A 115,343-nucleotide genomic window follows, 5' to 3' on the forward strand; every position below is an offset into this window, starting at 1 on the left:
GTGGTGCCCAGGTTGCGATAGCGCACCTGCAGCAGCGCCAGGCCGGGCAGCGCGTCGAACAGGCTCACCGCTACCTGCTTCTCCACGCTGGCCTTGGCCGCGCGCCCGGTGAACACGGTCTGCCGGCCGCGGCCATGGCGCGGATCGTCCAGCGCATGCGTTTGCTGGCCGGTCAGCGCGAAATCGGTGAGTTCGCTGCCGTCGGCCAGCAGCAGCGCTTCGCTGGGCTGGTAGGCAGTCAGCGCCTTGCCGCGCGAGGACAGCCGCGTGTGCATGCGCCGATCGAAGGCGAGGGACAGCACTGCATCGGCGATTACCGGTTTGCCGTCGGCGGCGGTCGCATCGACGGCTTCGGCCGAGCGCGCCCAGGGCGCCACGCTCCATGCGGCAGCGCCGGCCACGCTGCCGACGACGTACTTCAAGACACTGCGGCGTCCAATCGGGGACATGGGCAACGGGTCCGGTGGCGTTGCCCGCATTCTGCGCGCGCCCCGACGATTGATGCAAGCGTTTTGTTTCGTTATGTTGCTACTTGTTTCGATGACGCGAGGTGGAGTGATGAAGACCGTCCTGATCCTGTTCGGCGTCCCGCTGGCCATCGCGCTGTTGGGCGGCGTGCCGGCAGCGCATGCGCAACCCGACGCGAAAGGCGCCAGCGCAGCCGACGTGCCGTATGCGATGGCCGATTTCGCCAAGGTCCGCAAGTACGACGCGCATGTCCACGCCAACCGCGCCGACCGCGCCTTCCTCGAACAGGCGCGCGCCGACAACTTCGAACTGCTCTCGATCAACGTCGACTATCCGGATTTCCCCAGCATCGAGCGGCAGCACCGCGCTGCGCTGATCCTGGCCAAGGCCGATCCGGCGCGCTTCCATTGGGCGGCGACGTTTTCGATGCGCGGCTATGCCACGCCCGGCTGGCACGAGCGCGTCGAGGCCGGCCTCGACCAGGCGGTGCGCGAAGGCGCGCGCGCGGTGAAGGTGTGGAAGAACATCGGCATGGTGGAGAAGGACGCGCAGGGCAAGCTGATCATGCTCGACGATCCCGGCCTGGCGCCGGTCGCCGAGCACATCCGCGCACTGGGCGTGCCGCTGATCGCGCACCAGGGCGAGCCCTACAACTGCTGGCTGCCGCTGCAGCAGATGACCACCAACAACGACCGCGAGTATTTCGCCAAGCATCCGCAATACCACATGTACCTGCACCCGGAGATGCCCTCGCATGCCGCGCTGATGGCCGCGCGCGACCGCTTCGTCGGCGCGCATCCGCAGTTGCGGGTGGTCGGCGCGCACATGGCCAGCCTCGAATACGATGTCGATCGGCTGGCGGACTTCCTTGACCGCTTCCCCAACGCCACGGTCGACCTGGCCGCGCGCATGAGCCAGGTGCAGTACCAGTCCAACCGCGACCGGGCCAAGGTGCGCGACTTCTTCGTCCGCTACCAGGACCGCTTGCTGTACGGCACCGACCTGACCTATGCGCCGGGCGCCGATCCGGCGCAGTTCCGCGCCGAAGCGCACGGCGTGTGGCAATCGGACTGGCGCTATCTGGCCACCGACGAAACCCAGCGCGTTGCCGTGCTGGAGGCCAACGTGCGCGGCCTGGCGCTGCCGCGCGCGGTGATCGACAAGATCTACTACAGCAATGCGGTGCGCGAATTCGCCGCGGCCAAGACCGCGGCGCAATAGGCCGCGATCAGGCGCGTACCAGGTCCACGCCCAGCGCCTGGCAGGCCTGGGCGACGTCTTCCGGCGCGCCGGTGTCGGTGATCAGCGCGTCCAGCTCCGACACCGGGATGATCCGGTGCAGGCAGATCTTGCCGAACTTGGAGCTGTCGGTGATGGCGATGACCGCGCGCGCGGCCTCCACCATCTTGCGGTTGAGCATCGCCTCGGGCTCGTAGTGGGTGGTGATGCCGCGCTCCAGGTCGAAGCCGTCCACGCCCAGGAACAGCAGGTCCACGTGCAGCGCGTCCAGCGCTTCGACCGTCAGCCCGCCATAGAAGGCCATGTTCTTGCGCCGCAGTTCGCCGCCCAGCATCACCAGGTTGATGTGGGTCTTGGGGCTGAGCGCGGTCAGCACGCCGAAGTCGTTGGTGACCACGGTCACGTCGATGTCCGGCAACGCTTCGGCCAGCTGGATCGCGGTGGTGCCCGAATCGATGGCGATGGTGTTGCCCGGCTGCACCATCGCCGCCGCGCGCCGGCCGATGCGGCGCTTTTCCTCCAGGTGCACGGTGCGCTTGGCGTCGTAATGCGGTTCGGCCGGCACGGCGTTGACCGCGCTGCTGTCGATGCCGCCGCCGTAGGCGCGCGCCATGACCCCGCGTTCGGCCAGGTAGCGCAGATCCTTGCGCACCGTCTGCAGGCTCACCCCGAACTGCTGCGCCAGGGCGGACACCTGCACGCTGCCGTGCTGGCGGACCAATTCGCTGATCTGGAGACGGCGCTGGCTGGTGTCACGGGTGACGGACATAGGGGGCTCCTTGCAAACGGTCCAGAGTATGCGACAGTTCGTTACATTTCGCTATTGATACAAAACGAAACATGATATAGGCTCGGTTTCGTTGCTTTTCATCTGGCCCCCGCACCGCCGTCCTACGCCCGCCAGCCCAGGAGACCGCCCGTGAACGCCGTTCGTCCGCATCGCCACAGCCTGTTCCATGCCATCGCCCTTGCCCTGCTGATGCCGGCCACGGCTTGGTCCCAGGACGCCGTACCGGTCTCGCCGCAGGTGCAGCCGGCGCCGGGCAGCGCCACCAGCAGCAACGCCGAGGCAAGCCAGAATCCGGTCGACCTGGAGACGATCCAGGTCACCGGCGTGCGCGCCGCCCTGGCGCGTTCCACCGAACTCAAGCGCGACGCGGCGACGGTGCAGGATTCGATCAGCGCGCTGGAGCTGGGCCGTTTCCCGGACGACAACGTGGCCGATTCGCTCAGCCACATCACCGGCGTGTCCATCACCCGCACCGCCGGCGGCGAAGGGCAGAAGGTCAGCGTGCGCGGACTCGGCCCGGAATACACGCTCACCACCTTCAACGGCCGCATCCTGGCCACCGACGGCGCCGGGCGCGATTTCGCCTACGACGTGCTGCCGGCCGACGTGATCAGTGGCGCCGACGTGGTCAAGGGCGCGCAATCGGTGCTGACCGAAGGCGCGATCGGCGGCCTGATCAACCTGCGCTCGGCCAGCCCGTTCGACCAGAAGGGCCAGCACGCGATCGTCCGCGCCGAAGGCGACCGCAACCAGATGTCCGAACTCAACGGCCGCAAGCTGTCGGCGGCCTACAGCAACACTTTTCTCGACGACACGTTCGGCGTGCTGCTGGGCGTGGTCTACGCCGAGCGCAAGGACCGCACCGACATCGCCGGCAACGACGGCGGCTGGACCCGCAATCCCGACCCGAGCGACCCGAGCTGGGGCGGCAACGCCTGGGGCGGCAATATCGATCCCAACGGCAATGGCCAGCTGGATCCAGACGAATACGGGCTGATCGCGCCGGGCCAGTTCCGCGTCGGCTCGATCCTGGAGGACAAGAAGCGCCGCGCCTTCTCCGGCAAGTTCGAGTGGCGGCCGAACGACGACGTGCGCATCGTCGTCGACGGGCTCAAGACCCGCCTCGATTCGCCGCAGGTGTCCTACCAGCAGTCGTACTACCCGTTGTTCGCGCCGGGACGCTGGTCCGACATCACCGTGCAGAACGGCATCGTCACCGGCCTCACCCTGGACAACCCGGATCCAGAGCTGCGCATGAATCCGGAGATCCTCAACCAGACCGAGCACCGGGTGGTCGACACCGACCTGTACGGCATCAACGGGCAATGGAAGGCCAGCGACAGCCTGACCCTGACCGGCGACCTGTACCGCTCCACCTCCAAGCGCTATTCCGGCGGCCAGGACACCTACGTGGTGCTGCGCATGAACCAGCCCAACACCACCCGCATCACCCTCGGCCGCAACGCCGTGCCCAACGTCACCGCCAGTTTCGACGACGGTCGCGACCTCGCCACCGGCCTGGCCAACGGCCAGTTCACCGACACCGACTTCAACACGCATTACATGGAACTGCGCGGCGACAACATCGCCGACGAGATCACCGGCGGCACTATCGGCGGCAAGTTGTACGTCGGCCAGTGGGGCGTGGACAACCTGCATTTCGGGGTGACCCGCACCGAGCGCAGCAAGCGCCGCGACCTGATCAACAACACCCTCAACGGCGGCGCCGACTACTATTCCGGCGACAACGCGATCAACGTCGGCGCGCTGGGCGGCAATGTGCTCGATCACACCTTCGCCCTGCCGCATTTCATGGACAAGGTGGGGTCCACGTTCCCGCGCACGTTCCTGGCCTTCGACGTGCCCAACTATCTTGCGCAGTTGCGGGCCTACGACGGCAACCCGCGCCCGGACGGCAGCACCTACGACTACGCGCTGGCCGCGCCGCAGTGGAACCCGCTGGAAAGCTACCGGGTCGAGGAGAAGACCAACGCCTTCTACGTGCAGGCCGACCTGTCCGGCGAGCGCTGGAACGCCGATGTCGGCGTGCGCCTGGTCAAAACCCGCACCCGCGCGCAGGCCTGGGACGCGAAGATCCTCAGCATCACCGAGAACGGCGCGTTCAACTACACCGCCGAATACGCCGAGCCGACCGCGATCGTGCAGGACGGCGACTACACCTTCGTGCTGCCGTCGGGCAACTTCACCTGGCGCTTCAGCGACGACCTGCTGCTGCGCGCGGGCGCGGCCAAGACCATGGCGCGCCCCTCGGTGGACAAGCTGGCGCCGACCAACACCACCGCCAGCGTGTCCTGGGGCGAGTTCACCCAGATCTACGGCGGCAACGTCAACCTCAAGCCCTACAGCGCCAAGCAGGGCGACCTGTCGTTGGAGTGGTATTTCGCCGAACAGTCCATCGCCAACGTGGCGGTGTTCTACAAGCGCATCGAAAACCAGATCACCACCAGCTGGGAGCCGAACCAGGACATCGGCGTGCCGGGCCACCTGTTCAACGTGATGCGGCCGATCAACGGCGACTACGCCAAGGTCCGCGGCATCGAGGCCGGCCTGCAGCATTTCTGGGACAACGGCCTGGGCTTCCGCGCGCAGTACACCCGCAACTGGTCGCGCAGCTGGGTCAACGGCGAGGAGCGCCCGCTGGAAGGCATCGCGCCGTCGGTGTACTCGCTCGGGGTGATGTACGAGAAGGGGCCGTGGTCGATCGGCGCCACCGCCGACCACACCGACGGTTTCGTCACCGCGGTCAACGTGCTGGGCGCCGGCTACAACGAACAGGCCGACAAGATCACCTGGCTGACCGCGCACGTGTCCTACGAAGTCAACGACATGCTGAGCCTCAGCCTGGAAGGCCAGAACCTGCTGGACGACGAGCAGACCTACAGCATCAACGGCAACCCGCTGCTCTCGCAGGGCTACTCCCGCTATGGCCGCGCCTTCACCCTGGGCCTGAGCCTGCGGTTCTGAGCATCAGTCTGCGGCTCTGAGCATCAGTCTGCGGCTCTGAGCATCCGCCCAGAGGACCATGCCTTAGCCCCTCTCCCACCGGGAGAGGGGTTGGGGTGAGGGTACGGCCCCAAGCGCATTGCTGGACACGCTCAAGCGTTCCCTCTTCAGCTCGCACCCGCAACGGCTAGGGCCGAGCAGCCGGCGAGGTTTCAATATGAGCCCTTCCGCTTGCATGAGCCCTTCCGCTTGGCGTCAGGTAGCCAGAGTTGCCAACTCAATATGGTGGTGTCAATTCAACGGGCGCATCCATCGATTCCAGAAAATCTCTTTCCGAAATAAAGCGGGCGCCTGAGCGGAGCCGGCCATGCCGTGTGACGAGCGTATCGTCAACGTGCAGCCCGTACTCTTGCCATCAAGCGGTCCCGTCGCCGATCCAGGCGCGACCTGTCGCTCAGGTACAGGCCAGGCGACCAGAGAATCGCAACGACCGTGGCCGCTTCGGGCTCGGACAGCGCACTCAACGGTTTCGCGTACAGCCGCTGCGACAGCTGGCTGAGGCCAAGGCCCGAGCCGTTGTAGGACAAGGTGGTGTATAGCGCCACGATCTCGTCCTGCGACAGGTGCAGCCAGACCAGTCGATCCCAGAGCACCGTGCGCGCATGCCAGGCGAGCATGCCTCCATCGCGCGGTACATCCAGGCGCGCCAGCAGCATGCGGGCGACGGCCGCGGTAGGCGGATAGTCGGCTTGGTGCGACGCAAGGATATAGCGGCGAATCAGTACCGGCGGATTACGATCCTGCGCTGGAGCGCGCTTGAGGAGCGCCTGGATCTCCGCTCGGCGCGGCTGGAACGCCACCATGTCGTAGCAGGCGAATGCGGCAATCGCAATCAGCAAGAGCGCCGTGACTGCGGTTAATGCCGAGGCTGCGATGCGTTTCATGGGATGTCACTCATCGGACCCGTACCGGGTTGAGGGCGCCTGGCTTGCATGGGCGGTTTTGACCGCAGAGCAGGGGGGTTACGCTGCCTGCTCAATCCGCGCAGAGCATGCGCACCCGTCCATCTTCGATGTATTTGTAGCAGCTGAAGTTTGCTACCCATTCCGAGCAACTGCCGATCGCTTTGGCACCCAACGGCAGGTTTTTCGCGACCAGGCAGCTTCCCTGGCAGTGCAGGCTGTCGGTGCATATCTTGAATGCATCGGTCGTCTTCACCGCGCAGGATTTCGGACTGCCGGGCAAGCCCTGCTCCGACCAGAATTGCCCGGCTGCCTTGCATGCGGACTCGGTCGACGGAATGGCGGGTTTCTCGGCCAATGGAATATCCGTCAGTTGTTTGTGCTGCAGGTTCCTGGCGCAGCCTAGCGAAAGCAGAAGCATGACGAGGCATGGCAATGACCACGTCATGAGCGCTGGTCGTCGATTGCTGTTGGGGATGCGCATGGGTGAAGGACTGAGTAGACCTTCAGGCCATCGCGACGCTCTGTCTGCATCGCTTCCGCGTCTGATCATGACGGTCCTATCCATGGATGTATGCGGGGCGATGCTATCGCTCGCCTCCATGAAGCACAAGCGACCACTGGTCGGTGGAGCTCGTCGTCTGCGTCATGGTCGGATGTCTCTAGGTCGCCCTGGTTACCAACAAAAAACGGGCGCCTTTCGGCGCCCGTTCTACTTATTAGCTCTTCGCGTCCGGCGGACAAACCCGCCGACCACTCAGTACCGGTAATGCTCCGGCTTGTACGGACCGTCGACCGAGACGCCGAGGTAGGCGGCCTGGTCGTCGCTGAGCGTGGTCAGCTTCACGCCGATCTTTTCCAGGTGCAGGCGCGCCACTTCTTCGTCCAGCTTCTTCGGCAGGCGGTAGACCTGCTTCTCGTAGCTGTCCTTGTTCTGCCACAGGTCGATCTGCGCCAGGGTCTGGTTGGCGAAGCTGTTGGACATCACGAAGCTGGGGTGGCCGGTGGCGCAGCCCAGGTTGACCAGACGGCCTTCGGCCAGCAGGAAGATCGCGTTGCCGTTCGGGAACACGAACTTGTCCACCTGCGGCTTGATGTTGATCTTCTGCACGCCGGGGTACTTGTACAGCGCCTCGACCTGGATCTCGTTGTCGAAGTGGCCGATGTTGCAGACGATGGCCTGGTCCTTCATCTGCGTCAGGTGCTCGATGCGGATGATGTCCTTGTTGCCGGTGGTGGTGACGTAGATGTCGGCCTGGCCCAGGCTGTCTTCGACGGTGTTGACCTCGAAGCCTTCCATCGCAGCCTGCAGCGCGCAGATCGGGTCGATCTCGGTGACGATGACGCGGGCGCCGTAGGCGCGCAGGCTGTGCGCCGAGCCCTTGCCGACGTCGCCGTAGCCGCAGACCACGGCGACCTTGCCGGCCAGCATCACGTCCATCGCGCGCTTGAGGCCGTCGGCCAGCGACTCGCGGCAGCCGTACAGGTTGTCGAACTTGCTCTTGGTCACCGAGTCGTTGACGTTGATCGACGGCACCAGCAGGGTGCCGGCCTCGGCCAGCTGGTACAGGCGGTGCACGCCGGTGGTGGTCTCTTCGGACACGCCCTTCCAGTCCTTGACCACGCGGGTCCAGTAGCCGGGGCGCTCGACCGCCACGCGCTTGAGCAGGTCCTTGATCACCTGCTCTTCGTGCGAGGAGGCGGGTTCGTCTACCCACTTGGAGCCGTTCTCCAGCTCGTAACCCTTGTGGATCAGCAGGGTGACGTCGCCGCCGTCGTCCACCACCAGCTCCGGGCCGGTCTGGGTGCCGTCGGCCAGGGTGAAGGTCAGCGCGTCGAGGGTGCAGTCCCAGTATTCCTCCAGGCTCTCGCCCTTCCAGGCGAACACGGGGGTGCCGGTGACGGCGATCGCCGCGGCGGCGTGGTCCTGGGTGGAGAAGATGTTGCACGAGGCCCAGCGCACGTCGGCGCCGATGTCCTTCAGCGTCTCGATCAGCACCGCGGTCTGGATGGTCATGTGCAGCGAGCCGGTCACGCGCACGCCGGCCAGCGGCTTGGCGGTGGCGTACTGGCGGCGGATCGACATCAGGCCCGGCATCTCGTGCTCGGCGATGTCCAGCTCCTTGCGGCCCCAATCGGCCAGGGAGATGTCGGCGACCTTGTAGTCGCCCTCGGTGGAAAAGCTCTTGCGTACAGCGTTCATCGGTAATGCTCCGGTCAATGGCGAGAAAACTCGCGAAGGTCCGGGCGCCGTTGTCGCTCAAGCCTGCCGCCGAGCCTGGCCGGGTCTGCAGGCGGAAAGCCTCGCATCGACACGGTCGCAGCGCCCCTCGGCGGAGGGATAACCAATTATAGCGGCTGCGATGTGAGGTGCTTGAATGGGGGCGCTGCGGCCTGGGACGCGGCGCACGCCGGTCATCCGGCGACGGCCCGCACCGGGGTCTCGCCCTTCGGCCGGGGAGCCAAGCGGCCTGCGTTGCCGAGGATGCCTGGCATCTGCAGGGCGGCTTCAGTCGCGAGGCTTCTGGCTTGGCGTCGTCGCGACCGAAGTCGCTCCCACCAGTCCTGGTGACCTTGCACGGCGGGGCGATGGTTCGCTATGAAACCGTTACCACGCCCGGCGAGGGACTAATACTTTTGGGTTAGTCTTGCGGCGCCCCCACAGCCGAGCCATGCGTTTCCGATGAACGAGTACCGCAGCAGCATCGTATTTGCCACGCCCGATATCCCCTTGCGCGACGACGTGCGCCGACTGGGGGCGCTGGTGGGCGACCTGCTCGCCGAGCAGGTGTCTGCGGAGTTCCTCGACGAGATCGAAACCGTTCGCACCACCGCGATCGCGCGCCGCGAGAGCGATGCACCGCCGTCGTCGCTGAGCGAGCAGCTGTACGGCCGCACGCCGCGCGATGCCGAGGCGCTGGTGCGTGCCTTCAGTACGTACTTCCAGGTGGTCAACATCGCCGAACGCGTGCACCGCATCCGCCGCCGCCGCGACTACCAGCGCAACAGCGCCGATACGCCGCAGCCGGACGGCCTGCACGATGCGCTGCGCCGGCTCAAGGCGCAGGGGGTGAGCGCGCAGGAACTGGGCCAATGGCTGCCGCGCATCGACGTGGAGCCGGTGTTCACCGCGCACCCGACCGAAGCGGTGCGCCGCGCGCTGCTGGAGAAAGAACAGCTGATGGTCGCCAGCCTGGTCGACAACCTCGACGGCATGCGCACCCCCGGCGAGCGCGCCACCGATGCGGCGCGTTTCCGCATGGCGCTGACCGCCTCGTGGCAGACCGCCGATTCCTCGCCGGTGCGGCCGACGGTGGAAGACGAGCGCGAGCACGTCGGCTTCTACCTGACCCAGGTGCTGTACCGGGTGATCCCGGTGATGTACGAGACCCTGGAGCACGCGATCGAGGAGACCTACGGCGAGCCGGTGCCGCTGCCGCGGTTGCTGCGTTTCGGCACCTGGGTCGGCGGCGACATGGACGGCAATCCGAACGTGGATGCCGGCACCATCACCGCCACGCTCGACGCGCAACGCCGCGCGGTGCTGGACCGTTATCTGAAGGAGCTGTGGCAGCTGGCCAGCCTGCTCAGCCAATCGACCACGCTGGTGGCGGTCAGCGATGCGCTGCTGGCGCAGCTGGAACGCTACCGGCAGCTGCTGCCTGAGGCCGCGGCGCACTCGCGGCCGCGCCATGCCGACATGCCGTACCGCCTGCTCAACGACCTGATGCGCGCGCGCCTGCAGGCGACGCTGGACGACGCGCCGGGCGCCTATGCCGCACCGGCCGAGCTGGAGCAGGACCTGCAGTTGATCCTCGACAGCCTGCAGGCCAACAAGGGCCTGCACGCCGGCTGGTTCGCGGTGCGCCGGCTGCTGTGGCGGGTGCGCAGTTTCGGCTTCCACCTGGCGCGGCTGGACGTGCGCCAGGAGTCCAGCGTGCATGCGCGCGCGGTCGCCGCGGCGCTGGGCGAGGACGATTGGGATGCGCGTTCGGCGCAGGACCGCGCCAGCGTGCTCGGCGCCTATGCCGGCGGCGAGCAGACCCTGCCCGCAGCGCCCGAGGATGCCGGCAACGCGCGCCTGGACGCGGTGTTCGCCGCGCTCGCCGATGCGCGCGCACGCCACGGCGCCGATGCGCTGGGCAGCTACATCATCAGCATGGCGCACAACCGCGCCGACGTGCTGACCGTACTCGCCCTGGCGCGGCGCGGCGGCCTGGTCGATGCGCAAGGCGCGGTGCCGCTGGACATCGTGCCGCTGTTCGAGACCGTGGACGACCTGCGCGGCGGCACCGACACGCTGCGCGACCTGCTCGCCGACCCGGTCTACCGCCGTCACCTGGCCGCGCGCAACGACGTGCAGATGGTGATGCTCGGCTATTCGGACAGCGGCAAGGACGGCGGCATCGCCGCCTCGCGCTGGGGCCTGCAACGCGCGCAGGTGGAACTGCTGGATGCGGCCGCCGACCTCGGCATCCGCCTTACCTTCTTCCATGGCCGCGGCGGTTCCATCGTGCGCGGCGGCGGCAAGACCACGCGCGCACTGGAAGCGGCGCCGCGCGGCAGCGTCGATGGCCGCCTGCGGGTGACCGAGCAGGGCGAAGTGATCCATCGCAAGTACGGCATCCGCGCGCTGGCGCTGCGTTCGCTGGAGCAGATGACCGGCGCGGTGCTGCTGTCGAGCATGCGTCCGCGCGCGGCGGACGCGCGCGAAGAGGCGTGGCGGCCGGTGATGGACATCGTCGCCGAGCACAGCACCCGCGCCTACCGCAGCTTCGTCGGCGATGCCGAATTCATGCGCTATTTCCGCCTGGCCACGCCGATCGACGTGATCGAACGGATGACCCTGGGCTCGCGGCCGTCGCGGCGGCTGGGCCAGGACGCGGCGCTGGACAACCTGCGCGCGATCCCGTGGGTGTTCGCGTGGAGCCAGGCGCGTGCGGTGATCCCGGGCTGGTACGGCGTCGGCAGCGGCCTGCGCGCGGCGGTGGAAGCGGGCCATGAGGACACGCTGCGCGAGATGGCCGCCGATTGGCCGTTCTTCCGCACCTTCCTCGACGACATCGCCATGGTGCTGTCCAAGGGCGACCTCAACATCGCCGAGATGTTCTCGCGCCTGGCCGGGCCGCTGCACGAGCGCTTCTTCCCGCGCATCCGCGACGAACTGGCGCTGACCAAGGGCTGGGTGAAGACGCTGACCGGGCAGGCGTCGCTGCTGCAGCACGACCCGCGGCTGGCGTTGTCGATCCGCCTGCGCAATCCCTACATCGATCCGATCAGCGTGTTGCAGGTGGACCTGCTGCAGCGCTGGCGGGCCACCGACGGCGAGGACGAGGACCTGCTGCGGGCGTTGGTGGCCTGCGTCAACGGCGTCTCGCAGGGCGTGCAGAACACCGGCTGACGGTCGCCGCGTGGGCCCCCCGCAACGGCGCTTGCCGCAGCGTTGCCGGGGGTGCCGGACGCGGTCCGGCCAACGCGGCGCTTGCAAGCGGACAAAATTGTCCGATAATCTGCGGCATGGAGATGCGACCCGATGCCGCCCAACGCCGCCGCCTGCTGCTCGACGCGGCCGACGAAGTGTTCTGCGAGCACGGCGTGCTGGCGCCGCTGGAGTTGGTGGTCGAGCGCTCCGGCTTGGGCCGGGCCACGCTGTACCGCAATTTCGCCGATCGCACCGACCTGATGATCGCGCTCCTGCAGCGCGCCCTGGATGGGCTGGAAGGCTGCGCGCGCGATATCGGCGAGCGCCCCGACGGCCTGTTCCTGCTGCTGCGCGATGTCGCCGAGCACATCGCGATGTCCGCGCCGCTGGCCGACTATTGGCGCTCGATGCCGCGCGACCATCCGCAGATCGAAGTGGCGCATGCGCGGCTGATGGCGATCTTGCTGCCGTTCCTGCAGCGCGCCACCGATGCCGGCCTGTGCCGCCCGGGCCTGGACGGCGACGACCTCAGCCTGTTGCTGGACATGCTCGGCGCCTGCCAGCGTGGCAGCGACGAAGCCGAACGCAAGGCCCTGGCGCTGCGCGGTTGCCGGCTGCTGTGCCATGCGCTGGCCACGCCCGCGGCGGCGGCGACGCTATGAGCCTGCGTCGCGGGCGAGGGCAGGGCCGCGCTGCCGCCGCGATCGCCGCGCGCAAGGCCCCGCAACGGCGCTGGCCGGCACGCCTGCTGCGCGCCATGGTGGCGCTGGCGATCGTGCTGGCCAGCGTCTGGGGCGGTCTGTTCCTGGCCTACCTGCCGCATACCGGCAATCTGGTGCGCTACGCCTCGGCGCTGCTGTGGCTGGCGATGGGCGGCGCCGCACTGTGGGGCCTGCGCCATCCGCGCGAGTACCGCGTGCTGCCGTGGATCTTCGCCGTTGCCTGCGCCGGCCTGGTGTTCGGCTGGTCGCAGTTGCTGCCCGAGCAGAACCGCGACTGGGCCGACGACGTGGCGCAGCCGCTGCAGCCGCAGGTCGATGGCCACCTCGTCACCCTGCACAACGTGCGCAATTTCGCCTGGCGCAGCGACAGCGACTACACGCCGCGCTGGGAAACCCGCCAGTACGACCTGGACCGGCTGGTCTCGGCGGACCTGGCGCTGTCCTACTGGATGGGCCCGGCGATCGCCCACACCCTGGTCTCGTTCGGCTTCGACGACGGCCGCCGGGTAGTGTTCTCGCTGGAGATCCGCAGGGAACGCGGCGAATCGTTCTCCGCGCTGGCCGGGTTCTTCCGCAATTTCGAACAGGCGATGATCGCCGCCGACGAGCGCGACATCCTCGCGGTGCGCAGCAACGTGCGCGGCGAAGACGTCTACCTGTACCGGCTGAACATTCCGCGCGCGCAGCTGCGCCAGCTGTTCATGGGCTACGTGGCGCGCGCGCAGCAGCTGCAGCGCACGCCGAAGTTCTATAACACCGCCACCAGCAACTGCACCACCATCGTGTTCGAGCTGGTGCGCAAGTTCGAACCGCAACTGCCGCTGGACTACCGCTTGTTGCTGTCCGGCTACCTGCCGTCGTACGTGTACGCGCAGCACGGCTTCGTGCCTGGCTACGCGCTGGCCACGCTGCAGGCGCGCGGGCGCATCGGCGAGCGCGCGCGCCAGGCCGGCACCGGCGCCGATTTTTCGCAGCGTATCCGCGAAGGCATCCCCGGCGAAGAACCGTCCGGAGTACCCCGCTGATGCGCGCGGCATACGCGATGCGGCAGCTGGCGGCGCGTGCGCTGCTGGCCGTGGGCCTGCTCGCCGGGTCCGGTTGCGCCATGGTCACCGTGCAGTCGCGCGCGGCCGGCGATTACATCGCCACCAAGCGTGGCGACGTGCTCAGCACCGGCGAACTCAGCGACGCCAGCCAGGAAACGCTGCGCGTGGTCGCGATCGAGCGCAAGCCCTGCGAGGCCGACATCCCCGTCTGCGCCGCGCAACTGCGCACGGTGCAGGGGCTGGACGAGGAACGCCGCCTGGCGACGTTGTCGGAGCTGTGGTTGCGTGCGGCGACGACGCGTACGCCGAAGGGGACCGTCGCGCTCGACGATGCGGCCTTGCAGGCATGGCTGGAAACCGCGCGCTACGCCTATGCCTACCTGTTCTATACCGAACGCCCGGCCAGCGCGCGCGCCTTCGAAGACCGGCAGACCCAGGTGCGCGACTACTACAACTACGCGGTGCAGCACGTGGCCGGCGCGCTGTTCGAACGTTGGCGCGCGCGCAGCGCCAGCGGCGAATTGCGCGACGACGACACGCTGCCCGCCGCCGGCTGGCAGGTGCGCGCGGAGCTGGACAGTTTCCGCCTGCCGGGCGGGGTGGCGCGGCCGAATGCGATGGTGCCTGCCGCCTCGCTGCGTTTCGACGGCCTGCGCAGCACCTATCGCCGCGATGGCTTCGGCGCCGAGCTGGTGGCGGAGGTGTCGCCGGCGCAGGTCGGCGATCCGACCGCGATCATGGCTGTCGCGAAGCCAGGGCAAGCGGTCGCCGACACCGCCGGCTACAGCGAACTTTCGTACGCGCCGACCACCGTGCTGCTGCGCTTCGAAGGCGACAGCCTGGCGCAGGTGCTGGACACGCGTAGCTTGGTGATCGCGCCCTACGATCCGTATCGCGACAACGAGGTCGTGGTGCACGGCCAGCGGCTGCCGCTGGCGGCCAATTTCACTGCCGCCTACGGCCTGTGGCTGGCGCGTTCGGGATTCGCCAAGCAGTCGTTGCGCTCGATGCTGGGGCGCGAACACGGCATCGAGCAGCCGCACCTGTACCTGATGCAGCCCTACGACCCGAACCGGCGCATCGTGCTGATGCTGCACGGCCTGGGCAGCAGTCCCGAAGCCTGGGTCAACGTCGCCAACGAGATCATGGGCGACGAGCAACTGCGCCGCCACTACCAGATCTGGCAGGTCTACTACCCGACCAACATGCCGATCGCCTGGAACCGCGCGCAGATCGAAACCTTGCTGCAGCAGACCCTGCACGATTTCGATCCGCAGGGGCAGGCGCCGGCCTCGCGGCACATGGTGCTGATCGGCCACAGCATGGGCGGAGTGATCGCGCGGCTGCTGGTCAGCAACTCCGGCGAGCGCATCTGGAACGACCTGCTCGCCGGCCGCGACCTGAGCGGCGAGCGCGGCGCGCGGATCCGCGAGCGCCTGCAGCCGCTGTTGCGCTTCGCGCCGCTGCCGCAGGTGGACCGCGTCATCTTCATCGCCGCGCCGCACCGCGGCACCTCGTTCGCCGAGGGCCGCATCGGCCGTCTGGTCGGCGGGCTGATCCGCCTGCCGGTGACCTTGCTGCAGCGTTTCACCGAAGTGATGCAGGACATGGCCGACCAGGACGGCGCGCCGCAGCGCCTGCCCAACGGCATCGACAACCTGCGCGATACCGACCCGTTCGTGCGTGCGGCCGCCGAGCTGCCGATTTCGCCAGCCGTGCGCTACAACTCGATCATCGCCCGGCGCGACCCGGCGGTGCCGCTGGCCGTCGCCGACGACGGGCTGGTGCCGTACCGCAGCGCGCATCTGGATGGCGCCGAATCGGAACTGGTGATCACCTCCGGGCACAGCGTGCAGGAGACGCCGCAGGCGATCCTGGAGATCCGCCGCATCCTGCATGCGCAGATCGCATCGGAGTGATGCCGTCGGAGCCGATGCGCCTCCTTGTGGGAGCGACTTCAGGGCACCTCGAACAACCATAGTTTCATCACTATGAGCCGCGAGTACGCAGCAGCAGCGTGTCTTGAGGACGACTTCAGTGCATTGCCGGCTTGCTGAATGGCATTGATGTGCCAGGTAAGGCGGCCGTCGGCCGCCTTACCTGATCACGCCGGCACGATGCCGCGATGCTGCAGCCGCGCCAGCCGCATCAGGTTGTGACTGGCGACCTTCAACCCGATCACCACCCTAGCCCGTGCCAACCCGATGGTGCGCAGGTATTTACCGCCCTGCTGCGCCAGCCGCGCGAACGGGTGTTCGCCGAACACCCGGTCCTTGGCAAGCCGCCGGTTGCGGCGCTGTTCGGCCGCGCTTAGCGGCTTGCGCGCCTGGCCCTGGTGCTGAATGGCGGCTCGATAGCCGCGTTGCGTCAGATCGGCCTCCCGCGATGCGTCGGCATAGCCACTGTCGGCCCACACCGTGCGTCCGTGATTGCTGGGGTCCAGCACGTCCTCGAAGTGTCGGCTGTCATGCACGTTGGCTGCGCTCACCGCATGTCGGCGGATGAAGCCCCAACGCCGATCGGTGCTGGCGTGCAGCTTGTAGCCGTAATGCGCCTTGCCGTGCTTGCGCGTCCAACGCGCTTGCACATCCTTCTGCGCGCGCTTGGCGTCGCTCCAGTCTTGGCCTACCTCGCCACCCTGCTTGATCTGTGCGTTCTCCTCGCGCGTGTTGCGTTGGATCGGGGCGCTGACGATGCTCGCATCGATGATCTGACCGCCACGCGCAATGAATCCCGCCCGCTGCAATTGCACGCCGACCGCTGCGCTGATGTCGCCCATCACATCCTGCGCCTTGAGCCGCTCGCGCCACACCCAGATCGTCTTGGCGTCAGGCACCTTGCCGCTGTGTTCCAGTCCAAGGAACTGCTGGAAACTGCGCCGATCCAGCACCTGGTACTCCAGCGCATCGTCAGAGAGGTTGTACAGCTGCTGCAACAACAACAGTTTGATCATGAGCTCTGTCGGCCAGGCCGGACGGCCCCCGCGCGTGCCGGTGCCCAAGGACAGCTTCGCATCGACGGCTTGGGCAATCGTTGCGAAATCGATATGGCGAGACAACACCGCCAGCGGGTCGCCTATCTGCTGGCGCTTGGCTTCGCGTTCGTGTCCGGCAAACAGGCTGATCATCGCGGGGCCTCGGCTCTCTCTTCTGACCATATGATGCCAAAGAAGGAGGTTTTTAGAGGTGCCCTTCAGTCGCGACGCGCACTACCGTTAGAACTCGCCGCGACTGTCCAGGTGCATTGTAGGAGCGGCTTCAGCCGCGACAGTCTCCATCGCCGTCAGGCCCGCCGCTTCGTTCGTCGCGGCTGAAGCCGCTCCTACAGTGGCGTTTATGGTGCGCCGGATGCCAGCGGCAAGGCGCCGCAGCCATGCGCTCCTGCAATACGCACGTATATGCATCACCGGCGTATCGCATTCCGTTCACCTATGAACTCCGTCACGCGTCTGTAAACATCGACGCACACACTGCGCCGCAGTTGTTAACGGGCCGTCAGTTCGCACGGCTCAGCTCCGACACGGAACTCCCCCCAGATGTTCGCCCAGTTGCCGGCTGCACGCCGGCGATACGGGCAGTGCTTTGCCTTCTCCGGCCGCGGCGTCGCCGCGTGCCGGGACACCACCCCACGTCCTGATGGAATGTCCATGAACCACGCATCGCACCGCGCCAGGCCGCACCGGCTTGCCGGATCCATCGCCCTGGCCCTGAGCCTGGCCCTCGCCGCCGCCGCCCATGCCGAAGACCCGGCGCAGCAGCAGGCGCAGAACAACGCCGGCGACGACACCGCGCCGGCCGCCGCCAAAGGCAACGCGCAGACCCTGTCGACCGTGACCGTCGCGGCGAACCGCTACACCGCCGCCGACATGCAGATGGCGGCCAGCAACACCGCCAACGTGCTGTCTGCCGACGACCTGAAGTACACCGCCGTGCACAACATCGCCGAGGCGCTGGGCCTGCTGCCGGGCGTCAACGTGGTCAACACCGGACAGTCGTATTTCGGCGGCGTCGACGGCGCCGCGCGCGGCGAGGGCATGTTCGCCTCGGTGCGCGGCCTCAACGCCGAATACAACGTCAACCTGATCAACGGCGTCAACGTCGCCCAGGGCATGCCGTACAGCCGCAGCGTGCAGCTGAGCCTGCTGCCGCCGTCCGGCCTGCAGACCATCGTGTTGAACAAGACCTCGACCGCGGCGATGGACGGCGATGCGATCGGCGGCACCATCGACTACCGCACTCCCAGCGGCTTCGACTACAGCGACGCGATCGGCGGCAGCATCACCGCCAGCGGACGCATGGAAAGCCGCGCCCGCGACTACGACGAGAGCGGCCTGGGCAAGGGCGCGGCCGGCGAGTTCCATGCCAAGTTCGGCAGCGAGCACCAGTTCGGCATCTATGCCAGCGCCTACTACGACGAGCGCCACTATGTGAACAGCGAAGTGGCCAGCGCTTCCGCTGCGCGCAACGACGGTTCGTGGGAATTCGCCCGCACCACCGCCAAGGGCGCACTGGCGTCCGGCTACGACGCGGAAGATTCGCTGCAGTCCACCGGCACCAACATCGGCTATTCCGGCGGCGACACCAAGCGCTACGGCGGCAACGTCTCCTTCGATTGGCATGTGGATCCGAGCCTGCAGCTGTATGCGCGGGCGACCTACGCCTACGCCAAGACCGAGCAGAACACCGGCTACACGCAGTTCGTGCCGGCCAGCGTCAGCTACACCCAGATCGGCAGCACCGGCGTGTACCAGCCGCAGATCGACCGCGTCGCGGTGCGCTACTGGTACGAAACCAACCCGGAAGTGGCCGACATCGCCACGTTCCAGTTCGGCGCCGACAAGCAGCTCGGCAACTGGACGCTGTCGCCGAACCTGTTCTACGGTTACGGCGACAACGATCGCCCGGACCACATCGAAGTCTCCGCGCGCGTGGATCAATACACTTCCACCCAGTTTCCGTACGGCGCCAACAGCTTCATCGGCTACGACAGCGAAGGCTTCCCGGTGCCGCAGCTGACCGCCGCGATGCAGAACCAGGCCGGCGACATCGGCAGCCTGTACGCGCGCCGCCACGGCCAGCTGACCAAGTCCTACAGCGGGCAGAAAAAGGGTGGCGCCAAGTTCGACGCGCGCTACGACTTCGACGAGGGCGCGCTGAGCAGCCTGCAGTTCGGCGTGAAGTACGTGGACAGCTCGCGCGAATACACCTCGCGCGACTGGACCACCGGCAAGTTCACCGACGGCACCCTGCTGGAGAACAGCGGCCTGGTCAGCGGCAGCTACGACTCGGTGTATCCGGGCAAGTACGACTACCCGACGGTCAAGCTGAGCAACTCGGCGCTGAAGGCTTCGATCGCCAAGTATCTGACCGCGGACAGCTTCGATACCTGCGGCAGCCTGGCGATCAACAACCAGAACTGCGCGACCATGCGCGGCACCGAGGCAGTGGCCGCGGCGTATGCGATGGCCACGTTCAAGACCGGCGACCTGGAAATCATCCCCGGCGTGCGCTTCGAACAGACCCGTATCCGCAATACCTACTGGACGATGCCCAAGGACAGCGGCGGCAACGAGCTGGCCGGCTACTTCCAGAACAACCACACCAGCTACGACGTGCCGCTGCCCAGCGTGTTCCTGAACTACCGCCCCGGCAATGCCAACGCGGTGTACCGCGCCTCGGTGTGGACCAGTTACACGCGCCCGGCGTTCGTGCAGCTCGGCGGCGGCTCCAACTACGACGTGTCCAGTGACGGCAAGACCACCATCACCGAAGGCAATCCCGATCTGAAGCCGATCAAGGCGGTCAACGTCGACGTCTCCGGCGAATGGGACAACGGCGTCGGCGGCCACGCGATGCTGGCGGGCTACTACAAGCGCCTGTCGGACTACATCTACGAGAACGGTTCGGACGCGGCCAATGCCGGCACCAACACCGACGCCAGCGGCGTGCGCTACGTGCGTCCGCAGAACGGCGGCGACGGCAAGGTGCTGGGCGTGGAAGCGGCGGTGCGGCAGACCCTGCAGGGCATGCCGGCACCGCTGGACGGCTTCGGCATCGGCGCCAACGTCACCCGCCAGTCCACCCGCGTCGACCTGGGCATGGCCGGCTTCCACGACGAGCGCATCCAGAACGCGCCGGACCTGATGGCCAATGCCGAGCTGTTCTACGAGAAGGGGCCGCTGTCGGTGAACCTGAGCTACCACTACTCGGGCGAATACGTGTCGGCCTACGACTACCTGGACCAGGGCGCCAGCTGGGACGATATGTGGGTGAAGCCGATCACCCGCGTCGACCTGCATGTGGGTTACGCGGTGAACGAGCACCTGCGCGCCGACCTGTCGGTGGCCAATCTGACCAATCGCCTGAGCTACTGGGCGCACGTCGGCCGCAACAGCACCGCGATCTCGGACATCGTCGATGCCGGGCGCACCAGCCTGCTGACTGTGAAGTACACGTTCTGAGCCGGCGGCCTGATACATGCCGGTTTCCCTCGCGCGTCGCGGCATGTCGCCGCGACGCGTGTCGGCGTGCATGCAGTTAACCGACGCGTTGTACGGGCGCATGATGGCCGGCGCGCGCAACCGGTAGTGGCGTTGGATGTGCAGCGGATCGGCAGCGATGACGCCACCGGTGCGTCTTCCCTGCAACGGCTTGGCGACCGATTCGCCAGCGCTGCGGTCTTGCGCTGCAATCGGATCGGCATGCCCGGCGATGCGTGTGGTGCAACGAGTGACTTCTTTTTCTCCTTTTTCCTGGATCGACGATGAGCAAGCGGATGCGTTGGATGCTGTTGGTAGCGCTGGCGGCGACCGCCGGCGCGCAGGCGCGGCCTGCACGCGAAGCGTCTGCGCCGCAATTGCAGGTCGAGCAGGTGGTGATGCTGTTCCGCCACGGCGTGCGTGCGCCGCTGGACGGCGAGGCCGCGGCGGCGGCATTGGCCGACCGTCCGTGGCCGGTGTGGAACACGCCGGAGAGCCTGCTCACCGCGCACGGCCGCGTGGCCGTGCAGCTGAGCGGCGACTACACCCGGCAATGGCTGGTCCGCGACGGCGTGCTGCCGGCCGCCGGCTGCCCTGCCGACGGCGCGGTCAGCGTCTACGCCAACACCGACCAGCGCACCATCGCCAGCGCGCAGATCCTGGCCGAGACGCTGGCCCCGGGCTGCGGGCTGCAGGCCGGGCACCAGCCGCAAGGTAGCGACGATCCGCTGTTCCGTCCGGTCGAGGCCGGTGCGGTGGACTTCGACGCGGACGCCGCGGTGGCGTCGATCCAGCGTCAGACCGGCGGCCCGGGCGCGGTGCTCGCGCCGTACGCGAAGGAACTGCGCACGATGCAGCAGATCCTCGGCTGCAGCGCCAAGGACTGCGATTCCGCGAAGATGCCGTCGTCGCTGAGTGCCGGCGCCAACGGCCGCGGCATCGCCATGCACGGTCCGCTGGACCTGACTTCCGGCACCGCCGAGGTGTTCATCCTGCAATACGCCGAAGGCCTGCCGCTGGACCAGGTGGGCTGGGGCCGCGCCACCCGCGAACGCATCGGCGTGGTGTCGCGGCTGCATGCGTTGCTGTTCGAGATCTACGCGCGGCCGCAGTACATGGCCGCGCGCGCCGGCGCGCCGCTGGCGCGGCGGGTACTGGACACGCTGGGCGTGGCGGATGCGCCGAAGCTGAGCGTGCTGGTCGCCAGCGATACCCATATCGCCTCGCTCAGCGGCTTGCTCGACCTGCACTTCCATCTGCCCGGCTTCGGCCAGGACGATTCGCCGCCGGGCGGCGCGCTGGTGCTCGAGCAACTGCGCGACGCGCGCAGCGGCCAGCGCTACGTGCGCCTGCGCTACCAGGCGCAATCGCTGGACCAGCTGCGCGCGCTGACCCCACTGAGCTTGCGCAAGCCGCCGCTGTTGCAGACCTTGCACGTGCCCGGCTGCAGCGCCCCCAAGACCCAGCTGTGCACGCTGCCGCAGTTCCAGAAGGTATTGCAGGAAGCGTTGCAGCGACGCGGCTGAGCTGGCGCCGCTGCGGCGGGTGCCTGCGCTGCGCTGACGCTGGCATGAGGCGTATCGGGTGACGGCATACCGCGCGGTCGCCACCGCCTGTGTAGGAGCGGCTTCAGCCGCGACCGGGGCATTCCCGGTGACGCCCGGTCGCGGCTGAAGCCGCTCCTACAACGGCGTGATTGCCGACCCCGATCGCGCTCAGAACTTGAAGTGCAGCGTGGCCATGTAACGGCGGCCGTTCTTGTAGCGCCCGGCCGGGTGGTCCTTGTCGCCCAGGTACTGGAAGTACTCTTCGTCCAGCAGGTTCTGCGCGTCCACCTGCAGCGACCACTGGTCGCTGATCGCATAGCCGATGCTCGCGCCCAGGTCGGTGTAGTCGTCGACGCTGGCCGGCGCGGCGCCGGCGACGTAGCCGCCGGCCAGATAGCTGTCGCGCCAGTTCAGGCCGATACGCGCGTTCCACGGCCCCTTCTCGTAGTACGGGCTGAAGGCCACGCTGTTGCGCGACTGGTAGGGCAGGCGGTCGCCGGTGTTGTTCTCGCCGTTGGCATAGGTGTAGTTGGCGGTGAGGCCGAAGCCGCTGCTGCCGAACGGCTGCTGGTAGGCGAGGGTGAAGCCCTTGACCTTGCCGTCGCCGGCGTTGCGCGGGCGCTGGATGCTGTAGTCGCAATAGCCGTCGGCGCTGCAGCCGTTGCTGCCCAGCATCTGCGCCCAGGTCTGCGGCGAGGTGTCGCGGATCGAATTGTATTGGCGCTCGATCGTGGCCGAGGTGTCGATGTAGTTGTCGATCTTCTTGTAGAACAGCGACCACGCCACCACCGCCTGCTGCGCGAAGTAGTACTCGGCCGACAGGTTGAAGTTCCACGATTCGTAAGGCGACAGCGCCGCGTTGCCGCCGCTGCCGGTGAGCGTGGTGTCGTTCAAGAAGGTGTTGTTGACCATCTGGTTGTACGGTGCCCACGCGATCACCTTGCCCGCGGCGAAGCGGAACACCCAGTCGGTGTCGGTGTCGTAGGCCAGGTTCAACGACGGCAGCAGGAAGTGTTCCTTGCGGGTGCGGGTCTGCCATTTGCTGTCCAAGTCGTCCAGCGTCGGCGTGCCGCTGTAGACGAAGCCGCTGCCTTCGGTCTTGGAATCCACGTAGCGCACGCCGAGGTTGCCGCGCAGGCCGCCGTTGGAGAAGTTCAGCTGCACGTAGGCGGCATTGTTGGTCTGCTGCAGTGCCCAGCTGTTGTTGAGGTAGCTGGCCGGGTCGGGATTGGCGTAGTCCACCGGGCTGTTGCGGATCCAGTCGATGACGTTGCCGCGTCCGGCCTGCACATGCCGGCCCTGATCGGGATAGAAGCCCTGGATGTCGGTCAGGCCGATCGTGCCCACGTCGGCCAGGGTGCCGGGGGTGACGCCGCCGTACACGTTCAAGGTGAAGTCTTCGTCGTGCTTGCCCTGGCGCACGCCGAACAGCAACTGGTTGAACACGCTGTCGAACTGCAGGTTGAAATCCAGTTGCCCGTAGCGGTCCTTGCTGTGCGTGGCGAAGATGCCGTTGTTGCCGAACCAGCCGCCGGCCGAACCCCAGTTGGCCGGGTCGCGCGCGCCGGCTGCATCGTCGAAGCGGATGCCGCGCTGCAGGTCCCAGCTGAAGCCGCCGTTGTAGAACGGTTCGATGAAGTATTGCGACAGGTCCTTGTTGTCCGACTTGCTCTGGCCGATCTGGCCGCTCATGCCCCAGCCTTCGCCGCGGAACGCGCCGCGCAGGTCGATGCCCTTGGTGACGACTTCCGATTGGCGCACGTTGTTGTCGTAGATCACCGTGCCGCCGCCGGCATTGGCGTTGGCGCTGGAATGGCCGCTGCCGACCACGCCGTTGCGCACGCTGCCGAGCGCGTCCACCGCGTCGATGGTGCCCTGGTTCCAGGTCAGGAAGCTGTACATCGACTGGTTGTAGTTGTCGAAGTTCTCCTTGATGTACAGGCCGCTGAGGTTGAACTCCAGCGCATCGCTGGGCTTGAGCTGCAGGTTGACCACGGCGCTGTCGCGCTTGCGGTCCTGCTGGAACCAGGCCGCGTTGACCGAGTTGGGCACGTCGGCATCGGCCGGCACGCCGCCGGCGTTGCCGAAGGTCGCGGCCTTGGCGTAGCCGAACACCTCCATGCCCTGGCGATCGACGCGCTCCTCGTAGTGCTGCGCGGACACCGCGATGCCGAAGGTCTGCTGCGGGTTCTTCCAGCTGTACAGCAGCGAGGCGTTGGGCTTGCCCTCGCTGGCCTGCTGGCTGTAGCTGTAGCCGACCGAGCCGGCGATCTCGTTGGCCTTCAGGTCCAGCGGCTGCCGGCTGTGCATCAGCACGGTGCCGCCGAGGCTGCCTTCGACCAACCGCGCCTCGGAGGATTTGACGATCTCCGCCCGGCCCAGGATCTGCGGCGACAGCAGGGTGTAGTCGAAGCCGCGGTTGGGCTGCTCGCCGTACAGCCAGATCGCCTGCGCCACCGGGTGGCCATCCAGGAACGACAGGTTGAGGCTGGGGTCGGTGCCATCGATGCTGACCCGTTCGCCCTGGCCGAAGCGGCGGTCGATGGTGACGCCGGGAATCTGCGCGAACGCTTCGGCGACGTTGGTGCTGGGGAACTTGCCGATGTCCTCGGCGGTGATCGCTTCGGACACGGTGACGTTGTTGCGCTTGGTGTCCAGCGATTTTTCCAGGCTGGCGCGGATGCCCACGACCTGGACCGCGTCCAGGTCGGTGGCGTCGCCACTGGCTTGCTGCGCCTGCGCGGAAAAGGCCAGGGTGGCGAGGATTGCTGCGGACAAGACGGAATGGCGGTATTGCATGATGTCTCTCCTCATCATTCAATGGGTCGACGCGGCGCGCGAGCGTTGCGCTGCGTGCCGGCTCTGCCTGTTGCCTTACTGCCTGCGGTGCTGATGCCTGCTGTGCTGCTGCGTGCGGTGATGCGGGGTGTGGCTGGCTGGAATCTTCCCGCCCGAGGGCGGCCGGTTCTTTCGCTTATGCGTGCAATGCCAGGCGCAGCGTTCTGCCGTGGTACGGGACGCGGTGCGTCGAGCTGTCGAGTTGGAAACAATGCGGATGGGGCGGGGTGGCGCTGGCCAGGGCGATGCCGGCCGCTGCGGCGTGCAGCGGTACCGGCGCGCCGACCTCAATGGCGAACAGGGCGCGCAACGGCGTCGGGTGTTGCAACGGCGTGCCGAGTGCGGCACACGATTCGTGCGTACGGACCATTGCGATCACATGCCTCCCATGCCCCGCTTTTGCGCCGCGTATGCGCGGCCCCACCCCCGTGTGTGCCGATTCTTACGAGGCTATGACAACGATGTCAAGTCTTGTCCGGAAAATTCGTCTGGTGCTGGTTTCGCGCTGCGTCACCCAGGCCTGCGCTTGGCCGCGGTCGCCTGGAAACGCTGAAAGACAGCTGCATCAACGGGTTATGCCGATCGCCGGGACGGCGGCGGCGGCGCGCAAATGAGAACGCGGCGCAATCATGTCGCGACGCACAAAATTGGTCTCATTCGTAGAATTGGTGCGTCATAGGTATCGTGACAACGATACGTGAAATTGAACCCATACAAAATATTTTAAATCTTCAAGTGTCTGATAATAAATGATATTTTTAGAAATCAGCGACAAGTCCAGACGCCATTTGCCGATTGTGCGTATTGCGGCGTTGACACAATCTTTCTAAGACCATAAGAATCGAGGCGCCTGGAATTGGTCTTTGCCAATTCGGGTCGATCAGCCAGCAGCATGCAATCGCCCGCTCCGGGGTAGGGACGGGGACGCGCCTTCCGCAACACGAGGCGCAGCAACAGACAGCACGTTCCATCGACTCCGTGCCCGCACGGACGGCATCGCCCTGCGCGTCGCGTCGGGCGCAATGGAGGGTGCTGCCTGCCGATCGCTGCCGCTGGATGTCAGACGTGCCGTGCCGACCAGCCATCAACCAGGATTAGCCCAATGCCACATGCCGCCCGCTCCCGTCCGCACTGTTGTTCCATGTCCGTCCTCGCCAGCGCCATCGCGTTCGGCCTGCTCAGTGCCGGAGCGCAGGCGCAGCAAGCGCCCGCATCCGATGCGATCTCCGAGCTCGACACGGTCACCGTCACCAGCTCCTACCAGAAGAGCCTGATCACCGCGCTGGACAACAAGCGCGAAGACGCGCGCATGACCGACGGCATCTCCTCCGAGGACATCGGCAAGTTCCCGGCCGAGAACATCGCCGAGGCGATCCAGCGCATTCCCGGCGTGCAGATCTCCACCATCAACGGCCGCGGTTCGACCATCAGCATCCGCGGCCTGGGCCCGCAGTATTCGGCCACCACGATCAACGGCCAGACCATCAAGAGCGCCGATTTCACCGACGGTTTCCGCTACGACATCATCCAGCCGGAAGTGGCCGCGGCGATCGAGGTGATCAAGTCGCCGTCGGCGGACATGGATGCCGGCGGGCTGTCGGGCACGGTCAACATCGAGACCACCAAGCCGCTGGACTACAAGGAGCGCAAGCTGCTGCTGTCGGCGAAGGAGCAGTACTCCGAATTCGCCGGTGGCGCGCCGACGCCGAAGGCGGTGCTCACCTACATCGACCAGTTCCAGCTCGCCGATGGCGGCCAACTGGGCGTGTTCGTCAACGCCGGCTACCAGAAGCTCAAGGACCGTGCCGACTACCTGTGGATCGACCGCTGGTTCACCCAGGACACCGACGACGGCACCTTGTACATCCCGCGCCGTCCGCGCTACCGCTCGATCGAGCGCGAGACCGACCGCAAGATGCTCACCGCCGGCCTGCAGTGGAAACCGAACGACCGGCTGGAGATGAACCTGACTGCGCTGTACTCGCAGGACAAGACCGACAACGACATGAACCAGTTGGTCTATTCCTTCGAACGCAATTCCCTGAACGTGCTGGAGACCGACGGCCTGACCGCGACCAAGGTATCGGCGTCCAACTACTGGCTGGAGAACAACCGCCAGCTCGAGCGCCACGATCTCACCTCGCAGCTGCTGACCTGGGACGCGAAGTGGAAGGGCGATGCGTGGACCTTCAGCGGCGTGGCCAACTACACCGAAGGCAAGACCGACGAGGACGAGCGCGCGGTGATCCTCGGCCGCAAGCCGTCGGCGACGTTGTTCGACATGTCCAACCCCGGCGCGATCTCGCTGACCACCGATGCCGACGCCAACGACGCCAGCGCCTGGAACCAGGCCAACCTGGTGCGCGACGAATACCCCAACGGCGCGATCACCAAGCTCAGCAACAAGGAATGGTCGCTGCAGTTCGATGCCGAGCGCTACGTCGGCGCCGGCTTCCTGGACTCGGTGAAGTTCGGCACCAAGTTCCGCCGCGAAACCTTCGACCGCAACGTCTGGCGCCGCGATTTCCTGTACCTGATCAACTCCGGTGCGGTGTCCGGCTACGCGATGTTCCCGGAACTGTCGGCGGCCAGTTCCAGCGTCAGCAACTTCCTCGACGGCAACCTGGCCTCGCAGGCCGACTGGGTGGCGCCGGACGTGTACGCCTACGCCGAGGCGCTGGCCGCCTCCGGCATCACCGTGCCGGTGCTGTTCGCGCCGCAGGCCAGCTACCACATCCGCAACGACATCTTCTCCGCCTACGCGTTGGCCAAGATCGACACCGAACTGGGCAGCATGCGCCTGCGCGGCAATGTCGGCGTGCGCTACGAGAACACCAAGCGCACCACCGACACCTACCTGACCACCGCCTCGCAGTACAGCGAGGATGCCAACGAAGTGGTCGGCACCGAGCGCGCGCCGTACGACTACCACAACTGGTTGCCGAGCCTGAACCTGGTGCTGGACATGCGCGAGGACCTGCTGCTGCGCTTCGCCGCCGGCAAGGTGCTGGTGCGGCCGATCCTGGACAGCAATACCGCCATCGCCAGCACCTTCTCCTCGGGCAGCAACACCGGCGGCACCACCACCTACGACGTGTCGCTGGGCCAGACCGACCTGAAGGCGCTGACCGCCAACCAGGCCGACCTCAGCCTGGAGTGGTACTACGGCCAAGGCGGCGGCCTGACCCTGGCCGGCTTCTGGAAGCAGGTCAAGAACGGCACCTTCAACAGCATCGTGTGTCCGACCACGTTCAACGGTACGGCGCTTTCCAGCAACAGCTCCGGCGATTGCGTGGACGGCAGCGGCAACATCTACGAGATCACCGCTACCCGGAACGATCCGAGCAAGGTCAAGATCAAGGGCTACGAGCTGGGCTGGACGCAGTCGTTCGATGCGTGGCTGCCGATCCAGGGCTTCGGCCTGACCGCCAACTTCACCCGGGTACTCCCGCAGCGCGACACCGACTTCCAGATCCGCAACCTGTCGGAGAAGACCTGGAACGCCACCGGCTACTGGGAGAACGCGATGTTCTCCGCGCGGCTGTCGCTGAACCACCGCAGCGAGTACGAGCAGGACAGCAGCGACAGCTTCTTCGCCCGCGAAGGCCACACCATGAAGGCGCGCACCCAGCTCGACGCGGTGCTCGGCTATCAGGCCACCGACAAGCTCAGCTTCCAGCTCGGCGGACTCAACCTGACCGACAAGAAGGAAGAGGCGTACAAGGACATCAGCGACCGCTGGCAGATGACCGGCGTCACCGGCCGCAGCTTCTACGTGTCGATGCAGTGGGACATCCTGTGACGGCGGTGCGGTCGCTTGCAGGCTAGTCCGCAGCCTGCCCGGCGCCGCGCTGGCGCCGGGCATGGCAACGTGGCCTCTCCCGATCGCATTCACAGGTTCTAGGGCAAGCGCATGCAACGACGAGAATTCCTGGCGGGCGGCGCGGGCGCCGGCCTGCTGCTGGCGGCGCCGCAGTTGAGCTGGGCGGGCAGCGCGGCGGATGCCGGCATGGCCGGCACCGTCACCGGCACCGGCACTGCCGCAGCGGCGGTACCGGCGCTGACGCTGGCGGTCGATCCCGGCCTGTTGTGCCTGGACGAAGGCTGGCGCTTCCACGAAGGCGACATCCCGTTTCCGCCGGTCGTCGGGCAGGACGCCAGCTACGACAACGCCAAGGCCGGCAAGGCCTGGGGCGCGGCTGCGGGCGATTTCGACGACAGCCAATGGCGGCAACTGCGGCTGCCGCACGATTTCGCCATCGAGCAACCGATCGAGGCCAGCGCCAACGTGGCGCAGGGCTATCGCCGCCGCGGCATCGCCTGGTACCGGCGCAGCCTGCGGCTGGACGAGGCGCAGCGCGGCAAGGCGTTGGAGCTGCGGTTCGACGGCATTTCCAGCCGTGCCACGGTGTGGGTCAACGGTTTGCTGATGGCGCGCAGCTGGAGCGGCTACGACGGCTTCGCCATCGATCTGAGCGCGATCGCGCGCTACGGCCAGGATCTCAACAGCATCGCGGTGCGTGTGGATGCCGAGGCGATGGACGGCTGGTGGTACGAAGGCGCGGGCATCTACCGGCACACCTGGCTGGCGGTGCGCGATGCGCTGCATATCGTCGGCGATGGCGTGCACGCGGTGCCGCGGATCGGCGACGACGAACGTTGGACGCTGCCGGTTGCGGTCACCGTCGCCAATACTGGCGAACAGGTCGACGCGGCGCTGCTGGAGGTGGCGCTGTACGACGCGCACGGCACGCTGATGGCGCAGGGCAGCAGTGCGCTGCAGGTCGGCGCGCTGGCGCAGGCGGTGGCGAAGGTCGAACTGCAGGTGCAGCAGCCGCAGCGCTGGGACGTGGCCGCGCCGCATCTGTACCGGGTCGTGGCGGTGCTGCGCAGCGGCGGCCGCGAGCGCGACCGCCGCGAATGCGCGATCGGTTTTCGCACGCTGCGCTTCGATGCGCAGCAGGGCTTCTTCCTCAACGAACGGCCGCTGAAGATCAAGGGCGCCTGCCTGCACCAGGACCATGCCGGGGTCGGCGTGGCGGTGCCCGACAGCCTGCTGGAGTTCCGCATCCGCCGGCTCAAGCAGCTGGGCTGCAATGCGATCCGCCTGCACCATGCGGTGGCCAGCGAACTGCTCGACGTGTGCGATCGCCTGGGCATGCTGGTGATGGCCGAGAACCGGGTGTTCAATCCGGCGCCGGATTACGCCGCGCAATTGCGCTGGCTGGTGCGTCGCGACCGCAACCGCGCCTGCGTGTTCCTGTGGTCGGTGTTCAACGAGGAACCGATGCAGGGCACCGTCGCCGGCTACCAGATGGTGCGCCGCGCGGTGGCGCTGGTGCGCGAGCTGGACGACAGCCGCCCGGTGACCGCGGCGATGAACGACGGCATGCTGACCCAGCGCAATGCCGCCGATGCGGTGGATGTGGTCGGCTTCAACTACCGCCAGTTCAACTACGACCGGGTGCGCGCGGCGATGCCGCACAAGCCGCTGCTGTCCAGCGAGGACACCAGCGCGTTCCAGACCCGCGGCGCCTGGTTCACCGACATGGAGGCGCACGTCATCGCCGAGGACGATTCGGTGGCCGCGCCGTGGGGCAACACCCATCGCACGTCCTGGAAGCTGATCGACCAGCGTCCGTATCTGGCCGGCGGTTTCGTCTGGACCGGTTTCGACTACCGCGGCGAGCCGACTCCGTTCGAATGGCCGTCGGTGTCCTCGTTCTTCGGCATCATGGATCTGTGCGGTTTTCCGAAAGGCGCCTACTGGCTGCGCCAGGCGCAGTGGATCGACGATGCGCCGGTGCTGCAGCTGCTGCCGCACTGGAACTGGCCGGGCCGCGAGGGCACGCCGATCAAGGTGATGGCGTTCTGCAATGCGCAGCAGGTGGAGCTGTGGCTCAACGGGCAGTCGCAGGGGCGGCAGGCGGTGGACCGGATCGAGATGAACGCCTGGCAGGTGACGTACGCGCCGGGCGTGCTGGAGGCGGTGGCCTATCGCGATGGTCGCGAAGTGGCGCGGCAGCGGGTGCAGACGGTCGGCGCGCCGGTCGCGCTGCGGCTGACCGCGGACCGCGCGCGGATGCGTGGCGACGGCCGCGATGCGCAACCGATCACCCTGGAAGCGGTGGACGCGCAGGGCCGCCACGTGCCGTTCGCCGATGCGCAGATCGCGCTGCAGGTCGAAGGCGGGCGCCTGCTCGGCGTCGGCAATGGCGACCCGAATCGACATGCGGCCGACAACGTGCCGCAGGTGCAGTTGTTCAACGGCTTGGCGCAGGCCATCGTCGAGGCCGGCAGCGGCCAGCGCCGGCTGCGCATCGAGGCGCGCGCGCCGGGCCTGCGGGCTGCGCAGGTCACGATCGGTCTGGATGCGGTGGCGGTGCGGCCGTCGCTGCCGCCGGCCGCCGCGGCGATGGTGGTGCCCGGCTGGCGGCGCACGCTGCCGTTCGCGGCGCCGCCGGATCCGGCGCTGCCGCGCGCGCCCAACGACAACAACAGCTGGAGCTTCTGTCAGCCGGGCAACCTGGAAACGCGCGCCGAGCGCGATGGTTATGTGCTGTACCGCACCGCATTCACGCCGTGGGCCGGGATCCAGCAGCGCGGCGGCGTGCTGCGGCTGGGTCGCGCGACCGGCGCGGCGCAGGTGTATCTGGACCGGAAACTGGTTGCCCGCGTGGCCGCGGGGCAGCATGCGCAACTGCGCTTGCCGCCTGCGGACGGCGAACGCGTGCTGGCGGTGGTGATGCAGGTGACGGCCGGAATGCCTTTCGGCTTCGACGATGTCGCGATAGTGGAGTATTGACCGAATGAAGCGAGTTTTCCGCCATGCCTTCCCGCACGCGCGCGCCTGGATGCGCGTCGTGCGTGCGTTTCCGATTTCCGGGCAAGCCGTGTTGCTGCTGGCCTGCATGCTGCTGGCGCCGGCCGCGGTTGCGGCGCCAGTTCAGGACACGCAGGCTGACGCCGCACGCGGCGTGCTGCTGCGCACGCTCGGCCCGCGCGCCGCCGCGCTGACCCTGCAACGGCAGCCGCGAGGCAACGGCAACGACTGGTACCAGATCGCCGCCGAGGCCGGCACGCTGCGCGTGTCCGGCTCCTCGGAAGTGGCGCTGGCGCATGGCGCGTACAGCTATCTGCAATCGATCGGCGCCGCCTCGGTGAGCTGGGAGGGTAGCCGGGTCGCGCTGCCTGCTGCCTATGCCGATTTCAACGGGCAGCGCGTGGTCACCCCGTTCGCCTACCGCGCCTATCTCAACGTGTGCACCTACGGCTACACCACGCCGTGGTGGGACTGGGCGCGCTGGGAGCGCGAGATCGACTGGATGGCGCTGCACGGCATCGACATGCCGCTGGCGATGGAAGGCCAGGACTACGTGTGGCAGGCGCTGTGGCGCGAGTTTGGGGTGAGCGACGCGGATCTGTCGCAGTATTTCTCCGGCCCGGCGTTTGCGCCGTGGCAGCGCATGGGCAACATCGAAGGCTACGACGCGCCGCTGCCGCAGCAGTGGATCGAGGACAAGCACGCGCTGCAGCTGCGCATCCTGCAGCGCATGCGCGCGCTGGGCATGAAGCCGGTGCTGCCGGCCTTCGCCGGCTACGTGCCGAAGGCGTTCGCGCAGGCGCATCCGCAGGCGCGCATCTACCGCATGCGCGCCTGGGAAGGCTTCCACGAAACCTATTGGCTGGATCCGGCCGATCCGTTGTTCGCCAAGATCGCGCAGCGTTTCATCCAGCTCTACGACCGCACCTACGGCAAGGGCACCTATTACCTGGCTGATGCATTCAACGAAATGCTGCCGCCGATCGCCGCCGACGGCAGCGACGCTCGCCTGGCCAGCTACGGCGACAGCACCGCCAACACCGCCAAGACTGCGCCGCCCGAGGTGTCGCCGGCGCAGCGCGACAAGCGCCTGGCCGATTACGGCCGCGCGCTGTACGAATCGATCCATCGCGCCAATCCCGACGCGGTGTGGGTGATGCAGGGCTGGCTGTTCGGCGCCGACCGCCATTTCTGGACGCCGCAGGCGATCGCCGCGTTCCTGCGCGAGGTGCCCAACGACAAGCTGCTGGTGCTGGACATCGGCAACGATCGCTACCCGGGCACCTGGAAGCTCTCCGACGCGTTCGACGGCAAGCAGTGGATCTACGGCTACGTGCACAACTACGGCGGCAGCAATCCGGTGTACGGCGACCTGGCGTTCTATCGCGACGACCTGCGCGGGCTGCTCGCCGACAAGGACAAGCAGCAACTGGTCGGCTTCGGCGCGTTCCCCGAAGGCCTGCACAACAACTCGGTGGTCTACGAGTACATGTACGCGCTGGCCTGGGGCGGACAGGAGCGTTCGCTGCAGGACTGGCTCGGCGACTACACCCGCGCCCGCTACGGGCACAGCTCGCCGGCATTGCGCGCGGCCTGGGACGATCTGCAGGCCTCGGTGCTGTCCACGCGCTACTGGACGCCGCGCTGGTGGCGCAGCCGGGCCGGCGCCTACCTGCTGTTCAAGCGGCCGACGCTGGACATCGGCGAATTCGAAGGCGCACCCGGCGATCCGCCGCGCCTGTGCCGCGCGCTGGATCAATTGCTGGCGCTGGCGCCGGAGTACGCCGACGCGCCGCTGTACCGCTACGACCTGGTCGACTTCGCCCGCCACTACGCCACCGGCCGCGTGGACGCGCAGTTGCAGCAGGCGGTGGCCGCCTACAAGCGCGGCGACGTCGCCGCCGGCGATGCCGCCTTCGCCCGCGTGCAGGCGGCGGTGCAGCAGCTCGACGGCCTGGTCGGTGGCCAGCAGGAAACCCTGTCGAGCTGGCTCGGCGATGCCGAAGGCTATGCGAAGACGCCGCAGGACGCGGCCTACTACCGGCGCGACGCCAAGGCGCAGGTCAGCGTATGGGGCGGCGAGGGCAATCTCGGCGACTACGCGTCCAAGGCCTGGCAGGGCATGTACGCCGACTACTACCTGCCCCGCTGGGCGCTGGCGATGCAGGCGTTGCGCGACGCCGCCGTCAGCGGCGGCAGCGTGGACGAGGCAGCGTTACAGCAGCGATTGCGCGCATGGGAGCAGGCCTGGGTGAAGCGGGACACTCCATACACGCGACAAGCGCCGGCCGACCCGGTCGCCGCGGTGCGCACCCTGCTGCAACAGGTGGATGCCCGATGAGCGCCGCTTCCGTGAGCATCCCCGCCATGGCGCCGTCGCGCGAACGCTTCCTGTCGCTGGACGTGTTCCGCGGCCTGACCATCTTCCTGATGATCCTGGTCAACACGCCCGGTGCCGGCGCCGATGCGTTCGTGCAGCTGCGGCATACGCCGTGGTTCGGTTTCACCGCCGCCGACCTGGTGTTCCCGTCGTTCCTGTTCGCGGTCGGCAACGCGATGAGCTTCGCGCTGGACCGCGGCCAACCGCTCGGCGCGTTCCTGCGCCGGGTCGGCAAGCGCAGCGCGCTGATCTTCCTGCTCGGCTTCCTGATGTACTGGTTTCCGTTCGTGCACCAGGGCGCCGACGGCAGCTGGAGCTTCACCGCGATCGACCAGACCCGGGTGCCGGGCGTGTTGCAGCGCATTGCGCTGTGCTACGCGCTGGGGGCACTGCTGTGCCGCTGGCTGCCGCCGCGCGGGCTGCTGGCCGCCTGTGTCGCGCTGCTGCTTGGCTACTGGGCGGTGCTGTACCTGTGGGGCCAGCCGGGCGCGGAACTGAGCAAGCTCGGCAACGCCGGCACGCGCCTGGACCTGTGGCTGCTGGATCCGGCGCAGCTGTACCGCAAGGACGGCGGCTTCGATCCGGAAGGCCTGCTCGGCACGCTGCCGGCCACGGTCAATGTCATCGCCGGCTACCTGACCGGCCTGTACGTGCGCCGTGTCGGCAAGCAGGCGCGCACGGTGCGCTGGCTGCTGCTGGCCGGCATCGCGCTGACCGTGCTGGCCCTGGCTTGGCAGCCGTGGTTCCCGCTGGCCAAGAAGCTGTGGACCAGTTCGTTCGTGCTGCTGACCGTGGGCCTGGACCTGTTGCTGCTGGGTGCGCTGCTGTGGGCGATCGAGGTACGCCAGTGGCGGGCCGGCAGCGGCTTCTTCACCGTGCTCGGGCGCAATCCGTTGGCGATCTACCTGTTCTCCGAACTGTTCGTCATCAGCCTGCGGCTGGTTCCGGCCGGCGCCAGTGGAATGGACCTGTACCAATGGGTGGGCATCGCGGTGTTCCAGCGGCTGCTGCCGGGACCCTGGGGCAGCCTGGCCTGTGCCCTGGCCTACACCCTGCTGTGCTGGGCAATGGGCTGGTGGATGGACCGGCGGCGGCTGTACCTGCGGCTCTGACCCGGCGTGCACAGGCCGCAGATTGGTACTATATTGGACATAATGAATCCATACGGTCCGGAGGGAGCACGATGACCAAGCCCAAGCCGGAAGCCGACCCCAGACTGGCAGGCCTGGCCGTGGACCCGAGCGCGCCGACCCCGCTGTACCTGCAGCTGGCCAGCAAGCTGGTCGAGGCGATCAAGGGCGGCCAATGGAAGCCCGGCGAGGCTCTGCCTGCCGAGCGTCAGCTGTGCGAGCAACTGCAGGTGTCGCGGGTGACCCTGCGCCAGGCGGTGGACGCGCTGGTCGAACAGGGCCTGGTCTCGCGCCGGCAGGGCGCCGGCACCTTCATCACCTCGCACATCCAGCACCAGCTCAGTGGTCTGGCCAGCTTCAGCGAGACCCTGCGCATGAAGGGCCTGGAACCGGGCACGCGCTGGCTGGAGCGGCGCGTGCGCCCGGCGCACGGCGAAGAGATCCTGCGCCTGGGCCTGTCGCCCGATACCGTGGTGGCGTCGCTGACCCGCCTGCGCAGCGCCGACGGCCGGGTCATGGCCTACGAGAAAGCGGTGCTGCCGCAGCGCACCGTGCCCGATCCGCTGGCCATCGGCGATTCGCTGTACGCCTACCTGGACGCGCAGGGCACCCCGGTGGTGCGCGCGCTGCAGTACTTCCGTGCGATCAACCTGCCGGCGCGGCTGGCCGGGCACCTGGGCATGAAGGAAGGCGAGGCGATCCTGCACGTGGTGCGGGTCGGCTACACACGCGACGGCAGCGCGATCGAGCTGACCGACACCTATTGCCACAACGACTATTACGACTTCGTCGCCGAACTGCGACGCTGATCGACCGACCCACGCGCTTCCGGAGCCCGCCCGCCCATGACCACCGCACGGCCTGCCAGTCCCTTCGCCTCGATCGCCATCGTCGGGCTGCTGTTCTTCATCATCGGCTTCTTCACCTGGATCAACGGCCCGCTGATCACCTTCGTGCGGCTGGCGTTCGACCTCAACGAGGTCAACGCGTTCCTGGTGCTGATGGTGTTCTACCTGTCGTACTTCTTCCTGGCGCTGCCGTCGTCGTGGATCCTCAAGCGCACCGGCATGAAGAAAGGCCTGGCGCTGAGCCTGGTGGTGATGGCGGTGGGCGCGGCGGCGTTCGGCCAGTTCGCCACGCAGCGTTTCTATGCAGGCGCGCTGACCGGTCTGTTCGTGATCGGCAGCGGCCTGGCCCTGCTGCAGACCGCGATCAACCCGTACATCAGTATCCTCGGCCCGATCGAGAGCGCGGCGCGGCGCATCGCGATGATGGGCATCTGCAACAAGATCGCCGGCATCCTGGCGCCGTTCCTGATCGGCACGCTGGTGCTGCACGGCGTCGGCGACCTGGCCACGCAGGTGCAGGCCGCCGATCCGGTGGCCAAGGAAGCGCTGCTCACCGCGTTCGCCGCCAAGATCCACCTGCCGTACCTGGTGATGGCCGGCGTGCTGGTGGTGGTGGCGATCGGCGTGCTGTTCTCGCCGCTGCCGGAACTGAAGGCGTCGGAAGTCAACGCCACGCCGGTCGGCGCCGGCAGCACCGCGCAGAAGACCAGCATCTTCCAGTTCCCGCACCTGTGGCTGGGCGTGCTGTGCCTGTTCGTGTACGTGGGCGTGGAAGTGATGGCCGGCGATGCGATCGGCACCTACGGCAACGGTTTCCACCTGCCGCTGGACGAGACCAAGCTGTTCACCTCCTATACCCTGGCGGCGATGCTGGCCGGCTACGTGGCCGGCCTGCTGCTGATCCCGACGCTGATCTTGCAGGCGCGCTACCTGAGCGTGTCGGCAGTGCTGGGCGTGCTGTTCTCGGCCGGTGCCTACTTCACCCATGGCTACGTGTCGGTGGGTTTCGTCGCCGCGCTCGGCTTCGCCAACGCGATGATGTGGCCGGCGATCTTCCCGCTTGCGATCAAGGGCCTGGGCCGCCACACCGAGATCGGTTCGGCCTTGCTGGTGATGGGCATCGCCGGCGGCGCGATCATCCCGCAGCTGTTCGCGGTGCTGAAGCAGCACTTCGACTTCCAGCTGGTGTTCCTGCTGCTGATGGTGCCGTGCTACCTGTACATCCTGTTCTATTCCCTGGTCGGCCACCGCGCCGGTCAAGCCTCCGCCCGCGCGTGATCGCGCATCATGGGCGTACTTCCCGACGTGCAGGACCGCAGTATGCGTAGACCCACCATCAAAGATGTCGCCGAGCGGGCGCGGGTATCGTTGAAGACCGTGTCGCGGGTCATCAACAACGAACCGTCGGTGATGCAGGCCACGCGCGCGCGCGTGCTGCACGCCATCGCCGAGCTGGACTACGAACCGGATCCGTCGGCGCGCAACCTGCGCAGCGGCACCCCGTTCGTGATCGGGCTGGTGTACGACAACCCCAACCCGTACCACATCATCGGCGTGCAGAACGGCGTGCTGGCGGCGTGCCGCGAGACCGGCTTCGGCCTGCAGATCCATCCTTGCGATTCGACCTCGCCGATGCTGGCCGAGGAACTGGCCGAATGGACCCAGCGCTCGCGCCTGGCCGGGCTGGTGCTGACCGCGCCGATGTCCGAGCGCGCCGAACTGGTCGCGGCGCTGACCGCGCGCGGGATCAAGACCGTGCGCATCATCGCCGCCACCGAAGATCCGAAAGACGGCCCCTGCGTCTACGTCGACGACCGCGATGCCGCCTACGAGGTCACCGAACACCTGATCCAGCTCGGCCACCAACGCATCGGCTTCCTGTGGGGCGGCACTTCGCACCGCTCCAGCGGCGAGCGCTACGCCGGCTACGAGGCGGCGCTGAAGGACTACGGCATCACCCTGGACAAGCACCTGGTGGTGCCCGGCGACTACACTTTCGACGACGGCTTCCGCGGCGCGCGTCGGTTGCTGGCGCTGCGCGAGCCGCCGACCGCGATCTTCGGTTCCAACGACGAGATCGCCGCTGGCGTGCTGGCCGCGGCCAAGTCGGCGGGCATGAACGTGCCTTACGACCTGTCCATCGCCGGCTTCGAGGACAGCCCGTTCTCGCGCCAGTCGTGGCCGGCGCTGACCACCGCCAAGCAGGCTACCGAAGACATCGCGCGCCACGCCGCCCGGCTGCTGATCAGCCAGCTGCGCAGCGACGCCTACGAAGACCATCCGGCGCCGATGCACAACCAAGGCTTCGTGCCGCAGCTGGTGGTGCGCGGCTCCACCGCGCCGATGCAGCCGCATTCCCGCCGCTCTCCTTCCCCCGATCCCACATGACCCTGCCCATGGCACTGCCCACCGAAACCGAAACCCTGATGTTCCGCGAAGCCGCGGAAACCGCCGATGTCGTCGCCGCGCAGTTCGCGCGCAACCATGCCGTGGTCAGCGCGCTGGCCGCTTCGCTGCGCGCCGATCCGCCGCCGTTCGTGGTCACCTGCGCGCGCGGCAGTTCCGACCATGCCGCGACCTACGCCAAGTACCTGTTCGAGACCCAGCTCGGCGTGGTCACCGCCTCGGCCTCGCCGTCGGTGGGCTCGGTGTACGCCTCGCCGCTGCAGTTGCGCGGCGCGCTGTACGTGGTGATCTCGCAGTCCGGCAAAAGTCCGGACCTGCTGCGCAACGCCGAGGCCGCCAAGGCCGCCGGCGCGCGCGTGGTGGCGCTGGTCAACGTCGAGGATTCGCCGCTGGCGCAGCTGGCCGACACGGTGATCGCACTCGGCGCCGGCCCCGAGAAGAGCGTGGCCGCGACCAAGAGCTACCTGGCCTCGCTGGCGGCGATCCTGCAGCTCGGCGCGCACTGGAAGAACGATGCGACGCTGCTTGCCGCGCTCGACGCGCTGCCGCAGGCGCTGCGCGCCGCGTGGCAGGCCGATTGGCGCCCGCTCACCGACGGCCTGGTCGATGCGCACAACCTGTTCGTGCTGGGCCGCGGCCTGGGCCTGGCCGCGGCGCAGGAAGCGGCGTTGAAGTTCAAGGAAACCTGCGGCTTGCATGCCGAGGCCTACAGCTCGGCGGAAGTGAAGCACGGGCCGATGGCGCTGGTCGGCCCCGGCTTCCCGGTGCTGGCCTTCGCCCAGCCGGACGAAACCGGCGCCGGCACCAGCAGCCTGGCCGAGGAATTCCGCGGCCGCGGTGCGCAGGTGTGGCTGGCCAGCGCCGACGGCGATCTGCCGCTGGTCGCCGCGCCGCATCCGGTGTGTGCGCCGCTGCTGACCATCCAGAGTTTCTACCGCGCGATCAACGCGCTGGCGCTGCGCCGCGGCTACAACCCGGACCTGCCGCCGCATCTGAACAAAGTGACGGAGACGGTGTAATGACGACGACGGCGCTGCGCAATGCGCGTGTGCTCGGTGCGGACGGATTCCTCGATGGCGTGAGCGTGCTGCTGCAGGACGGGCGCATCGCCGCGCTGCTCGACGACGGCGACGCGCGCGTGGCTGCGGCGACGACGCAGCTGGACCTGGGCGGCGGCACGCTGCTGCCGGGTTTCATCGATGTGCAGGTCAACGGCGGCGGCGGCGTGCTTTTCAACAACAGCACCGACGTCGAGGCGCTGCGCCGCATCGGCCAGGCGCATCGCCGCTACGGCACCACCGGCTACCTGCCGACGCTGATCAGCGACGATGTCGAAGTAATGCGCGCGGCGATCGCCGCGACCCGCCAGGCCATCGCCGAGGGCGTGCCGGGCGTGCTCGGCATCCACCTGGAAGGGCCGTACCTGGCGCCGGCGCGCAAGGGCACCCACAACGTGGACAAGTTCCGCGTGCCCGACGCCGCCGAACTGGCGCTGGCAACCTCGCTGGACAACGGCGTCACCCTGATCACGCTGGCGCCGGAACGGCTGCCGGTCGACAGCATCCGCGCGCTGGCCGCTGCCGGCGCGCGCGTGTTCGCCGGCCACACCGCCGGCAGCTACGACGAGATCCGTGCCGGCCTGGAGGCGGGGGTGTGCGGCTTCACCCATCTGTACAACGCGATGTCGCCGCTGCAGGGACGCGATCCCGGCGCGGTCGGCGCGGCGCTGGAAGACCGTCACGCCTGGTGTGGGCTGATCGTCGACGGCGTGCACGTGCATCCGGCCAGCCTGCGCGTGGCGCTGGCGGCCAAGCCGCGCGGCACGCTGTTCCTGGTCACCGACGCGATGCCAATGGTCGGCGCCGACAGCCCCAGCTTCGACCTGTACGGCGAAACCATCACCGAGGTGGACGGCGTTGTGCGCAACGCCGCCGGCGCGCTTGCCGGTTCGGCGCTGGACATGGCCAGCGCGGTCCGCAACAGCGTGCAGTGGCTGGGCGTGAGCCTGGACGAAGCCGCGCGCATGGCTTCGCTGTATCCGGCGCAATGCCTGGGCCTGGACGACCGCTACGGCCGCATCGCGCCCGGCTACCAGGCCGACCTGGTGCTGCTCGACGAAGCGCTGCAGGTGCGGCAGACCTGGATCGCGGGGGCGGTGGAATAATCGGCGGCGTTGCCGATCGTGCGCCGCGCGCGTCCGCCCTCGCGCAAGCGCGTGGCGTTCGTCGCCGGCGTGCCGACGATTTCGATCCAGTTGTGGGAGCGACTTCAGTCGCGACGCGCTGCACCGTGAATGCCGATCGCACCCAAGCGAAAAGCCCTCTAGCCTGAGCCGATGCCTACCGCCGGTTCCGACCTGTTCGCCTTGCCGCCGCACGACGGCCTGCACCGGCTGACGTTGCGCGACGGCCGCGACGCGATCTGCAAACGCCGCCGCGCGATGCCGGCCGATTTCTTCGCTGCCGAAGTGCGCGGCCTGGACGCACTGCGCGCTGCGGGTGGCCTGCGCATGCCGCAGGTGTATGCGCAAGGCGAGGACTGGCTGCTGCTCGAAGACCTGGGCACGACAGCACCGCATCCGCACTTCGCCCGGCTCGCCGGCGAGGGCCTGGCAAGTCAGCACCGCGTACGCGGCGGCCACTTCGGTTTCGACCACGATGGCTACATCGGCGACAGCCCGCAGGACAACCGAACCGACAGCGATGGGCATCGGTTCTTCGTCGAACGGCGGCTGCGCCCGCAGGCGGAGTGCGCGCTGCGCAACGCAGTCCTGGTCTCCGCCGACATGGCGCGCCTAGAACGGCTGTATGCGCGCCTGCCGCAGCTGATCCCGGCGCAGCCACCGGTGCTGCTGCACGGCGATCTATGGCAGGGCAACCTGCACTGCGCCGGCGACGGCCTGCCGGCGCTGATCGACGCCGGCGCGGCGCACTACGGCTGGGCCGAGGCCGAATTGGCGATGCTGACGCTGTTCGGTGAACCCGATCCGCAACTGCTGCGCAACTACGCCGAGCACGCGCCATTGGCGAACGACTGGCGCGAACGCGCGCCGCTGTACAACCTCTACCACCTGCTCAATCACCTCAACCTGTTCGGTGGTGGCTATCTGCAAATGGTGCGTGCAGTGCTGGCGCGGTATTGATGGCCGTGGTGCGTGCGGCTGGCGAATTCGACCAAGACATCTGCGACGGCGGTTTGTTGTAGGAGCGGCTTCAGCCGCGACAGATATCCCGAGCGACCTGTTGCCGATCGAGATCGCCGACGACCTGTCGCGGCTGAAGCCGCTCCTACAGGATTTTCAGAATCATGGAACGAGCGCCTGGGCCAAGCTGCGAGATATGTGTGGCGTGAGGCCCGGCCGCGTCAGTCCGCAGGCGTGCCGCGCGCCGCCGCGATCGCCTTGATCCGCGCCTTCGCCAGCGCCTCGCCGATCTGCGGGCCGCTCAGGCCTTGCGCGGCCAGGTCGCGGGCGTTGACCGCCAGCGCCGCGGCGTGCAGGCGTTGCAGTTCGCGGCCCTGCGGGTAATCTGCGTCCTCGCTGCCGAGGCGGCCGCGCTTGTCGGCTTCGCACACCAGTGCCAGCTGCGCGATGCGTTCGGGCTTGCGGAAGCCGTCGCAGCGCTGCAGCAGTTCGTGCACGGTGCGGTCGCGCAGTTCGGCCAGGCGATGCACGTTCAAATGCTCGCGGCAGGCGATCTCGGCCAGCTGGCGATGTTCCTGCGGCAGTTTCAGGCGTTCGCACAGCGCACGCAGCGGGCCCACGCCGCGCTGCTCGTGCATCACGTGCTTCGGCCATTCCGCTTCCGGCGTCAGCGCCTTGCCCAGGTCGTGGGTCAGCGCGGCGAAGCCGATCAGCGCATCGCCCGGCGCCAGCCGCGCGGCCATGTCGCTGACCAGTTCCTGGTGGTGGCCGGTATCGATCTCGGGATGGTATTCGGCGCGCTGCGGCACGCCGTACAGCGCGTCCAGTTCCGGCAGCACGCTGCGCAGCGCGTCGGCGTCGTGCAGCGTGCGCAGGAATGCCGACGGCTGCGCCGAGGCCAGGCTGCGGCGCAATTCCTGCCACACGCGCTCGGGCACCAGCGTGTCCAGTTCGCCGCTGGCCGCCATCTCGCGCATCAGCGCCAGCGTTTCCGGCGCCACGCTGAAGCCGAGCGGCGCCAGCCGTGCCATGAAGCGCGCCGCGCGCAGCACGCGCAACGGGTCTTCGCCGAAGGCCGGGCCGATGTGGCGCAGCACGCGCTGTTCGATGTCGCGCACGCCGCCGTACGGATCCACCAGCGCGCCGCTGTCCTCGTCGCGGGCGATCGCGTTGATGGTGAAGTCGCGCCGCTGCAGGTCTTCTTCCAGCGTCACCGACGGGTCGGCGTCGACCACGAAGCCGTGGTAGCCGCGTCCGGACTTGCGCTCGGTACGCGCCAGCGCGTATTCCTCGCCGCTGTGCGGATGCAGGAACACCGGGAAATCGCGGCCGACCTGTTTGTAACCCTGGTCCAGCATCTGCTGCGGCGTGGCGCCGACCACGACCCAGTCGCGGTCGCCGGGCGGCTGCCCGAGCAGGCTGTCGCGGACGGCGCCGCCGACGAGATAGATGTTCATTGGGGGCCGGGAATGGGGAATCGGGAATCGGGAATGGTAAAAGCAGGTTCGCTTGGCCGGATGCCACCGGGGCGTGTGGATGCTAGGCCCGGCACGATCTCGCGCGGTGCGCCGTTGCGATTCCCCATTCTCTATTCCCGATTCCCAGCCGCGGCGGCAGCCGCGGCCCCACACACGAACTTCTTGCGCGGCGCGTCCAGCTTGCCGAGCATGCGGTCGCTGACCGGTAGCGCGTCGCCGTTGAGGCGCCAATCGTAGATCACGCTGAAGGCGAGGATGCGCGCGACGTACTCGCGGGTTTCCTTGTAGCTGATGGTCTCGATCCAGAAGTCGGCATCGTGACCGGGGCGCTGGGTCTGCCAGCGCGCGGCCGGGCCGGGGCCGGCGTTGTAGGCGGCGATGGTCAGGTAGGGCAGGCCGTAGGTGTTCAACAGCTGGCGCAGGTAGGCGGTGCCGATGGCGATGTTGGTGTCCGGGTCGTACAGGCTGGCCGCGCCGCCGTAACCGGCCAGGCCGAGGTTCCTGGCCACGCTGGCGCCGGTGGCCGGCAGCACCTGCATCAGGCCCATCGCATTGGCCGGCGAACGCGCGTTCGGATTGAAGATGCTCTCGGCGCGGATCTCGGCGGCGACCCAGGCCGGGTCGATCGCGTTCCTGCCTGCTTCGCGGCGGATGCTGGCGTCGTGGTGCAGCGGGAAGCGCAGCGAATACAGGCGCTGCTCGTCGGGCAGCTTGCCCAGCGCGAACACCGCGCGGTCGAACCAGCCGTTGTCGCGCGCCACTTCCACCGCGATGCGCCGCTGGGTGTCGTCGAAGCGGGTCAGCGCGTCGTTCCATTCGGCCACGGCCCATGCCGCGCGGTCGATCTTGAACAGTTCCAGCGCGCGCACCAGCGCCGGATCGCGGGCCACCGCGGCCTGCGCCTGCGCGCTGTCGTTGGGTTCCCACGGGCACAGCGCGTAGGGCTGCTTGAGCCGGTCGGCCGCCATGAAGCCGTGGAAGGTGGCGGACTTGGCGGCCTCGCGGTACAGCCGCTGCGCCTCGCCGGCATTGCCGGTCTTCTCCGCCAGCCGCGCCTCGAAATACTGCCAGCGCGAATCGTTGCGCTGCGCCGGCGCCATCTTGCGGATCGCCGCCAGCGCCGCCGGCCAGTCGCCGCGCGCCATCGCCTCGCGCGTGCGCCACTCGTGCAGGCGTTCGTCGTAGGCGGACTCGGGTACCGCGTTGAGCCGGCGCGCCGAATCCGGGCCGTACGAGGCCACCGTCCACAACGCGATCTGGTACAGCACCTCGCCGCGCTGCGCTTCGCTCAGCTGCAGCGCCTGGGCGAATTGCGGCAACTGCCGCTCGGCCGCGTCCGGATCGGTCTTGGCCAGTTTCTCCAGCCCGTCCACCGCCACCTTGCGGCTGCGTTCGGTCTTCGGCCAGGTCAGTGCGCGCGTATGCACTGCGTCCAGAAACGCCGCGTAGTCGTTGGCCAGGGCCAGCTCGGCGGCCGGCAGGCCGCGCGCGGCGCTGCGCATCACCGCCGGCTGCTGCGCATCGGCCGCCGCTTCCACGCGCGTCCAGCGCAACGCATCGGTCATGCCGCCGCGCGCCTGCAGCACCGCGAACACCGCGTCGCAGGCATCGGGCAGCGACTTGCCGCTGCTGCGCCACAGCGCCTGCGCCTCGTCGATCCATTGCGCATCGGCGCGGCCGGTGGCCTGGCGCGCGTTGAGCTGGGCGCAGCGCAGGCCGGTGTTGTCGGTGGGCTTCCAGTTGGCCAGCAGCGCCGGCCAATCCTGGCGCCGCGCCAGCGCCGGCAGCCACAGCGTGCGGAAGCTCTCGGCCACCGGCTGCCCGGCATAGCGTTTGAGGAAATCCTGCGCCTGCGCATCGGAGACGCGGTCGATGGTGCGGCGCAGGTTGGCGTATTCGAGCCAGCCGTACAGCGGGTGCTGCTTGAACGCGGCCGCTTGCGCGGGATCGAACTGGCCGCGCTCGGCGGCGTCGATCGCCGCGCGCAGCGCAGGACGCTGGGCGTCCAGGGTCTGGGCGAGGGCAGGGGCGGGGCCGCACAACGCGGCGGCGAGCAGCAGGAGAGACGTGCGCAATTTCATGCGCGGGACTATACCGAACGCCGATGAATCGGCGCGGCAAGGGTGCTGCGGCGACGGCGATGCGGGCGCAGCGGATAGGGAGATGCAGAGGTTGCGCTGTGGCCCGCCGCAGGCTGCGCAGCACTGTCTGGCGCGGCGTGGGCGCTGGTTGGAGCAGGCGTCATCTGTGCTTGGCGTGCCGATGCATTGGGCTGCCGCCAGCGTTTTGCTTGCCGCACGCTTGGTGCTGCCTCGATCCGTGTCCGCCCCCAACCGTCGAAGGCCGCGATGCGGTGTCGCGACCGTGCGCACTGTCGCGATGCGTGCGGCCATGTCGCACGCATGGTCCGCGCCACGGCCGCGCCGGCAACAACACCGCGCAGGTGTTCCCCGCACCTCGCGTAACCGGCCGGCGCGATCCGCATGCCGCACGCCGTTGGCTTCCACCATGTCCCGGCACTCGTTCGCCTGGCGCGCGCTGTCCCGCGCCGGCCGTGATGCGAGTCCTGATCGACTGTCGCTATGTCTACGAAATCGTCCAGTCGGTCCACGACTGTCCGAATCGCGGTCCGATTGCTTGCTTAGGGTTTACGTTTTGTTTACAAGGTAGGCCACGCCGTCGCGGTGCAGGGGGTCGCAGCGGCCGACCCACATCCTTTCTGGAGAGAGAGACGGATGAATTGCCTGCACCGCCATCCTTTGGTTTTCGCGGTTTCCTTGTCCTTGCTGGCCGGTTCGCCCGCGCTGGCGATCGCCCAGCAGGCCGCGCCCGCTGCCCCCGAATCCGCCACCACCCTGGACAGCGTCCAGGTCACCGGCACGCGCATCCGCAAGGCCGAGTTGGAGGGCCAGGTGCCGGTGCAGACGTTGAGCCGCGCCGACATCGAACGCACCGGCCTGACCTCGATCGGCGACGTGCTGCAGGAACTGACCGCCTCCGGCTCGGCGTTGAACACCAAGTTCAACTCCTCCGGCAACTTCGGTTTCCCGCCCGACGGCAGCGGCGTCGGCGCCGGCTCGGCGCAGGTGGACCTGCGCCATCTGGGCGCCAAGCGCGTGCTGGTGCTGGTCGACGGCATGCGCTGGGTCAACGAGTCCTCGGCGTCCGGCGTGGGCGCGGCCACCGACCTCAACACCATTCCGCTGGCCATCGTCGAGCGCATCGAGGTGCTGGAAGATGGCGCCTCGTCGCTGTACGGCTCCGACGCGATCGCCGGCGTGGTCAACATCATCACCCGGCGCAAGTTCGACGGCGGCCAGGTCACGCTGAACTACGGCCAGTTCGACAAGGGCGACGGCGCCAGCAAGGGCGTGGACCTGGCCTGGGGCCACAGCACCGAACGCACCAGCCTGTTCCTCGGCGCCAGCTACACCAAACAGGATCCGATCTACGCGCGCGACCGCAAGCAGTCGCTGTATCCGGTGCCCGGCACCGGGCTCAGCTTCGGCAGCTCGGCCACCCCGGACGGCCGTTTCATCTTCGTCGATCCGATCACCGGCGCCGAGCAGGACCTGACCCCGAACAGCGGCGCCGGCGCCCCGACCTACGACGGCAGCGCCGGCTGCACGCGCAGCGACGGCTACCACTGCTTCGGCACCAGCGACCGCTATAACTTCGCCGCTTCCAACCTGTTGCTGACCCCGTCCGAGCGCAAGGGCGTGTTCGGCCAGTTCCGCTACTTCTTCAACGACGACGTGCAGTGGTACCTGAAAGTACTCGGCAACCGCCGCGAGTCGACCAACCAGGCCGGGCCGGAGCCGATCTTCCTCGGCCCCGATGCCGGCACCGGCAATCCGCTGGCCGACAACATCGTCATTTCCGCGGCCAATCCGTACAACCCGTTCGGCTTCGACCTGGATTCGTCCAGCAACCTGATCATGATCGGGCGGCGGCCGGTGGAAGGCGGCGCGCGCGTGTTCGAGCAGCGCGTGGACACCCAGTACGTCGGCACCGGCTTCATCGGCAGTTTCGAGAGCGCCGACCGCACCTGGTTCTGGGACGTCAACGGCGCCTACAGCAAGAACAAGGCCGAGCAGACCAACTACGGCAGCTACAACATCTACAACATCAACCTGGCGCTGGGCGACCCGGCGGCCTGTGCGGCGGTGGCCGGCTGCGTGCCGCTGGACATCTTCGGCGGCGCCGGCAGCATCACCCCGGAGATGCTGCGCTGGATCCAGCCGGTGGTGCGCGACCGCAGCCAGAACGAGCTGACCCAGTTCACCGCCAACCTCAGCAGCGACCTGTTCACCCTGCCGGCCGGCGCGGTGTCCTTCGCCACCGGCGTGGAATACCGCAAGTACGAAGGCTGGTACCAGCCCGATCCGCTGACCGTGATCGGCCACTACAACGGCGTGCCGTCGTTGCCGACCGAGGGCAGCTATAACGTCAAGGAGGCCTACCTCGAACTGAGCGTGCCGATCTTCGCCGACTCGCCGCTGGGCGACAAACTGGACCTGAGCCTGGCCGGGCGGTATTCGGATTACTCCACCTTCGGCGGCGAGTTCACCCCGAAGTACGGCCTGCGCTGGCAGGTGTCGCCGGACTTCGTGTTGCGCACCAGCTATGCCGAAGGCTTCCGCGCGCCGACCATCGGCGAACTGTACGGCTCGGCCGCGCGCGCCGACCTGACCCTGTCCGATCCATGCTCGATCGGCCTGGGCGGCACCGCGCCGCGCGGCAGCGCAGCGAACTGCGCCGCGCTCGGCGTGCCGGCCGGCTACCAGCAGGCCAACTCGCAGATCTCGGTGACCACCGGCGGCAACCGCGCGCTGGAACCGGAGAAGGCGCGCAGCTTCAGTGCCGGCTTCGTGTGGAGCCCGTGGTTCGCCAGCAACGTACCGTGGTCGGACCGCTTCGACGTCGAGGTGACCTTCTACCGCCACGACATCGACGGCGCGATCCAGGCGATCAACGCGCAGACCCAGCTCGACCTGTGCGTGGACACGCTGGACGCGACCTATTGCGACGGCATCACCCGCGCCTCCACCGGCGGCATCAACGGCTTCAACAACCGGCTTACCAACCTCGGCTCGATCAAGACCGACGGCTGGGACGTGGATCTGTTCTGGACCTCGCCGCAGACCGCGGCCGGGCGCCTCAAGATCGGCTGGCAGAACACCTTCGTCACCCGCTACGTCGCCACCGGCGCCGCCGGCCAGGTGCAGCCGCAGGAACCGGGCGTGGAAGTGGTGGACAGCTCGATCCCGGAGTGGACCAGCAATTTGACCCTGGACTGGTCGTTGAACCGCTGGAACGCCTCGTGGACGGTGCGGCACATTTCCGAACTGACCGAGCAGTGCGGCGACGCGGTGGCGTTCCCGGTGTGCAGCAACCAGACCGCCGGCACCAACACGCTGGACGCGATCACCTACCACGACGTGCAACTGGGCTACCGCTTCGACTGGATGAAAGGCCTGACCGTCAGCGGCGGCGTCAACAACGTCTTCGACAAGGATCCGCCGATCTGCCTGTCGTGCTCGCTCAACGGCTACGACGCGTCGACCTACGACATCCCGGGCGGCCGTTATCTATATGTGCGTGCGGATCTGAAGTTCTAGGCGCTTGCGCTTCGCCTGAAGCCGAATGTGGGAGCGATTCTTGGTGGCCTAGGCCATCCAGAGTCGCTCCCACAATTCCTTGCGAGTCGCCGCATTTCTGTAGGAGCGGCTTCAGCCGCGACCGGGCGTTACCGGTAACGCCCGGTCGCGGCTGAAGCCGCTCCTACAGGGACGCCTCCGCCGCAGCACAGCGAATGCATGCCGCACAGGAAACCCAGCAGCTGGCTAGCGCAGCATCCCCTGCGGCACTTCGATCTCGGTCGCCACCGCCAGGTGGTCGGAGAACGCCGCCGGTAGCGCGCGCTGTTCGTTGCAGCGCAGGCCGTCGCTGACCAGGATGTGGTCGATCGCGCGCTGCGGGCGCCAGCTGGGGAAGGTCGGCACCACGCAGCCCGGCGGTTGCAGCCGGGTGCGCTTGTACAGGGCCTGCATTTCGGGCCGGTCGGCGACACAGTTGAAGTCGCCCATCAGCACCGCGTTGGGATGGTCGGACAGCAGTTCGGCGATGAACGCCAACTGCGAGGCGCGCGAGTTGGCGCCCAGCGATAGATGCGCCACCGCGATCGCCAATCCTTCCGCGCCGTCGCCGAACTTGGCCAGCAGCACGCCGCGCCCGCCGAGCCGGCCGGGCAGGGGATGGTCCTGCACTTCGACCGGCTCCAGCCGGCTGAGCAGGCCGTTGGCGCTGGAGGCCACGCCGCCCATGCGCCGGTTCGGCTGGTGGCTCCAGTAGTTGAAGCCGGCGCGCTCGGCCAGGTAGTGGGTCTGGTTGGTGAAGCCCGAGCGCAGGCTGCCCGGATCGCTTTCCTGCAGGCCGACGATGTCGTGCGCGCGGGCCAGCTGCGCGATCGCATCCAGGCTGCTGCGCTTGCTTCCCGCCGGCAGCGCATGCGACCAGCTGCGGGTCACGTAATCGCTGTAGCGGCGCGTGCTGGAGCCGGCCTGGATATTGGCGGTGAGCACGCGCAGCGTGCGGGTGGCGGGGGCAGTCACGGCAGAGCGGCCTGGTGGGAGCGGGAGCTTACTTGGCCAGCGCCGCACGCTCGCGCGCGATCAGGTGATCGGCGATGCGCAGGATGTCGTTGTAGTCCTTGCCCTTGATCAGGTACTTGCCGTTGACGATCAGCGACGGCGTGCCGGTGATGCCGCTGCGCATGGCGAATTGCTTGGCGCGGCTGGTCTTGGTGCTGACCGCGAAGCTACCCATGGTGTCGGCGAACTGCTTGGCGTCCACCCCGTACTTGGCGTAGAAGCCGGCGATGTCCTCAACCGAGTCCTTGCCGCGCTCGCCCTTGAGGGTCTCGTCGACGTGGATCGCCTTGTACAGCGCCTCGTGGGTCTTTTCCTGCACGCCCAGCGTCTCGGCAGCGTAGAACGCGCGCGCATAGTCGTCCCAGGGGCCACCGAACATCGCCGGCACGTAGACGAAGTGCACATCCGACGGCAGGCCGGCCTTCCACGGGCCGATCAGCGGCTGGAAGCGCGCGCAGGCCGGGCACACGTAGCCGAACACTTCGGCCACTTCGATCTTGCCATTGGTCGGCTGGAACGGCTGGCCGCCCGCGATATCGACATAGTCGGTGCCGGCGACCGGCTCGGCCCCGCTCGGCGCACGCGCCGAGACCGGCGCGGCAGGCGCATCGGCGGCAGGCTGCGCAGCGGCATCGGTAGCCGGGGTGGAGGCGGTGTCGGCAGTGGCGGCCGGTGCGGTGTCGCTGGCGGCGGGCGCTGCCGGCGCTGCGGCAGGCGCGTCGGCGGCCGGGGCGACGGTGTCGGCAGAGCCGTCCTGGGCCTTGCATGCGACCAGGATCGGCAGCAGGGCCATCAGGGTCAGGGCGAAGCGGGTCTTCATCGGCGACATCTCCAGCAGGATGGGGGGCAGAACGCCGGCCGCGCCGAAACGCGCGGCAGGCAACCCCGGCATGATGCCATGGCGTGGATGAAGCGCCGTGGTGCGGGTTAGTGCGGGATTACTTGCCCGCGCGCTCGCGGGCGACCAGCGCATCGGCGATGCGCAGCATGTCCGGGAAATTCTTGCCCTTGACCAGGTACTTGCCGTTGACCACCAGCGCCGGGGTACCGGGGATCTCGCTGCGCGCGGCGAAGTCGCGCGCGGCCTTGACCTGCGCGGCCACCTGCGGGCTGCTGTAGGCGGCGACGAAGTCCTGAGGCTTGACGCCGTACGCGGCGTAGAACGCGGCCAGCTCTTCCGGCGCCACGTTCTGTACCGGCACGCTGTGCTTGTCGTGGATCGCCTCGAACAGGTCGTGGTGGCTGCGGGTCTGCACGCCCAGCTTCTGCGCGGCATAGAAGGCGCTGGCGAAGCTGTCCCAGAAACCGCCGAACGCGGCCGGCACCAGGGTCACCCGCACGTCCTTGCCCTGCTTGCGCGTCCACTCTTCCAGGATCGGCTCGAAGTGCGCGCAGTGCGGGCAGGTGTAGCCGAACACCTCCACCACTTCGATCTTGCCGGCCAGCGGCGCGAACGGCTGCGGCTTGGCGATCAACGCGTAGTCCTCGCCTTCGACCAGGGCGGCGGTCTTGGGCTGCGCGCAGGCGCTCAGCGGCAACAAGGTGAGCAGGCACAGCAGCAGGCGGGGCAGACGGTTCATGCGATCTCCATGGCAAAAAACGAACGCCGGTCGTGACGACCGGCGCGAGGGGGAAGCGGTCCGGCGCCGCGACGGCGGCGCACGCTCAGGATTGTTGCGCAGGCGCCGCCTGTTGCGGCGCGGCCGCTGCCGGTGCGGCCTGCGCCGCGGCCGCGTCGTCGGCGCGGTCGTGCAGGCCTTGCAGATAACTGCCCAGCGCCTTCATCTCCTGCTCGGTCAAGGGCTTGGCCACCTGCGCCATGATCTTGAACAGGGTCTGGTCGCGTTCCTGGGTGGTGCCGGACTGGTACTCCTGCAGGCGCCGCGCCACGTAGTCGGCGTGCTGGCCGCCCAGGTGCGGATACGCCGGGCCGGGGTTGCCGGCGCCGGTGGGGCCGTGGCAGGCCATGCAGGCCGGAATCCCGCGCGCCGGATCGCCGCCGCGGTACAGCTGCTGCCCGACCTCGTAGAACTTCATGCCGGCGTACGGGCCTTCGCTGACCACCGCGTCGTCGGCGATGCCGGCACCGGCCTTCTGCGTGGCGAAGTAGGCGCCGATATCGCGCATGTCCTGCGCGCTCAGCGGCTGCACGAACGGCAGCATCGCCGCCACCGCGCCGGAGGTGCGCTCGCCGTGCGCGATCAAGGCCATCTGCCGCGAACTGTAGCGTTCGCTCTGGCCGGCGATGCGCGGATACATCGCCAGCGCCGGGTTGCCGTCGGCGCCATGGCAGGCGGCGCAGGCCGCGGCCTTGGCCTGGCCGGCCTTGGGATCGCCCCAGGCGACTTTGCCGACGTCGCCTTCCAGCGGTGCGGTGCGCACCGGCGCGTTGTCGGGAATGGGAACCACCGAGGTCTGCGCGAACGCGACCGCGATGGAAATTGCTAGACCGGCAAAGGCAAGAACGCGAGCGTGGCGCATTAGCTGAAGCTCCGTGTGACCCGACCCGCGGCTGCCAGGTCGGCCACCGCACTCGCGCGATTATCCCTGTGCGGCGCCCTGCCGGTCAACGAACCCCGCCCGGAGCGGCGGACGTGCGATCCTAGCGCCATGTCGCTCCTCATCGAACGTGCCCAATACCTGCTTTCCGCCCACAATCCCCGGCAGCTGCCGGAGGACGGGGGCTGGGAGGTGGCCTTCGCCGGCCGCTCCAACGCCGGCAAATCCAGCGCGCTGAACGCGCTCACCCGGCAGAACGCGCTGGCGCGCGTGTCCAAGACCCCCGGCCGCACCCAGCAGCTGGTGTTCTTCCAGATCCAGCCCGAGCGCTATCTGGTGGACCTGCCCGGCTACGGCTACGCCAAGGTGCCGCTGGAACTGCAGGCGCATTGGCAGTCGTTCATCGACAAGTATTTCCGCACCCGCGATGCCCTGCGCGGCTTGGTGGTGGTAATGGACATCCGCCACCCGCTGAAGGATTACGACCGGCAGATGCTCGGTTACGCGGTGCAGCGTGGATTGCCGGCGCATGCGCTGCTGACCAAGGCCGACAAGCTCGGCCGCGGCCAGCAGGCGCAGGCGCTGCAGCAGGTGCGCAAGGACCTGTCCAGTTCCTTCGGCGACACGGTCAGCGTGCAGCTGTTTTCCGGCGAGACCCGCCAGGGCGTGGACGAGGCGCGCGCCATCGTCGGCGGCTGGCTGGGGCTGGACACGGAGCCGACCGCCGCGGAATGAGCGCGGCGGCGCCGGACCTCCGGTGTCTTCGTGCATGCGCTGCTTGCGATCGATCGCGAATAGCGGACGCGGTCGTCTTGTCTGCGTTGGCATGCATCGCATGCACGATGCCGGGCGCTCGCAGTGGCGGATGCGGGTACGGGCGCAGCCTCGTGCACTCGAACTCCGCGAGACGCTTCGCGCCGGACCCTCACCCCAACCCCTCTCCCGGTGGGAGAGGGGCTAGTCGGTTGTCCCTTCTCCCACCGGGAGAAGGTGCCCCGCAGGGGCGGATGAGGGTCCGGGCGCAGCCTCGCGCACCCAACTTTGCGAGACGCTTTCGCGCCTTACCCTCACCCCAACCCCTCTCCCGAGGGGAGAGGGGCTAGCGGCTGTTCCCTTCTCCCGTCGGGAGAAGGTGCCCCGCAGGGGCGGATGAGGGTCCGGGCGCAGCCGCGTGCCCCCAACTTTGCGAGTCGCTTTCGCGCCTTACCCTCACCCCAACCCCTCTCCCGAGGGGAGAGGGGCTAGTCGGCTGTTCCTTCTCCCCTCGGGAGAAGGTGCCCCGCAGGGGCGGATGAGGGTACGGGCGCAGCCTCGTGCACCCAACTCTGCGAGTCGCTTTCGCGCCGTACCCTCATCCCAACCCCTCTCTCCCACGGGACTTCCTTCGGTCGCCGAGGAGAGAGAGGCACAGGCGCACCGCGGCTGTTCTTCCTTCTCCCACCGAAAGCAGGCCGCCCTCAAGGCATGGCCGGCAACGGCGCGAACTCGGCCGGGACCCAGGCGAACGCGTCGCCGTCGCGGCGCACGTGGCCCAGGCCCGGGAACGGCAGATGCGCGCCGGCCACCCACCAGCCGCCGTCGGCGGCCTGGGCCATGGTCCGCTTGCGCGCGGCGATCGCCGCGGCGCGGTCGCTGTCGGCCTCGTACGACGCCTGCGGTTGCGCGAACTGCACCGCGTGGTAGTGCACCAGATCGCCCCACACCAGCAACTGCTGGCCGCTGCCGCCATCGAAGCGATAGGACACGTGGCCGGGCGTATGCCCATGCGTATCCAGCGCCACCGCGCCGCCGGGCAACGCATCGCCGGGGCGGAAGCGGCGCAGCCGGTCTTTGGCCTGGTACGGCGCCGCCGCCGCGCGCGCCAGCGGGAACGCGAACTTCAGCATCTGCGGTGCGCTCGCCTCGCTGGCCGGATCCAGCCAGTACGCGGCATCAGCCGCGCTCAGCCACACCGTGGCGTTGGGGTAGGCGGCCTGTCCCTGCGCATCGAGCAGGCCGCACATGTGGTCGGGATGCGCGTGAGTCAGCAGCACGTCGTCCACCTGCGCCGGCGCATAGCCGGCCGCGCGCAGGTTCGCCAGCACCTGGCCCAGGCCGGGGCCGAAGCAGGCGGCGGTGCCGGTATCGACCAAGGTCAGGTGCGTGCCGTCCTGGATCAGGTAGGCGTTGACCGCGGTCTGCAGCCCCTTCTCGGTTTCCGGTACGTAGCGGTGGTCGAGCAGGCGCGCGATCGCGTCGCTGTCCAGATTGGACAACTGCGCGCGCGGCAGCGGCACCGTGCCGTCGAACAGCGCGGTGACGCGCAGCCTGCCGATCGCCTGGCGGTACACGCCGGGGACTTGCTGGACGGGCGCGGCCGGCGCGGCGGCATGGGCGGACGGCGGCAGCGGCAAGGCGATCACGGCGGCCAGCGCCAGCAAGGCCAGCGGGCGCGATAGGGAAACAGGCATCGAGAGTTCCAGCGGAAGCGGCATTCGCCGCGGTGCCTGCATGCTGCGCGGACGGCGCTGCGCGATTCGCTCATTCGGCTGCGCGCGGCGCTCGCTGGGTTGCGAACGGGTTCTAGTTGCCGATGCTCGCCGGATCCAGGCCGTAGCGCTGCTGGAAGCGCTGGCTGAAGCTGCGCGTGGAACGATAGCCGGCGCGTGCGGCCACCGTCTTCAGCGGCCAGCGGGTGGTGTAGAGCAGTTCCATCGCATGCGCCAGGCGCGCGTCGGTGATCAGTTCGCGCAACGACGTGCGCTCGCCGGCCAGGTGCCGGCGCAAAGTGGCGCCGCTCAGGCCGAGGCTGTCTTCCAGATCGCGCGATCGCCACGCGCGCTGCGGCTGGGCCGCGATCAAGTCGCGTACCTGCGCGGCGATGCTCGGGGCCGGCGGCAACAGCAAGCCGCCATGGCCTCGGCGGCAGAATGCGACCACCAGCGACGCCAGCGCCAGCCTGGCTTCGGTGTAGTGGCCGTCCTGCAGCGCCTGCCGCCACTGCAGCAGCGCGCTGCCGAACTCGACCGTGCGCAGCCGCGCCAGTTCCTCGCCGGCGGCCGGCAACGGTTCGTTCCACAGCGTGCGCGCGGCGGTCAGCGCTTCTTCGCACAACGGGATCACCGCGCTCAGATAGATGCCGCTGTGCGGGTCGGGGATATTCACTACGTCGATGCGGCAGCGCCGGGTGACCAGGAACAGATCGCCCGGCGCGAATTCCAGCGTCTGTGTCGCCGTGCGCACCTGCTTGCGGCCTTGCAGCAGGATCGCCAGCTGCGGCCGCGGAATGGCGACCGAGCTTGCGCCGTGTTCGCGGCGCGCGGTGATGCAGGCATAGCCTTCGGCGCGCTCGCACTCCGCCAGCGTCGCCAGTTGCGCGAGCAGCAGGAATTCGGGGTCGTGGGTGTCGGCCATCGTTGGCGATGCTACCGCAGTGCGCAGCGCCGCATGCGCGGCGTCGGCGCGCGATGCGGTCCGCGGTCGGCGCATTTCCGATCAGAAGCGGTCGCGGCCGAAGGCGATTCTAGGGCACCTCTAATAACCTCAATCCGAGAATTGCACGCTAGACACATCAATCACTTGCGAGTGCTTAGACAGAGCTTTTGGGGGTTATTAGAGGTGCCCTCTAGTCGCGACGGTGGTGTCGCCCTGGCGTTACGCGTCGCCGCCGCTTGATCGAGGCGGCCAGGCTCGCTGCCGTGCCGGAAAGGAATCGCCCTGGTCCAGGCTGCGCAGCGTCGGATCAGACTTGTACGCCGAACAGGCGGCCGGCCGCGCCGGTGGCGAGCATCGCCGCCGCGCCCCAGAACACCACGCGCGCCGCGCCGCGTGCACCGGAGGCGCCGCCGGCGCGTGCCGCCAAGGCGCCGGTCAGCGACAGCCCGAGCAGCGTCGCCGCGACCGTCACCCACACCTGGCGCCCGGCCGGCGCCAGCAGCGCGGCCAGGATCGGCAGTGCCGCGCCGCAGCAGAACGCGGCCGCCGATGCCAGCGCGGCCTGCAGCGGCCGCGCGCGCAGGGTCTCGGTGATGCCCAGTTCGTCGCGCGCATGCGCACCCAGCGCATCGTGCGCGGTCAGCTGCTCGGCGACCTGCCGCGCCAGCGCCGCGTCCAGCCCGCGCTGGCGGTAGATCCCGGCCAGTTCTTCCAACTCGCTGTGCGGATCCTCGCGCAGTTCGCGGCGCTCGATCGCCAGGTCGGCGCGTTCGGTGTCCACCTGCGACTGCACCGAGACGTATTCGCCGGCGGCCATCGACATCGCGCCGGCGACCAGGCCGGCGATACCGGTCGCCAGCACCGCCGGCGCGGGCGCGCCGCTGCTGGCCACACCGACCACCAGCCCGGCCACCGACAGGATGCCGTCGTTGGCGCCGAGCACCGCGGCGCGCAGCCAGCCGGCGCGATCGGCGCGATGCAGTTCGGAATGGGCGGGGCGCATCGGAGGCCTGCATGGCGGAGAACAGGCCTGCAGCCTAGCCGAGGGCGGCGCGGCCGGCGGTGCTGCGTCTCACTCTCGCCGGCGCCGACCGGGCGGATCCGTGGAATGCTGCAGCACCGCTGGTAGCGATGTGGGCTTGGCGCCGGTCACGTTATAGTGCGGGCCTTGCGAGGCGGGCGTTCCATCCCCACATCGCCTCATCTTCCGTGCGAGCCTGCCCTTGTCGAGCCCAAGCCACGTTGCCGAAACGCCGATCACCGACCGCAACGAACTGGTCGAGGTGTTGGCCTCCGGAGAAAAGCCCGAAGCGCAGTGGCGCATCGGCACCGAACACGAGAAGTTCGGCTTCCGCCTGGACGACCTGCGCCCGCCGACCTTCGAAGGCGAGCGCGGCATCGAGGCCCTGCTCACCGGCCTGACCCGCTTCGGCTGGGAGCCGGTGCGCGAAGGCGGGCACACCATCGCGCTGCTGCGCGACGGCGCCTCGGTGACGCTGGAACCGGCCGGGCAGCTGGAGCTGTCGGGTGCGCCGCTGGAAACCATCCACGACACCTGCGTGGAAGTGGGCAGCCACCTCAACGAGGTCAAGCAGGTCGCCGACGAGTTGCGCCTGGGCTTCCTCGGCATGGGCTTCCAGCCGAAGTGGCGCCGCGACGAGATGCCGTGGATGCCCAAGGGCCGCTACCAGATCATGAAGAACTACATGCCCAAGGTCGGTTCGCTCGGCCTGGACATGATGACCCGCACCTGCACGGTGCAGGTCAACCTGGACTACGCCAGCGAAGCGGACATGATCAAGAAGTTCCGCGTGTCGCTGGCGCTGCAGCCGATCGTCACCGCGCTGTTCGCCGACTCGCCGTTCACCGAGGGCAAGCCCAACGGCTACCTCAGCTACCGCTCGCATATCTGGACCGACACCGACGCCGACCGCACCGGCATGCTCGACTTCGTGTTCGAAGATGGGTTCGGCTACGAGCGCTACGTCGACTACCTGCTCGACGTGCCGATGTACTTCTCCTACCGCGACGGCACCTACGTCGACGCCAGCGGGCAGAGCTTCCGCGACTTCATGCAGGGCAAGCTGCCGGCGTTGCCGGGCGCGCTGCCGACGCTGCGCGACTGGTCCGATCACATGACCACCGCGTTCCCGGAAGTGCGGCTGAAGAAATACCTGGAAATGCGCGGCGCCGACGCCGGCCCGTGGGGCCGGCTGTGCGCGCTGTCGGCGTACTGGGTCGGCCTGTTGTACGACGATGCCGCACTGGACGCAGCCTGGGACTTGGTCAAGGATTTCAGCCTGGTCGAACGCCACGCGCTGCGCGACGGCGTGCCGAAGCAGGCGCTGAAGCTGCCGTTCCGCAACGGCACCGTGCAGGACCTCGCCGCCGAGTCGGTGAAGATCGCCCTGAACGGCCTGCGCCGCCGCGCCCGTTTGAACGGCGACGGCCAGGACGAATCGCGCTTCCTGGAACCGCTGGTGGAGATCCTGCACGCCGGCGAGACCGCGGCCGAGCGCAAGCTGGCGCTGTATCACGGGGCTTGGCAGGAAAACGTCGATCCGGTATTCACTGAGTTCGCTTACTGATCGGAGACCGCCGGCTGCGTTCGATGCGGTCGCTGTCCTGCGCGTCGCTGCCTGCTCTGCGGAGCGGCTTGGATCGCAACATCGCGAGATAAGCGCCTCAAGCGCGCCGGCCTGTCCTCGGGAGCGTGGGTCGCCGTCACGAACGGGTCGCGCCTCGCGCCGATAGAATTGCCTGCAGGCCATCCGGTAAGTCGTTGATATAGGAACGGCTTTTTTCCAGGCCGCCATCGATGGTGGATACTCGGCGCAAGACCGCTTGGCGGTCCAACAATAGTCAGGCAGGCCATGGAAGATCGATTGGGACCCGAGGAGCAAGTGTTGCGACGTGCTGTAGGTGAGGTCCTGCATTACATATGGGATCCGATCGGCGTATCCGGATCGGTGCAGGCCAGGGACGAGTACGACGGGTATATCGATCATGTCTGTGGCCTACTTTGGGACGGCGCTGACGCCATTCAAATCTCAAAGCACCTTGTGCAACTGGCCGACCAGAATATGGGCCTTCCCGACACGCAAGACCGCTCGGATTTGGCGGCGCGTAAGTTGCTCGAATGGCGGGATGCTGTGACGCGCTAGCATGCCCAGCAGTTCATTCAAACGAATCCGCCTTGCGGGCTGCTTAATTTTGGTGTCAGGTGCCATGCCCAAATTTCGTGTAATTGTCGGTGCCAGTATCTGCATCGCACTCGCCATCACCGCGTGCAAGCCGCAGCAAGAGGAGCAGATCCGTGCTCCACGAGCGTCCACTTCCGATGATTCGGCTGCCCGCGCGCCGGCTCGGCCAAGCTTGCCTGCCGATGCCCGTGCCATCATTGCGGCCAGCCGAGAAAGAATGTCCTTGGGAGAGATCTACGATCCCAAGTACTACACCATCGCCTATCCGGGCGGAGATGTCGCCAACGACCGTGGCGTCTGCACCGATGTCGTCATTCGCGCCTACAGGCATCTCGGGATCGATTTTCAGCAGTTGATCCATGAGGACATGCGTCGGAATTTTTCGGCGTATCCGCAGCTTTGGGGAAGCCAATCGACCGACAGCAACATCGATCATCGGCGGGTGCCCAACATCGAGCGGTTCCTGGCCCGCGAGGGTGCATCGCTGCCGATCAGCGACCGTGCCGTGGACTATCGTCCCGGCGACTTGGTGACGTGGCGGCTGGCTGGCGGATTGCCCCACATCGGAATCGTCTCGGATCGCCATGCGCCAAGCAGCGACCGTCTCCTGATACTCCACAATATTGGTGCCGGCACTGCTGAAGACGACATCCTCTTCGCCTATAAGATAGTAGGCCATTTTCGCTACTTTCCCGATGACGCCTAACAATTCTCAAACCGATGCCGCTTTGCGGCGCGGCCTAATTCAGGCGTTGGACCTGCCAGAAAGCTTTATGGAAGTGAAAATCGTCGAGTTCTCCGAAACCGCCGTGGCCGCGGTTGAGCATTACGGGCCGCCAGAGTTGGAGTACGAGAGCTCCAAGCATCTGATCCTGTGGCGTATACGCAACGGCATTTCACCTCAGCTTGCCCGCACGTTTGGAGTTCATCACACTGACCCTGCTCGCGTTGCTCCCGAGAAGCACCGTGTCGACTTCTGTGTGTCGTACAACGGCACGATCGAGCCGAACGAAGAAGGGGTGGTGGCCAAGGTCATTCCCCGCCTTCGTTGCGCGTTCGCGCGGCATTTGGGCTCTCGCCGGCATAACGCCACCGCCGAATACCTCGGTCGCGCTTGGCTTCCGAACAGCGGCGAGGTCAGCGGAGCGTTTCCCATCTTTTTCCACTACGTCAACGTCGGTCCGGATGTTCAAGAGCATGAAATGATCACGGATGTGTATCTCCCACTCGGGCCAGCCGCCAAGGCCTAACAAGTTGTTCAGGTCGACGCCGCTTTGCGGCGCTGCGTAACTCGGACACCAGGCTTCATGAAAATTTTCAGAAATCTATTCTCCAAAGGCGCTGCGGAACCGCGCCACGCGTTCCCGGAGGACATGGTCCGTGAAGCAAAAGCCAATCCGGGCGGATGGGTGTACGAGATTTCAAGTCGGTACGACCCGAATGGCGCAGTTCCGCCTCACGCAATCAAGGGCGCCTGGCGCGTGGATGACCGTGGCGAGATCGTTCCTGGGAGCTACACATCTAATCCCAACTTCCGGTCGGAGGCGTAGTGTTTCCAGTCACGCTCACGTGCATCGCGTGGTTCGGTGTGGCGTCCGACACGTCATTCAAGCCGAAGCTGCGTCGCGGCTCGGCCTAATTCAGGCGATGTGCAATGGAAAAGCTACGAAGGCTTGCGGCGGCTCTTGCCCTGCTGGCGGGGACCATCGCGGCGTTGCTTGGGGCTTTCCAGATGGTTCGCGTTCTAACGGCCATTGTCGATCCGCCAGAGGGCGTGTTTGAGCCGTTAGTACCACTGAGCGTAGGCGTCGGAATGTTGTTGGTGGGTGTCTGCCTGGTCAGGGCCGGGCGCGCGTTGCGACACTGATTGGTTGGCCTCTCCTGGCCTGGAGTCCTGCAATCCATCGAGGAGGGTTCATATGAGTCTCAAGCGTCTCGTTCCAATGCAGCCCGTTGCAAGCATGCCGGCGAGCGTCGAGTTCTACGAGAAGCTCGGCTCTCGGTTGAGAGCCGGAACGACGACTGGGGCTGGGCCATGCCTTATTGTGGCGAATGCCGGCTCATGGTCGATCAATCCATCAATCTTCATCCAGACATTCCCCGGATTTCTGTCATCTATCTCTATACGGAGAACTTGCAGGATTTCCACAGGCGTGCGTGCAAGAACGGCCTGGACGTCCCGGATGCAGACAAGACGTTCTGCGACATGACCGAGTTTCGGATTGAGGATCCGGACGGCAATCGCCTCTGGATTGGACAAGACAAGTGACCCCCCGGACAATCCGTTCAAGCCGAGGCTGCTTATGGCGCGGTCCAACTCGGGTATTGGGCTCAGGCGCTGAGGATATCAAGGATTCTGTGGAATCATGACGATTACTGACTTTCTGATAATGGACGCGTACGGCATCGTGATCGCTGCTGATTCCGATGGCGACCATCTAGCCTTTTGCTGCATGCAATGTGGTTACCCGATAGTGGCTGTGGCGCTGGATAGCCAGCGGGGAAGTGATGAAGATCATCCCGCTAGCTGCAGGGGTTGCGACACTCAGTATTTCTTGGATGTCCGGCCACACGCGAAAAAGCTCTACATTCATCAATTGGACGCAGAAACCTGATGGTCTATTCAGGCCGAAGCCGCTTCGCGGCTCGGCTTGATTCAGGCGCCAAAGCCCTCAAGGCCGATGATTTTTGCCGTGTGCACGGTATCGGGGGTGGGGGAGCGCACGCTTGCTGGAACTGCAACGGAGCCTGGGTATCGGCTCGTGCATCCTGTCGCGCCGATGTTGCACCACACTCCGTGGCCCCGTAATGCTGTCGCTGTCTTAGACAGCCGCCGCCTGGCACGGCAACTCCACACACACCCGCAACCCGCCTTCGGAGCGGTTGGTCAGGGTGATTTCGCCGCCGTGGGCGAGCGCGATGCTGTGCGCCACCGACAGGCCCAGGCCGATGCCGCCGGTGTCGCGGTTGCGCGAGTTCTCGCCGCGGAAGAACGGCAGGAACAGCTGCTCGTGTTGGGCCGGGTCGATGCCGGGGCCGTCGTCGTCGATCCACAGCACGCAGTCGGCGCCGTCGCGGTGCAGTTGCAGGCGCGCGCGCTTGCCGTACTTCAATGCGTTCTCCAGCAGGTTCATCACCATGCGCCGCAGCGATAACGGATCGCCATCGAGGGTGATGGCCTGGCCAGCGACGAAGCTCGCCTCGGCGCCGGTGTCGCTGGCATCGTCGACCACGCTCTCCACCAACAGGCGGAAATCCAGCGGTGCGCGGGTGCCGCGGCGGCTGTCGTTGTGGATGAAGTCCAGCGCGGCGGAGATCATCGCCTTCATCTCGTCGATGTCGGCGATGGTCTTGTCGCGCAGCGGCGGCTGCAGGCCTTCCAGGCGGAACGCCAGGCGCGCCAGCGGGGTGCGCAGGTCGTGGGCGATCGCCGCGACCATGTGCGTGCGCTCGTTGATCAGGCGGTTCAGGCGCGCCTGCATGGCGTTGAACGAGTCAGCGGCCTGCACGATTTCGCTGGGGCCGCTGCGCTGCAGCGGCTCCGCATCGGGATTGCGGCCGAGCCGGTCGGCGGCTTCGGCGAAGCGCTTGATCGGTGCGGCCAACGCGCGCGAGAACCACCACGCCAGCGGCAGCATCGCCAGCAGGCCGGCGACGAACAGCAGCGCGACCTGGGTCTTGAACGCGGTGGAGAAGCGTCGCGGCGGCGATACCACGCTGCGCCAGCGGCCGTCGGGCTGCTGCAGTGCGGCGGTGAAGCCGCCCAGCAGCGGCGACGCCGGGGCCAGCCCGCGCTCGCGCCAGCGCGAGCCTGCCGCGCGCATCGCGGTTCCGAACGCGGAAGGATTGGCTTCGCCCGGTGGTGCCGGTGGCGGCTGTTGCGCGTCGGCTGCGCTGTCGAAGGACGCCTGCGGCGGCGCGCCGGGATCGGCGAACGGCGGCGGGCCATCGTGCAGGAAGCGCGCGTCGCCGGGCGGTCCGGAGCGCGAGCGCAGGCGATTGCCGTCTTGCGGCGAGAAATTCGGGTTGGGCAGCTTCTCGTCGCTGCTGCGGTAGAAGCGCACCCGCTCCGGCGCCACGTCCAGCCAATTGGTGAGCATGAACTCGGCGAAGCGGTCGCGCACCTGTCCCGGCGCCGGCAGCGGCGCCTGCCTGGAGTCGTGCACCTTCAACGTCTGCGTGCCGGCCGGCATCTTGGTGGTCAGCAGCGCGATCACTTCCGGCGGGTGCACCGGCATCTCGTAGACCGGCGTGCGCAGCACCAGCAGGGCGATGCCGATCAGCTGTGCGGTCAGCAGGGCGGCCAGCAGCAGCAGGAAGGTGCGGGCGAAGATCGAGACGCCGCGGCGGCCCCGCTGCTTGGGCGCGCTCATAGCCGGGCGACGCTCGGCAGCAGCATGTAGCCCTCGTTGCGCACGGTGCGGATCAGTTCGGTCTGCACGCGTTCGTTGATCTTGCGCCGCAGGCGGCTGATCTGGCTGTCGATGGCGCGGTCGTAGACTTCGGTGTCGCGGCCGCGCGCGTAGTCGAGCAACTGGTCGCGGCTGAGCACCCGCTGCGGATGCTCGACGAAGGTGCGCAGCAGGGCGAATTCGCCGTCGGAGAGGTTGATGAAGATGCCGGTGGGATCGCGCAGGTCGCGGCGGATCACGTCCAGCCGCCAGCCAGCGAATTCGTAGACGTTGCCGCGCGCTTCCGGCGGCAGTGATGCCGCTTGGCTGCGGCGCAGCAGCGCGCGCACCCGCGCCAGCAGTTCGCGCGGATTGCATGGCTTGGCCAGATAGTCGTCGGCGCCCACTTCCAGGCCGATGATGCGGTCGGTGTCGCTGCCCAGCGCGCTGAGCATGATCACCGCCGGCGCACCGCGCTCGCTGGCCAGCTGCCGGGCGGCGCTGAGGCCGTCTTCGCCGGGCATCATCACGTCCAGGATCACCAGGTCGGGCTGGCGTATCGCCATCAGCCGGCGCATGTCCGCGACATTCTCGGCAGCTTCCACCTGGTAGCCGTGCTCTTGCAGGAACTCGCTGATGAGCCGGCGCAGATCGGGGTCGTCGTCGACTACCAGAATGAAGGATTGCATATCCATGGTCTTGAAGGGCGGCCGCTCGGAGTACAGCCAGTCTAGACGCGGCCGCTGCCGCCGGTAACTGGTGCGGGCAGGCCGTCGCTGCCGGAAGCAAGCGGGCGCATGATCGCGGCGCCATGATAGGGAGTGGCGACGGTGGCCTCATGGCGGGTTTGTGTCGTATTCAGCCATGCGTTGACACAAAACGCTGACGCGCCGGTGCCTCGCAGCCGACCATGGCGGCATCAAGCCGGCGTCAGCGGGCGTCAGCGGGCGTCGGCATTGCCGCGCGCCTCGATCGCGCACCGCTATTTCTGCCATAACGACGCGGCTTTCGCGGCGCGCTTCCAGGCCGGGGTGCTGACCGAGTCGGCGCCTGCCAAGGCGGCCGATGCGGCGCGTCGCTGCCATGAGCTTTCCGACGCCGGCGCAGTGTCTGCGGTTGCGCCGCAGTCGGCGGCCGAGCGGCGCTGCGCTGCGTGCGCCGTGCTCGGCAAGCGCGCTTTCCCACGTGTCGCGCGGCGACAACGGCACGCGATATCGGCATGAAACGATGCCGTACGTGGATGCATTGGCGAGCGTGTCGCGGGGAGCGGGCGCGGCGCCGTCGGCGCACCGCGTCCATTGCTTATTTTCACCACCCCGCCATCAGGAGGAGGCATGCCTAGCATGACATCGCATCGAGTCGCCAAAGGGGCGCTGACCCTAGCGTTGAGTGCCGCGCTGAGCGGCTGTGTCACCGTCTGTGTCGGTGGCCCCGCCGCGCAGCCGCCGCCGCCGGATGGCGGGCCGCATCACGGCCCCGGTCACGGAGTGGACGGGGAACCGGACCACGATCAGCCGCCGCCGCGCGACCCGGCGTTCGAGGCCGCGGTGCAGTCCTGTGCGCGCGAGCTCGGGCTGCCGCTGCCGCCGCATGGACGTCCGCCGGGTCCGCCGCCGGCCGCTGCCGGCGCGGACGACGCCCCGGCCGCTGCGGCCACGCGGGCGCCAGGCCCCAAGCAGGACCCGGCGATGCGCGCCAATTTCGCCAAGCTCGACGCCTGCCTGCGCGGCAAGGGCGTGGCCCCGCCACCGTGGCGCGGGCCGCCGCAGGACGGCGCCGCGCCTTCCCCGGCCGCGCCGCCTGCCCAACGCTGAGTCCTGCGGCCCGGTGCCGCATGCCCGCGTCGTCCCGATCCGGGACGGCGGGGGCGTTTTCTTTTTCGGGCAGGGGAATATACTGTCCCCCAGTATAGTTCCCAGGTCCCGCATGCCGCATACGCCCCACGAGAAGAAACGCGTCCTGGCCCGCATCCGCCGCGTGCGCGGACAGACCGAGGCGCTGGAGCGCGCGCTGGAAGGCGGCGCCGATTGCGCCGCGGTGCTGCAGCAGATCGCCGCGATCCGCGGCGCGGTCAACGGCCTGATGTCGGAAGTGATGCAGGCGCATATCCGCGAAGAATTCGGCCACGCCGCCGCCTCGGACACGCAGCGCGCCGCGCGCGTGCGCGAGATGGGCATGCTGGTCCGTTCCTACCTCAAGTGATCCCGAACCCCACGACCCAACCCGTTCTTCCAGGAGAAACCTCATGAAATCCCGTGCCGCCGTCGCTTTCGAAGCCGGCCAGCCGCTGCAGATCGTGGAGATCGACGTCGAACCGCCGCGCCAGGGCGAGGTGCTGGTCCGCATCACCCACACCGGCGTCTGCCATACCGATGCGTTCACGCTGTCCGGCGACGATCCGGAAGGCATCTTTCCCGCCGTGCTTGGCCATGAAGGCGGCGGCATCGTCGAGGCGATCGGCGAGGGCGTGACCAGCGTCAAGGTCGGCGACCACGTGATCCCGCTGTACACGGCCGAATGCCGCAAGTGCAAGTTCTGCCTGTCGGGCAAGACCAACCTGTGCCAGGCCGTGCGCGCCACCCAGGGCAAGGGCCTGATGCCCGACGGCACCACCCGCTTCTCCTACAACGGCCAGCCGATCTTCCACTACATGGGCTGCAGCACCTTCAGCGAATACACCGTGGTGCCGGAGATCTCGCTGGCGGTGGTGAACCCGGAGGCGCCGCTGGAGAAGGTGTGCCTGCTCGGCTGCGGCGTCACCACCGGTATCGGCGCGGTGCACAACACCGCCAAGGTCAAGCCGGGCGACTCGGTGGCCGTGTTCGGCCTGGGCGGCATCGGCCTGGCGGTGATCCAGGGTGCGGTGCAGGCCAAGGCCGGGCGCATCCTGGCCATCGACACCAACCCGGGCAAGTTCGATCTGGCGCGCAGCATGGGCGCCACCGATTGCATCAACCCGAAGGACTACGACAAGCCGATCCAGGAAGTCATCGTCGAGCTGACCGACGGCGGCGTGGATTTCAGCTTCGAGTGCATCGGCAACGTGCACGTGATGCGTTCGGCGCTGGAGTGCTGCCACAAGGGCTGGGGCGAGAGCGTCATCATCGGCGTGGCCGGCGCCGGCCAGGAGATCAGCACGCGTCCGTTCCAGCTGGTCACCGGCCGCGTGTGGCGCGGCAGCGCGTTCGGCGGCGTCAAGGGCCGCACCCAATTGCCGGGCATGGTGGAGCAGGCGATGCATGGCGAGATCGATCTGGATCCGTTCATCACCCACACCATGCCGCTGGAAGAGATCAACGAAGCCTTCCACCTGATGCACGAAGGCAAGTCGATCCGCACCGTGATCCATTTCTGACCTGACGGTCAGTCCGGCGCGCGGCCGATTCCGCGCATGCAGGTACGCGACAAACCCGGGAGGGGCATGATGAGTACCGTAACGATTCATCCGTCGGTGGACGGTGGTGTGCGCGCAGGCGCAGAGAATTTCCAGGGCGGCACGCTGGAATGCCACTGCGCCAGCGACAAGGTCACCGTGGACGTGGGAGCGCAGACCGCGCACAACCACGCCTGCGGCTGCACCAAGTGCTGGAAGCCGAAAGGGGCGACCTTCTCGGTGGTGGCGGTGGTGGGCCGCGACAAGGTCAAGGTCACCGCGCACGAAGAGAAGCTGAAGGTCGTCGACGACAGCGCGACGATCCGGCGCCATGCCTGCACCGGCTGCGGCGTGCACCTGTACGGGCGCATCGAGAACACCGAGCATCCGTTCTATGGCCTGGACTTCGTGCATACCGAGCTGTCGCCGCAGCAGGGTTGGTCGGCGCCGGGCTTTGCGGCGTTCGTGTCCTCGATCATCGAGAGCGGCACCCGCCCGGAAGCGATGGACGGCGTGCGCAGCCGGCTGCGCGAGCTGAAGTTGGAGCCGTACGACTGCCTGTCGCCGGCGTTGATGGACGCGATCTCCACCCACGTCGCGCGCAAGAACGGCGTGCTGCAGTAAAGCCTGTCGCTTCCCGCGGCGTGCCGCCCTGGCGGCGCGTTGCGGCGGCGTCTCCGGAGGCGGCCGGCGTTTGCCCGGCCGCCTCCCCCCTCTTCGGGATCCCTTTCATGGAACGCATCGAACACCATGCCTGCTGCGGCGGCTGGCAGGACGTCTATCGCCACGACTCGGCCGTGCTCGGCTGCACGATGAACGTGGCCGTGTACCTGCCGCCGCAGGCCGAACACGCCACGCTGCCGGTGCTGTACTGGCTCAGCGGGCTCACCTGTACCGAGCAGAATTTCATCACCAAGGCCGGCGCGCAGCGCTACGCCGCCGAGCACGGGGTGATCCTGGTCGCGCCGGACACCAGCCCGCGCGGCGACGACGTCGCCGATGCCGAAGGCTACGACCTGGGCAAGGGCGCCGGTTTCTACGTCAACGCCACCCGCGAGCCGTGGGCCAAGCACTACCGCATGTACGACTACATAGTGCAGGAGCTGCCCGCGTTGATCGAGGCGCAGTTCCCGCACAACGGGCGGCGCGCGATCAGCGGCCACTCGATGGGCGGCCACGGCGCACTGGTAATCGCGCTGAAGAATCCGGGCCGCTATCGCAGCGTGTCGGCGTTCTCGCCGATCGTGGCGCCGTCGCAGGTGCCGTGGGGCGAGAAGGCATTTTCGGCGTATCTCGGCGACGACCGCGCCAGCTGGAAGGCCTACGACGCCACCGCGCTCATCGCCGAGGCCAGCGAGCGCCTGCCGTTGCTGATCGACCAGGGCGGCGGCGACGAGTTCCTCGACAAGCAGTTGCAGCCGCAGTTGCTGCAGGCCGCGGCCGATGCCGCCGGCTACCCGCTGACGCTGCGCGTGCAGCCCGGCTACGACCACAGCTACTACTTCATCGGCAGCTTCATCGGCGAGCACATCGCCCATCACGCGCGCGCGCTGCAGGGTTGAGTGCGCGTTGCGGCGGCGCACGGGCGTGCCGGGCGCCGGCGGTTGCATGCGCCAGTGCAGCGTGCTCCGCGTTGGAGGCGATGGCGAGATGCATGCCGGGCATCATTGTGGGAGCGACTTCAGTCGCGACGGGCTCTACCCGGTAAGGCCCGTCGCGACTGAAGTCGCTCCTACAAGGTTGCATTGCCTGTAAGTAGATAGAGAACTGCGCTGGCACCGTGTTGCGGTGCCGCTGGCATGCCGGCACTGGCCGGCTCCCGCCACCACCGGACCATCGCGATCGCTTCCGCACGATGACGGCGCAATGGCAGTTGCATGTCGATTCCACTCGGGTAGCGGCGCCGCTCGTAAACAAATACACGACGCATCGTCCAATGCGCGGTTGTGCGATTGCCGTCGCGTCGGCTGAGACGGCGCGACGCTAGATTCCTCGGCCTTCGCCATCGTGTCGTCAGGGACTGGAGTCGCGTCATGCTCGCTTGCCGAAAACCTGCATCGTTGTTCTCGCGGCAGCGCTGGCGCAGTCCGCTCAGCGCGCTGGCCATGCTCGCCTGTACCTTGTTCGGCGCTTGCGCGGCGCTGGCGATCGGCGCGGCGACGGTGTAGCGAGGCGGAGCGGATCGATGCGGATTCGCAGCACCGCTCTCCTGGCTGTCGCCAGGCCTGGGAATGGCGCTGGTCACGATTGGATGGGTCGCGGCAGGTGAGTCTCGCGGCGACAGGTTTGGCTGCTTGCGACGGGACGAGAAAAACGCCGCGTCGTTCGAGCGCCTCGCGTGTTTGCCGCGGTGGCGATGGCGTCTATTCAATGGCGGCCGCCGCCGTAGGGTGCGCCATCTTCGGTACTCCAATGCGATCTTCGGCACGATGACCCTGCGCGCCGTACGCACGGCGGCCTCCAATCGCGCTAACTGGCAGCTTGGCGACCGGCGACCGGCCGACGCCTCAGTGCGGCAGCCGCGCGGCCAGCTTGCCCAGCCGCCGCATCGCGCTTTCCAGGGTCTCGCTCCACGGCTGGCCGCAGGTCAGGCGCAGGTGGTCGGCGTAGTCGCCGCGGCTGGAATACAGGTGCCCGGGCGAAGTGCCGATACCTGCGGCCAGCGCCGCCTCGAACAAGGCCTGGCCGCTGCCGCCGTCGGCCAGTTGCAGCCACAGCGACAGCCCGCCGGCGGGATCGCCGACCCGGGTACCGGCCGGCCAATGCCGCACGATCGCCTCGCGCAGGCGCTGGCCGTTGTCGGCGAGGGTGCGGCGCAGCTTGCGCAGGTGCCGTTCCAGGTCGTGCTGCGCCAGGTAGTCGGCCAGCGCCAGCTGCGGCAGGCTGGCGCCGCCGACGGTGGAGAAGTACTTGGCGCGGACCAGCGCGTCGGTCCATTCGCCGCCGAGCAACCAGCCCACGCGCAGGCCCGGCGCCAGCACCTTGGAGAACGAGCCGCAGGTGATCACGTTGCCGTGCGTATCGAAGTGGCGCAGCGGACGCGGGCGCTGCCCGGACCAATCCAGCTCGCCGTAGATGTCGTCCTCGATCACCACCGTGCCGTGGCGTGCGCAGCTGTCGAGCAGGGCGCGCTTGGCGCTGTCGGGGGTGAGGCTACCGAGCGGATTGTTGAAGTTGGGCACCAGCACCGCCGCGCGCGCCGGGGTGCGTTGCAGCAGCGCGTCCAGGCGCGCGGCGTCGATGCCGTGGCCGGCGCGGGTGGGCACTTCCAGCACCTTCAACCGTAGCGCCGCGACCGCCTGCAGGATGCCGTGGTAGGTCGGCGTTTCCACCAGCACCACGTCGCCGGGTGCGGTCAGCGTGCGCAGCGCCAGGCTGATCGCCTCCATCGCGCCGGCGGTCACCACCACTTCGTCCGCCGCCACCGTGGTGGCGCAGTGCGCGTAGCGCTGCGCGATCTGCCGGCGCAGCGCGGCGTGGCCTTGCGGCGGTGCGTAGTCGAGTGCGACCGTGCGATGGCGGCGCAGCTGCCGCGCCAGCGCGGCGGCGAGGTGTGCGGCCGGCAGCAGCGCCGGCGCCGGAGTGGCGGTGTGCAGCGGGACCAGGTCGGAGCGCGCGAGCATGTCGAGCACGCCTTGCAGCGCCGGGTTGTCGACCATGCCCGGGGTGCGCCGCCGAATCGGCGGCGGCAGCGGCGGCAATGACTCCGTTGCAGTGCGTACGAAATAGCCCGAGCGCGGCCGCGCCTGCACCCGTCCTTCGCGTTCCAGCTGCAGGCAGGCCTGCACCGCGGTGGCGGTGCTGATGCCGTGGTTGGCGGCCAGTTGCCGGATCGACGGCAGGCGCTCGCCGGCGCGCAGCGTGCCGCGCGCTATCTGCTCGCGCAGCTGCAGGGCGAGCGATTCGTACAAGAGCATGCGGGCGCCTCATCTGTATCGGTCCATTTACAGCGTATCTGAATCTGTACCGGTCGGGTGCTGCGCTGCAGACTGGTCCTGTGCCGGCCACCGCGTCGGCGTTTCTTCATTCCTTGCGAGGCCGGCCATGCCGCTTTCCGTGTTCATCGTCGATGCCTTCACCACGGTCCGCTTCAAGGGCAATCCCGCCGCGGTGGTGCCGCTGCAGGCCTGGCTGCCGGATGCGCTGATGCAGGCCATCGCCAGCGAGAACAACCTGTCGGAGACCGCGTTCTTCGTGCGCGATGCCGATGGCGTGTTCGCGATCCGCTGGTTCTCGCCGCTGAAGGAAGTCGGTTTCTGCGGCCATGCGACGCTGGCCAGTGCGTTCGTGATCGCCACCCAGCAACTCGCCCCGTTCCCGCTGCGCTTGCGGGCGGCCGCGGTCGGCGAACTCGGTGTGGAGCGGCTCGCCGACGGCAGCTTCGAGATGCGCTTTCCGAATCAGGCGCCGGCCCTGTTGGCGTCGGTACCGCAGGCCTTGCTCGACGCCTTGTCGATCGCGCCGCAGGCGGTCTACGCAAACCGGCAGGCATACATCGCGGTGTACGCGGACGAGCGCCAGGTGCGCGAGGTGGTGCCGGATCTGGCGCGAATGCTGGCGCTGGCGCCGCGCGATGTCACGGTGACTGCGCCCGGCAGCGGCCACGATTTCGTGTCGCGCTATTTCTGGCCGGCCAATGGCGGTGCCGAGGACCCGGTGACCGGCTCCATCCATGCCGCGCTGGCGCCGTTGTGGGCGCAGGCGCTGGGCAAGGCGCAGCTGACCGCGCTGCAGGCCTCGGCGCGTGGCGGCGAGCTCGGGTGCCGGGTCGAGGCGCAGTACGTGTATGTCCGCGGCAGCGCGGTGCAGTACCTGCACGGGACGATCGCCTTGTGAGCGCGGCCGTCGCCGTTCCCGCCGGCGCCACGCGGCGCGCGCTGTGGCAGTTGTTGCTGGCCGAAGTGCTGATCGGCTCGGTCGGCGTGTTCGTGCACGAGAGCGGGCAGGACCCGGTGACCGCGGTGTTCTACCGCTGCCTGTTCGGCGCGTTGTTCCTCACTGTGTGCGGGCTGCTCGGCGGCCAGCTGCGCGGGCTGTGGCGCGAGCGCCGGCTGCTGCGCGACGCCGCGATCAGCGGTGTGCTGCTGGTGCTGAACTGGGTGGCGCTGTTCGCCGGCATGGCGCGCTCGTCGATCGGCGTGGCGACGATGGTCTATCACGTGTTTCCGTTCGTGATGCTGATCCTGGCCGCGATGCTGCAAGGCGAGCGCACGCGCCGCAGCGACCTGGGCTGGACGCTGCTGGCCTTCGTCGGCGTGGCCTGTTCGGCGGATCCGGCGCGGCTGTGGCATACCGCCGATCGCGGCTACCTGCTCGGCATCGCGCTGACCTTGCTGGCGGCGCTGCTGTGCGGCGCGTCGCTGTTGATGTCGCGGCGCATTAGCCGCGAGCGGCCGCTGGCGGTGGTGACGGTGCAGTGCTGGGTAGGCACGCTGCTGCTGGCGGGATTTTCCAGCGGCAGCGCACTGCATCCGGGCATGCACTGGCTGTGGCTGGCCGGCTTGGGGGTGATCCACAGCGGCATCGTCTACGTGCTGTTCTACTCGTCCTACCGGAACTTGCACGTGGCGACGATCGCGATCCTGGCGTTCGTGTACCCGCTGGTCACCTTGCTGCTGGACTTCCTGCTGTACGGCCACCGGCTGGTGCCGGTGCAATGGCTGGGCCTGGCGCTGATCGTGCTCGGCACACTGGCGGTGAACCTGAAATGGCGTTGGCCGCAGCGCACTGTAGGCGCGGCGGCAGGCGGCGTAGTGCCCTAGATGCTCATTGCAGTCGGCGAAGCGTTGTAGGAGCGGCTTCAGCCGCGACAGACTTTTTCAGCAAGGCCTGTCGCGACTGAAGTCGCTCCCACAGGTGTCATCGCCTGCACCAAGGCTGATCTATCCGATCCACGTCGTCGCGGGCATGCGGCGACGCGCTCAACGCACGTTGCGCAATTCCCAGCCGCTGCCGGCGAGCAGGCGCATGCGTTGCTTGAGGATGTCGCCGGGAATGCTGGTGGTGGCGACCAGGTCGATGCGCAGGTCGTCCTGCTTGCCGCTGACCGTGGCGGCCGGATCGACCACACCCAGTGACGGATCCACGTCGTCCGGTTCCGGCTGCAGCGCGCGCCAGCGCTCGAACCAGGCCGGGCTGCTCAAGGCCTGCTGCAACTGCTCGGCGAAGGCGTCGGCGCCGTTGGCGCTGAAGCTGAGCGAGGGTTCGCTGCCGCGCGCGCGGGCGGGGTCGGGCAAGCTGATCGAGTAGGTCACGGCCATGGCGGTTCCTCTGTGGAGCGATGCGGCGCAGCCTAGCAGGCGGCGTCGTGAGTGGGCTGTCTACACCGGAGACGTTGTAGGAGCGGCTTCAGCCGCGACAAGCTGCGGATAGAACCTGTCGCGGCTGAAGCCGCTCCTACAACAAGCAACAAGCTTCGCCCCCAATGCCTAGGCGAACGCATGCGGCCCATCGGCGAAACCCAGGGTGAGTGCGCCCTTGCCGACGTTGACCATGCCGGTCAGGCTCATCACGCTTTCCAGCACTTCCACCGCGTGCGCCGCGCAGACCTGGCGCAGCGCCGCGTAGCCGGGCAGGGCGCGCAGTTCGCTCAGCTCGCCGCCGTAGCTCAGGCACAGCGTCGGCGTCATCAGTCCGGCGGCGACGCGCTTGCCGACGAACTCGAACAGCTTCTGCACCGCGGCGTCGAAGCCCTTGATCTTGGCCACCGGCGCGGTGTCGCCGCGATAGCCGTGCAGCACCGGCTTGATGTCCAGCGCGGTGCCGAGCGCGGCGCTGATCAGGCCGACGCTGCGGTCGCCCTTGCTGCGCGCGCGGGCGCGCATGTAGTACAGGTCGCGGGTGATCATGTAGCCGTGCACGTTGCCGGCCAGTTCCTCCAGCCGTTCGCGGATCGCCTGCACGCTGGCCCCGGCCGCGCGCAACCGCACCGCTTCCACCGCGGTCACCGCCTGCGCGGCGAACAGGTTCTGCGTGTCGATCACCCGCAGCGCGAACGGCGAGGTATGCCCGGCGGCCTGGCGGATCGGCTTGTATTCGTTGAGGATGGCGAAGCTGGCCTGCAGCGCATGCTGGTGGATCGGGCTGCGGGTCTTGGTGATGGTCATGCAGAACACGTGGTCGTAGTCGATCACCAGCCGGCTCAGGAACAGCTCACGGATCTGCGCGACGCTGAACGGAATGGTCTCCGCTTCGGCACCGTGCTCGGCCACGTGCGCATGCAGGAAGCTGAGCGTGGCTTCCTCGTCGCGATGGTCGGCCAGCACCGCCTCGCCGATGCGCACGCTGATCGGCAGCAACACGATGTTGTTGTCTGCGATGTAGTCCTGCGGCAAGTCGCAGGCAGAATCCACCACGATCCCGATACGCATCTGGCCCCCTCCGGCGTTGCGCCTCGTCAGTACCGGCTAGGTTAGCGCAGACGCCTGGCGACGTCGCGGCCGGCTCAGCCGCCGCGCTGCACGGCGACCGGCAGCGCCGCCAGGCGCGCCATCTCGCCGCGCTGCAGCAGCTGCGGATCGGCCAGCAGCGCCTGCATCAGCGGGTGCGCATCGTTGCCCCAGAGCAAGGTCTCGCCGATCTGCAGCGTCGGCACGCCGAACACGCCGGCGGCGATGGCCTGTTCGGTATTGGCGCGCAACTGCGCCTTGACCTGCGGATCGCCGACGGCGGCGGCCGCATCGGCGATGCCCAGCGCCTGCGCCACCGGCGCCAGTGCTGCAGCATCGTCGCCGGCGTGGCCGTCGCGCCACAGCCAATCGAACAGCGCGTCGATCGCCTGCGGCGTGCTGCCGGCGGCGATGCACAGCCGCAGCGCGGCCAGCGGGTTGAACGGATGCGCCGGCGGAAACCGCAGCGGCACGCTTTCCTGCTGCGCCTGCCACTGCACGAACTGGTAGGTGAAGCTGCGTTTGTGCGGAATCTCCGCCGGTCCGCGCGTGTGCAGATGCTGCAGCACCGCGCCGAACACGATCGGCACCGGTTCGATCCGCGCGAACTCGGGCAGCGCCTTGAGCTTGTGCCAATGCAGATAGGAAAACGGCGAAACGAAATCGAAATACCAGCGCAGGCGCATGAGCGGGCTCCGGTCGGGGATGCGCCAGCTTACTCGCCTGCCGGCATGCGGCGCAGCGTGTTGCACTGCGGCGCATGCCGCGTTCGTGCACGTGTTGCAACCGGCACGCTGGACGCTGCGGTAGACAATGCGTTGCCGCCGATCTCGACGGCGTGTGGGAACTGGGAACGTGCGCACGCTGTACGCCTCGATCGCGTGGCGCTATTGCCGCAGCGCATGCCGCTTGACGTTCTTCGCATAGCTCGCGCCGCGCGGGGCTTGCTAGCGTCCGCCGCGACAGCACCTCCGCTGCCGTGCCTGCCGACCTCCTGGGAGAAACCGAACATGCATGATGTCCAGATCGCTCCGATCGCCGCACCGCAGCTGCGCGATGCCGTGCCACGCGCGCGCTTGCGCCGGCGCCTGCTGCAGGCGTTGTTCGCCGTGTCGTGCCTGGCGGCCGCGCCGTTGGCCCTGGCCGGGCCTTACAAGATCTTCGGCAACCACTATGCGTGGGTCAACAATTTCAACGATCCCAACAATGGCATCCAGGGCACCTTCGGCACCGGCAGCACGCCGGAGCTGAGGGTCACCTTCAATTTCGCCAACTCCAGTCTGTACGGGTATCCGGCGATCGTGCGCGGCTGGCACTACGACTGGAACCCGACCAGCGATACCTTGTTCCCGCGGCAGGTGTCGTCGCTGAGCACGATCCCGGTCAAGTTCAACTACAGCGCCGGCGGCAGCAACCTGGGCGGCGATTTCGCCTACGACCTGTTCTTCCGCCACGACACCAGCAAGGGCGTGCCGCAGCTGGAAGTGATGATCTGGGGCGGGCACAACTCCTGGCCGATCGGCACGCTCAGCGCCAGCAACGTGATCAGCGCCGGCGGCTATACCTTCGACCTGTGGGAAGGCAACAACAGCGCCGCCGGCTACTACGTCTACACGTTCATCCCGCACGGCACCGCCGGCCAGCCCAACCTGCCTACCAGCGGCAACCTCAACGTCGACGTCAAGCCGTTCCTGAACTGGCTGCAGGCCAACCGCAGCAAGGACGGCCGCTACAGCAACGCGCTGTACCTGCACGTGGTCGAGGCCGGCTTCGAGGTGGTGCGCGGCAACGGCTGGGCCAAGGTCAGCGCGACCATCGACGCGCATTGAGTTGCGCGCCGCAGCGACGGCCAGGCCGGGCCGTCGCCGCCATGGCGGGACATTTCCGGCATCGATGCTGGCGCGCCGGCAATAGCCGGCGCCAGCGCGGCAAGCGGAGCGGACCGGAGCGCCGCACTTGTCGTCGCGGCGGAACCGCGGACGCTTGCAGAGCAGCAGCCGGGCCACGCTGCGTGTCGCGACGTCATGCGTCGCGGCACGCACCGCCTGTACCGCTCGCGCGCTACTGCGTATACGCCCGCGGCAGCGCGCCGGCCTGCTTCATGTAGCGGTCGCGCAGTTCGGTCTGGCGTGAACGCATCGGCATCGCGCGGCCGCCCAGCCAGACCTGCTCGGCGTAGTGGGCCACGTCCAGCGGATCGCCTTCCCACAGCACCAGGTCGGCGAGCTTGCCGGGGGCGATGCTGCCCAGCCTGTCGCCCACGCCCAGCGCCTCGGCCGGGACCCGGGTCAGGCCGGCCAGGCCGTCTTCCCAGGGCAGGCCGTGCGCCACCGCGTTGCCGGCCAGCTGGCGCTGCTTGCGCGCGTTGTGCGAGCCGTCGCCGCCCTGGGTGAAGCTCACCGCGACGCCGGCCGCGTGCAGGCGCGCGGCGTTCTCCAGGGTGGCGCCGATCTGGTCGAAGCTGGCCGGCAGGTCGTCCAGTGCGTTGACGAACACCGGCACCTGCGCCCTGGCCAGTTCCGGCGCCAGCTTCCACGCCTCGTCGCCGCCGGCGATGGCGATGCGCACCTTCTCGCGTTGCGCCCAGCGCAGCAGCTGGCGGATGTCGGCGGCGCGGTTCACCGCCACCACGATGCGTCCCTGGCCGGCCAGGTACCTGGCCAGCACGGCGCGCCCGGCCGGGGTCAGCAAGGCATGCGGCGAGTCGGCCGGCATGCGTCCGCGCGCTTCGGCCACCAACTGGTCGAGCAGCATCCACTGCGCGGCGCGCGACTTGCCGCTCAGTTCCAGCGCGTCGCTGCCCAGGCGCACGTACAGCGCGCGCGGGCCGATCGGGTCGGCGCCGCCGTCCAGGCGCATCACCGCGCCCTGGCCGGCGATGAAGGCGCCGCCGCTGTTGGCGCCGAGCGCGGTGAAGCCGATGCCCTCCACGCGCGCGACCGGGATCAGCACCGAATCCGGGTTGTAGGCCAGGGTCACGTCGAACTCCGGGCGCATCGGCTGGTCGTGCGGCAGGCTCAGCGCGCTGTCCACAGTGGAGGACTCGCCGGACACTTCCTCGATGCCGATCTCGGTGATGCCGCCGAACAGCGCGGGAGTCAGCGGGCGGCCCTTGGCCTCGATCACCGCGACCCCGGCCGGTGCCGACAAGCCGCTGCCGACCGCGCGGATGGTGCCGCCCTGGACCAGCACGTCGGCGTTCTGCAGGGTGCCGCGGGCGCTGGCGGTATGCACGGTGGCGCCGCGGATCAGCACGTCCTGGGCGAACGCGGGCGCGCTGCCCAGGGTCAGACAGGCCGCGATGAGCAGGCGTTGCGCCAGACGGCGCGAGGGCGGAGCGGAGCGGCTCATGGGGCAGCCTCCTGGCCGAGCATGAAGTCGGAAGTGGGTTGCAGGCGGCGGTCGGCGCGGTCGTAGACCTGCGCGCCGTCGATGTAGACCTTCTCGGCCAGCGCGTAGGAACTGAACGGGCTGCCGTTCCACACCACCACGTCGGCCATCTTGCCCGGCTCCAGCGAGCCGGTCTGCTTTTCGATGCCCAGCGCCTTGGCCGGATTGCTGGTCAGCCAGCGGATCGCGCGCTCGGGTGCGATGGCGATGCCGGCACGGCGCCCGGCGGCCATCGCCTTGGCCGCTTCCTGGTTGAGCCGCTGGATGCCTTCCTCCGAATCCGAATGCACGATGGCGCAGCCGTTGGCCGGGCGATCGACCAGCGCGATGTTCTCCTGGATGCCGTCGAAGGCCTCCATCTTGAAGCCCCACCAGTCCGCCCACAGCGCGCCGCAGACGTTTTCCTGGGCCAGCCGGTCGGCGATCTTGTAGGCCTCCACGCCGTGGTGGAAGGCGGCGATCTTGAAGCCGAATTCCTTGGCCAGGTCGAGCATGGTGGTCATCTCGTCGGCGCGGTAGCAGTGGATGTGCACGCGGATGTCGCCGTTGATCGCGCCGGCCAGGGTGTCCAGCTTCAGGTCGCGCTTGCCGCCGCTGTCGCCGGAACTGTCGTTGTCGCCGGCGCCGCGGCTCCACCAATGGCGCTTTTCCGGCGCCTTCTTCTTCGGCGCGTTCTTGCGCAGGTATTCGCTGGCGTCGATGAACGCGGCGCGGTAGCCGGCCACGTTGCCCATGCGCGTGGCCGGGCCGCCTTTCTCGCCATACACGCGCTTGGGGTTCTCGCCGCAGGCCATCTTCAGGCCCCACGGCGCGCCGGGGAACTTCATCGCCTGGTAGGTGGTGGCCGGCACGTTCTTCAGGGTCACGCCGCGGCCGCCGACCAGGTTGGCCGATCCGGGCAGCACCTGCAGCGAGGTGACGCCGCCGGCCAGCGCGGTGCCGAAGCCCGGATCCTGCGGCCAGATCGAATGCTCGGCCCAGACGTTGGGCGTCACCGGCGCGGTCATCTCGTTGCCGTCGCTGTGCGCGCTGACGCCAGGGCTGGCGTACACGCCCAGGTGCGAGTGCACGTCGATGATGCCGGGCGTGACCCACTTGCCGTGGCCGTCGATGCGGGTGACGTTGGCCGGGGCGGCGAGCGCGCGGCCCACCGCCTGCACGCGGCCGTCCTGCAGCAGCACGTCGGCATCGTCCAGGCGCTCGCCGGTGCCGGTGAGCACGGTGGCGTGTTCGATCAGCACCGGCGTGGAGGCCAGCGGCCGGTAGGTGCTGGGGTAAGGGTCTTCGACGAAGCGCGAGGCGGCCGCGGCAGGGCCGCACAGCGCCACGCCCAGGCAGGCGAGCAACAGATGACGCATCAGATTTTCCCCGGATGTTTGGCTGCAGCGTTGGCGCCGCTTGCGCACGCTAGCCCGAGCCGGCGCGCTTGCCAAGTGCGGGCGGCGGCCGCCGCGCGCCGGCGCCACCGCGGCGCACACCGCATGCCGACGCCGGATCGGGTATAGAGGCCGATTGCCGACCGATGGAAATGCGATGACCGAGATCCTGCCCTGCGATGTCGTGGAGTTCTGGCGCAGCGCCGGCCGCGAACGCTGGTTCGCCGCCAACGACTCGTTCGATGCGAACGTCCGCCAGAATTTGCTGGACGCGCATCACGCCGCGGCGCGGGACGAGTACGCGGCGTGGATGGGCAGCGCCGAGGGAGCGCTGGCGCTGCTGCTGTTGCTCGACCAGGTGCCGCGCAACGCCTTCCGCGGCAGCGCGCACGCCTACGCCACCGATGGCCTGGCGCGGCGCTACGCGCAATGGGCGTTGGCGGCCGGCTTCGACCAGCAGGTCGAGCCGGGGTTGCGCATGTTCTTCTACCTGCCGTACGAACACGCCGAGGATCCGGGCCTGCAGCGCGAGGCGGTGGAGCTGTTCAGCGCGCTCGGCGATGCCGACAGCCTGCAGTGGGCCACGCAGCACGAGGACATCATCCAGCGCTTCGGCCGCTTCCCGCATCGCAATGCGGCGCTGGGGCGGGAGAGCACGCAGGACGAGCAGCGGTTCCTGGACGAGGGCGGTTTCGCCGGTTGAGGGGCGCGCCGACGTTTGCGCTGTTGTAGGAGCGGCTCCAGCCGCGACAGGGTTTATCCGGAGAGTCTGTCGCGGCTGAAGCCGCTCCTACAGTGCAGCGCCGAGCGTTTTCGCGCTCAGCAGCCGCCGACCAGGTCGTCGCTGCGCCATTGGCCATCGACCAGGTGCAGCAGCCAGAACCCGTAGGTCTCGTAGCCGCTGTGCTGGATCAGGAAATCGACCGTGCCGTCGGCATCGAGATCGGCGAACTGCAGCAGTGCATAGTTGTCCTTGCGCCCTTCGCAATCGTCGCAGCCGTAGTCGGCGAGGATCTTGCGCATGCGCCAACCGCTGTCGCCGCGTTCCAGCACCGCCAGCAGGGTGGTCAGCTTGGGTGAGGCGCCGTCCGCGTTCGCTGCCGGCGCCGGGTCGTAGACGCTGGCGGTGACCAGCGCCACGTCGTGCCCTGGTTGCTTGGCATCGGCGATCACGGTCAGTGCCGGCTTCTCGTCGGCCGGCGCCGCGGCCAGATGCGCCAGCAGCCGCTTCAGCGCCGCGGCAGGCAGGCGCTTGCGCACCGACGGATCGTTGCCGACCACCTGCAACAGCGCACGCCGCTGCGTGGCATCCAGATCGTGGCGGGTGAAGCGCTGGCCGGGATTGAGGTCGAACGAGGCGAGCAGGGCATCGTGCGCGAAGGTGGCGCCATGCGCGGTCTTCAGGCGCACGCGCAGGTCGCCGCCGCACATAGTGTTGTCGTCGACCGAGAACGCCAGCGGCGTCGCCATGCCGTCCTCGGCGCCTTTGTCGAACACCCGCAGCGGCTTTTTCAGCCCGCGCCAGGCGCCCAGTTCGGCTTCTTCCGACGGCGCGCCGCGCACCGGGATATAGCTCATCACCTTCGCCTCGTCCGAGACCGGGGTGACGTAGATCACCGTCTGCGGCGCCGGTGCGGTTGGTGCGGCGACGGCAGGCAGGGCGGCGAGGCCGATCAGTGCTGCGGTCCAGCGTTTCAGTGTGCGTGCCATGGCTTGCTTCCTCCCCGGAAGCGCAAAAACCGTATCGCAAAAAAAGCGGGCGACCCGCTGGATCGCCCGCCGTGATGTCGCTGTATCGCGTGCTGCTGGCTCAGTACTTGGCCACGCTGCTGTCCACGTCATTGGCCCAGGCATCGATGCCGCCGACCACGTTGTGCACGCGGCTGAAGCCGAGTGCGCGAAACTGCTCGGAGGCCTGCGCGCTGCGCCCGCCGTGGTGGCACAGGAACGCCAATGCGGTGTCCTTCGGCAGCGCTTCCAGCTGCGCGCGCTGGTCGCCGTCCAGGGTGCGGAACGGCACGTTCACCGAGGCGATCGCGCGCTCTTCCGGCGGGCGCACGTCCACCAGGATCAGGCCGCCGGCGCGCACCTGGTCGTCGGCGTCGCGCACGCTCAGCTCTTGCACCGGCTTGGGCGCGTTCGGGTTGTCGATCGCCAGGCCGCGGCCGCGCAGGTCGTCGACCCAGTCGATGGTGATGCCTTCGGCGCGGCGCGCGCTGGCCAGGTCGAACTGCACGCGCAGGCCGTTGGACTCGGCGGCGATGGCGTTGGGGTCGGTCGGGGCCAGCTGGAAGTTCGGCTGGAACTGCGCATCGATCGCCAGCGCCAGGGTCGCGCCCGGGGCATCGGCCAGCGCGCCGCGCAGCATGTCCGCGGCGGCGTCGGTGATGGTGATCGAGGGCGGGGTGCGGTCCGGCGCCTGCACACCGAGCAGTTCGCTCAGCTCGCCGCTGCCGGCCATCTGCAGGATGATGTCGCTGCCGCCGACCAGTTCGCCGTCCACGTACAGCTGCGGGATCGTCGGCCAGTCGCCGTAGGCCTTGATGCCTTCGCGGATGTCCTGGTCGGCCAGCACGTTGACGTGGGCGAAGTCGACGCCCAGTTCGTTCAGCGCACCCACCGCCTTGGCGGAGAAGCCGCACTGCGGCATGCTCGGCTGGCCTTTCATGAACAGCACGACGCGGTTGGAATTGAGCAGCGTTTCGATGCGGGAACGCAGGGCGGGATCGAGGGACATGGCAGTGATTTCGGTCGCTGAGTCGGACCGGTCATTCTACGCCGCATGGCATCATGGGGCATGACAGTTCCGGAAACGCTGCATCGCATCCCCCGTCACCCCTACCGCTGGTTGCCTGTGGCGCTGGCCTCGCAGGTGCTGGTCGCGGCGATCTGGTGGCACTGGGGCTGGCGGGTCGGGCTGCCGGCGCTGCTGGCCTCGCATGCGGCCCTGGTGCTGCCGGTGTTCCTGCCGCGGGCCTGGCTGTACGCCCCGGTGCTCAGCCGCCTGCCCGGCACCGCCCCGCGGGTGTGGCTGACCATCGACGACGGCCCTTCCGACGACACCGCGCCGCTGCTGGACCTGCTCGACCGCCACCAGGCCAAGGCCACCTTCTTCCTGGTCGGCGTGCGCGCTGCTGCCCGCCCGGAACTGGTGCGCGAGATCCTGCGCCGCGGCCACGGCATCGGCAACCACAGCCACACCCACCCGCAGGCCTGGTTCTGGGCGCTGGGGCCGCGGCGCATGGCGCGCGAGATCGGCCAGGCGCAGCAGGCGCTGGGCGCCATCGCCGGCACCGCGCCGCGCTGGTACCGCTCGGTGGTAGGCATGACCAACCCCTTCGTCGCCGCGCCGCTGCGCGCACATGGCCTGACCCGGGTCGCCTGGAGCGCGCGCGGCTTCGACGGCGTGAACTGCGATCCCGCCGCAACCGTGGCGCGCATCGCGCGCGATCTGACCCCCGGTGCGATCGTGCTGCTGCACGAAGGCGCGGCGCACGGGCACAACCTGGCGATCGTGGAAGGCGTGTTGCAGGCGATGCGCGACAAAGGCTTGGTCAGCACACTGCCGGGCTAGCGCGCCTGCACGATTGGTATGCCCCGGCCGCAAACGTGCTGGTCTGTCTGCACTGTAGTCCCTGTGAATCGCGACGCAAGCGAGCAGCTCGCGTTCGCGCCGGGCTCAGCTGCCCTGGATGAGTCCGAACACGATCAGCGCGGCGACGCCGACCAGGGTCGCGATCGCAAAGATCAGGCCGAGCACGCCGTACAGCTTCCTGCGGTCGCGCTGGAACAGGCTGCCGATGCCGAGCGCGGCGGCGGCCAACTCGGCGAACACGCCGACCATCATCGCCATGCCGACCAGCATCGCCAGCGGCGAGTCTTCGTCCAGGCTGTCGGGCTGGGAATAGACCAGCGCCGCGCAGACGCCGATCAGCACGAGCGTCAGCACCGCGGCGATCAGGCTGACCGCGAACGAGGCGATGCCGAGGCCGGAATAGGGAGGAAGCGTTGGGGATGTCATGGGGACTCCGAGGGGGGACAGGATCGTTCCGGCGCCGATGCGCGCAGGAGAGCGTGATGCGGTTTGCGCGCGCGGCGCTTGCCGCGTCGGCATGCGTTGCCATGGCAGCGATCGCGGATGTGGATCCGGCTCGGCAGGTCGGCGCGTTCGCACTGAATGAGCGGTGCGCTACACATTGCCGAAGCTTGCATTTCCATCCGTGGAATCCAAGCGGCGCTATCGATGCGCCAGCGACGGCGCGGCAGTATAGACGTCACGCGCCTCGCCAGTTGCCGGTGACCGTGGAAATGCGGTGCGGACTCGAGCTGCAATACGTGCACGCAACCGATGCACAGCGTTTCCGCGTCGCCAGGCGTCTGGCGACGGCAGTGCATGCAATGTCGAAATGGCGCTGCTTGGTGTATTCCCAGGCGTAAAGGCGCGTGGCCAGCCGCGTCAACGCAGTTCGGCCACGATCAGCCAGTTGTTGAACGGCGTGTTGCCGTACAGCGGCGCGAACGTGGCGCGCAGCCCGGCGTCGCCGAGCTGGGCTTCCAGGCTGTCGCGGGTCGGATAGCACTTGGGCACTTCCTGCATCCAGCCGGCCAGGTGCGCGAGCACGTCGGTGACGCGGCTGGTGCGGCCGCGGCCGCTGGCATCGCCCAGGGCACTGCGGATCACCAGCTTGGCGCCAGGGCCGAGCATCTTCGCCACGCTGCGGATCAGGTTGGCCTGCATGGCGGCGTCCAGGTACTGCAGCACGTCCAGGATCGCCACGCTGCCGCTGTGCTCAGGCCAGGCCTGGCCGAGATCGACCACGTCGAAGCGGGTGTCGTGCAGTTCGCTGCGCGCGGCGATGCGGAGCGCCCGGCGGATCTTGGACGCGTCGATGTCAACGCCGAGGTAGCGCTGCCGCTGGCCGTCGGCGCGCAGCGCATGCGCGAGCAGGCCCAGCCCGCAGCCCAGGTCCATGATCGGCGCGTCGGTGCCGCGCAGCGCGGCGAGCACGCCGGGATAGAGCGGATCGGTGCGCAGCTTGGTGCGGGTGTAGTAGTAGTCGTAGCGGTTGCCGAGCGGATGCGTCGGCAGGAAGGCGCGGGCGATGGCCAGGGCCTGCGGGCGGGTCATGGGCTGGATGGTGCTGGCGTCGCGCAATGTCGGTCCTTGGCAGCGGGGCGTCGTACTCCGCTAGGCTAACGCATCGCGCGCCGCAGGCAACAGCAGGCCGGTCCAGCGCGCATACATCGCCGCTGATGGATGCAGGCCGTCGGCGGCGAGCATCGCGGCGCTGCCGCCGCCATCGCGGCTGGCCGCGGTGATGTCGACGAAGCGCACCGCACGCGCCTGGCAGCAGGCCTGCGCGGCCGCGTTGAACGCATCGATCTGCGTGCCGATGCGCACCGGATCGTGTTCGGGCGTTTGCGCGAACGCGGTCACGCCCCAGTCCGGGATCGATACCGCCAGTACTCGCCGCGGCTGGCCGTCGGCAAAGCCGATCGCGCGTTGCAGCAGCGTGGCGAACTGCGCGCGGTACTCGTCGAGCGCGCGCCCGCGGTACTGGTTGTTGACCCCGATCAACAGCGTCACCAGCGCGAACGGCCCCTGCGGCGCGACGGCATCGATGCCGGCAGCGAGTTCGTCGGTGGTCCAGCCGGTGGTGGCGACGATCTGCGGATCGGCGATGGCAATGCCGTCATGGCGCAGCGCCGCGGCCAGTTGCAGCGGCCAGCGCCCGGCGTCGGCCACGCCTTCGCCGATGGTGTAGGAATCGCCCAGCGCCAGATAGCGCAGCGGGGCATGCTGGAGCGTGGCGAAGCTGGCCTGGCTCATCGCGACGGCACCGAAGACGACCGGGTCACCGGCACCGGAAATCGCAGCAACGCCTCAACGCTTGCCCATTCCCGATTCCCCATTCTCGATTCACCGCCCCCCAGCCACGCTGCGCTGCTTCAGCGGCACCACCTTGGTCGCCGCGTCGGCGCGGCGCGCCAGCACCCGGTCGATGCGCGCGAACACCTCGCGCATCACCGCCGCTTCCGGCAACAGGGTCACGCGGAAATGGTGGCGGTAGGGCACGTTGAAGCTGGAACCGGGCACCACCAGCACGCCCTCGTCGTTCATCAGCTCCAGCGCGAAATCGTGGTCGTCGAAATTGCGCGCGGCCGCGCCGACCACTGCCGGGAACGCGTACAGCGCGCCGGCCGGCTGCACCAGCGACAAGTGCTCGCTGGCCGCACACGCCTCGATCACCGCGCGGCGGGTTTCGTACAGGCGCCCGCCCGGCGCGCACAGCGGCGAGATCGTATCCGGGCCGTTGACCGCGGCGTCGATCGCGTACTGGCCCGGCACGTTCGCGCACAGCCGCAGCGCGCCGAGCAGATCCATCGCGTTGCGGAATTCGGTGACGCGCTCGGCGGCGCCGGACAGCAGCGCCCAGCCCACCCGCCAGCCGCAGGCGCGGTGCACCTTGCTCAGGCCGCCGAAACTGATGCACGGGTGCTCGCCGGCCAGCGGCGCGACCGGCACGAAGTCGGCGCCGTCGTACAGCACCTGGTCGTAGATCTCGTCGACCATCAGCAGCAGGTTGTGCTTGGCCGCGATCGCCACGATCTTCTCCAGCAGTTCGCGCGAATAGCTGGCGCCGCTGGGATTGTTCGGGTTGATCAGCACGATGGCGCGGGTGCGCGAGGACACCAGCGTCTCGATCTCCACCGGATCGGGCTGGAAGCCGTTCTCCGGCGCGCAGCGGTAGTACACCGGGCGGCCATCGTTGAGGATGGTGGCGGCCGACCACAGCGGATAGTCGGGCGAGGGCACCAGCACTTCGTCGCCGGGATTGAGCAGGGCGCGCAGCGACAGGTCGATCAGCTCGCTGACCCCGTTGCCGATGAAGATGCGGTCCGGATGCGCGTCCGGGTGCTGGCGCCGCGCATAGGCCGCGGCGATCGCCTCGCGCGCCTCCGGCAGGCCCTGCTGGTGGGTATAGGGATCGGTGCGGCCCATGTCGTCGGCGATCGCGCGCTGCAGGTGCTCCGGCGCGCGGAACCCGAACGCGCCGGGATTGCCGATATTGAGCTTGATCAGCTTGCGCCCCTGCGCCTCCAACTCCCGGGCTCGCCGCGCCAGTTCGCCGCGGATTTCGTAGCGGACTTCGGACAGGCGTTCGCGGATCGCGAGCGGCTTGATCGGCAGGGTGGGCATCGCATAGGCCGGTGGGGGCGTGGAACCGGCATGGTAACGGAAATGTGACATGGCGGCCGGGCCGGGGCCCGCACCGTCTAGAATCCGCCCATGACTTCCCCACAGATCGACTTCGACGCGCTGCGCCCCATCGGCTGGCCCTGGCCTGGCATGCCGGAAGAACCGGCCTGGCTGGCGGCGATGGCCGCGCATCCGCTGGCGCGGCCGGCGCGGGTCAGCGAGCAGCATCGCACCGGCTACGTGGTGGCCGATGCGGTGGATGCCGGCTTCAAGGTCGAGTCGCTGCCGGAATGGCAGCGGCCGCGCTTCCCCAGCCACGAGCGCGCCGCGGTCGGCGACTGGGTGCTGCTGGAGGACGACAAGCGCATCGTCGCGCTGCTGCCGCGGCGCACCGCGATCAAGCGCGGCGCGGCCGGCGAGCACTATCACCAGCAGGTGATCGCGGCCAACATCGATACGGTGTTCATCGTCTGCGGCCTGGATGCGGACTTCAATCCGCGGCGCATCGAGCGCTACCTGCTGCTGGTCGGCGGCGGCGGCGCCGAGCCGGTGGTGATCCTGACCAAGGCCGACCTCACCGAATACGCCGACGATGCGTTGGCGGTGCTGGAGGAGTTGGCTGCGCAGTCGATCCCGCTGCTGACCGTCAACGCCAAGGACCCCGACAGCGTGGCGGCGCTGCGGCCGTGGCTGGGCGCCGGGCGCACCGCGGTGCTGGTCGGCTCCTCCGGCGCCGGCAAGTCCACCCTCACCAACACCTTGCTCGGGGTGGAGAAGATGCGCACCGCGGCAGTGCGCGAGAACGATTCGCGCGGCCGCCACACCACCACCCATCGGGCGCTGCTGCCGCTGCCGTCCGGCGCCTGCCTGATCGACACCCCGGGCATGCGCGAGCTCAAGCCCACCGGCGAAGAAGACCTGGCCGAGGGCGGGTTCGCCGACATCGAGGCGCTGGCCGCGCAGTGCCGCTTCAACGATTGCGCGCACCAGGCCGAACCGGGCTGTGCGGTGCAGGCGGCGATCGAGCGCGGCGACATCGAGGAGGCGCGGCTGGCCAACTACATGAAGCTGCGCGAGGAAGTCGCCGGCGCCGCCAGCAAGCTGGCGCAGCGCCAGGCGCAGAACGCAGACGCTGCCAGATCGGGCCGGCCCGGCGCGGGCAAGCCCGGCGGCAAGCGGCCGCCGCCGCGCAACCAGCGCCGCTGAGCGGCCGCGCCCGCCCGCCACGCTCGCGATGACCGCGATGACCGCGCTGCCTGCCGAGATCCTGCACCACGCCGCGCTGGACGCGCGCCTGGTCAAGGCGGTGCGCGGCATCCGCCTGCTGGCGCTGGCGAGCTGGCCGGCGGCGGTGCAGGCGCCGTTCCTGGACAGCGTGGCGCGCGGCCAGCCGCAGCTGCCGCAGGTGCAGTACCCGCGGCTGGATTTCGCCGACATGCGCCGCGAGCTGGCGGCGATCGCGCAGGCGGCCGATCCGACGCATCCGCTGGGCGCGTATCTGCAAGCCTCCGCGCATAGCTGGGACCTGGCCGCGGCGTTGCTGGAGTCGCTGGGCACACCGGCGGTCGGCACGTACTCGGCGCAGCTGTTCGGCGTGCCCGAGGATCCGATGCCCGGGCATGGCCCGACCACCCGCGATGCCGCGCGCCATTTCATCCATATCGCGCAGGACCTGGACCGCGAACTGCTATCGGCCGAAGAACAGGTGCCGGTGTCGGCGACGGCGCTGCGCCTGCTGTTGCAACGCGATCTGGACGAATTCTTCGGTGCGCGGGTGATCGCGGTGGAACTGGATCCGGAGCTGCTGGCCAAGGCCGCGGCAGGCGCGCACCGCATCCGCCTGCGCACCGGCGCCTCGTTCAGCGACTACGATCGCGCGCAGCTGTTCCACCATGAGGCGCTGGTGCATTCGCTGACCGCGCTCAACGGTCGCGAGCAGGCGCACCTGCCGAGCCTGGCCTTGTCGTCGCCGCGGGTCACCGCCACGCAGGAGGGCCTGGCGACCTTCGCCGAGCAGATCACCGGCAGCATCGACATCGCGCGCATGAAGCGGATCAGCCTGCGCATCGAGGCGATCGCGCTGGCGCGCGGCGGTGCCGATTTCATTGAGGTGTTCCGTTATTTCGATGCAGCCGGGCAGTCGCCGGCGGAGAGTTTTTCCTCGGCGCAGCGCGTGTTCCGCGGCGTGCCGACTGGCGGCGGTGCCGCTTTCACCAAGGACACGGTGTATCTGCGTGGGCTGGTCTCGGTGCACACCTTCTTCCGCCAGGCCTTGCAGCGCGATCGCCTGCCGCTGTGCCGCTGGTTGTTCGCCGGCAAGATGGCGCTGGAGGACGTGGCCGCGTTCGCGCCGTTGTTCGAGGCCGGCGTGCTGGCGTCGCCGCGCTGGTTGCCGAACTGGGTCGCGCGCGCCAGCGGCCTGGCCGGGATGCTGGCGTTCTCGCTGTTCGCCAACCGCATCCGCATGGATCAGCTGGACGGCGCCGAAGGCGCCTGAACGCCAGCGCGCCGCGCTCACCCGCCGCGAATGCATGCGTGCCGATACTGCGCGCCTGGCCTGCAGCGCATGGCCGCCATTTCCACGCAAACAAGGGACATTCACATGAAAATTCTGATGGTGCTGACCTCGCACGACCGCCTCGGCGACACCGGCCACAAGACCGGCTTCTGGCTGGAGGAATTCGCCGCGCCGTACTACGTGTTCAAGGACGCTGGCGCCGAGATCACGCTGGCTTCGCCCAAGGGTGGGCAACCGCCGCTGGACCCGAAGAGCGACGCGGCCGATGCGCAGACCGCGGCCACGCAGCGCTTCAAGGCCGATGCGGACGCGCAGCGGCAGCTGGCGAGCACGCGGCCGCTGGCCGACGTGCAGATGGCCGACTACGACAGCGTGTTCTATCCCGGCGGCCACGGCCCGCTGTGGGATCTGGCCGAGGACCGCACGTCGATCGCGCTGATCGAGGCGTTCGAGCGTGCCGGCAAGCCGATCGGCTTCGTCTGCCACGCGCCGGGCGCGCTGCGCCGGGTCACCGCCGCCGATGGCGCGCCGCTGGTCAAGGGCCGCCGCGTCACCGGTTTCACCAATGGTGAAGAGGCTGCGGTCGGTTTGACCGAGGTGGTGCCGTTCCTGATCGAGGACGAGTTCCAGCGCCTCGGCGGACTGTACGAGAAGGGCGCCGACTGGGGCGTGCACGTGGTGGTGGACGGCAAACTGGTCACCGGCCAGAACCCGGCTTCGTCCGAGGAGGCGGCGAAGGCCTTGCTGGGATTGTTGGGCAAGTGAGTGTCTGTGGCGCGCGTTTTTTGGCGGATGCCGGGCGCGTGTCGCAATGCTGGCTCAAGGACTAGGCAAGACGCGCCGGCTTGCCTTCTGTAGGAGGGATTTCGGTCCCGACCGTTTTCGGGATCGACCCGTTGCGGATTCGTGCGTCGCGACTGAAGTCGCTCCCACAAGTGCGCTTTGCCGCGCAGGCATCGCTGCTTTGTGTTGGAGGGACTTCAGTCCCGACTGCATCGGAGCCGGATCGCGGCTGCGGCTCCGTGCGTCCGCGGTCCAATCCTCGAAAGCGCTGCTTCCGTGCAGCGCTTTCGCGAGTCCGCGGCGTCGGCAGGGCGTACTCCGCGCTCAGCCGCGCCGCCACCAGCGCAGGCCGTAGGCCGGCAAGCTGCCATCCCATTCCTGCAGCGTGGCCGCGTCGGGTCCGCCGTCGGCGATGACCTGCCATTCGCCAGTGCCCAATGCGCTGCGGTCCATCGCCACCGGTTGCGCACTGAAATTGTAGGCCGCGACGAAGTCTGCGCCGCGCGCGATCCCGAGCAAGGCCGGATCGCCCAGCGGCAACGCCCGCAGCGGTTGCCCGGCAGCCAACGCAGCGGTCGCCGCACGCGCGGCGATCAGCCGCCGCAGGCGGGTGTAGACCTGGCCGGAAAGGCTGGCTTGGTCGTCGCGCCTAGCGACGCGCTCCCAGTCCATCGCCGGACGGTGCAGCCAACGCCCTTCGTGGCGGCGCAGCGGATCGCCGCGATAGTCTGCGTCGTTGCCCAGCGCCAGTTCGTCGCCCATGTACAGCAGCGGGATGCCGGGCATCGCCAGCGCTACCGCGTACAACAGCAGCAGGCGCCGGATCGCCAGTTCCAGGGCTGCGGCGTCGCCGGTGGCCAGCGCCGCTTCGATGCCGACCAGCGCGGCGCTCATGCCGTTGCTGCCGTGCACGCCGTCGCCGCTGCTCTGGAACGCTTCGCCGCGCGCGTAGCTGCCCGGCACGCCGCCGGCGAAGAAACGTGCGGCGTGCGCGATGTCGAACGGCGCAGTGTGCTCGCCGCCGGCCGCTTCGCGCTGCAGCACGTTCCAGCCGATGTCGTCGTGGCAGCGCACGTAGCTCAGCCACGCGCAGGCCGGCGGCAACGCCGGCGTCTGTGCGATCGCGCCCTGCACGATGTCGCCGCGCTGCGCGGCCAGCGCCACCCAGCCGGCGGCCATCAGCGTGCTGTGGTAGGCCAGCTGGCATTCGTGGCCGCGCGCGTTGCCGTCGCCGAAGTAGGGCGGCAGCTGCGCCATCGGCACGATCGCCTCGGCCTTCAGCAGCACCGCCGGCGCGGCGATGTCGGTGAGTGCGCGCAACGCCTGCAGGATCGTGTGCGCCTCGGGCTGGTTCATGCAGTCGCTGCCTTCGCGCTTCCACAGGTAGGCGGTGGAATCCAGCCGGAACACTTCCACGCCCAGGTTGGCCAACTGCAGCAGGGCCAAGGCCATCTCGCCGAACACCGCCGGGTTGCTCCAGTCCAGGTCCCATTGATACGGGTAGAACGTGGTCCACAGCCAGGCCTGGGCGTCCTCGACCCAGGTGAAGTTGCCCGGCGCGGTGTGCGGGAACACTTCGCCCAGGGTGCGTTCGTAGCGGTCGGGCAGGTCGCGGTCGGCGAAGTGGTGGTAGTAGTCCAGGTAGCGCGCGTCGCCCTGTTTGGCGGCCAGCGCCCAGGGATGGTCGTCGGCGGTGTGGTTGAGCACGAAGTCGGCGCACAGGCTGATGCCGGCGCCGCGCAGGCGCGTGGTCAGGGCGACCAGGTCGGCGTTGTCGCCGAGCCGTGGCTCGACCTGGCCGTAGTCGCTGACCGCGAAGCCGCCGTCGTTGTCGCCGTCGCGCATGCGCAGGAACGGCAGCAGGTGCAGGTAGCGCACGCCCAGTTCCTGCAGGTAGGGCGCGCGTTCGCCGACCCCGGCCAGGGTGCCGGCGAAGCGGTCGGCGTAGGCGCTGTAGCCGAGCATCGACGGCTCGCCGAACCAGTCCGGCGCGCGCGCCGCATCCAGTTCGGCCAGTGCCGGCGGGCGCGCGCGGATCGTGGCGGCGACCGCATCGAGCCAGCGCGGTAGCCATTGCGCGTAGTGCGGATGCTCGCCGTACAGGGCCTGCAGGGCGGCGAACAGGCGTGGGCCATGGGCGCCGTAGCGCGCGTGCGCGCCGGGCTGTGCGGCCAGTGCCGCCTGCATGCCTGCGTGATCGAAGAGAGGAAAAGCGGTGTTCATGATGGGCCGCGCCCGGGAGCCGGGCGCGACGGGCTCCTTGGGTCAGAAATCGTAGCGCACACCGACGCTGGCGGTACGGCCGGGGATGGAGCGGGCACGGATGATGGCATTGTCCGGAATGCTCGCGTCCTCGGCCTCGGTCAGGCCGAAGGCGTCGAACAGGTTGTTGACGTTCAGCGACAGCGTCAGCGCATCGCTGACGCGGTAGTTGCCGAACAGGTTCACCTGCGTGTAGCCAGGCATCTTCAACTGGTTGCTGTCCTGGGTGTAGGCCGAGCTGGTGCCGATCGCGTTGATCCCCACCTCGTAGCGCTCGCCGCGGTAGCTGGGAGTCAGTTGCCAGACGAACCTGGCCTGGCGGCGCGGCGTGTGGCCTGCGTTGGCCGGGGTGATCTGGTCCTTGTCGATGGTCGCATCGGTCCAGGTCGCGCCGCCGTTGATGGCGAAGCCGCCGCTGCGGTAGGCCGCTTCCAGCTCCAGCCCGTGCGCCTTGTAGGTGCGGTTGAAGAAGCGCTGGCTGGTGGCCTCGTAGTTCTGTTCCTGGGTGCGCGCGGCGAAGGCGGTGGCGAACACGCTCAGGCCGCCGGCGCGCCACTTCAGGCCGCCCTCGAGCTGCTTGACGAAGTTCACCGCTTCGTCGGAGGACACCGAGCCGTCGTCGCGCACCACGCCGAACAGCAGGCGGTCGGCGTTGGCGCGCGCGCCGCGGCTGTAGCGGGCGAATGCGGCCAGATCGTCGTTGAGCATGTAGTTGCCGCCGAGCGAGTACGACAGGTAGTTCCAGTCGTAGTCCACCGGCTTGCGGTTGGCGTAGTCGATCGTCGCCACGCTGCGCTCCGGCGCCTGAATCACGCCGTCGCCATCGACATCGAGATTGTCGACCAGCAGCCCGCCGGCGGTGTCGCCGCGTGCCTTGCCCATGTCGTAGCGCACGCTGGCGTCCACGCTCAACGGTCCCTGGTCCCAGCCCAGCGCCACGTACGGCGCGTTGATGGTGTAGCGCACGTCGTAGTGGCGGGTGTTGTCGGTACCCCAGTAGGGCACGCCGTAGGCGTACAGGCCGTTCTGCGAGAGCAGGCTGCCGCCGGCGGCCACCACGTCGAGCAGGCGCGAACGGCTGGACACCGACTGCACGTAGGAATTCCAGGTCCAGTCCATGTCGATGACCTGGCGCGAGCTGTACAGGCCGGCCTTGAGATTGACGTTGCCGCCAGTGCCGTTGCCGAAGTCGCGCGCCAGGCTCAGGTCGTTGACCGCGTTGCCGAGGTCGTTGATGCGGGTGTTGAACAGGTGGGTGCGCACCGCCTGGCCGCTGTAGGGTTGGCCGTCGGCATCGCGCAGCGTGGCGCCGACGCCGCCGATCTCCGCCGCCAGGTTGGCGGCGTCGGCCACCTCGGCCGGGAACGGCGAGACGAAGCGGCCGGAGGTGTCGGCGATGCGGAACTTGTCGGTCAGGGTCCAGCCGCCGCCGATGTCGAACTGCGCCTCGGCGCCGATCGCGCGCGACACTGGGTGCATGCCGTCGCCGAGTTCGACGCGGGTGAGCCGGTTGCTGCCGTCCAGGCTGTTGCTGCTGCGGAAATACGGGCTGTACAGGGTGTCGCTGCCCGGGTCGAAGCTGCCCACATCGTGGAAGTGCGGCGAACCGTCGCTGCCGCTGACCAGGGTCGGCACCGGGGTGTAGGCGGCGGCGCGGTCGTTGAGGTACTTGGCGTAGACGCGCACGTAGCCGTTGTCGAACAGCCGGGTCAGGTTGGCCTTGAGCTGGCCGCCCTTGTCGGTGGCGTAGCCGGCGTCGCGCACGCCGTCGCCGCGGCGGTAGTAGCCGCCGACGTTGAACTGCCAGTGCTCGGCGAACGGTGCGCCGTAGTCGAAGTCCAGGCGCGTGTTGTCGAAGCGGCCGAGGCCGCGGCTGAGGCCGACGCTGCCGCCGGCGGTGTCGCCGGTCTTGCTGATGAAGTTGATGATGCCGCCGGGCGAGTTGCTGGCGAAGGTCGAGGCCGAGCCGCCGCGGATCGCCTCGATGCGCTCCAGGCTGTAGTCGGCGCGCAGGAAGATGTCGGCGTTGCCGAAGGCGATGTCGCCGAATTCCAGCACCGGCAGTCCGTCTTCCTGCAACTGCAGGAACTTGGCGCCGCCGGAGGCCACCGGCAGGCCGCGCACCGCGATGTTGGCGTTGCCTTCGCCGCCGCTGGATTCGGAACGGATGCCGGGGATGTTGCGGAAGATCTCGGCGGTCGAGCGCGGCGCGGATTGCTCGATGGCTTCGGCGCCGACGGTGCTGACCGACACGCTGGATTTGAGCTTGCTCTTGGCGCTGGCGGTGCCGGTCACGAACACCGAATCCAGGCTGACCACGTCGGCCTGCGCGGGACCGGGCTGGGCGGCAGGCGCGGCCGCGTCCTGAGCGAAGGCGGCCGGGGCGGCCAGGGCCGCGGCGACGGCCCAGGCCAGGGTATGCAGGCGGATCGAAGGGTGGTGCATCGCTATCTCTCCCGAAGCGAGGGGTGACGCGGGTAGGGCCGGCATGCGGCGTGCGACGGCGTGGACCGGCGCGGCGCCCATGCCGGACAGGCGGTGGGGTGGCGCAGTGATACGGCCTTTTGCAATCGATTGCAATTTTATCTTTTAAAAATTGCGGGAGTCGCTGTAGAAAATGTTTGAACGCGGCTTTTTTCGAGAAAATCATGGTGCAATGCAGCGTTACAAACGATTGCATAAATCCCAACATCCGCTCCGCCGCCGTGGCGCGCCGCCCGCGGCGTCCTCGGCTTCTTCCTGTCAGGCTGATGCCCATGCGCTCCGATCGCCCCTTGCTTCCGCTGTCGCGCGTGCTGGCGCTCAACGCCGGTTTCTTCGGCGTGCAGTACAGCTTCGGTCTGCAGCAGAGCAACATGAGCCCGATCTACAACTACCTGGGCGCCGATCACGCCAGCCTGCCGTACCTGTGGCTGGCCGGGCCGATCACCGGGCTGGTGCTGCAGCCGGTGGTCGGCGCGCTGAGCGATCGCACCGTCACCCGCTGGGGCCGGCGCATGCCGTACATGCTGGTCGGCGCGCTGGTGTGCAGCCTGTGCTTGCTGCTGATGCCCTTCAGCGTGGCGCTATGGATGGCGGTGAGCCTGCTGTGGATGCTGGACGCGGCCAACAACGTGGCGATGGAGCCGTATCGCGCACTGGTCAGCGACGTATTGGCGCCGCGCCAGCGCCCGCTCGGCTATCTCACCCAGAGCGCGTTCACCGGCTTGGGCCAGACCCTGGCCTACGTGACCCCGCCGCTGCTGGTGTGGTTCGGCATGAACCAGGACGCGGCCAATGCGCACCATATTCCCTACGTCACCATCGCCGCGTTCGCGATCGGCGCGGGCTTCTCCGCGGCCTCGATCCTGCTCACCGCGCGCAGCGTGCGCGAGCCGGTGCTGCCGCCGCTGGAACTGGAGCGCCTGCGCGCTGCGCCAGTGGGGCCGCTGGCAACGCTGCGCGAGATCGCCGATGCAGTGCGGCACATGCCGCCGACGATGAAGCAGATGGCGCTGGTGATGCTGTTCCAGTGGTACGCGATGTTCTGCTACTGGCAGTACATCGTGCTGTCGCTGTCGACCACGCTGTTCGGCACCACCGAGCCGGATTCGCACGGCTTCCGCGAAGCCGGGCTGGTCAACGGCCAGATCGGCGGCTTCTACAACTTCGTCGCCTTCGTCGCCGCGTTCGCGATGGTACCGGTGGCGCGCCGTGTCGGCCCCAAGGCCACGCATGCGGCGTGCCTGCTCGCCGCCGGCATCGGCATGTGCCTGCTGCCCACGATCCACGACCGCTGGCTGCTGCTGTTGCCGATGATCGGCATCGGCCTGGCCTGGGCGAGCATGATGGGCAATCCGTACCTGATGCTGGCCGACAGCATCCCGCCCGAGCGCACCGGCGTGTACATGGGTTTGTTCAATCTGTTCATCGTGCTGCCGATGCTGATCCAGATCGTGACCCTGCCGCTGTACTACGACGCCTTGCTGCACGGCGACCCACGCAACGTGATCCGCCTGGCCGGCGCGCTGATGCTGATGGCGGCGGTGGCGATGCTGTTGGTGAGGCAGGGCCGGGATTCGGGATTCGGGATTGGGGATTTGCAAAAGCGCAGCGCTGCGCGTTGAAGTTCGCGGGTCGGGATTAAAAAACCGGTCGGCTAGCGCCGCCTCAGTTCGCACATCCGCTCTTGCGAATCCCCAATCCCGAATCCCCAATCCCGGCCTCAAGCCGAATCACGCACCACCAGGCTAACCGCCAGTTCCACCGATTGCAGCGGTTGCCCGTCGATCAGGCCGAGCACGCCGTCCACCAGCAGCCTCGCCGCCTGCGCCAGGTCCTGGCGCACCGTGGTCAGCGGCGGCTGGCTGTAGGTGGCCAGCGGGATGTCGTCGAAGCCGACCAGCGAGATGTCCTGCGGCACGCGGTGGCCGGCTTCGGTCAGCGCGCGGATCGCGCCCAGCGCGATCACGTCGGAGGCGGCGAACACCGCGTCGGGCGGATCGGCCTTCTTCAACATTGCCCGCGTCAGGCGATAGGCGTCCTCGCTGAGAAAGTGGCTGCGCGCATGCAGCCGCGGATCGAACTCCAGGCCGTGGCGCTCGAGCATGCGCCGGTAGCCGGCGAAGCGCGGCGCCACCTCCGGCAGTTGTTCGTCGCCGAGAAAAGCGATGCGGCGGCGGCCGATCTCGATCAGGTGCGCGGTGGCCAGCTCGCCGCCGCGCAGGTTGTCGCTGCCGATGCTGACGTAGGCCTGGCCGTCGATGCGGCTGCCCCACACCACCATCGGCAGGCCGCCGCGCGCGGCGGCGTCGAGCGCGGCATGCTCGGAACTCTGCCCGAGCATGATCACGCCGTCGGCGCGGCTGCCGTGCGCCAGGTCTTCGACCCAATGGTCCTGGTGCCGGTCCAGCTTGGACAGCAGCATGCTGTATCCGCGCGAAGTCAGCGCGTCGGCGAGCAGCGCCAGCATGGTCATCATGAACGGGTCCGACAGCGGCTGTTCGTGCGCGTGCATCAGCGGCACCGCGACGCAGACGATGTTGGAGCGCCGCGAGCGCAGGCTGCGCGCGGCCAGATCGACGCGATAACCGGCCTCGCTGGCCAGTTGCTTGATATAGGCGCGGGTGCGCTGGGCGACCACCGGGTTGTCGGCCAGCGCGCGCGAGACGGTGGATTCGGACACGCCGGCCATGCGCGCGATGTCGGCCATCTGCAGGCGCGCGCCTGGCGCGGTGCGGTCGGGTTTGTCGGACATGCGGTGTCGGCGCTGGCGCAGGGAGCGGAATCGGCAGTGTATGCCAGCCGCTGCGATGCCAGCGCCAACCCGTGAGGCGGTGCCGGCCTAGCCCATGTGCAAGCCGCCGTTGACCGCGTAGTCGGCACCGGTGACGTAGGCCGCTTCGTCGGAGGTCAGCCAGCCGCACAGCGCGGCCACTTCCTCGGGCTTGCCGAGCCGGCGCAGCGGCACCGAGGTCGCCAGGCGGTCGAGCACGTCCGGCGGAAAGCTGCTGATCGCCGCGCTTGCGATGTAGCCGGGCGATACCGTGTTGACGGTGACCCCGCGCGAGGCCACTTCCTGCGCCAGCGCGCGGCTGAAGCCCTGCATCGCCGCCTTGGCGGTGGCGTAGTTGATTTGCCCGATCTGGCCCTTCTGCGCGCTGACCGCGCCGATGTTGACGATGCGTCCCCAGCCGCGCGCGGTCATGCCGTCCACCACCTGCTTGGTGATGTTGAACAGCGAGTTGAGATTGCTGGCGATCACCGCCTGCCAATCCTCGCGGCTCATCTGCCGGAACAGGGTGTCGCGGCTGCCGCCGGCGTTGTTGACCAGCACGTCGATCTCGCCGACCTCGGCCTTGACCTTGGCGAACGCGGCGACGGTGGAGTCCCAGTCGGTGGCGTTGCCTTCGGAGGCGACAAAGTCGAAGCCCAGTTCGCGCTGCTCGCGCAGCCACGCCGACTTGCGCGGCGAATTGGGGCCGCAGCCGGCGACCACGGTATGTCCGTTGCGCGCCAGCTTCTGGCAGATCGCGGTGCCGATGCTGCCCATGCCGCTGGTGACGTAGGCGATTCGTAGCGTCATGCAAGAACTCCTTCGGAGTTGGGATTCGGGAGTGGGGATTCGGGATTGGACAAGCGGAACGGGCCTGGGCTGTTACGAATCCCGAATCCCGAATTCCCAATCCCGGGCGGCGGTCAGCGCGCCAGCGGAAAGAGGCCGAACAACAAGCCGCCGCCCATCAACAGCAACGACACCAGCACCGCCCACTTGATGGTGAAGCGCTGGTGGTCGGCGAAATCGACCTTGGCCAGGCCGACCAGCAGATAGGTCGATGGCACCAGCGGGCTGAGCAGGTGCACCGGCTGCCCGGCCAGCGAGGCGCGCGCCATTTCCACCGGGGTGATGCCGTAGTGGCTGGCCGCTTCGGACAAAATCGGCAGCACGCCGAAGTAGAACGCGTCGTTGGACATGAAGAAAGTGAACGGCATGCTGGCGAGCGCGGTGATCACCGCCAGGTACGGACCCCAGGCATCGGGAATCACTGCCAGGAAGCTGCGCGACATCGCTTCGACCATGCCGGTGTTGGAGAGAATGCCGGTGAACACGCCGGCGGCGAAGATCAGCGACACCACCGACAGCACGTTGCCGGCGTGGTTGACCAGGCGCCGGCGCTGTTCGGCCAGGTTCGGATAGTTGATCAGCAGCGCCAGCGCGAAGCCGATCATGAACAGCACCGGCATCGGCAGCACGCCGACCACCAGCGCCGCCATCAGCGCCAGGGTCAGTACCAGGTTCACCCACAGCAGCTTCGGCCGCTTGATGTCCTCGGCGTCTTCCACGGTCGGCAGCGCGTCGCCGTCGTCGGCCACGCTGCTGTCCATCCAGGTGTCGCCCGGCAGCGCGGCCACGCCGAGCCGGCGCCGCTCCTGCATGCCCAGATACCAGGCCAGCAGCAGGATGCCGGCGATCGCCAGCGCCATCGCCGGCACCAGCGGCACGAACACGTCGGCCGGGTCCACGTGCAGCGCGGTGGCCGCGCGCGCGGTCGGCCCGCCCCACGGGGTCAGGTTCATCACCCCGCCGGCGAGGATGGTCACGCAGGTCAGGTTCAGCGCGTTCATGCCGATGCGCCGGTACAGCGGCAGCATCGCCGACACGGTGATCATGTAGGTGGTGGAGCCGTCGCCGTCGAGCGAGATCAGCAGCGCCAGCACCGCGGTGCCGACCACGATCTTCATCGGGTCGCCCTTGACCAGGCGCAGGATGCGCCGCACCAGCGGATCGAACAGGCCGGCGTCGATCATCACCCCGAAGTACAGGATCGCGAACATCAGCATCACGCCGGTCGGCGCGATCTTCTTGATCCCTTCCAGCATCATCTCGTTGATGCCGGTGCCGAAGCCGCCGGCCAGCGCGAAGGCGATCGGCACGATGATCAAGGCGACCAGCGGCGACAGCCGCTTGCTCATGATCAGGTACATGAAGGTGATGACCATTCCGAAACCGAGCGCGGTCAGCATGGGAGTTCCTTGGGTGGTACGGGGGAAAGAGGCGTTGCTGCTGTTTTGTAGGAGCGGCTTCAGCCGCGACAGGATCTTTCCGGTACCGACCTGTCGCGGCTGAAGCCGCTCCTACAGAAGTGCGGGAGACTCAGAAGTCGTACTGAAAGCGCCCGGTGATCGCGCGGGTATGGTCGAGCGTGGTGCCGGCCAGGTGGTCGCGGTTGCGGCTGTCGATCAGGTTCAGCATCAGGCGCAGGTTCGGCTTGAGATACCAGTTGCCGGCCAGCGTCCACGACGCGGTGGACGCATCGAGGAAGTCCGCCTGGCCGTCCAGGTGCTGCGTGCCCCACATGCGGTCGTAGCGCAGCGCCAGTTCGAACGCGCCGCGCGGGTTGTTGACCTGCTTGATGCGGGTGAAGCGCCCGGTCTTGCTGTCGTAGCGACGCGATTCGCCGGTCGCGAACCAGCTGACGAAGCCATAGGCGGACATCACCTGCGCACGCTGCGCGCCATCGTCGAACAGGCCGCCGCTGAATTCGCTCTGCCACGACAGCGGGCCGCGCACCTGCGCGTACTCCAGCGACCACTTGTCCACGTCGGTATCGCGGCCGTCGGCGAAGCGCGCCAGGGTGATGCGGCTGTCGTCGGACAGATGCCCGGCCGGGCGCGGGCGGATGCTCAAAGCCGGCGCGCCGTTGGCGCCGGGATGGTCGTAGCGCTCGTGCGCCAGCGACAGGCCCAGGTGCAGCACGTCGCCATCGCGCGCGCCCGGCGCCCAGGTGCCGCGGCCGCCGAACGCATCGCCCTTGATGTTGGACACGTCGATGCTTTCCAGGCTGTAGACGCTGGCGGCCCAGGTGTAGTCCTTGCCGGCCGCCTGCCACGACACCGCCTTGCGGTACAGCGGCGCCAGCGTGCTGGCCGCGCCGCTGCGCTCCAGGAACTGGCCGAAGTTGGAGCCGGTGCGGTCGTCCAGCGAGAAATACTGCTTGAACTGGCCGACGCTCAGCGTGCCCGCGTCGAATTTGCGGGTCAGGTAGACGTCCTTGGCCTCGATGCCCTTGCCGTTGAAATCGTCCTGCAGCCCGGCGAAATCGCCTTCGACCTTGTAGCCGAAGCCGAAGAACTTGCCGGACACATCGATCCACAGCCGGCGGATCTCGGTGTCGTCGGGGTTGGGCGTGCCGCGCTGGTCGTTGTCGAACTGGGCGAAGTCCCAGTGCAGGCGGCCGCCGATCTCGGCAGTGACCGGGCCGTCGTCGTCGCCATCGGCGGCCTGCGCCAGGGCGGGCAGGGACAACACAGCGCAGGCGCAAGCGCCGCACAGGCTCAATTTCTTCAGGTTCACGTACCCTCCCAGGTGCGCGCAGCGCGTCGATGAGTCGGTAGCCCGCAGCGGAAGGCGCAGGCCAGCGTGGCTGCAGCCTAGTGCGGCGTAGCTGTCATCGACCTGTCGGTGGAGGGCCGGGATTGGGGATTCGGGATTGGGGATTCGTAAGAACACCGCGCGTCGCTGTTTCCTTTGGCGAAGGCGCGGTAGCATCCGCCGGCCGAATCGCTTTTGCGAATCCCCAATCCCGAATCCCGAATCCCAATGCGCCTTCTGCTAGTCGAGGACAACGCCGATCTGGCCGATGCGATCGTGCGGCGCATGCGCCGCAGCGGGCATGCGGTGGACTGGCAGAGCGATGGGCTGGGCGCGGCCAGCGTGCTGCGCTACCAGAGTTTCGACCTGGTGGTGTTGGATATCGGCCTGCCCGGGATGGATGGGCTGCGCGTGCTGGCCGGGCTGCGCGAGCGCGGCGATACCACGCCGGTGCTGATGCTGACCGCGCGCGACGGCATCGAGGACCGGGTGCAGGCGCTGGACGTGGGCGCCGACGATTACCTGGGCAAGCCGTTCGATTTCCGCGAGTTCGAGGCGCGTTGCCGGGTGCTGCTGCGGCGCAACCGCGGCAACGCCAGCGAGGTGGTGCAGCTGGGTGGCTTCGCCTTCGACAACGCCGCGCATACCGTCAGCCTGGACGGTGCGCCGATCGAGCTGCCCAATCGCGAATACCGCCTGCTGGAGATCCTGATCGGGCGGATCGGCCAGGTGGTGGGCAAGGACGAGATCGGCAACGGGCTGTTCGGTTTCGACGACGAGGCCGGGCCGAACGCGATCGAGCTGTATGTCGGACGGCTGCGCAAGAAGCTGGTCGGCGCGCCGCTGCGCATCGTCACCGTGCGCGGGGTCGGCTACAAGCTGGAAGCGGCCGAGGTCGAAGCGTCGCCGGCGCCACCGCAGGATGCAGGCGGCGATGGCTGAGGCCGCGCTGCCGGCACCGTCGATCCGGCGCACGCTGCTGCTGTACCTGGGCGCGCTGTCGCTGCTCGGCGCGGTGGCGCTGTTCTTCGCCGCGCGCGATTACGGCCAGCGTGCGGCCAACCGTTCCTACGATCACCTGCTGGTGTCCTCGGCGCTGTCGATCGTCGATTCGGTGGCGCTGGCCGATGGGCAATGGCAAGTGGACCTGCCGTATGCGGCGCTGGACCTGTTGGCGATGGCGCCGGAGGACCGGGTGTTCTACCGCGTGTTCGATGCGCGCGGGCGCACCATCACCGGCTACGACGATCTGCCGAAGGCGCCGTCGCTGCCGCGTGCCAGCACCGCGCCGCGATTGTTCGACGCGTTCTACAGCGGCGAGCAGGTGCGCTTCGCGGTGGTGGCGCGGCGGGTGTCGTCGGCCGCGGCGCAGGACGAGGTGTGGGTGCAGGTCGGGCAGACCCGGCGCGCGCGCGAAGCGCTGGCGCAGGATGTGGTGCTGCACGCGCTGGTCGCGATCGCGGTGCTGTCGCTGCTGTCGCTGGCGCTGGTGTGGCTGGGGGTGTATCGCGCGTTGCGTCCGCTGCACCGGATCGAGCGCGACTTGTCGCGGCGCGAACCCTCGGAACTGAAGCCGCTGGCGGTGGCGGCGCCGCAGGAAATGCACCAGATGGTGGCGGCGTTGAACCGCTTCATGGCGCGCCTGGCGAGCAGCAACGAGACCTTGCGCGCGTTCATGGCCGAGGCCGCGCACCAGATGCGCACGCCGCTGGCCGCGTTGCGCGCGCAGGCGCAGCTGGCGCTGGACGACGACGATCCGCGCGATATGCGCCGCAGCCTGGAGGCGATCGAGCGCAACGCCACGCACATGAGCCGGCTGCTCAACCAATTGCTCAGCGACGCCAGCGTGATCCACCGCGCCAACCTGCAGCGCTACGCCAGCGTGGACCTGGCCGAGGTCGTGCACCAGGCGCTGCACGAAGCGCTGCCGCAGTCGCAGCCGCGGCCGCGCGTGCAGCTGGCCATCGCCAGCGAGCCGGCGATGGTGCGCGGCGACGCGCTGCTGCTGCGCGAGGCGATCAAGAACCTGATCGACAACGCCGGCAAGTACGGCGGCGACGGTGCGCTGCAAGTAGCGTTGACCTGCGAAGCGCGCGATTGCGTGGTGACTGTGGCCGATCACGGCCCCGGCATCGCCGCCGCCGACGCCGAGCGCGTGTTCGAACGCTTCGCGCGCGGCGAGGGCGCGGCCGCCGGCGGCGCCGGACTCGGCCTGGCGATCGTCAAGCGCGTGGTCGACAGCCACGGCGGGCGCATCGATCTGTCCAACCGCGTCGGCGGCGGCCTGATCGCCAGCCTGCGCCTGCCCAGGTTGCATCCATGATTCCACTTCGATCGCTTCGCGCCACGCTGTTGCTGCTGGGCTGCCTGCTGTTCCACGACGCGCTGGCCGCACCCGGCGACATCCGCCGCTTCCCGGCGCAGGGCGGCGCCGAGGCGCAACTGTGCATCCAGGGGTCCACCGACATCGAGGTGTTCGCCGCAGTGATCGGCGACTACCAGCGGCTGCATCCGCGTACCGAGGTGGTGTACCAGGACGTGATCGCCTGGGACATGTACCAGCGCTACCTGCATCCGCAGCCGGGCGCGCGCTGCGCCGACCTGCTGATCAGCGCCAGCATGGACCTGCAGACCAAGCTGGTGAACGACGGCCACGCGCTCGCGCACCGTTCGCCGCAGACCGAGGCGCTGCCGGCGTGGGCGCAATGGCGGCACGAGGCGTTCGGAATCAGCTACGAGCCGGTGGCGATCGTCTACAACAAGGCGCGGCTGCCGGCGGCGCAGGTGCCGCGCACGCGTCGCCAGTTGCTGGAGCTGCTGCGCGCGCCGGGCATGCCGCTGCGCGGCAGGATCGGCACCTACGACGTGGAGCGCAGCGGGGTGGGCTATCTGTTCGCGACCCAGGACGGGCAGATCGGCAGCATGTCCGGCGCGTTGCTGGCGGCGATGGGCGACAACCAGGTGGTGCTGGAAGAACGTACCGGCGTGCTGCTGGACCGGGTCAGCCGCGGCGAACTGCTGCTGGCCTACAACGTGCTCGGGTCCTACGCGCAGGCGCGGATCGACGCCGGCGCGCCGCTGGCGATCGTGCAGCCGGAGGACTACACCTTGGTCGCGCTGCGCACGGCCGTCATTCCGCGCGATACGCCGCATGCGGCCGAGGCGCGCCGGTTCCTCGACTATCTGCTGTCGCCGCGCGGGCAGCAGGTGCTGTCGCGCGAAGCGCGGCTCAAGCCGATCCTGCCGGGCGCCAGTGGCAGCGGCGGCGCGGCGCCGGCGGCGACGCCGGCGTTCCGCCCGATCGCGCTGGGGCCGGGCTTGCTGGTGTACCTGGACGCGCTCAAGCGCCGCCAGTTCCTGGATGCCTGGCGCAGCAGCATGCGCCGCCATCCGCCGCGCTGAACGCGCCTAGGCGGACGCCGGCGCTCAACGCGCGAAGTGCGGCGGCTGCGCGGTGGAGTGCACGATGCGCACGCTGTCGCCGAGCTGTTCGGGCGCGCCGCCGGCAAGCAAGGCTTGCACGCGCGGCCGGTCCGGCGCCGCGCCGGCGCCCAGCCCCACCCAGGCGTTCTTGCCGGCGCCCTTGGCCGCGTACAGGCAGCGATCGGCCAGGCCCACGCTCTGCTCCCAGTCGCCCAGCGCCGGCCACGCCGCCACCAGCGGCCACGGCGCGAAACCGATCGAGCAGGTCAGGGTCAGTTCGCGCTGCTCTAGCGCGAAACGCTGCGCGGCCACCGCCGCGCGCAGGCGCTCGGCCAGCGCCTCGGCGGCGCCGTCGCGAGGCAGGCGGGTGACCAGCACGAATTCCTCGCCGCCCCAGCGCACCAGCAGGTCGCGCTCGCCGCACAGCGCGCGCAGGCTGTCGGCGCAGTGCACCAGCGCGGTGTCGCCGGCCTGGTGGCCGTAGTCGTCGTTGATGCGCTTGAAGTTGTCGATGTCGATCATGAAGAAATACAGCGCATCGGCGCTGCTGCCGGCATCGAGTTGCGCGCGCAGCGCGGGACATTCGCGGGCCAGCCAATCCTGCAGTTCGCGGCGGTTGGAGACCCGGGTCAGCGGATCCAGGCGGGTGGCCGCTTCCAGTTGCGCATTGCTCTGCAGCAGTTGCTGGTTGGCGCGCTCCAGCTGCCGCGTGCGCTCGGCGACGGTGAGGTTCAGCAGTTCCACCATGTCGCGCTCGCGGTTGACCGTGCGGCGCACGCGCTGCGCGCCCAGGCCGAGCAGCAGCAGGCCCAGCAGCGCATAGCCGGCATACGCCAGCGGATGCCGCCATGGCGGCGGCCGCACCTCGATCTGCAGCGTGCGCGCGGCGCCGAACTGGCCGTCGCGCCCGGCCGCCTGCAGTTCCAGCGTGTAGCGGTCCGGCGGCAGATGGCTGACCGAGAATTCGCTGTGCGCGGTCTGCGGATAGATCCAGCCCTTGTGCAGGCCGTCGACCCGGTAGCGCAGCCGCGCCGTGCCCGGCGCGGTGAAGTCGATCGCGGTCATGCCCAGGGTGAACACGTTGTCGCGATAGTCCAGCGCGATGTCGTGCGCATACACCACGTCGGTCTCGGTCTGCCGCTTGCCGTCGTGGCTGCCTTCGCTGGCGTCGAGCACGCGCAGGTCGGTCAGCACCGCGCGTGCCGGGTGGCTGCGCAACGGCAGCTTGTGCGGGTCGATCACGTCCACGCCCTGCGTGCCGCCGAAATACAGCAGCCCGCGGCTGTCGCGGTAGCCCTGGCCGCTGTTGTATTCCTGGTTCTGCAGGCCGTCGCGGCTGCCCAGGTTCTGCACGATGCGGGTGGCCGGATCGAGCACGCTCAGGCCGTTGTTGGTGCTCAGCCACAGCCGTCCCTGCGGATCCGGCAGGATGGTGTAGATGACGTTGCTGCTCAGGCCTTCGCGGTCGGTGTAGCGCACCGCGAGGTCGCGCTTCAGGTCCACCGCATACAGCCCGCCGGAGAACGTGCCCACCCACAGCACGCCGTCCTTTTCGTACAGCGCCCACACCGACGGATACAGGCCGGCGCCGCCGGGGCGGTAGGGCTCGGCCGGCCGGTCGCCGCGTATCCGCCACAGGCCGCAGTCGTTGCAGCCGATCCACAGCGTGCCCTGGGTGTCGCGGTACACCCGGGTCAGCATGCGCCCGGCCAGCGGCGCCCAGCGCGGATCGTCCTGCACGCGGCCGTCGACCACCCGGGTCAGCCCGCGGCGCGTGGCCACCCACAGCGTGTCGCCCTCGCGCAGCAGGCCGTTGACGTGCGCATCGGCCAGCCCGTCCACGCGTGCCAGCGCGCCGTTTTCGTCCAGGCGCCACAGGCCGTGGCGGGTGCCCAGCCACCAGTGGCGGCCGTCGCCCTCGATAGCCCGCACCATGCGCGTGTCCAGCGCGGCCGGGACCTGCCAGGACGCGCGGCCGCGCTCGCGCAGCAACAACCCCTGGTCGGTGCCGATCAGCATGCGCGCGCCGTCGCGCCAGATGCTGCGCACGCTGGGACTGGGCCAGGCATGGGTGTCGCTGAGGTCTTCCTCGTCGTTGCGGATTACCGCCGACATCGGCCGCACCCGGTACAGGCCGGCGGTGTAGGTGCCGATCCACCAGGTGCCGTTGCCGTCCTGGTAGAACCGGGTAATCGCGCTTTGCGGCGGCACGTCGAAGCTGAGCCGCCGCGGCGTCGCCGCGTCCTTGTCCAGCTGCGTCACCGTGCCATTGGTAGAGCCGACCAGCACCCGCCCGTCGGCCAGGCGGATCAGCGCGCTGAGATCGCTGTGCGCGGTCAGCAGTTGCTGCGTGCTCCAGTGCGCGAGCGTGGTGCCTCGCGCATCGAGCTTGAACAGCCCGGCGCTGGCCGAGGCCAGCCACAGCCCCTCCGGCCCGGATTGCAGGCCCACGCATTCGTCGATGCCGGGCGGTGCGGGCAGCGCCTGGCGCGCGTTCGCGTCGAGCAGCCACAGCCGGCAGCGCCGGTCCAGCGCCACCGCGCGCTTGCCGTCGGGCATCCAAGTCAGGCCGACCACCGGCGCATCGCCGCCCAGCGGCAGCACCCGGCTCAGCGCCGCGTCGACGCGGTCGATGCCGTGCTCGGTGCCGAGCCAGGCGCCGCCGCGCGGATCGATCAGGATGTTGGTGATCCGGTTGTGCGACAGGCCGTCGGTCACGCCCAGCCGATGCCGCTTCCAGGTGGCCAGGTCGATCACCTCCAGGCCGGCGTCGTTGCTGCCCAGCCACAGGCGGGTGCCGCGGGCTTCGAAGGCGAGGCTGTCGATGCTGCTGCTGAGCAGGCTTTGCCGGTCGCTGGCGTTGAGCTCGTGCCGGTAGACGCGGAACAGATGGCCGTCGAAGCGGTTCAGGCCCTCCTGCGTGGCGACCCACAGGAAGCCCTGGTCGTCGCTCTGCAGCGCGGTGATGGTGAGCTGCGACAGCCCGTCGTCCAGGCCGAAGTGCTCCAGGCTGCTCGGCAGATCCGTGTCGTCGCCATTGCTGGTGGCGGTCGCCGCGGCCGTCGCGGCCACGCTCGCGCCTGGCGCCAGCAGCGCCGCCAGCAGCGCGCAGCGGCACCCGGTCGGGCGCAGGCTGCGCAGCAGGGTCGAAAGGGTCCGGATCACGCCTCGCTATCGGCCGCCGGTGCTGCGGCTTGAATGCCGCCACTGCCGGGGGCGGGGCGATTCCTGGCGCAGGACCGGCACGGTGGCGGCCGCGCATGCCAGACTGTAGGCATGGATGCGCCCACGATTCTGGTCGCCGACGACCATCCCCTGTTCCGCGCCGCGGTGCTGCACGCGCTGCGCCAGGCCTTGCCGCGCGCGCGGGTGACCGAGGCGTCCAGCGCCGCCACGCTGGATGCCGCGCTGGCCGCGCAGGCGCACGTCGACCTGGTCCTGCTGGATCTGGCGATGCCTGGCGCGCGCGGCTTCTCGGCGCTGCTGCACGTGCGCGGCGAACGTCCGGAGGTGCCGGTGGTGGTGATCTCCTCCAACGACCACCCGCGGGTGATCCGCCGCGCGCAGCAGTTCGGCGCGGCCGGCTTCATCCCCAAGTCCTCGCCGGCCGAGACCATCGGCATCGCGGTGGCGGCGGTGCTCGACGGCGGCACCTGGTTTCCGCCGCTGACCGCCGCGCGCTCGGAAGCCGACGCGCAACTGGCCGCGCGCCTGGCGCAGCTGACCCCGCAGCAGTTCCGCGTGCTGCTGTGCTTGGCCGACGGCCTGCTCAACAAGCAGATCGCCTACGAACTGGGCCTGGCCGAGAACACGGTGAAGGTGCATGTGACCGCGATCCTGAAAAAGCTCGAATGCCACAGCCGCACCCAGGCCGCGGTGCTGGTCAAGGCGCTGGAGCCGGAAGGCGAGGCCTGAACCCCGCGCGGGGTTCGGCCAAGCGATGGGCCGGGAGCGTTTTCCGCCGCGCCCGGATACGCGATGCTATGCACTGGCGCCCGCGCTTCCTGCGGGCGGAAAGGACCCCCGGACCATGCCTATCCGCAACGAGCAGATCGCCTACTACCCGTTCCTGCAGGAAATGCTGGACGACGATTATTTCCCTTCCTTCCTGGTCGGCAAAGGCCAGAAGATCCTGCTGCGGCTGTGCGAGGCGATCGAGACGCAGGCACCACCGGACCTGCCGGCGCTGTACCGGCTCACCCATGCCGCCACCGAGGAATTCAACGCGCTGGCGTTGGAATTCGAAGCGCACGACAGCGAGATCGAGACCGCCGCGCGCGACAACATCGGCGTGGATTTCCTGTATATCGCCAAGACCTACGGCTTCGATGCCGCCGATGCCGAGGAGTTGATCGCGCCGCGCGAGTGGTGAGCGGGCGGTGGTGGATCGGGCGTCGGGGTCCGTGCACGGCGGCTGTTCCCTTCTCCCCTCGGGAGAAGGTGGCCCGAAGGGCCGGATGAGGGTACGTGCGCAGCCTCGCGCACCCAAACTCCGCGAGACGCTGCGCGCCGGACCCTCACCCCAACCCCTCTCCCGACGGGAGAGGGGCTAGTCGGCTGCTTCCTTCTCCCCTCGGGAGAAGGTGGCCCGCAGGGCCGGATGAGGGTACGGGCGCAGCCTCGTGCACCCAAACTCCGCGAGACGCTTCGCGCCTTACCCTCACCCCAACCCCTCTCCCGATGGGAGAGGGGCTAGTCGGCTGTCCCTTCTCCCCTCGGGAGAAGGTGCCCCGCAGGGGCGGATGAGGGTACGTGCGCAGCCTCGCGCACCCAAACTCCGCGAGATGCTTCGCGCCGGACCCTCACCCCAACCGGGAGAGGGGCTAGTCGGCTGTTCCTTCTCCCATCGGGAGAAGGTGCCCCGCAAGGGCGGATGAGGGTCCGGGCGCAGCCTCGCGCACCCAACTCCGCGAGACGCTTCGCGCCGGACCCTCACCCCAACCCCTCTCCCGATGGGAGAGGGGCTAAGGCATGCCGCGGCTGCTCCCTTTCGCCTTCTGCGAAAGGGGCTCAACCGCGCCGCAACAGCATCTGCGTCATCAGCGCGCGCAGCGCCGGCGCGCGCACCGGCTTGGACAGGAAGCCCCAGCCGTGTTCCTGCGCCAGCGCGCGCAGCGCCGGGTCCGGTTCGGCGGTGACCAGGATCACCCGCGGTTCGGCGTTCCAGCGCCCGCACAGTTGCGCGAACAAGGCCGGGCCGTCGCGCTCGCCCATGCGCACGTCCAGCAGCACCAGCTCCGGCGCCTGCGCCGGCTGCGCCGCGGCCAGTGCCTCCTCCGGCCCGGCGGCCAGTTCCACCCGGCAGGCCCAGCGTTCCAGCAGCGCGCGGCTGGCCTCGCAGACGCGCGGGTCGTCGTCGATGCACCACACCCGGCAGCCATGCAGGATCGGGTCGTCGCCGTTGTCGCTGGCCACCGCGGTCGGCGCCTGCGCCTGCGCCGCGGCGGCGGCGTCGCCCAGCGCCACGGTGACCGCGAACACGCTGCCGCGGCCAAGCTGCGAGCGCAGGCCGATGCGGTGCCCGAGCAGGCGGCCGATGCGCTCCACGATCGCCAGCCCCAGCCCGGCGCCGCGGTCGTGGGCGACGCCGTCGCCGAGGCGGCGGAACTCTTCGAAGATCTCCTGCTGCAGCGCCTCGGGGATGCCCGGGCCTTGGTCGTGGACCTCGATGCGCAGGCTGTCGCCGTCGCGGCGGCAGCCGAGCAGCACGCGGCCGCGCGGGGTGTAGCGCACCGCGTTGGACAGGAAGTTCTGCAGGATGCGCCGCAGCAGGGTCTCGTCGCTGCGCACCGCGGCGCGCGTGGGCACGTAGTCCAGATGCAGGCCACGGTCTTCGGCGACGATGCCGAACTCGTGCGCCAAGGTCTGCAGCAGTGGCCCCAGCGCGAAGTCGCGCACCTGCGTCTTCAGCGTGCCCGCTTCCAGCCGCGAGATGTCCAGCAGGCTGTTGAGGATCGCGTCCTGCGCGACCAGCGCGTTGTCGACATGGTCGGCGATCTGTCGCGCGTCGTCGTCGTGCAGCTTGCCGCGCAAGGCGGACACGAACATGCGCGCGGCGTTGAGCGGTTGCAGCAGGTCGTGCACCGCCGAGGCGACGAAGCGGGTCTTGTAGCGATTGGCGTTCTCGGCCTCGCGCTTGGCGTCGGCCAGGTCGCGGGTGCGCTCGGCGACGCGGTGCTCCAGCGCGTCGGCCAACGAACGCAGTTCGCGCGCGGCGTTCTTGTAGCTGGTGATGTCGGCATAGCTGGTGACGAAGCCGCCGTCGGGCAGCGGATTGCCGCGGATTTCGAGCACTGTGCCGTCGTCCTTCTCGCTCTCGCGCATGTGCGGGCGGCCGCTGCGCAGATGGTCGAGGCGGCGTTGGATCGCCGCCTCCACCGGGCCGGGGCCGAGCAGGCCGCGGCGCGCGTTGTAGCGGAACACGTCCTCGATCGGGCGGCCGATGCGGATCAGCTCCGGCGGGAACCGGAAGATCTCTAGGTAGCGCGAATTCCACGCCACCAGGCGCAGCTGCGCATCGATGATCACCACGCCCTGCGGCAGATGCTCCAGGCTGCGGCTGAGGCCGGTATCGGCCTGTTGCGCGGCCTGCACCACGCCATCCTGCGCGGTCCGCAATTCCTGCGCATGTTGTTGCAGCAGCGACTCCAGTTCGCGCCGGCTGCGCTGGCGCAGCCGCGCCAGGCGCTGGCGTTGCTGGAACAGCAGGCCCAGGAACACCAGCGCCAGCCAGATGCCGGCCGCGGCCAGCGCGGCGGCGCGGCCGGCGGCGCGGCTGCCGCCGATGTCGTGCAGCAGGTGCAGGCGCCAGCCGCTTTCCGGCAGCGCCATGCTCTGCCACAGCAGCGGCGCGCGCTGCGCAGGCGCGTCGATGCGCATCACCTGGCCGCCGTCGTCCAGCGTGGCCAGGCTGCGCCGCTGCGCCGGCAGCAAGGTCTGCCGCGCGTATTGGCGGGTGGCCAGCAGCTCGTCGCGTTCGTGGGCGCTGAGCGGCTGCAGCTGGCGGTAGCGCCAGGCGTCGCGGCTGGACAGAAACACCACGCCATGGCGATCGCTGACCAGCACCACGTCGGGCACGCGCAGCCATTCGCGTTCCAGCGCGGCGAGTTCGATCTTGATCACGATCACGCCGAGGGTGTGCCCGGCCTCGTCGCGGATCGCCTGCGACAGGAAATAGCCGGGCACGCCGGTGGTCATGCCGATGCCGTAGAAACGTCCGCTGCCCTGCGCCAGCGCCTGCTTCACGTAGGGGCGGAAACTGTAGTCGGCGCCGACGTTGCTGCTGGCCAGGCGCCAGTTGCTGGCGGCCACCGCCACGCCGTCGGCATCGATCAGGGTCAGCGTCGAGGAGCGGGTGACGTCGTTGGCGCGTTCCAGCTTCAGGTTCAGCCGCTGGTGCGCGGCCGGGTCCAGCGGCCCGGTCAATGCCTCGCGCAGTTCCGGATCCAGTGCCAGCACCTGCGGCAGCGTGCGGTAGCGGTCGATGCGCTGCTGCAGGGTCTGTGCGTACAGCTCCAGCTGCTGGCGCAGTTGCCGGCTCTCGGCGCGCAGCGCGCGCTGTTCGGCGAAATGCCCGGCCGACAGCATCGCCAACGCCATGCCGCCGAGGGCGGCAAGCAGCAGCAGGGCGAAGCGGCGATAGCGCAGGGCGGGATACATGCGGCGGAGTGGCGCGGTCGGGACGGTATCCTGCCAGCTTAGCGGCAGCGGCACGCGTGCTGGTGGCGATGCGTTCCGCGGAAGGTTGCGCTAGGCGTTCCCGCTGTGTCGCGGCGAGCGCGCAAGCGGCCGATGCAGCCGGATCGCCGAATGCACAACGGCAGCGCCGGCCCGTGTGCAAAGGGCCGTCGCTGCCGTCGCGTGTCTTCGTTGCGAACGCACCTCGATCGGCAGTGCCGATCGAGATGCGGATCAGGACCTGCCGATCAGAACTGCACCTGCGCGCGCAGGTCGATCGAGTCCGGCTTGGTGTGCACGCCGGCGCGCTCGGCATCGGCGCGCACGTAGTTGGCCTGGAACTTGAAGTGGCTGGTCAGGTACCAGTTGGCGCCCACGGTCCAGTCGTGCTGGCGGCCGCCGAGCACGCTGCCGTCGTCCAGATCCAGGCGGCTGTAGCGCAGCAGCACTTCGACCGCGCCGTAGGCATTGGCCGGCTTGACGTTGGCCACGTTGCCGGCGCTGTACGGGCGCGACTCGCCGGTCAGCACGTAGCTGGCGAACACGTACTGGCCGTCGGCGGTGTAGTCCGGGCGACCGTTGTCGCGGGTGACCTCGGCGCGCAACGCTTCGCCCTGCATCGAGAACGGACCCTTGATCCAGATTCCCTCCAGGCCGGTGCGGCGCACCTGGTCGGCATCGACCAGGGTGCCCGAATCGACCAGGCGCACGTCGGTCAGGCCGGCTTCCGGACGCGCACGCAGGCGCACGCGCGGGCTGAAGCTCACGTCCAGGCCGTTGTGGTAGCCGCGCGGGCTTTCCTGCGAATACGCCAGGCCCAGGTGCAGCACGTCGCCGTCGGCCTTGAACGGGGTCCACACGCCGCGCACCGCCTGGGTGGTGCCGGGGTTGTCGCCCTGCAGGTCCTTGCCGCCGTACGCGCCGGCCTGCAGCAGGTACTGCGGACGCTCGAAGGTCCACTCCACGCCGGTGCGGCGGCCCTGGTAGATCGCCTGGATCGGCAGCGCGGTTTCCAGGAAGCTGTCGGCGCGCGAACTGGTCACGCCTTCCAGGCCGACCGGCACCTTGATGTAGCCCAGCCGCACCTTGCCGTAGTCGCTGCCGAACAGCGCCTTGGTCTCGAAGCGGAAGAACACGTCCAGCCACAGCTTGGACTGGAAGTCGAAGTACACCATCGCGTCGTACACGCCCTTCTTCTTCAGCGTGGCGCCGAATTCCTTGCGGCGGAACGCGTTGTCGTCTTCCAGGCGCGCGTCGTCGTCGGAGAAGTTGTTCCAGTCGTAGCCGTAGTTGCCGGTCACGGCCAGTTCGGTGCCGTCGCTGAAGGCGACCTTGGTCGGCCAATCGTCGAACCCGCTGGCGGCAGCGGCGGGAGCGGCGGCGGTCAGGCACAGCGCAGCGAAGAGAAGGGTATGGCGCATGATGTGATGTCTTCTTGATGAGGAAAAAAGCGCGCCGGCACTCGACAGACGGGACGGCAAGGCTTGCGCGGGCGGTGCAGCGTGATGCCGACCACGACGTTCCCTCGGCCGTGGTGCGGGGCGCAGCGCCGGAACAACGAGCCGCCCGCATGCAATAGCGGACGCATCCGGCGGTTCTTTACAGCGGTGTTGCGATCCTGCGACGGCGCATCGCCCCTGAATACGCATGCGACGCCGGCAGCGCCGGCGGCAGATCGGCAGGCGACGCGGCATCGGCGGGCATTTACCTGGCCGGCATCGCGCGTCGCACCTCCCTCCCGTGAGCGTGCCGGAACACTGTAACTGCCTCGGCGGCGTCGCGAACAGGGGACTAGTACCAATAGGTTATCTGCTTAGAAGCGGGCGCCGCGTACAAAGGCAGCATTCCGCGACCTGCGTCGGGTTGCCGGTCTACATCCGCTCCGGAGCGCTCACATGCATATCCCCGCTTCCCCTGCCGGCCCCGCGCCGCGTCCTGTGCCGTTCTATAGGCATACGTACGTCCAGGTGCTGGTCGCCATCGTCATCGGTGCCTTGCTCGGCCATCTGGAGCCGTCCTGGGGCACCCAGCTCAAGCCGCTGGCCGACGCGTTCATCAAGCTGGTGAAGATGATCATCGCGCCGGTGATCTTCCTGACCATCGTCACCGGCATCGCCGGCATGACCCAGCTGAAGACGGTGGGCCGCGTCTTCGTCAAGGCGATGGTGTACTTCCTGTTCTTCTCCACGCTGGCGCTGGTGGTCGGCATGATCGTCGCGCACGTGGTGCAGCCCGGCGCGGGCATGAACGTCAATCTGGCGACGCTGGACCAGAGCAAGGTCGCCAGCTACGTGCAGAAGTCGCACGACCTGACCCTGGTCGGCTTCTTGATGGACATCATTCCCAATTCTCTGATCGGCGCGTTCACTGGCGACCAGGTGGTCAACGGCAAGTTGGCCGGCCCCAATGTGCTGCAGGTGCTGTTCGTCGCCGTGCTGTTTGGCGTGTCGCTGGCCCTGGTCGGCGAGCGCGGCAAGCCGGTGCTGAACCTGCTGGAGGCGCTGATCGCGCCGGTGTTCAAGCTGGTGCACATCCTGATGAAGACCGCGCCGATCGGCGCGCTGGGCGCTATCGCCTACACCATCGGCGAACACGGCCTGCATTCGCTGGTGCAGCTGGCCTGGCTGGTCGGTTCGTTCTACGTCACGTCCTTGCTGTTCGTGTTGGTGATCCTCGGCGCCGTGGCGTACCTGTGCGGGTTCTCGATCTTCAAGCTGATCCGCTATCTGAAGGCGGAGTTGTTGCTGGTGCTGGGCACGTCCTCGTCCGAATCAGCGCTGCCGTCGTTGATGGAGAAGATGGAAAAGGCCGGTTGCGAGAAGTCGGTGGTCGGGCTGGTGGTGCCCACCGGCTATTCGTTCAACCTGGACGGCACCAACATCTACATGACCCTGGCGGCGCTGTTCATCGCCCAGGCCACCAACACCGAACTGACCCTGTGGCACCAGATCACGCTGTTGCTGGTGGCGATGCTCAGCTCCAAGGGTGCCGCGGGCGTGACCGGCGCCGGCTTCATCACCCTGGCGGCGACGCTGGCCGTGGTGCCGGAAGTGCCGGTGGCCGGCATGGCGCTGATCCTGGGCGTGGACCGCTTCATGAGCGAGTGCCGTTCGCTGACCAACTTCATGGGCAACGCGGTGGCCACGGTGGTGGTCTCGCGCTGGGAGAACGCGCTGGACCGCGATCGCCTGCGTCTGGCGCTGGACGGCGAGGTCATGCCGCTGCCGGCGGTGACGGCCGAACCGCTCGCTGCCCGCTGATCTGCTGCAGCGTACGACGCGCCGGCATTGCCGGCGCGTCGCTTTTTTTCAGGTGCCGGCGCGCGCGGCGACAGCCGCCAGACAGGACCGGCCATGGCCGCGGAGAGTAGAATTCCAAGCCTCCGCGCCTTTCGACAAAAGAAGCCCTCGATGTCAAACGACGATTTCAAACAGGCCGCCCTCGACTATCACCGCCAGCAGCCGCCGGGCAAGATCAAGGTCGCGGCGACCAAGCCGATGCTGACCCAGCGCGACCTGTCGCTGGCCTATTCGCCAGGCGTGGCGTTCGCCTGCGAAGCGATCGTCGCCGATCCGCAACAGGCCAGCGAGCTGACCGCGCGCGGCAACCTGGTCGCGGTGATCAGCAACGGCACCGCGGTGCTGGGCCTGGGCAACATCGGCCCGCTGGCGTCCAAGCCGGTGATGGAAGGCAAGGGCGTGCTGTTCCAGAAGTTCGCCGGCATCGACGTGTTCGACATCGAGATCAACGAGAACGATCCGGACAAGCTGGTCGACATCATCGCCAGTCTGGAGCCGACCTTCGGCGGCATCAACCTGGAAGACATCAAGGCGCCGGAGTGCTTCATCGTCGAGCGCAAGCTGCGCGAGCGGATGAACATCCCGGTGTTCCACGACGACCAGCACGGCACCGCGATCATCGTCGGCGCCGCGGTGCTCAACGCGCTGGTCGTCACCGGCAAGAAGATCGAGGACGTCAAGCTCGCCACCACCGGCATGGGCGCGGCGGGCATCTCCTGCGTCAACATGCTGGTCTCGCTGGGCCTGAAGCCGGAGAACATCCTGGCGCTGGACCGCGACGGCGTGATCCATACCGGCCGCACCGATCTGGATCCGGACAAGCAGCGCTACGCGCGCGACACCGACAAGCGCACCCTGGCCGAGATCGTCGAGGGCGCGGACATCTTCCTCGGCCTGTCGGCCGCCGGCATCCTCAAGCCGGAGATGGTGGCGACGATGGCGGCGCAGCCGGTGATTTT

The 115,343-nt window shown here is 68.6% G+C and carries 87 protein-coding genes, 2 pseudogenes and 1 riboswitch (2 of these 90 only partly in view); of the genes and pseudogenes, 49 read left to right on the top strand and 40 right to left on the bottom strand.

Going from position 1 to position 115,343, the window contains the following annotated elements:
* Positions 1–449 carry the 5' end (the start) of a glycoside hydrolase family 36 protein gene (locus HEP74_RS03690; RefSeq protein WP_185815235.1) on the bottom strand. The gene continues 1,663 nt to the left of window position 1, outside the view, so 449 of the gene's 2,112 nt are visible here — the first part of the coding sequence; it begins with the start codon at positions 447–449; the stop codon falls past the left edge of the window.
* A 109-nt stretch (positions 450–558) separates the two neighbouring features.
* On the opposite strand from HEP74_RS03690, the gene HEP74_RS03695 reads away from it, so the two are divergent.
* A complete protein-coding gene (locus tag HEP74_RS03695) occupies positions 559–1,689 on the top strand; it encodes an amidohydrolase family protein (protein WP_185815236.1) in 1,131 nt (376 codons plus the stop codon).
* A gap of 7 nt (positions 1,690–1,696) precedes the next feature.
* Here the strand turns inward: HEP74_RS03695 and HEP74_RS03700 are convergent, their stop codons facing one another.
* On the bottom strand, positions 1,697–2,476 hold the full coding sequence (locus HEP74_RS03700; protein ID WP_185815237.1) for a DeoR/GlpR family DNA-binding transcription regulator: 780 nt from the start codon (positions 2,474–2,476) through the stop codon (positions 1,697–1,699).
* A 150-nt stretch (positions 2,477–2,626) separates the two neighbouring features.
* On the opposite strand from HEP74_RS03700, the gene HEP74_RS03705 reads away from it, so the two are divergent.
* On the top strand, positions 2,627–5,482 hold the full coding sequence (locus HEP74_RS03705) for a TonB-dependent receptor (RefSeq protein WP_255427883.1): 2,856 nt from the start codon (positions 2,627–2,629) through the stop codon (positions 5,480–5,482).
* A 368-nt stretch (positions 5,483–5,850) separates the two neighbouring features.
* Here the strand turns inward: HEP74_RS03705 and HEP74_RS03710 are convergent, their stop codons facing one another.
* From HEP74_RS03710 to ahcY, 3 genes are all read right to left on the bottom strand, one after another.
* The gene (locus HEP74_RS03710; RefSeq protein ID WP_185815238.1) at positions 5,851–6,405 is read right to left on the bottom strand and encodes a transglycosylase domain-containing protein; all 555 of its coding nucleotides are present in this window, start codon (positions 6,403–6,405) and stop codon (positions 5,851–5,853) included.
* A gap of 91 nt (positions 6,406–6,496) precedes the next feature.
* The gene (locus tag HEP74_RS03715; protein WP_185815239.1) at positions 6,497–6,844 is read right to left on the bottom strand and encodes a hypothetical protein; all 348 of its coding nucleotides are present in this window, start codon (positions 6,842–6,844) and stop codon (positions 6,497–6,499) included.
* 336 nt (positions 6,845–7,180) lie between these two features.
* On the bottom strand, positions 7,181–8,626 hold the full coding sequence (ahcY, locus tag HEP74_RS03720) for an adenosylhomocysteinase (RefSeq protein ID WP_185815240.1): 1,446 nt from the start codon (positions 8,624–8,626) through the stop codon (positions 7,181–7,183).
* Between the two features lie 35 nt (positions 8,627–8,661).
* A riboswitch (S-adenosyl-L-homocysteine riboswitch) is annotated at positions 8,662–8,761 on the bottom strand.
* Between the two features lie 345 nt (positions 8,762–9,106).
* Here ahcY and ppc point away from each other — a divergent pair.
* The 4 genes from ppc (at position 9,107) to HEP74_RS03740 (ending at position 15,532) form a co-directional block, all read left to right on the top strand.
* Entirely contained in the window at positions 9,107–11,824 is a 2,718-nt protein-coding gene (gene ppc / locus HEP74_RS03725) for a phosphoenolpyruvate carboxylase (protein WP_185815241.1), read from the top strand.
* 116 nt (positions 11,825–11,940) lie between these two features.
* Positions 11,941–12,507: a TetR/AcrR family transcriptional regulator gene (locus HEP74_RS03730; RefSeq protein WP_185815242.1), complete on the top strand. Its 567-nt coding sequence runs from the start codon at positions 11,941–11,943 to the stop codon at positions 12,505–12,507.
* Positions 12,508–12,602: 95 nt separating this feature from the next.
* Positions 12,603–13,592, top strand: coding sequence for an Lnb N-terminal periplasmic domain-containing protein (locus HEP74_RS03735; protein WP_185816491.1), 990 nt, complete (start codon positions 12,603–12,605; stop codon positions 13,590–13,592).
* On the top strand, positions 13,592–15,532 hold the full coding sequence (locus tag HEP74_RS03740; protein ID WP_185815243.1) for an esterase/lipase family protein: 1,941 nt from the start codon (positions 13,592–13,594) through the stop codon (positions 15,530–15,532). The genes HEP74_RS03735 and HEP74_RS03740 overlap by 1 nt, the downstream gene beginning before the upstream one ends.
* Positions 15,533–15,717: 185 nt before the next feature.
* On the opposite strand, the gene HEP74_RS03745 is transcribed toward HEP74_RS03740, so the two are convergent.
* Complete coding sequence (locus HEP74_RS03745) at positions 15,718–16,740, bottom strand: IS5 family transposase (protein WP_185815244.1); 1,023 nt, start codon at positions 16,738–16,740, stop codon at positions 15,718–15,720.
* A gap of 519 nt (positions 16,741–17,259) precedes the next feature.
* Here HEP74_RS03745 and HEP74_RS03750 point away from each other — a divergent pair.
* Entirely contained in the window at positions 17,260–20,073 is a 2,814-nt protein-coding gene (locus HEP74_RS03750; RefSeq protein WP_185815245.1) for a TonB-dependent receptor, read from the top strand.
* Between the two features lie 302 nt (positions 20,074–20,375).
* Entirely contained in the window at positions 20,376–21,617 is a 1,242-nt protein-coding gene (locus HEP74_RS03755) for a histidine-type phosphatase (protein ID WP_185815246.1), read from the top strand.
* Positions 21,618–21,806: 189 nt separating this feature from the next.
* Here the strand turns inward: HEP74_RS03755 and HEP74_RS03760 are convergent, their stop codons facing one another.
* Positions 21,807–24,437, bottom strand: a complete 2,631-nt coding sequence (locus tag HEP74_RS03760) for a TonB-dependent receptor (RefSeq protein WP_185815247.1) — start codon at positions 24,435–24,437, stop codon at positions 21,807–21,809.
* 1,132 nt (positions 24,438–25,569) lie between these two features.
* Here HEP74_RS03760 and HEP74_RS03765 point away from each other — a divergent pair.
* From HEP74_RS03765 to HEP74_RS03810, 10 genes are all read left to right on the top strand, one after another.
* Positions 25,570–28,278: a TonB-dependent receptor gene (locus HEP74_RS03765; protein ID WP_185816492.1), complete on the top strand. Its 2,709-nt coding sequence runs from the start codon at positions 25,570–25,572 to the stop codon at positions 28,276–28,278.
* A 111-nt stretch (positions 28,279–28,389) separates the two neighbouring features.
* Positions 28,390–31,281, top strand: a complete 2,892-nt coding sequence (gene galA / locus HEP74_RS03770; RefSeq protein WP_185815248.1) for a beta-galactosidase GalA — start codon at positions 28,390–28,392, stop codon at positions 31,279–31,281.
* 106 nt (positions 31,282–31,387) lie between these two features.
* A complete protein-coding gene (locus HEP74_RS03775; protein WP_255427945.1) occupies positions 31,388–33,640 on the top strand; it encodes an alpha-N-acetylglucosaminidase in 2,253 nt (750 codons plus the stop codon).
* Positions 33,637–34,791, top strand: a complete 1,155-nt coding sequence (locus HEP74_RS03780) for an acyltransferase family protein (protein WP_185815250.1) — start codon at positions 33,637–33,639, stop codon at positions 34,789–34,791. The genes HEP74_RS03775 and HEP74_RS03780 overlap by 4 nt, the downstream gene beginning before the upstream one ends.
* Positions 34,792–34,895: 104 nt before the next feature.
* Positions 34,896–35,618: a GntR family transcriptional regulator gene (locus HEP74_RS03785; RefSeq protein WP_179568040.1), complete on the top strand. Its 723-nt coding sequence runs from the start codon at positions 34,896–34,898 to the stop codon at positions 35,616–35,618.
* Positions 35,619–35,654: 36 nt separating this feature from the next.
* The gene (locus HEP74_RS03790) at positions 35,655–36,935 is read left to right on the top strand and encodes a sugar MFS transporter (RefSeq protein WP_185815251.1); all 1,281 of its coding nucleotides are present in this window, start codon (positions 35,655–35,657) and stop codon (positions 36,933–36,935) included.
* A gap of 42 nt (positions 36,936–36,977) precedes the next feature.
* Entirely contained in the window at positions 36,978–38,045 is a 1,068-nt protein-coding gene (locus HEP74_RS03795) for a LacI family DNA-binding transcriptional regulator (RefSeq protein WP_058360639.1), read from the top strand.
* Positions 38,046–38,053: 8 nt separating this feature from the next.
* Positions 38,054–39,082 carry an SIS domain-containing protein gene (locus HEP74_RS03800; RefSeq protein WP_058360658.1) on the top strand — a complete coding sequence of 343 codons (1,029 nt, stop codon included), beginning with the start codon at positions 38,054–38,056 and terminating at the stop codon, positions 39,080–39,082.
* A complete protein-coding gene (gene nagA / locus HEP74_RS03805; RefSeq protein WP_185815252.1) occupies positions 39,082–40,227 on the top strand; it encodes an N-acetylglucosamine-6-phosphate deacetylase in 1,146 nt (381 codons plus the stop codon). Before HEP74_RS03800 ends, nagA begins: the two co-directional genes overlap by 1 nt.
* Positions 40,228–40,398: 171 nt before the next feature.
* On the top strand, positions 40,399–41,205 hold the full coding sequence (locus HEP74_RS03810; protein ID WP_185815253.1) for a fructosamine kinase family protein: 807 nt from the start codon (positions 40,399–40,401) through the stop codon (positions 41,203–41,205).
* Positions 41,206–41,426: 221 nt separating this feature from the next.
* On the opposite strand, the gene HEP74_RS03815 is transcribed toward HEP74_RS03810, so the two are convergent.
* Positions 41,427–42,662 carry a multifunctional CCA addition/repair protein gene (locus tag HEP74_RS03815; RefSeq protein WP_185815254.1) on the bottom strand — a complete coding sequence of 412 codons (1,236 nt, stop codon included), beginning with the start codon at positions 42,660–42,662 and terminating at the stop codon, positions 41,427–41,429.
* A 131-nt stretch (positions 42,663–42,793) separates the two neighbouring features.
* On the bottom strand, positions 42,794–44,764 hold the full coding sequence (locus HEP74_RS03820; RefSeq protein ID WP_185815255.1) for a transglycosylase SLT domain-containing protein: 1,971 nt from the start codon (positions 44,762–44,764) through the stop codon (positions 42,794–42,796).
* Positions 44,765–45,418: 654 nt separating this feature from the next.
* On the opposite strand from HEP74_RS03820, the gene HEP74_RS03825 reads away from it, so the two are divergent.
* Positions 45,419–48,304 carry a TonB-dependent receptor gene (locus HEP74_RS03825; RefSeq protein WP_185815256.1) on the top strand — a complete coding sequence of 962 codons (2,886 nt, stop codon included), beginning with the start codon at positions 45,419–45,421 and terminating at the stop codon, positions 48,302–48,304.
* A gap of 225 nt (positions 48,305–48,529) precedes the next feature.
* Here the strand turns inward: HEP74_RS03825 and HEP74_RS03830 are convergent, their stop codons facing one another.
* The 4 genes from HEP74_RS03830 to HEP74_RS03845 form a co-directional block, all read right to left on the bottom strand.
* Complete coding sequence (locus HEP74_RS03830; protein WP_185815257.1) at positions 48,530–49,297, bottom strand: endonuclease/exonuclease/phosphatase family protein; 768 nt, start codon at positions 49,295–49,297, stop codon at positions 48,530–48,532.
* A 28-nt stretch (positions 49,298–49,325) separates the two neighbouring features.
* Positions 49,326–50,156, bottom strand: coding sequence for a thiol:disulfide interchange protein DsbA/DsbL (locus HEP74_RS03835; RefSeq protein WP_185815258.1), 831 nt, complete (start codon positions 50,154–50,156; stop codon positions 49,326–49,328).
* A 118-nt stretch (positions 50,157–50,274) separates the two neighbouring features.
* On the bottom strand, positions 50,275–50,916 hold the full coding sequence (locus HEP74_RS03840) for a thiol:disulfide interchange protein DsbA/DsbL (protein ID WP_185815259.1): 642 nt from the start codon (positions 50,914–50,916) through the stop codon (positions 50,275–50,277).
* An 85-nt stretch (positions 50,917–51,001) separates the two neighbouring features.
* Positions 51,002–51,817, bottom strand: coding sequence for a c-type cytochrome (locus tag HEP74_RS03845; protein WP_185815260.1), 816 nt, complete (start codon positions 51,815–51,817; stop codon positions 51,002–51,004).
* A 129-nt stretch (positions 51,818–51,946) separates the two neighbouring features.
* Between HEP74_RS03845 and yihA the strand changes: the two genes are divergently transcribed.
* Complete coding sequence (yihA, locus tag HEP74_RS03850; protein WP_185815261.1) at positions 51,947–52,570, top strand: ribosome biogenesis GTP-binding protein YihA/YsxC; 624 nt, start codon at positions 51,947–51,949, stop codon at positions 52,568–52,570.
* Between the two features lie 722 nt (positions 52,571–53,292).
* Here the strand turns inward: yihA and HEP74_RS03855 are convergent.
* The 3 genes from HEP74_RS03855 to HEP74_RS03865 form a co-directional block, all read right to left on the bottom strand.
* Positions 53,293–54,285, bottom strand: coding sequence for an MBL fold metallo-hydrolase (locus tag HEP74_RS03855; RefSeq protein ID WP_185815262.1), 993 nt, complete (start codon positions 54,283–54,285; stop codon positions 53,293–53,295).
* A gap of 112 nt (positions 54,286–54,397) precedes the next feature.
* Positions 54,398–55,228: a helix-turn-helix domain-containing protein gene (locus HEP74_RS03860; protein ID WP_185815263.1), complete on the bottom strand. Its 831-nt coding sequence runs from the start codon at positions 55,226–55,228 to the stop codon at positions 54,398–54,400.
* 328 nt (positions 55,229–55,556) lie between these two features.
* Positions 55,557–56,252, bottom strand: coding sequence for a VIT1/CCC1 transporter family protein (locus HEP74_RS03865; RefSeq protein ID WP_185815264.1), 696 nt, complete (start codon positions 56,250–56,252; stop codon positions 55,557–55,559).
* Positions 56,253–56,472: 220 nt separating this feature from the next.
* Here HEP74_RS03865 and HEP74_RS03870 point away from each other — a divergent pair, with 220 nt between their 5' ends.
* The 6 genes from HEP74_RS03870 to HEP74_RS03895 all read left to right on the top strand — a co-directional run bounded on the left by HEP74_RS03870 (position 56,473) and on the right by HEP74_RS03895 (position 61,067).
* On the top strand, positions 56,473–57,837 hold the full coding sequence (locus tag HEP74_RS03870) for a glutamate--cysteine ligase (protein WP_185815265.1): 1,365 nt from the start codon (positions 56,473–56,475) through the stop codon (positions 57,835–57,837).
* Between the two features lie 285 nt (positions 57,838–58,122).
* Entirely contained in the window at positions 58,123–58,413 is a 291-nt protein-coding gene (locus HEP74_RS03875; protein ID WP_185815266.1) for a hypothetical protein, read from the top strand.
* 64 nt (positions 58,414–58,477) lie between these two features.
* Positions 58,478–59,158 (top strand): DUF1287 domain-containing protein, encoded by a 681-nt coding sequence (locus tag HEP74_RS03880; RefSeq protein ID WP_185815267.1) that lies wholly within the window; start codon positions 58,478–58,480, stop codon positions 59,156–59,158.
* On the top strand, positions 59,148–59,702 hold the full coding sequence (locus HEP74_RS03885) for an AraC family transcriptional regulator (RefSeq protein ID WP_185815268.1): 555 nt from the start codon (positions 59,148–59,150) through the stop codon (positions 59,700–59,702). Before HEP74_RS03880 ends, HEP74_RS03885 begins: the two co-directional genes overlap by 11 nt.
* Positions 59,703–60,514: 812 nt before the next feature.
* Entirely contained in the window at positions 60,515–60,721 is a 207-nt protein-coding gene (locus tag HEP74_RS03890; RefSeq protein ID WP_185815269.1) for a VOC family protein, read from the top strand.
* 97 nt (positions 60,722–60,818) lie between these two features.
* Positions 60,819–61,067, top strand: a complete 249-nt coding sequence (locus tag HEP74_RS03895; protein ID WP_185815270.1) for a hypothetical protein — start codon at positions 60,819–60,821, stop codon at positions 61,065–61,067.
* Positions 61,068–61,274: 207 nt separating this feature from the next.
* On the opposite strand, the pseudogene HEP74_RS22080 reads toward HEP74_RS03895, so the two are convergent.
* From HEP74_RS22080 to HEP74_RS03905, 3 genes and pseudogenes are all read right to left on the bottom strand, one after another.
* Positions 61,275–62,234: pseudogene (locus HEP74_RS22080) on the bottom strand (sensor histidine kinase); the annotation flags it as partial.
* Between the two features lie 263 nt (positions 62,235–62,497).
* Positions 62,498–62,825 (bottom strand): annotated as a pseudogene (locus HEP74_RS22085) (two-component sensor histidine kinase); the annotation flags it as partial.
* On the bottom strand, positions 62,822–63,538 hold the full coding sequence (locus HEP74_RS03905) for a response regulator (protein WP_185815272.1): 717 nt from the start codon (positions 63,536–63,538) through the stop codon (positions 62,822–62,824). The pseudogene HEP74_RS22085 and the gene HEP74_RS03905, both read right to left, overlap by 4 nt.
* A 261-nt stretch (positions 63,539–63,799) precedes the next feature.
* On the opposite strand from HEP74_RS03905, the gene HEP74_RS03910 reads away from it, so the two are divergent.
* The 7 genes from HEP74_RS03910 (at position 63,800) to HEP74_RS21880 (ending at position 68,384) form a co-directional block, all read left to right on the top strand.
* Complete coding sequence (locus HEP74_RS03910) at positions 63,800–64,066, top strand: hypothetical protein (protein WP_185815273.1); 267 nt, start codon at positions 63,800–63,802, stop codon at positions 64,064–64,066.
* 120 nt (positions 64,067–64,186) lie between these two features.
* Positions 64,187–64,657, top strand: a complete 471-nt coding sequence (locus HEP74_RS03915) for a hypothetical protein (RefSeq protein ID WP_185815274.1) — start codon at positions 64,187–64,189, stop codon at positions 64,655–64,657.
* Between the two features lie 112 nt (positions 64,658–64,769).
* Positions 64,770–65,045, top strand: coding sequence for a metal/formaldehyde-sensitive transcriptional repressor (locus tag HEP74_RS03920; protein ID WP_145702911.1), 276 nt, complete (start codon positions 64,770–64,772; stop codon positions 65,043–65,045).
* A gap of 43 nt (positions 65,046–65,088) precedes the next feature.
* On the top strand, positions 65,089–66,198 hold the full coding sequence (locus HEP74_RS03925) for an S-(hydroxymethyl)glutathione dehydrogenase/class III alcohol dehydrogenase (RefSeq protein ID WP_185815275.1): 1,110 nt from the start codon (positions 65,089–65,091) through the stop codon (positions 66,196–66,198).
* Between the two features lie 69 nt (positions 66,199–66,267).
* A complete protein-coding gene (gene gfa / locus HEP74_RS03930) occupies positions 66,268–66,840 on the top strand; it encodes an S-(hydroxymethyl)glutathione synthase (RefSeq protein ID WP_185815276.1) in 573 nt (190 codons plus the stop codon).
* A gap of 107 nt (positions 66,841–66,947) precedes the next feature.
* Complete coding sequence (fghA, locus tag HEP74_RS03935) at positions 66,948–67,778, top strand: S-formylglutathione hydrolase (RefSeq protein ID WP_185815277.1); 831 nt, start codon at positions 66,948–66,950, stop codon at positions 67,776–67,778.
* A 471-nt stretch (positions 67,779–68,249) separates the two neighbouring features.
* Entirely contained in the window at positions 68,250–68,384 is a 135-nt protein-coding gene (locus HEP74_RS21880) for a hypothetical protein (RefSeq protein ID WP_255427884.1), read from the top strand.
* 339 nt (positions 68,385–68,723) lie between these two features.
* Here the strand turns inward: HEP74_RS21880 and HEP74_RS03940 are convergent, their stop codons facing one another.
* Positions 68,724–70,133, bottom strand: a complete 1,410-nt coding sequence (locus HEP74_RS03940; protein WP_185815278.1) for an aminotransferase-like domain-containing protein — start codon at positions 70,131–70,133, stop codon at positions 68,724–68,726.
* A 127-nt stretch (positions 70,134–70,260) separates the two neighbouring features.
* Between HEP74_RS03940 and HEP74_RS03945 the strand changes: the two genes are divergently transcribed.
* Together HEP74_RS03945 and HEP74_RS03950 are read left to right on the top strand one after the other, a co-directional pair.
* Positions 70,261–71,052 carry a PhzF family protein gene (locus tag HEP74_RS03945; RefSeq protein WP_185815279.1) on the top strand — a complete coding sequence of 264 codons (792 nt, stop codon included), beginning with the start codon at positions 70,261–70,263 and terminating at the stop codon, positions 71,050–71,052.
* Positions 71,049–71,978 (top strand): DMT family transporter, encoded by a 930-nt coding sequence (locus tag HEP74_RS03950; RefSeq protein ID WP_185815280.1) that lies wholly within the window; start codon positions 71,049–71,051, stop codon positions 71,976–71,978. The genes HEP74_RS03945 and HEP74_RS03950 overlap by 4 nt, the downstream gene beginning before the upstream one ends.
* Positions 71,979–72,137: 159 nt before the next feature.
* Here the strand turns inward: HEP74_RS03950 and HEP74_RS03955 are convergent, their stop codons facing one another.
* The 3 genes from HEP74_RS03955 to HEP74_RS03965 form a co-directional block, all read right to left on the bottom strand.
* Positions 72,138–72,476 (bottom strand): hypothetical protein, encoded by a 339-nt coding sequence (locus HEP74_RS03955; protein ID WP_185815281.1) that lies wholly within the window; start codon positions 72,474–72,476, stop codon positions 72,138–72,140.
* A gap of 168 nt (positions 72,477–72,644) precedes the next feature.
* A complete protein-coding gene (locus HEP74_RS03960) occupies positions 72,645–73,586 on the bottom strand; it encodes a DegV family protein (RefSeq protein ID WP_185815282.1) in 942 nt (313 codons plus the stop codon).
* Positions 73,587–73,660: 74 nt separating this feature from the next.
* The gene (locus HEP74_RS03965) at positions 73,661–74,290 is read right to left on the bottom strand and encodes a 2-hydroxychromene-2-carboxylate isomerase (RefSeq protein WP_185815283.1); all 630 of its coding nucleotides are present in this window, start codon (positions 74,288–74,290) and stop codon (positions 73,661–73,663) included.
* Positions 74,291–74,614: 324 nt separating this feature from the next.
* Between HEP74_RS03965 and HEP74_RS03970 the strand changes: the two genes are divergently transcribed.
* A complete protein-coding gene (locus HEP74_RS03970; protein ID WP_185815284.1) occupies positions 74,615–75,433 on the top strand; it encodes a GH12 family glycosyl hydrolase domain-containing protein in 819 nt (272 codons plus the stop codon).
* Between the two features lie 232 nt (positions 75,434–75,665).
* Here HEP74_RS03970 and HEP74_RS03975 read toward each other — a convergent pair whose 3' ends face one another.
* The gene (locus HEP74_RS03975; protein WP_185815285.1) at positions 75,666–76,955 is read right to left on the bottom strand and encodes an amidohydrolase family protein; all 1,290 of its coding nucleotides are present in this window, start codon (positions 76,953–76,955) and stop codon (positions 75,666–75,668) included.
* Positions 76,952–78,352: an amidohydrolase gene (locus tag HEP74_RS03980; protein ID WP_185815286.1), complete on the bottom strand. Its 1,401-nt coding sequence runs from the start codon at positions 78,350–78,352 to the stop codon at positions 76,952–76,954. Before HEP74_RS03980 ends, HEP74_RS03975 begins: the two co-directional genes overlap by 4 nt.
* A gap of 175 nt (positions 78,353–78,527) precedes the next feature.
* Here HEP74_RS03980 and HEP74_RS03985 point away from each other — a divergent pair, with 175 nt between their 5' ends.
* Positions 78,528–79,073 (top strand): DUF924 family protein, encoded by a 546-nt coding sequence (locus HEP74_RS03985; RefSeq protein ID WP_185815287.1) that lies wholly within the window; start codon positions 78,528–78,530, stop codon positions 79,071–79,073.
* 116 nt (positions 79,074–79,189) lie between these two features.
* Here HEP74_RS03985 and HEP74_RS03990 read toward each other — a convergent pair whose 3' ends face one another.
* Both HEP74_RS03990 and grxD read right to left on the bottom strand, forming a co-directional pair.
* Positions 79,190–80,080, bottom strand: coding sequence for a hypothetical protein (locus HEP74_RS03990; RefSeq protein ID WP_185815288.1), 891 nt, complete (start codon positions 80,078–80,080; stop codon positions 79,190–79,192).
* A 100-nt stretch (positions 80,081–80,180) separates the two neighbouring features.
* Positions 80,181–81,107: a Grx4 family monothiol glutaredoxin gene (gene grxD, locus HEP74_RS03995; protein ID WP_185815289.1), complete on the bottom strand. Its 927-nt coding sequence runs from the start codon at positions 81,105–81,107 to the stop codon at positions 80,181–80,183.
* 45 nt (positions 81,108–81,152) lie between these two features.
* Here grxD and HEP74_RS04000 point away from each other — a divergent pair, with 45 nt between their 5' ends.
* Entirely contained in the window at positions 81,153–81,944 is a 792-nt protein-coding gene (locus HEP74_RS04000; protein ID WP_185815290.1) for a polysaccharide deacetylase family protein, read from the top strand.
* 105 nt (positions 81,945–82,049) lie between these two features.
* Here the strand turns inward: HEP74_RS04000 and HEP74_RS04005 are convergent, their stop codons facing one another.
* From HEP74_RS04005 to HEP74_RS04020, 4 genes are all read right to left on the bottom strand, one after another.
* Positions 82,050–82,391 carry a hypothetical protein gene (locus HEP74_RS04005; RefSeq protein WP_185815291.1) on the bottom strand — a complete coding sequence of 114 codons (342 nt, stop codon included), beginning with the start codon at positions 82,389–82,391 and terminating at the stop codon, positions 82,050–82,052.
* Between the two features lie 435 nt (positions 82,392–82,826).
* Positions 82,827–83,498 carry a class I SAM-dependent methyltransferase gene (locus tag HEP74_RS04010; RefSeq protein WP_185815292.1) on the bottom strand — a complete coding sequence of 224 codons (672 nt, stop codon included), beginning with the start codon at positions 83,496–83,498 and terminating at the stop codon, positions 82,827–82,829.
* A gap of 60 nt (positions 83,499–83,558) precedes the next feature.
* Positions 83,559–84,200: an SGNH/GDSL hydrolase family protein gene (locus HEP74_RS04015; RefSeq protein WP_185815293.1), complete on the bottom strand. Its 642-nt coding sequence runs from the start codon at positions 84,198–84,200 to the stop codon at positions 83,559–83,561.
* A 90-nt stretch (positions 84,201–84,290) separates the two neighbouring features.
* Entirely contained in the window at positions 84,291–85,571 is a 1,281-nt protein-coding gene (locus HEP74_RS04020; protein ID WP_185816493.1) for a pyridoxal phosphate-dependent aminotransferase, read from the bottom strand.
* 90 nt (positions 85,572–85,661) lie between these two features.
* Here HEP74_RS04020 and rsgA point away from each other — a divergent pair, with 90 nt between their 5' ends.
* The 3 genes from rsgA (at position 85,662) to HEP74_RS04035 (ending at position 88,854) form a co-directional block, all read left to right on the top strand.
* Positions 85,662–86,777, top strand: a complete 1,116-nt coding sequence (rsgA, locus tag HEP74_RS04025; protein ID WP_185815294.1) for a ribosome small subunit-dependent GTPase A — start codon at positions 85,662–85,664, stop codon at positions 86,775–86,777.
* 37 nt (positions 86,778–86,814) lie between these two features.
* Complete coding sequence (locus tag HEP74_RS04030; RefSeq protein WP_185815295.1) at positions 86,815–88,068, top strand: flavohemoglobin expression-modulating QEGLA motif protein; 1,254 nt, start codon at positions 86,815–86,817, stop codon at positions 88,066–88,068.
* 105 nt (positions 88,069–88,173) lie between these two features.
* Positions 88,174–88,854, top strand: coding sequence for a type 1 glutamine amidotransferase domain-containing protein (locus tag HEP74_RS04035; RefSeq protein WP_185815296.1), 681 nt, complete (start codon positions 88,174–88,176; stop codon positions 88,852–88,854).
* A gap of 342 nt (positions 88,855–89,196) precedes the next feature.
* Here HEP74_RS04035 and HEP74_RS04040 read toward each other — a convergent pair whose 3' ends face one another.
* The gene (locus HEP74_RS04040; protein ID WP_185816495.1) at positions 89,197–91,059 is read right to left on the bottom strand and encodes an alpha-amylase family glycosyl hydrolase; all 1,863 of its coding nucleotides are present in this window, start codon (positions 91,057–91,059) and stop codon (positions 89,197–89,199) included.
* A gap of 78 nt (positions 91,060–91,137) precedes the next feature.
* A complete protein-coding gene (locus HEP74_RS04045) occupies positions 91,138–93,579 on the bottom strand; it encodes a TonB-dependent receptor (protein WP_524540762.1) in 2,442 nt (813 codons plus the stop codon).
* Positions 93,580–93,890: 311 nt separating this feature from the next.
* On the opposite strand from HEP74_RS04045, the gene HEP74_RS04050 reads away from it, so the two are divergent.
* Positions 93,891–95,240, top strand: coding sequence for an MFS transporter (locus tag HEP74_RS04050; protein ID WP_185815297.1), 1,350 nt, complete (start codon positions 93,891–93,893; stop codon positions 95,238–95,240).
* 98 nt (positions 95,241–95,338) lie between these two features.
* Here the strand turns inward: HEP74_RS04050 and HEP74_RS04055 are convergent, their stop codons facing one another.
* The 4 genes from HEP74_RS04055 to HEP74_RS04070 all read right to left on the bottom strand — a co-directional run bounded on the left by HEP74_RS04055 (position 95,339) and on the right by HEP74_RS04070 (position 99,967).
* Positions 95,339–96,370: a LacI family DNA-binding transcriptional regulator gene (locus HEP74_RS04055; RefSeq protein WP_185815298.1), complete on the bottom strand. Its 1,032-nt coding sequence runs from the start codon at positions 96,368–96,370 to the stop codon at positions 95,339–95,341.
* A gap of 87 nt (positions 96,371–96,457) precedes the next feature.
* Positions 96,458–97,198 carry an acetoacetyl-CoA reductase gene (gene phbB, locus HEP74_RS04060; RefSeq protein ID WP_185815299.1) on the bottom strand — a complete coding sequence of 247 codons (741 nt, stop codon included), beginning with the start codon at positions 97,196–97,198 and terminating at the stop codon, positions 96,458–96,460.
* Positions 97,199–97,311: 113 nt separating this feature from the next.
* Positions 97,312–98,637: a CitMHS family transporter gene (locus HEP74_RS04065; RefSeq protein ID WP_185815300.1), complete on the bottom strand. Its 1,326-nt coding sequence runs from the start codon at positions 98,635–98,637 to the stop codon at positions 97,312–97,314.
* A 130-nt stretch (positions 98,638–98,767) separates the two neighbouring features.
* Positions 98,768–99,967: an OprO/OprP family phosphate-selective porin gene (locus tag HEP74_RS04070; RefSeq protein WP_185815301.1), complete on the bottom strand. Its 1,200-nt coding sequence runs from the start codon at positions 99,965–99,967 to the stop codon at positions 98,768–98,770.
* Positions 99,968–100,213: 246 nt separating this feature from the next.
* Between HEP74_RS04070 and HEP74_RS04075 the strand changes: the two genes are divergently transcribed.
* The 3 genes from HEP74_RS04075 to HEP74_RS04085 are packed head-to-tail and all read left to right on the top strand — an operon-like array spanning position 100,214 to position 103,387.
* Entirely contained in the window at positions 100,214–100,927 is a 714-nt protein-coding gene (locus tag HEP74_RS04075; protein ID WP_185815302.1) for a response regulator transcription factor, read from the top strand.
* Positions 100,920–102,308: a sensor histidine kinase gene (locus HEP74_RS04080; protein ID WP_185815303.1), complete on the top strand. Its 1,389-nt coding sequence runs from the start codon at positions 100,920–100,922 to the stop codon at positions 102,306–102,308. Before HEP74_RS04075 ends, HEP74_RS04080 begins: the two co-directional genes overlap by 8 nt.
* Positions 102,305–103,387 carry an ABC transporter substrate-binding protein gene (locus HEP74_RS04085; protein ID WP_185815304.1) on the top strand — a complete coding sequence of 361 codons (1,083 nt, stop codon included), beginning with the start codon at positions 102,305–102,307 and terminating at the stop codon, positions 103,385–103,387. The genes HEP74_RS04080 and HEP74_RS04085 overlap by 4 nt, the downstream gene beginning before the upstream one ends.
* Before the next feature lie 24 nt (positions 103,388–103,411).
* On the opposite strand, the gene HEP74_RS04090 is transcribed toward HEP74_RS04085, so the two are convergent.
* The gene (locus tag HEP74_RS04090; protein ID WP_255427885.1) at positions 103,412–106,573 is read right to left on the bottom strand and encodes a ligand-binding sensor domain-containing diguanylate cyclase; all 3,162 of its coding nucleotides are present in this window, start codon (positions 106,571–106,573) and stop codon (positions 103,412–103,414) included.
* 111 nt (positions 106,574–106,684) lie between these two features.
* Between HEP74_RS04090 and HEP74_RS04095 the strand changes: the two genes are divergently transcribed.
* A complete protein-coding gene (locus HEP74_RS04095; RefSeq protein ID WP_185815305.1) occupies positions 106,685–107,323 on the top strand; it encodes a LuxR C-terminal-related transcriptional regulator in 639 nt (212 codons plus the stop codon).
* 115 nt (positions 107,324–107,438) lie between these two features.
* Entirely contained in the window at positions 107,439–107,780 is a 342-nt protein-coding gene (locus HEP74_RS04100) for a DUF5713 family protein (protein WP_185815306.1), read from the top strand.
* Between the two features lie 638 nt (positions 107,781–108,418).
* On the opposite strand, the gene HEP74_RS04105 is transcribed toward HEP74_RS04100, so the two are convergent.
* Positions 108,419–111,067, bottom strand: a complete 2,649-nt coding sequence (locus tag HEP74_RS04105; RefSeq protein WP_185815307.1) for a hybrid sensor histidine kinase/response regulator — start codon at positions 111,065–111,067, stop codon at positions 108,419–108,421.
* A 266-nt stretch (positions 111,068–111,333) separates the two neighbouring features.
* Complete coding sequence (locus HEP74_RS04110; protein ID WP_185815308.1) at positions 111,334–112,506, bottom strand: OprO/OprP family phosphate-selective porin; 1,173 nt, start codon at positions 112,504–112,506, stop codon at positions 111,334–111,336.
* A gap of 474 nt (positions 112,507–112,980) precedes the next feature.
* Here HEP74_RS04110 and HEP74_RS04115 point away from each other — a divergent pair, with 474 nt between their 5' ends.
* Positions 112,981–114,345 (top strand): dicarboxylate/amino acid:cation symporter, encoded by a 1,365-nt coding sequence (locus tag HEP74_RS04115; protein ID WP_185815309.1) that lies wholly within the window; start codon positions 112,981–112,983, stop codon positions 114,343–114,345.
* A gap of 150 nt (positions 114,346–114,495) precedes the next feature.
* Positions 114,496–115,343: the beginning of an NADP-dependent malic enzyme gene (locus HEP74_RS04120; protein WP_185815310.1), read on the top strand. Its footprint extends 1,447 nt past the window's final position; 848 of the gene's 2,295 nt are visible here — the first part of the coding sequence; its start codon is at positions 114,496–114,498; the stop codon falls past the right edge of the window.

The organism is Xanthomonas sp. SS (assembly GCF_014236835.1).
Lineage (GTDB): Bacteria > Pseudomonadota > Gammaproteobacteria > Xanthomonadales > Xanthomonadaceae > Xanthomonas_A.

What these genes read in the sequence shown, in the direction of transcription:
- HEP74_RS03695 (WP_185815236.1), top strand. Translation starts at nt 559, where the DNA reads ATGAAGACCGTCCTGATCCTGTTCGGCGTCCCGCTGGCCATCGCGCTG.
- HEP74_RS03700 (WP_185815237.1), bottom strand. Translation starts at nt 2,476, where the DNA reads ATGTCCGTCACCCGTGACACCAGCCAGCGCCGTCTCCAGATCAGCGAA.
- HEP74_RS03710 (WP_185815238.1), bottom strand. Translation starts at nt 6,405, where the DNA reads ATGAAACGCATCGCAGCCTCGGCATTAACCGCAGTCACGGCGCTCTTG.
- HEP74_RS03715 (WP_185815239.1), bottom strand. Translation starts at nt 6,844, where the DNA reads ATGCTTCTGCTTTCGCTAGGCTGCGCCAGGAACCTGCAGCACAAACAA.
- ahcY (WP_185815240.1), bottom strand. Translation starts at nt 8,626, where the DNA reads ATGAACGCTGTACGCAAGAGCTTTTCCACCGAGGGCGACTACAAGGTC.
- ppc (WP_185815241.1), top strand. Translation starts at nt 9,107, where the DNA reads ATGAACGAGTACCGCAGCAGCATCGTATTTGCCACGCCCGATATCCCC.
- HEP74_RS03730 (WP_185815242.1), top strand. Translation starts at nt 11,941, where the DNA reads ATGGAGATGCGACCCGATGCCGCCCAACGCCGCCGCCTGCTGCTCGAC.
- HEP74_RS03735 (WP_185816491.1), top strand. Translation starts at nt 12,603, where the DNA reads ATGGTGGCGCTGGCGATCGTGCTGGCCAGCGTCTGGGGCGGTCTGTTC.
- HEP74_RS03740 (WP_185815243.1), top strand. Translation starts at nt 13,592, where the DNA reads ATGCGCGCGGCATACGCGATGCGGCAGCTGGCGGCGCGTGCGCTGCTG.
- HEP74_RS03745 (WP_185815244.1), bottom strand. Translation starts at nt 16,740, where the DNA reads ATGATCAGCCTGTTTGCCGGACACGAACGCGAAGCCAAGCGCCAGCAG.
- HEP74_RS03750 (WP_185815245.1), top strand. Translation starts at nt 17,260, where the DNA reads ATGAACCACGCATCGCACCGCGCCAGGCCGCACCGGCTTGCCGGATCC.
- HEP74_RS03755 (WP_185815246.1), top strand. Translation starts at nt 20,376, where the DNA reads ATGAGCAAGCGGATGCGTTGGATGCTGTTGGTAGCGCTGGCGGCGACC.
- HEP74_RS03760 (WP_185815247.1), bottom strand. Translation starts at nt 24,437, where the DNA reads ATGCAATACCGCCATTCCGTCTTGTCCGCAGCAATCCTCGCCACCCTG.
- galA (WP_185815248.1), top strand. Translation starts at nt 28,390, where the DNA reads ATGCAACGACGAGAATTCCTGGCGGGCGGCGCGGGCGCCGGCCTGCTG.
- HEP74_RS03775 (WP_255427945.1), top strand. Translation starts at nt 31,388, where the DNA reads ATGCTGCTGGCGCCGGCCGCGGTTGCGGCGCCAGTTCAGGACACGCAG.
- HEP74_RS03780 (WP_185815250.1), top strand. Translation starts at nt 33,637, where the DNA reads ATGAGCGCCGCTTCCGTGAGCATCCCCGCCATGGCGCCGTCGCGCGAA.
- HEP74_RS03790 (WP_185815251.1), top strand. Translation starts at nt 35,655, where the DNA reads ATGACCACCGCACGGCCTGCCAGTCCCTTCGCCTCGATCGCCATCGTC.
- HEP74_RS03795 (WP_058360639.1), top strand. Translation starts at nt 36,978, where the DNA reads ATGCGTAGACCCACCATCAAAGATGTCGCCGAGCGGGCGCGGGTATCG.
- HEP74_RS03800 (WP_058360658.1), top strand. Translation starts at nt 38,054, where the DNA reads ATGGCACTGCCCACCGAAACCGAAACCCTGATGTTCCGCGAAGCCGCG.
- nagA (WP_185815252.1), top strand. Translation starts at nt 39,082, where the DNA reads ATGACGACGACGGCGCTGCGCAATGCGCGTGTGCTCGGTGCGGACGGA.
- HEP74_RS03810 (WP_185815253.1), top strand. Translation starts at nt 40,399, where the DNA reads ATGCCTACCGCCGGTTCCGACCTGTTCGCCTTGCCGCCGCACGACGGC.
- HEP74_RS03815 (WP_185815254.1), bottom strand. Translation starts at nt 42,662, where the DNA reads ATGAACATCTATCTCGTCGGCGGCGCCGTCCGCGACAGCCTGCTCGGG.
- HEP74_RS03820 (WP_185815255.1), bottom strand. Translation starts at nt 44,764, where the DNA reads ATGAAATTGCGCACGTCTCTCCTGCTGCTCGCCGCCGCGTTGTGCGGC.
- HEP74_RS03825 (WP_185815256.1), top strand. Translation starts at nt 45,419, where the DNA reads ATGAATTGCCTGCACCGCCATCCTTTGGTTTTCGCGGTTTCCTTGTCC.
- HEP74_RS03835 (WP_185815258.1), bottom strand. Translation starts at nt 50,156, where the DNA reads ATGAAGACCCGCTTCGCCCTGACCCTGATGGCCCTGCTGCCGATCCTG.
- HEP74_RS03840 (WP_185815259.1), bottom strand. Translation starts at nt 50,916, where the DNA reads ATGAACCGTCTGCCCCGCCTGCTGCTGTGCCTGCTCACCTTGTTGCCG.
- HEP74_RS03845 (WP_185815260.1), bottom strand. Translation starts at nt 51,817, where the DNA reads ATGCGCCACGCTCGCGTTCTTGCCTTTGCCGGTCTAGCAATTTCCATC.
- yihA (WP_185815261.1), top strand. Translation starts at nt 51,947, where the DNA reads ATGTCGCTCCTCATCGAACGTGCCCAATACCTGCTTTCCGCCCACAAT.
- HEP74_RS03855 (WP_185815262.1), bottom strand. Translation starts at nt 54,285, where the DNA reads ATGCCTGTTTCCCTATCGCGCCCGCTGGCCTTGCTGGCGCTGGCCGCC.
- HEP74_RS03860 (WP_185815263.1), bottom strand. Translation starts at nt 55,228, where the DNA reads ATGGCCGACACCCACGACCCCGAATTCCTGCTGCTCGCGCAACTGGCG.
- HEP74_RS03865 (WP_185815264.1), bottom strand. Translation starts at nt 56,252, where the DNA reads ATGCGCCCCGCCCATTCCGAACTGCATCGCGCCGATCGCGCCGGCTGG.
- HEP74_RS03875 (WP_185815266.1), top strand. Translation starts at nt 58,123, where the DNA reads ATGGAAGATCGATTGGGACCCGAGGAGCAAGTGTTGCGACGTGCTGTA.
- HEP74_RS03880 (WP_185815267.1), top strand. Translation starts at nt 58,478, where the DNA reads ATGCCCAAATTTCGTGTAATTGTCGGTGCCAGTATCTGCATCGCACTC.
- HEP74_RS03885 (WP_185815268.1), top strand. Translation starts at nt 59,148, where the DNA reads ATGACGCCTAACAATTCTCAAACCGATGCCGCTTTGCGGCGCGGCCTA.
- HEP74_RS03890 (WP_185815269.1), top strand. Translation starts at nt 60,515, where the DNA reads ATGGTCGATCAATCCATCAATCTTCATCCAGACATTCCCCGGATTTCT.
- HEP74_RS03895 (WP_185815270.1), top strand. Translation starts at nt 60,819, where the DNA reads ATGACGATTACTGACTTTCTGATAATGGACGCGTACGGCATCGTGATC.
- HEP74_RS03905 (WP_185815272.1), bottom strand. Translation starts at nt 63,538, where the DNA reads ATGGATATGCAATCCTTCATTCTGGTAGTCGACGACGACCCCGATCTG.
- HEP74_RS03915 (WP_185815274.1), top strand. Translation starts at nt 64,187, where the DNA reads ATGACATCGCATCGAGTCGCCAAAGGGGCGCTGACCCTAGCGTTGAGT.
- HEP74_RS03920 (WP_145702911.1), top strand. Translation starts at nt 64,770, where the DNA reads ATGCCGCATACGCCCCACGAGAAGAAACGCGTCCTGGCCCGCATCCGC.
- HEP74_RS03925 (WP_185815275.1), top strand. Translation starts at nt 65,089, where the DNA reads ATGAAATCCCGTGCCGCCGTCGCTTTCGAAGCCGGCCAGCCGCTGCAG.
- gfa (WP_185815276.1), top strand. Translation starts at nt 66,268, where the DNA reads ATGAGTACCGTAACGATTCATCCGTCGGTGGACGGTGGTGTGCGCGCA.
- fghA (WP_185815277.1), top strand. Translation starts at nt 66,948, where the DNA reads ATGGAACGCATCGAACACCATGCCTGCTGCGGCGGCTGGCAGGACGTC.
- HEP74_RS21880 (WP_255427884.1), top strand. Translation starts at nt 68,250, where the DNA reads ATGCTCGCTTGCCGAAAACCTGCATCGTTGTTCTCGCGGCAGCGCTGG.
- HEP74_RS03940 (WP_185815278.1), bottom strand. Translation starts at nt 70,133, where the DNA reads ATGCTCTTGTACGAATCGCTCGCCCTGCAGCTGCGCGAGCAGATAGCG.
- HEP74_RS03945 (WP_185815279.1), top strand. Translation starts at nt 70,261, where the DNA reads ATGCCGCTTTCCGTGTTCATCGTCGATGCCTTCACCACGGTCCGCTTC.
- HEP74_RS03955 (WP_185815281.1), bottom strand. Translation starts at nt 72,476, where the DNA reads ATGGCCGTGACCTACTCGATCAGCTTGCCCGACCCCGCCCGCGCGCGC.
- HEP74_RS03960 (WP_185815282.1), bottom strand. Translation starts at nt 73,586, where the DNA reads ATGCGTATCGGGATCGTGGTGGATTCTGCCTGCGACTTGCCGCAGGAC.
- HEP74_RS03965 (WP_185815283.1), bottom strand. Translation starts at nt 74,290, where the DNA reads ATGCGCCTGCGCTGGTATTTCGATTTCGTTTCGCCGTTTTCCTATCTG.
- HEP74_RS03970 (WP_185815284.1), top strand. Translation starts at nt 74,615, where the DNA reads ATGCATGATGTCCAGATCGCTCCGATCGCCGCACCGCAGCTGCGCGAT.
- HEP74_RS03975 (WP_185815285.1), bottom strand. Translation starts at nt 76,955, where the DNA reads ATGAGCCGCTCCGCTCCGCCCTCGCGCCGTCTGGCGCAACGCCTGCTC.
- HEP74_RS03980 (WP_185815286.1), bottom strand. Translation starts at nt 78,352, where the DNA reads ATGCGTCATCTGTTGCTCGCCTGCCTGGGCGTGGCGCTGTGCGGCCCT.
- HEP74_RS03985 (WP_185815287.1), top strand. Translation starts at nt 78,528, where the DNA reads ATGACCGAGATCCTGCCCTGCGATGTCGTGGAGTTCTGGCGCAGCGCC.
- HEP74_RS03990 (WP_185815288.1), bottom strand. Translation starts at nt 80,080, where the DNA reads ATGGCACGCACACTGAAACGCTGGACCGCAGCACTGATCGGCCTCGCC.
- grxD (WP_185815289.1), bottom strand. Translation starts at nt 81,107, where the DNA reads ATGTCCCTCGATCCCGCCCTGCGTTCCCGCATCGAAACGCTGCTCAAT.
- HEP74_RS04000 (WP_185815290.1), top strand. Translation starts at nt 81,153, where the DNA reads ATGGCATCATGGGGCATGACAGTTCCGGAAACGCTGCATCGCATCCCC.
- HEP74_RS04005 (WP_185815291.1), bottom strand. Translation starts at nt 82,391, where the DNA reads ATGACATCCCCAACGCTTCCTCCCTATTCCGGCCTCGGCATCGCCTCG.
- HEP74_RS04010 (WP_185815292.1), bottom strand. Translation starts at nt 83,498, where the DNA reads ATGACCCGCCCGCAGGCCCTGGCCATCGCCCGCGCCTTCCTGCCGACG.
- HEP74_RS04015 (WP_185815293.1), bottom strand. Translation starts at nt 84,200, where the DNA reads ATGAGCCAGGCCAGCTTCGCCACGCTCCAGCATGCCCCGCTGCGCTAT.
- HEP74_RS04020 (WP_185816493.1), bottom strand. Translation starts at nt 85,571, where the DNA reads ATGCCCACCCTGCCGATCAAGCCGCTCGCGATCCGCGAACGCCTGTCC.
- rsgA (WP_185815294.1), top strand. Translation starts at nt 85,662, where the DNA reads ATGACTTCCCCACAGATCGACTTCGACGCGCTGCGCCCCATCGGCTGG.
- HEP74_RS04030 (WP_185815295.1), top strand. Translation starts at nt 86,815, where the DNA reads ATGACCGCGCTGCCTGCCGAGATCCTGCACCACGCCGCGCTGGACGCG.
- HEP74_RS04035 (WP_185815296.1), top strand. Translation starts at nt 88,174, where the DNA reads ATGAAAATTCTGATGGTGCTGACCTCGCACGACCGCCTCGGCGACACC.
- HEP74_RS04040 (WP_185816495.1), bottom strand. Translation starts at nt 91,059, where the DNA reads ATGCAGGCGGCACTGGCCGCACAGCCCGGCGCGCACGCGCGCTACGGC.
- HEP74_RS04045 (WP_524540762.1), bottom strand. Translation starts at nt 93,579, where the DNA reads ATGCACCACCCTTCGATCCGCCTGCATACCCTGGCCTGGGCCGTCGCC.
- HEP74_RS04050 (WP_185815297.1), top strand. Translation starts at nt 93,891, where the DNA reads ATGCGCTCCGATCGCCCCTTGCTTCCGCTGTCGCGCGTGCTGGCGCTC.
- HEP74_RS04055 (WP_185815298.1), bottom strand. Translation starts at nt 96,370, where the DNA reads ATGTCCGACAAACCCGACCGCACCGCGCCAGGCGCGCGCCTGCAGATG.
- phbB (WP_185815299.1), bottom strand. Translation starts at nt 97,198, where the DNA reads ATGACGCTACGAATCGCCTACGTCACCAGCGGCATGGGCAGCATCGGC.
- HEP74_RS04065 (WP_185815300.1), bottom strand. Translation starts at nt 98,637, where the DNA reads ATGCTGACCGCGCTCGGTTTCGGAATGGTCATCACCTTCATGTACCTG.
- HEP74_RS04075 (WP_185815302.1), top strand. Translation starts at nt 100,214, where the DNA reads ATGCGCCTTCTGCTAGTCGAGGACAACGCCGATCTGGCCGATGCGATC.
- HEP74_RS04080 (WP_185815303.1), top strand. Translation starts at nt 100,920, where the DNA reads ATGGCTGAGGCCGCGCTGCCGGCACCGTCGATCCGGCGCACGCTGCTG.
- HEP74_RS04085 (WP_185815304.1), top strand. Translation starts at nt 102,305, where the DNA reads ATGATTCCACTTCGATCGCTTCGCGCCACGCTGTTGCTGCTGGGCTGC.
- HEP74_RS04095 (WP_185815305.1), top strand. Translation starts at nt 106,685, where the DNA reads ATGGATGCGCCCACGATTCTGGTCGCCGACGACCATCCCCTGTTCCGC.
- HEP74_RS04100 (WP_185815306.1), top strand. Translation starts at nt 107,439, where the DNA reads ATGCCTATCCGCAACGAGCAGATCGCCTACTACCCGTTCCTGCAGGAA.
- HEP74_RS04105 (WP_185815307.1), bottom strand. Translation starts at nt 111,067, where the DNA reads ATGTATCCCGCCCTGCGCTATCGCCGCTTCGCCCTGCTGCTGCTTGCC.
- HEP74_RS04110 (WP_185815308.1), bottom strand. Translation starts at nt 112,506, where the DNA reads ATGCGCCATACCCTTCTCTTCGCTGCGCTGTGCCTGACCGCCGCCGCT.
- HEP74_RS04115 (WP_185815309.1), top strand. Translation starts at nt 112,981, where the DNA reads ATGCATATCCCCGCTTCCCCTGCCGGCCCCGCGCCGCGTCCTGTGCCG.